Source organism: Streptomyces sp. LUP47B, assembly GCF_001746295.1.
Classification (GTDB): Bacteria; Actinomycetota; Actinomycetes; order Streptomycetales; family Streptomycetaceae; genus Streptomyces.
In genome coordinates this window covers 1-115,085 of record NZ_MJAH01000001.1, presented here as the reverse complement: position 1 = coordinate 115,085, position 115,085 = coordinate 1, and the positions used below count along the sequence as shown (strand labels likewise).

Here is a 115,085-nt window from a genome sequence, read left to right as displayed (position 1 = left end):
ATCGACGGCAAGGACGAAGCCGGTGACGGTGCATCGTTCGCCGTGATCTCCCCTCGCGACGGCCAGACCCTGGTCCGGGTCGCCGACGCGCGGGAGGCAGAGGTCGATCTCGCCGTCGCGGCGGCGCGCCGCGCCTTCGACACAGGGCCGTGGCCGCACCTGGCGCCCGCCGAGCGCGGCCGGGTTCTGCTGCGGATCGCTGAACTGCTGGAAGAGCGGCGCGAGGAACTGGCACTGACCGTGAGCCTGGAGATGGGCAAACCGATCACGGACGCGTACGCCATCGAGCTGCGCGCCGCAATCAACACCTTCCGCTGGTACGGGCAGCTCGCCGACAAACTCACCGACGAGTCTCCCCACACCGCACCGGACTCGCTCGCCCTGGTCACCCGGGAGCCGACAGGTGTCGTCGGCGCCGTCGTGCCGTGGAACTTCCCGCTCACGTTGGCGAGTTGGAAAGTCGCTCCCGCGCTCGCCGCCGGCTGCACGGTCGTCCTGAAGCCGTCGGAGTCCTCTCCGCTGTCCGCCCTCCTGCTCGGCCGCGTCGCCACCGACGCCGGACTGCCGCCGGGCGTCCTCAACGTCGTCACCGGTGACGGGCCGGTGGCCGGGCGGGCGCTCGGCCTCCACCCCGACGTCGACGTACTGGCGTTCACCGGCTCCACCGCGGTCGGCCGCCACTTCCTGCGCTACGCCGCCGACTCCAACCTCAAGCGCGTCTGGCTCGAACTCGGCGGCAAGTCACCGAACATCGTGCTGCCCGACGCCCCTGACCTGGAGAAGGCGGCGGCAACCGCGGCCTGGGGCATCTTCTTCAACCAGGGTGAGATGTGCACTGCGCCCTCCCGGCTGCTGGTCCACTCGTCCATCGCCGAACAGGTCACGGAGGCCGTCGTGGCGAGGGCGCGCGAGCTGCGGGTGGGCGACCCGCTCGATCCGGCCACCGAGATGGGCGCACTGGTCGGCGACAGCCACCTCGGCAGGGTCCTGGAGCATGTCGCCTCCGGCCTGGACGAGGGTGCCAGGCTGCGTGTGGGCGGGGGCCGGGCCCTGGCCGAGACCGGCGGCAGCTACCTGCGGCCCACCGTGTTCGACCGGGTCGACCCCGGCATGCGGCTGGCCCGCGAAGAGATCTTCGGCCCCGTCCTGTCCGTCCTCGCCTTCGACGACGTGGACGAGGCGGTACGGCTGGCCAACGCCACCGAGTACGGCCTCGCCGCGGGGCTGTGGACCTCCGACCTGTCCACCGCCCACAAGGTCTCCCGCGCACTGAAGGCCGGCACGGTCTGGGTCAACTGCTACGAGGAGGGCGACCTGACCGTCCCCTTCGGCGGCATGAAGCAGTCGGGCAACGGCCGCGACAAGTCCGCGCACGCCATGGAGAAGTACACCGAGCTGAAGACCACCTGGATCCAGCTGTGACCCGTACGCACACGCGCCCCCTGATCGCGATTCCGGCCCGGTTCGCCGCCACCACGTCCGCGCTGCGCTACGCCGCCGAGGTGAACGCCCGCGCACTGGTCGAGGCCGTGTGGCGGGCCGGGGGCGAGCCGGTGAGCATCCACCCCGCCGACCCGGCCGGAGCCGACGTGGCCGAGCGGCTCGCCCGCTTCGACGGCGTGTTGCTCCCGGGCGGCGGAGACCTGGCCCCGCACCGCTACGGAGCCGCCGACACCCATGGCAGCGTCTACGACGTCGACGACCTCCAGGACGTGTTCGACCTCGAAGTCGCCCGGCGGGCCCTGGACTCGGTCCTGCCCATGCTCGCGATCTGCCGTGGGCTGCAGGTGGTGAACGTCGCCCTCGGCGGCAGCCTGGAACAGGACATGGGCGGCGCGGACCGCGAACACCGGCACATCGTGCACCCGGTCGCGATCCAGCGAGGCACCCTGCTCGAACGGGCCACCGGCGCCGAGAAGACGGAGGCCTCCTGCTACCACCACCAGCGCGTCGACCGCGTCGGAGCCGGGCTCAAGGTCACCGCGCGGGCCGCCGACGGCACGGTGGAGGGGCTCGAACTGCCTGGACACCCGGGGTGGTTCACGGCAGTGCAGTGGCACCCCGAGGACACCGCGGACCAGGACCCGGCCCAGCAAGGCCTGTTCGACGCGCTGGTCCAGGCCGCCCACAACAGACACTGAAAAAGACATGGCTCTCTTCGGCCACAAACGACAGGCCCCCCGCCTCGCCCCCGAACTCGACGACGTTGTGCTGGGCCGGGTACTGAAAGGCATCACCGCCGCCCGCGGCCCCGGACCGCAGGACCTCGCCATCGCCCAGGTGGAGCGGCTCCTGCGGGCCACCGGTGACGACTGGGACCGCCGCTGCCACCGTGTCGGCGTCCTCGCGCAGGCCGCACCCGCGCTGGCCCGGGGCTGGCGCGAACGCCGGCCCCGCGACCCGGATGCCCTGCTGCTGGCCACCTGGGCTGAACTGGCGACCGATCCGCGTGGAGCCATGGCGCTCTGCCGCGTCGCCGCCGATGCCCGCCCGGCCGATCCGACCCCGTGGGTGGGTGCGCTGGCGGCGCTGCGGCTTCTGAAGCGGCCGAGCTCCGAACTCTCGTTCGTCTGGCACGAGATACACGCGCGTGATCCATGGCACCGGGAGGCGCACCTGCAGATCCTGGGCTACCTCTCCCCGGAGGAGCAGGGCAGCCAGGCCGCGCTGCGGGACTTTCTCGACGACGCCATCGCGGTCATGCCGTGGGACGCGCCGACGGCATGCCTGCCCCTGACCGCGGCTGTGCGCCAGCACCACCGCGAAAGGAGCAGCGGAGGAATCCAGGCGCTGGGCGTGAGCCAGTACTGGTCGCAGCCGCACACCGCACGGCTGCTGGACCAGGGCATGGCCCACTGGCCGCAACCTGGTCACCTGCGTCACGCGGCCGCCGTCGCGGACCTGGGAATGCTCGCCTACGCCCTGATCCGGGCGGGCCGCAGCGGCGGTGCCGGCCCGGTCTTCTCGGCGGTCGGCGGACTGGTGATGCCTTGGCCGTGGAGCTACGAGGGGGACCCGGTGGAGTGTTACACCGACTACTCCGGTCGCGTGTAGGCGTGCGTGAGGCTCTCCAGCCGCACGCAACGGCGTGGGGGCAGGGCCTTGCGGTCCAGCCCCCACCGCCTACGCGAGGTCAGCCGAGCTCCGCCGCCTCGACGATGTTGGTCAGCAGCATGGCACGGGTCATCGGTCCCACTCCGCCGACCGGCGGTGCGAGGGAGCCCGCGACCTGGTCGACGTCGGGGTGGACGTCGCCGAGGATGCCCTCGACGGTCCGGGTGATGCCCACGGACAGGACGGTGGCGCCGGGCTTGATCCAGTCGGGCTTGACCAGATGGGCCACGCCGGCCGCGGCCACCACCACGTCGGCGACGCGAGTGTGGGCCGCGGTGTCCTGGGTGGCCTCGTGGCACAGGGTCACCGTGGCGTGCTCGGTGCTGCGGGTGAGCATCAGGCCGAGCGGGCGGCCCACGGTGATACCGCAGCCGATGACGCAGAACTGTTGTCCGGTGATGGGCACGCGGTTGCGCCGCAGCAGGTCGATGATGCCGCGCGGGGTGCAGGGCAGCGGCCCCGGTATGCCCAGCACGAGTCGGCCCAGGTTGGCGGGGTGGAGTCCGTCGGCGTCCTTGACCGGGTCGATGAGCTCCAGCACGGCGTGGGTGTCGATGTGGGCCGGCAGCGGCAGCTGGACGATGAAGCCGGTGCAGGCCGGATCGGCGTTGAGCTTGAGCACGGCGGCCTCGACCTCGGCGTGAGTCGCCGTGGCGGGCAGCTCCACCCGGATCGACGCGATGCCGACCTGGGCGCAGTCGCGGTGTTTGCCGCCGACATAGGAGCGGCTGGCCGGGTCGTCGCCGACCAGGATGGTGCCCAGCCCGGGGGCGATGCCCCGGCTCTTCAGCGCCTTCACCCGCTCGGCGAGTTCACGTTTGGTCTCGGCTGCCGCGGCCTTCCCGTCGAGCAGCGTCGCGGTGGTCATGTCACACAAGCCTCTCGGTGCGGCTGTCAGGAAAAGACGACGGTGCGGGAGCCGGTGAGGACGACGCGGTCCTCCGCGTGCAGCCGGACCGCGCGGGCCAGCACGATCCGCTCGACGTCCCGGCCGATCGCGACCAGTTCGGGCGCGGTGTGGCGGTGCCCGACGCGGACGACGTCCTGCTCGATGATCGGGCCCTCGTCCAGGTCGGCGGTGACGAGGTGGGCGGTGGCGCCGATGAGTTTGACGCCCCGCTCGTGGGCCTGGTGGTAGGGCTTGGCGCCCTTGAAGCCTGGCAGGAACGAGTGATGGATGTTGATGATCCGGCCGGACAGCTTGCCGCACAGGTCGTCGGAGAGGACCTGCATGTAACGGGCGAGCACCACGAAGTCGACCCGGTGCTCGGCCACCAGCCGCAGCAGCTCGGCCTCCGCTTCGGGCTTGGTGTCGCGGGTGACGGGGACGTGGACGAAGGGGATGCCGTACCGCTTCGCGACCGGCGCCAGGTCGGGGTGGTTGGAGACGATCAGCGGGATGTCGACGGGCAGTTCACCCAAACCCCAGCGATAGAGCAGGTCGACCAGGCAGTGGTCGAACTTCGACACCATCAGCAGCACCCGGCGGCGCTGCTCCTCGGGCCGGACGGTCAGAACCGGGTCGAAACGGGCCAGCCGCAGGGTGAGTTCGTTCCGCAGGCTCTCGGTGTCGGCGTCGGGTGTCTCCAGGCTCACACGGATGGTGAAGATGCCGGTGCCGGGATCGGAGAACTGGGCGCTCTCCAGGATGTTGCCCTTGGCCTCCGCGACGCCCGCGGCGAGAGCGTGGACGATGCCCGGCTGGTCGGGGCAGCGGAGCGTGAGAATGTAGCGTTGCACGTCGGGATCTCCGTCGGGTCAGGCCCGCACGCGGGCGCGCTCGGGGTCGTACACGGGTGTGGGCCGGACCGTGGCGTCGGCCTTCGAGCCGTCGGCGGCGACGGCGGTCAGCGCGGTGCCGGACTTCACGGCGTCGCGGTGGACCCGGGCCAGACCGAGGGTGGCGCCGTCGAGGACGGGGGAGGGCACCGCCATCGTCACGTAGCCGATGTCACGGCCGTCCAGTTCCAGCCGGGCGCCCTCGGCGGTATCCGGCGCGGCATCCACGACGACGCTGACGACACGGCCGGTCACGCTGTCCTTCTTGGCCAGCAGCGCGTCCCTCCCCTGGAAGGGGCCCTTGTCGAAGTCCAGCGCCCAGCCCATCCGGCACTCGAACGGGGTGACCGTGTGGTCGTACTCCAGCTCCCCCATGATCATCCCGGCCTCGGTGCGGCAGGTCAGCAGGGCGATCGCGCCGAAGGCCCTGATCCCCAGGTCCCCACCGGCCTCGAAGACCGCGTCCCACAGCGCCAGCGCCTGCTCCCGCGGGACCTGGATCTCGTAGCCGAGCTCGGCGGTGAAACCGAGCCGGCTCACCTGTGCGGGGATGCCCGCGACGAGGGCGTCGCGCAGGAAGGTGTAGTAGGGGAAGGCGGCGCCTGACACGTCGACGTGCGTGAGGCGCTGGAGGACGTCGCGGCTGCGCGGGCCCTGCAGGGTCAGGACGGCGGACTCGTCGCGGCGTTCGGCGACCGTGGTCCCGGCGGGTGCGTGAGCGGCCAGCGACTGCAGGGTGGCGGGGTTGCCGCCGGTGACGACGACGTGGTCGGGCGCGAGGACGGCCACGGTCACGTCGTCCAGCATCATCCCGTCGGCGTCGACCACGACCCCGTAGGCGATGCGTCCGGCGCCCAGCCCCTTGACGCCGCGCGAGAAGACGGCGTCGACGGTGGCGACGGCATTCTCACCTTCGACGTGCCACTTGTAGAGCATCGAGTACTCGGAGGCCCCGACGGCGGTGCGGATGGCCTCGTACTCCTCGGCCGGATCACCGATGGCCAGCGGTACGGCGTTGCCGTAGACGTCGATCCACTCCTCGACCCGGTCCGCGTAGCGGGGAGCGAACGGCGTGGTGCTCAATCCTTCGGGGATGGCCATGGGGACTCCAGTGGATAGAGGGCGTGCGCTGCAGCGAGAATCTATCCACCTGGATAACTTGTCAATAGGATAGATTGAGTTTCGGGGACGGCAGACAGAAGGAGGGGCGAGTGAACGCCGCGGCAGAGACAGACGGCGAGACCGGCCAGGACACCCGGCCCGGTTACGGCGAAGGGCGGGAGGCGCTCCTGGAAGCGGCCGTCAGGGTGGTGGCCCGGGGCGGCCTGCGGAAGCTGACCTACCGTGCCGTCGCCGCCGAAGCCGGCGTCACGCACGGGCTGGTCGCCCACCACTTCGGTTCGCGCGACGCCCTCCTCGAAGAGGCGCTGCGGTGGTGCGTCACACGCAGCATCGAGACGTCCTCGCTGGTGCCCGCCAGCGGAAGACTGGAGGACTTCGCCGCGACCCTGGCCGACTTCATCGCGGCCGACCCCGACGTCCAGGCGTTCCAGTACGAACTGAAGCTCGAAGCGAGCAGGCGGCCGGAGCTGCGGCACCACGTAGACGTGCTCTACGACGCATACCGCGACGCCGTCCGCGAGGCACTGGCCTGCTTCGACGTGTCGCAGGACGTGGCGGAGATCGTCTTCGCGGCCCTGGACGGCCTGGTATTCCACCAGGTCACGTCCGGCGCACCAGGCCGCACCGAGAAGAGTGTCGACGCCCTGCGCCGACTTCTCGCGGCCTATCGCGCGCAGGCGTCACCGGGGGCGTCCGACGGTACATTGAATGAGCCGAAGCTCTCCTGCACCAACCTCAGGAGCGGCGATGACGAGCATTTTCACAGGGCATGACCAGGGAGTCCGGCCGCACGGCACGCCTTCCTCGGGCATGCCGACGCCCGGCGGCGCGACCGCAGTGCTGGACCGGCACCTGCGGTTCACCGGGTGGAGCAGGGAAGCCGAGGAGCTGTTCGGTCTGGCGTCCGAGGAGGTCCTCGGCCGGTCCGCCGACGCGGTCCTGGCCGATACCGAAACGGGAGCCGGCATCTCCTCAGCCGCTGGTGACGGTGGTACGGCATGGTCGCTCGGCCCCCGGCCGGTCCGCCGGGGTGACGGCCGCCCGGTGCCCGTGTCCTTGTCTCTCACCCCGCTCGCCCTCGGGGTGGGCGCGACCGGGTGGCTGCTGGTGGCAGTGGATTCCGAGCTGGCGCACTGGGAGGCCCTCGGCCGGGCCATGCTTGACGGACTCGACCGGGAATCGCCCGTCCAGCTGGTGATCTACGACACGGACGCCCGGGTGCGCTGGGTCAACGCCGCGATCGAGAAGCAGTTCGGAATCTCGCTCAAGGAGGCAGCCGGAAGGTTCCTGAAGGACATTCTGCCGCAGGGCGAGGTGCTGGAGGAGGCTGACCGGCCGGTCATAAGTGTCGAGGAAATTGTCCAGCGCGTGGCCCGCACCGGCTCACCCGTGGTCGACGTGCGGTACCGGAGCGCCACTTTCCTGGCCCCCCATCATGAACGCGTCTGGTCGTGCTCCTACTTCCGGCTTCAGGACGAGGAAGGCCGGCCGATCGGAGTCTGTGAGGCCGGCCTCGACATCACCGACCGCTATGTGGCACGGCAGCGTCTCGCTCTGCTCAGCCGGGCGAGCGGCAGTATCGGAAGAACCCTGGACATCCGGCATACGGCCGGCGAACTGGCGGAACTCGTGGTCCCCGAATTCGCCGAGGCCGTCATCGTGGACATCTTCGAACCCGTCCTGGGCGGGGAGGAACCACAACACTTCGGCACCCACCCCACCCTCTGCCGGGTAGCTCACCGCACCGATCACACCGCGGCCAAGGACACCGCGTACGACGAACTGGACACCGTCAGCCTGCGGTGCCTGGCCGAGAACGCGCCGGCTACCGACGCGGCCGCCCACGTGCTCGCCCTTCCCCTCAAGGCCCGCGGCACCACCCTGGGCGTGGCGGCCTTCGCGCGCCCCCAACACGCCGACCCCTTCGAGCATGAGGAGATCCAGCTCGCCGAAGAACTTGTCTCCCGCACCGCGGTCTGCCTGGACAACGCCCGCCGCTACACCCGAGAACATGCGACCGCACTCATGCTCCAGCGTGATCTTCTCCCTCGCGCCCTGCCCGAACAACCGGGCGTGGAAGTCGCCCACCGCTATCTGCCCGCGGCCGGACACGCTGGCGTCGGCGGAGACTGGTACGACGTCATCCCCCTCTCCGGGGCACGCGTCGGGCTGGTGGTGGGGGATGTCGCCGGACACGGCATGGGCGCGGCCGCCACCATGGGCCGGGTGCGCACCACCGTCGCGGCGCTGGCGGCGCTCGACCTCGCGCCGGACGAACTGCTCGCCCGTCTCGACGACCTCGTGGCGCGGACCGGTATTCCGACTTCCGGTGCCGCCGAGGCCGAGGCCGAGGCCGAGACCGAGGACCAGGCACTGGGCGTCACCTGCCTGTACGCGATCTACGATCCGGTCTCCCGGCACTGCGTCATGGCCCGGGCGGGCCATCTGCCGCCCGTACTTGTCACCCCCGACGGGCACACCGAGCTTGTGGACCTTCCCGCCGGACCGCCCCTCGGCCTGGGCGGCCTGCCGTTCGAATGCGCCGACATCGAGCTGCAGGAAGGCGCCATGCTCGCTCTGTACACCGACGGACTCGTGGAAAACCGTCAGACAGACATCGACGCAGGGATCCGATCTCTCTGCACCACACTCTCCGGGCCCGGGAACGGCCAACTGGACAGGATCTGCGACAGGGTCATCACCAGGCTCCTGCCCCAAGCCCCCGAGGACGACGCCGCACTGCTGCTGCTCCGCGTCCACGCCCTGGCCGAGAGTCTGGTGGCGACGTGGGACATGGCCTGCGACGCCGCAGAAGTGGCAAGAGCCCGGTCGCTGGCCCTCGACCAGCTGGCCGCGTGGGGAGTCGACGAAGCCGCGTCGTTCGTCGTCGAGCTCGTCGTCAGCGAGCTGGTCACCAACGCGATCCGCTATGGCAACGCTCCGGTGTGTCTGCGGCTGATCCAGGAGCGCGGCCTCATCGTCGAGGTCTCCGATGGCGGCCACACCTCGCCCCACCTTCGGCGGGCGGCGATGGAAGACGAGGGCGGCCGAGGTCTGTTCCTGGTCGCGCAACTGACACAACGCTGGGGAACCCGGTACACGTCAACAGGCAAGACCATCTGGACCGAGGTGCCGCTGTCGCCTGCCAAACTGCCGGGAACCTTCCCGGGCGAGCGATTCGAGCTGTGACGGGGGCTACTGGCCGGTCGGTTCTCCGTCCGCGCACCCCCTATGGGAGCGGTGGTCCGGGACTGTGTGGGCTCACGCCTTGCGGCGGCGGCCGCTACGACGTGGCGCGGGGGCCGCACCGCCCAGGAGAGCCTGGCGGCGTGTCTCACCGTTCTCCTCCACCTGCAGCACCACCTGACGCAGCCCGGCAGCGACGATGCCGCACTGCTCATCGCTGAGCTGCCCCGTGACGAAGGCTTCCTCCTCGTTGAACGCCGGAAAGACGCGCCGCATCAGCTCCTCACCTTGATCAGTCAGGCTGAGCAGCACCAGCCTGCCGTCGGTGGGGTGATCGGCTCTCTGTACAAGCCCACGCCTTTCCAGCGTCCGGGCAACCCCCGTGAGCGTGCCCTTGGAGATCCCAGCCTCCTCGGCCACGTGCCGCGTTTCCGGCTCACCCCAGACCCAGATGACCCAGAGAACCACGAAGGCAGTCCACGTCAGGTCGACGCCGCGCAACACGGAATTCTCCAGGTGCTGCCGCACCGCCGAGGCGGCGCGATAGATGTTGGCGACGACGGCCATCTGGTCATGCCGTAGGGGGATACCGCCAAGCTTGGCCTCTGCCAGTTTCTCGGCTTCGGTGATGGAACGATGGCCGGGCACGGGCACACTCCTTCGGGCCGCCTGTGAAGGCATGGGGCAACGCAATCGTTCGCGTCCAAATTGTATGGTGCCTGCCTCGTTGCCCTCGGCCGTATTCGCTCGGTTCGCGTGGCGCCATCAATCGCGCATCAGCAGGTCCAGAGCGGGCGGTGCGGTCTTGTCCGCGATCGTGGTGCACTCCATACGTCGAAGGAGGCGTCGGGAGTGCTTACCCATGCGCTCGATGGTCTCAGGCCGCGATGGTGGTCGGACGGGCGGTGGCGAGATCCCGAGCCCTGGTACGTACGTCCTGCACCGCGGCGGTCTCGTACGGCCGGGCCGCCTCCAGCAGCATGTTGAGGCGGGAGGCCACGAGGGTGGAGTCGACGCGGGCCGCGTCGTCGAGATGGCCGCTCGCCACTCGGCGGCCGTGGTGGAGTCCGGCGAGGTCGCGGGCGGAGACCGCGCGGGCGCCGGCATGCTCGGCCGCGTCGAAGTAGCTCACCCACTCGGGGACGTCGTCGCCGAGTCCGTCCGCCAGGAGGCCGTCGGCGTCGCCGAGGTACCGGTCGGCCTCCCGCTCGTCGCCGAGGGCCGCGTGCACCCGGCCGGTCTGCGAGGCGACCAGCGCTCTCGTCGCGGGCAGGGTGGCCTTCTTCGCGGCGACGCCGAGGAGACCGAGGGCGCCCTGCGGGTGGCCGAGGTAGATCATCTGGTGCGACATGCGGGTGACGATCTCCACCCCGCGGTCGCGCCGCCCCGCTTCCCCGGCCGCGTACGTGCCGTAACTCCAGAAGCGTTGGGCGATGGCGTACCGGCCGCAGTCGTGGCTGACCACCCCGCGAGCGCCGCCAGGTCGGCGGTCGCCGCGAACACCCGGCCGCGCAGGGACGGCGGGACACCGTCCTGGATGCGGCGGGCGACCTTGGCGAGCGAGATACGGTCTATGACTGCGCCGTACCGTCACCGACGCCCTGCTCGACGAATCCGCCGTCCCGGTCGGCGCCGACGGTCTGGGCTGAACCGGCGGGCGGCGGGTCGTACGGCCCGTAGGGCGGGGCCGACGCGTTGCGCTGCGCAGCAGGCACGGTCTTCCGTTTGTGGTGATCAGTGAACTCGACACTCCATGATCACCGAAAGTCGTGCCGGCAGGCGTATCCTCCGACCGTCACGAACCGCCCACCATCGCCGACTTGGGATATCGAGCCCATACCGGCAGCTTCGGGCCGACCGCGAGAACGACGTCCGCCGCCCGTGGGCAGCGGCCGGAGTGCCGGCGTGAGTCAGCCGGTGAAGACGGCCTCGGGTTGGTCGCGGCGCTCGTGCAGGTCCCAGTACAAGGGTGCGATCTGGTCGGGGGTGGCTGCGGGGATGCCTTCGGGGCCGTCGTCACCGATCCAGGTGCTGATCGCCACGTGCGCGGCGTACACGCCGCACCCGCCAGTTCGTTGTGCAGGTTGAGCACCCAGTTGCGCAGTGCTCCGGCCGCGGCGTTGACGTTGCCGAGCATGGGGACGGGGTTGATGGAGCCGCCGCCGGTGGTGAACAGCAGGGTCCCGGCTCCGGCCTCCCGCATGGCGGGCAATACGGCGCGGGCGGCGGTGACGGCGCCGTAGAAGTTGTACTCGATCTGCGGCTGCAGGTTTTCCACCGTGGACTCGCTTGGGGTGGCCATGGTGAGGCCGGGCACCAGCGCCCTCTGCTGTCGGCCGTCGGGACCGAAGAAGGCCCGCCCCGGCTCCGGATGCGGAGGAGCCGGAGCGGACCATGGGCCCGCTCGGGAGGGGGCATTGTCAGTGTGCGATCACCGGTACCTGGGCTTCGGGTCCCTCGCCGGTGCTCGAATCGGCCTTCGGGCGGCCGACGTTGATGAGAGCCAGCGCTATCACGGCGGCGCCGGCCACGATGCCGACGGCGACCCAGGCGGCGTTGGCGTAGCCGTGCACCATGCCCTGGAGCTGGACCAGTTGCTGCTGGGGCTTCGTTGCGGTCGTGGCGATGTGGTCTGTGATGTACGAGGCCATGGCGGAGGCGGCGATGGTGTTCAGCAAGGCCGTGCCGATTGCGCCGCCCAGCTGCTGCGAGGTGTTGACCATGGCGGAGGCGGCACCGGCGTCGCGCGACTCCACCCCGTGCGTGGCCACGGACATGGCGGGCATGAACGCGGTACCCAGGCCGATGCCGACGATCAGTAGTGTCGGCAGGAGGAGACCGGCGTACGAGGAGCCGACCTCCAGTTGGGTCAGCAGGAACATGCCGGCCGCGGCGACCAGGAAGCCGGGACCCATCAGCAGCCGCGCCGGCACGCGGGGCGTCAGGCGGGTGCCGATCTGGGTCGCGCCGATCATCGTGCCGGCAACCAACGGCAGGAAGGCGAAGCCGGTCTTGATCGGCGAGTAGCCCTTGACGATCTGCAGGTAGTAGGTGAGGAAGAGGAACAGGCCGTAGATCGCGATGTTCGCGAGGCCGAACGAGAGGAAGGCGCCGCCGCGGTTGCGTTCGGTGACCACGCGCAGGGGCAGCAGCGGGGCCTTGACCTTGGCCTCGGTGATGACGAAGGCGAGCAGCAGGACCGCGGAGGCAACGAACAGGCCGAGGGTCGTGGAGTCTCTCCAGCCGTCGGACTCGGCGCGGGTGAAGCCGTAGACCAGCGCGACCAGGCCGAGGGCGGACAGGATCACTCCGGGGATGTCGAGCGGCGAGCGGTTGCGCCCGCCTTCCGGCTCGCTGATGACGAAGTACGCACCGGCTGCGGCGATCGCGGCGAATGGGATGTTCACGAAGAACGTCCAGCGCCAGTCCAGGTATTCGGTCAGGACGCCGCCGAGGATCAGGCCGACGGCGCCGCCGGCACCGGAGATCGCACTGTAGACGCCGAACGCCCTGGCGCGCTCCTTGGCGTCGGTGAACGTCACGGAGAGCAGGGAGAGAGCGGCGGGGGCGAGGAGGGCGCCGAAGACGCCCTGCAGGGCACGGGAGCTGTACATCATCGCCTCGTTGGTGGCGGCGCCGCCCAGTGCGGAGGCCGCGCCGAAGCCCACCAGACCGATGACGAAGGCGCGCTTGCGGCCCCAGAGGTCGGCGATCCGGCCGCCGAACAGGAGGAGACCGCCGAAGGCGAGGGCGTAGGCGGTGATGACCCACTGGCGGTTGCCGTCCGAGATGCCCAGGTCCTGTTGAGCGGAGGGCAGGGCGATGTTCACGATGGTCGCGTCGAGGATGACCATCAGCTGGGCGATCGAGATGAATGCGAGGGCTCGCCAGCGGTTGGGGTCGGGAACGCTGGGTGCCTTGCGGGCTGTTTCGGACATAGGGGTGCCCCTTCGGAACTGGCAACGGAATTTCGGGACGCGGAAAAGCGGACAGGACTACGAAAGGTGAGGCTCGGCGGCTGGCGGTCCGATGGGCTGCAGTCTGTCGGGTAGGCCGCATGTCGGACAGGACCCTCAGAGAGCGCGGTGGCGTCCTCGGATCCGGCGGCGGACTGGGGGAAAGTCCACCGCCGGACCTGGGACCTCGCGCCGATCCCGTCCCCACGGATTCGGCGCGTCGGGACCGCCTCCGCTCAAGGCGGTCCCGGGCCAATCGGTTACTGCCGAGTCCCCCCGCTCAGCGGGGTGCGAGGGCAGCGGCAGGGCGAAACGCTCCACGAGGTCCACCGGCCCCTGTGACCGGGCTATCTCGTCCAGCAGCTGTCCCGTGATGCCGGTGATGGTGGGACGCAGTGCGTCGATCTTCTTGACCATGAACTCGCGGGTGAGCGTGCGCCGCATCGTGGTGTGGACGGGTGCGTCGACGTTGGCGAAGAAGCCGGGCGGCTGGGGCGGCTGATCCGGCTGCACGTCTGGGTAGCCGGGCTGTGAGGGGTCGCTGCTGAAGGCGGGGTGGCCGAGCACCGCACGGGCGTCCTCCCAAGCGGGTCACCAGCCAGGCGCCGCGCCGGCCGTCCCAGATGGTGACGCGGCTGATCGGTGCCTCCTCACACAGGCGGGAGTAAGCGGGAGGCGGATCGAGGGGTGCGGTCCTCGGCCGGGCGAGGACGAATTCGGGCGTGGGGCCAGGGGGCACGAGGGCTCCTCTCATGGACCTAACGGCGTTAGGGTGACTAACGCCGTTAGGTGGTTGTCGAGGTGAGCCTAACGCCGTTAGGTGGTTTTGGCGAGGCCCGTTCCAGACGGGTGGCAAGCCGTGGATGGCCGATGATGAAAGCCCAGTCGCAACCGGCGGGGTACGGAGGAGGAAGCGTGGACTCGGCAGCCCAGAAGCGGCGTGTGCCCTACCGGCAGGGTGAAGGGGAGCGCCTCCGGCAGGACATCCTGGACACGGCGACCCGCATCCTGGAGGAGTCCGGTCGCGAGGACGCCCTGTCTCTGCGTGGCATCGCCCGCGAGCTGGGCATCGCCGCGCCCAGTATCTACCTGCACTTCAACGACAAGACCGACCTGGTGCGGACGGTGCTCGATGCCCGGTACGCCGCGCTGGCGTCGACCATGCGCAAGGCCGGAAGCGCGGCCGCCGAGGCCGGTGCTGACGCATGGGGTGTCCTGCGCGCCATCGTGGGCACCTACCGCGGGTTCGCCGTCGACAATCCCCGCCGCTATCGGCTCATGTTCAGCCTGGAGCAGCAGACTTCGGCGGAGGACCGGCGCGCCACCGGGCATCCGCTCGACCGGGTGCTGATCGCGTGGACCGATGCCGTTGACCAGTACCTCGCCGCAGCCTGTCCCGAGCAACGCGAGGAGGCCGACACGCTGGGGGCCCTGCTGTGGACCGGCCTGCACGGTCAGTTCGCCCTCTGGCACACCCTGCCGCATTCCTTTGTCGATGACGACACCATCCTGCGCGAGCTTGAGGAGGCGTTGATGAGGAGACTGCTGCCGCCGTCCGACTGACCGCCGGACGTTGGATGCGGCCATCCAGCGGCGCACGGTGCGCTGACCTGTTGACGCCGACTTTTCGACGGCCAAGGCCCTGGAGCCCAGGGGCGGCTAAGTGTGTGGCCTCGGGTCAGTGTGTCCTGATCGCTCCGGAGGTCTTCGACCAGCGGGACGAGGACGGCATGGCCGTCCTCCTCGGCGAGCACCCCGCGCCCGAACTCCACGACGGGTACGCGAGTCCGCCGCCGTCTGCCCCGCCGCGGCCATCCGGCTGGAGGAGAAGCGACCGCACGTGTCGTGGTCGTCGGTGCCTCCGCGGGCGGACCGCGACCGCAGAGGCCCTGCGCCGCCAGGCTTCGACGGGGCCGTCACCGCTATCGGTGACGAGCCCCACCTCCGCCGAGCGGGTCCGCGAAGCCGTAACGGCCCCGGCCGATGTGACGGCTCCCGTATCCCCCTTCCGGGGCTCTGGCCAGCGCGGACGCCTTGGTCAAGGTGGTGGCGACCACGACGGGCCGGTGACCGCCCTACTCGTCGTCGGTGGCGTCCTTGTCCCGCAGCGGGCGCATCCCGCCGGGCAGGCCGCTCCCGACCTTCGTGCTCGTGGGCATGGCGCCCACCACCCCGGGTTCAGAGACGCACGGCCTTGGTGCCGCCCCTCCCTCCGTGGGGCGGCACCGGGGCCGCTTGCGTCTATTCCTCGGTGGCGTTCGGATCCCGCAGCGCCCTAAGGGCCCCGTCGCCGTGGCTGCGGACGATCGGGTAGCGCCCGTGGAAGTTCAGCTTCCACTGGACCACCTCCGACGGCGCCCTCAACCTCGTCGACCTCCTCGACGAGGCCTTCGCCGCCCTCAAACCCATTCCTCCAGCACCGCGATAGCTGGACCCCGGTGATCGCGTCGCGCGAGAGGGGCTCGCTCGGCGTGGTCACACCCCACCGCCAAACCGCAGCTGCCCGACCGCCGCGCCGAACCTGACAAGGCATCCGCGTCAATGATCGGCGCGGCAGGATCTGCCAGGGCGCATCCGACAGGTTCCTCCTCAGCGCTTACGGCATGACCACGAAAGCGGCGGTTCACCGCGCCAAAGGCTGGGCAGTGCTGTCAGCGCTCGCTTTCCTCTCCATCGGCCGAGCGGGGGAACGAGGCCTTCCAGGCGGACAACCAACCTGGGGCTGTGTCGGCCGCCGTGTTCTTGAGCGGGTATTTGCCCTTACGTAGCGCGCGGACGCAGTGCGAAGACGTTGCCGCGGTCTGCGAGTCGGTGTGCCCCATGAGGGCTGCGGTACCAACCCAAGAGAGGGAGGAAGCGGCCATGTCAACCCGCCCAACTGAACACAAGCACTTGACTGGGAACGTGAAGGCTGCTGCCGAGCGGCTGCTGCGCGCCCAGGACATGCCGGGCAAGGTGGTGTGCTCGCAGCCGGGGCCGGAGTCAGCCCCGCCCGGTTCCATGGTGCAGCTGCGGCTCGGCGACCGTGCCGGGCTGACCATCCACATGAATGCGGCTGTCCGGCCCGACTGGGACACACAGACGGCGGACCGCATTGTCGTGGAGGCCGGGGTGCTGCTGGACCGGGCCACCCTGCAGCGCCTGCCGTACGTGCACCGCATCCGCTGCGACAGCCAGGGCACGAGCCGCCGCGTTCTCATCGGTACCGAGACGGCCCGCGGCACCCAGTGGTTCACCCCCGAGCAGTGCTCCCTGGGCCCCGTCGGCCTGGTGACCCCCGCGCTGGATGACCTGCCGGACCGGCCCATCGCCCGGCCGTCGACCAGCGCCCACACCGAACCGCACGTTCGGCCGGCCCGGATATCACCGGAGGTCCGCCGTCTCCTGCTGCGCCTGGCCGCCGCACGCCAGGGGCGCGACATCACCAACACCCAAAAGCTGATCAAGGAATGCGATGTCCTGCTGGGGCGCAGGACTGCTGTGCCGGTGGCGTTGAAGGAGGCCAGGGATTCGGCCGAGCAGTGGCTGTTGGAGCGCGGCAAAGAGGCCGTCACGTGGGGCCTCAAGGGCGAACGGGTCGTTTTGACCGGCGATGCCGCGAAACGGGAGCAGCAGAAGCGCGCACGTCAGGCGCAGCGGGCCACCGAACAGCGCAAGGCCTACCTGGCGGAACTCGAACTGGCCCTGAAACATGAGCATTTCGGTGATGTGCGGGGTCTACTGAGAGCGATCTCGCAGCTGCCGGACAGTGACGTTCCGTTGACCCGGGCACAGATCGATCTCCTGAAGGGGGCCAGGCGCCGCGTGAACGGCGGGAAGCTCGGCAAACTGCAGGACCAGGTCGCGCGCACGAAGTGGGTCCAGCGTCACTGCCCGACGTGCAAGGCCGGTCCGGGGCAGGAGTGTTTCGACGAGGTCCCGGACGGTCAGCCGCTGCGGCGCTTTGGCGGTCACGACGAGCGGCTCCAGCTGGTCATCGCCTCCCGGGAAGAGGCCGCCGCCCGCAAACGGGCTCAACGCGTCGCCAAGGCCTCGCGAGGCAGCGGCACCACTACAGAGGACCTGGCCCGGAGTGTGTCACACGTGTCGTGCCCCACCTGCAGGGCTCCGGTGGGGCAACCCTGCACGGTGCCGGGCAGCCACGAGGCTCGCTTTCTGTTCTCTCAGGCGCAGCGACGGCCGTAACCGAAGAGCAGCGCCGTCCGCGATACCGCACGCGGGCGGTCAGGCTGACGGCGCGGCGGTGGACGACGCCTGCTTGCCATCAATTTTTCGCCAGCCCGATGTGCCGCGTTGCCCACCGTCGAAGAGAACGATACTTTGCTGGCCTTGAATCGGAGGGGGAATTTTACGGTGAAGATAACAGGGCGGAATTCTGCACGTATCGGCGTGGGAGTCACGGCCTCTATTGCGTTTGCGTTTTGTGTGCAAGCGCCTCCCGCCTACGCGGCAAGTGACTCGGTCTCATTTACTCGGCAGGCGCAGTCCACCAACTATAACTGCGGCCCTGCCGCAGTTCGTGCCGCACTTTCCGTTACCGATAGCACTCCGCCGAGTCAGGCAACTTTGGGTGGCGAGTTGGGCACAAGAAGCGACATCGGTACGTCGTACGCCAAGATCGCTGGTGTGCTCAACAATAGGCAAAGCAGGAATGACTACTTGACCAGTACAGTGACAAGCGGGGATACGGTCATGGCTAATGCCAAGCTCAGTATCACCAAGCACTCGTCTGTCGCCATTCTGTCGGTGAATAACTCGGGACTCCCCTGGGGTGGTAGTAGTATCGGTCATTACATTGTGATTTACGGGTACAATGATTCCAACGGAAATCTATCGGTGTGGGATCCGACGCCTGGAAGTGGGAATCACACTCTCTCCGCAAGTCAGGCCTATAAGGCGTCCAAGGCTCAAAACAGTAAAATGATTTGGTGACGAGCGGCCAGCCGAACTAAGGTCGACGGAATCTCGATGAACCAGTCAAGTCGGCGGGGCGCTGTCACTCAAGCCCTGGAGCCAGGGAATCACCCCCACTGGCTGATGACTCTGATCGAGGACCACACGCCCGCCGCCTGGTAGCCAACGCCCTGAGCCCCTGGCCCCGCCGGGGGCTCATCTCTGCCCGGTCCGCGTTCGTCGGACCTTCGCCCCACACGTTCCGCACGTCATTCTGAAACGACGATAGGCGGAGGCGGCCCCGTACGCGTCTACCGGGGGCGGCAGAGTTCGCAGCCCTTCGCGGAAGTCAGCTACGTTGTCGGCGGAGCGGGCAGCGAGCAGTCCGTCCAGGCGCCCAGCCGGGTGCGGGCGGTCGCGCGCAGCCGACTCGGTGGGATCTGGCCAAGGACGTCCAGGGAACGCTGCGCAGCATCGGACGGCTGGTCGGAGGCTTCGGCTGGGCGAGCCGTCCCAGGCTTGCGACCCCTGAGGCGCCCTGTGACCCGGCGCCAAAGATTTCCGGCCCGGACAGGCCCAGGCCACGCATGCCCCGACCTTGTACGACAAGCTCAGATCGACAGCGGCACCTCGGCCGATAGCTGACAAAGCGTCGGGGAGAGTCGATCGGTCCTACCTGTTCGCCGTCTGCTCATTCGACGTCGACTCCGTAGGCCCGAGCAAGGCCGTCGAGCCCGTCCGCCCAGCCCTGGCCAAGGGCTCGCAGCTTCCACACTGGGTTGCCGCCGGCACTGTGCCGGTAGAGCTCGGTGATGACCATGGCCCGAATGGACGGGTCGGCGGGAGGCCTGAACGTCCAGGCGGTGCCGCTTGGGCAGTCCAGGTCCAACGCTGCGTGAGTGAGGGACCCGCACGTCAGGCCGGTCTCTACGTCCATGTTGATGGCGACGGCGACCCGATATACCCGGTCGGGCAGGGCGGAAAGATGGACGGTGGCGCGTTCCACCGTGTGTGGTCCCTCCTGTTGTTTGCCGAGGAGTCGTGCGGCTCCGTCGGCGGCGGAGGGGTGGTTGTAGAAGACGAAGTCTTCGTCATCGCAGACCCGGCCGTCGTTCCCGAGCAGGAACAGAGTGAGGTCTGCATCTGCGCCGGCGAAGGCGAAGGAGATACGAAGTCCCTGCCAGGCTTCCTCGGGCAGGACGAGGGTCTGGCCCGGGACGAGTACCGCAGGTGTGACTGTAGGGGCAGTGGGCGCGGGAGGTGACGGCGGCAGAGTCTGTTGCTTCCACTCGGCGAATGCTCTGATCCGGTATGGATCGCCAGCCGCCGTTCGCGCATCGGGAGGCGTGTTGGCACCGAGGGTGATGTCCAGGTCGGCGAGGGAGGGTTCGCCGACGGCGGAGTCGTCTTGCGCGCCGTCCAGCAGGGCTTGCAGGCCGGCAATGCGTGTGGTGTCCAGCGGTTTGAGTGTGCTGGAAAGATTGCCGGAGGCGGTGGTGGTGACGGAACAAGCGATGTCCTGCCCGATGTCCAGGAAACGCAGGGCGTCCTCGGGCCCCCGCCAAGGGGTTGACTCGACCGCGCGTCGTGTCCAGCGCCCGTAGGCGACGAAGCCGAGTCGCTGTGTGTCGGGCAGGCGAGTCATGACGGCCAGGTCGATGGCTTCGATGCCGGGTGCGGTGGCGAAGCCCTCCTTGAGCGTGGCGACGATGTTGGAGCCCATGGCTGTCAGCCACCACAGAGTCCGGTCGCGTTTGGTGAGGTTCTTCAGGGTGGGGCGACCGCTAGGCGTCAGACCGGCGGTCTGGGTGGGCATCGTGTCGAGGTCCTGCTGCCGCATCACGACGGACAGGACTGAGCCCTCCACGCCGACTGCGCAGCCGGCGGCCGGATTGTCGGAGAACGCGGTGTTCACCGCCTCGCAGACAATGGCCTCGTCGTTGGCCAGCAGCGCGTGCCACCACTGCCCGGCCTCGGCGACCATCTGTTCACGGACGGCGTGCAGACGTGCCGTCTCCGCGGCCAGGTATGCGGGAGCGTCCTGCTGGGCGCGCTGTTTGGCAGCAGTCCGCTCGGCGCGTGCGAGTCGGCCCACTCCTTGCAGGTGAAAGGTCTGCGCTTCGGCGAGCGCCCACGGCAGGCCGAGTTCCGGAGCGCTTGGGAGCAGGGGCGGCTGCGCAACTGCGAAAGTCTGCAGATGCACGCTGGTCATCTGCCGCCTGAGCTCCTGCAACTGCACAATGGCGGCATCGCGTTCCGCCTCCTGCTGGGCTCGTTCCGCCTGGCGGCGCGCTCGCTCCAACTGACTGGCCGAAGGGGCCACCGACCGCGTCTGCGTGGTACGGCGTGTGCTGGTCCGCCGACGACTGCCGCTGAGAGAACTCGACGCGTAGAAGGGGCCGAGTCCCGTCGACACCCTTGCACCACCGCTGCCCACGCTGAGCCTCGCCGCACGCGGACCGACAGACGTCCGCACACCGCGTGTGGAGACCCGAACATTGAGCCCAGGCACACCGACACGGAAACCGAACCCCATGGCCCACCCCTTTCCCCGGGGGCACAGTGTGGCACTAACAGACGCTTCGAGAGTGCCTGCGAGGCTCATCCGCCCCTGGAGAGAGCAGCCACGGGCTCAGCGGTCGAACGCTTCGGTCAGGCGCACCCGGTAGCCGTCCTCTTCCATGAGCACGACGGTGACGCCGAACGGGTCGGGGTGGTCCAGCTCGATTGGGGTGAAGGAGTAGTCCACTGCGGCCTGGATCGGCGGCACCAGTTCGCCGCCGGTCTGCGGCGCGGGGGCCGGACTCCAGTCTGTGGCGACCGATGCCCAGCCGTCGGAACTGCGGGACAGCAACTGCTCGTTGTAGGGGAACTGGTGCAGGACGTGCCCGTCGCGAGTGGAGAGCACCATGTTCAGGCACGGCGCCGGGCCGACGATGGGCAGCTCGCAGGCGGTGGCGACGTCGTGGGTCTCCCACGCGAGGACGACCTCGTCCGCGCGGGCGGCCGCGGCGATGTTCGAGAGTTCCGCGATCCCGGTGAGTGCGTCCTGGCCGACCTTGAGGGGGCGGACCCAGATCATCCCGATCAGCTCGCCGCGCACCAGCGGCATGATGAGCGGGCGCGGGACTGCGCCCTCGCCCAGCCCGGCGGTGTGCGCCTTCTTCGCCACGTCGACCAGTGCGTCCCACATCCGCGCTTCCACGGAAGCCCCCTCCATTTGCCGTACCCGATCACCGCACCCTGCCACGGGCGTTGAGGCCGTGTCAGCGGGATGATCAGCCAGCTCGAGGAAGTGCCGCTGCCTCAGACTCAGACGGTGACGCGCCGCGAGGCGCTGGCATGGCTGTGCTGTTCATCCTGGATCGCCGTGCGCAGCGACGCGACTTCGAACGCCGCACTACCAGCGCCGAGGCGATGGTCTACTGGTCGATGACCCTACTCATGACGCGCCACCTTGCCCGGCCAGGCCTTGGGTTAGGCAGATCATTGGGTATCGGGCAGATACGCTCCGGGTCGTTCGGAGGGCACCGGGACTCCTGAACCAACCCCGAGATCTTTCCGCATTACCGCCTGCATCTTTGTGATCACTTCCCACATGTTCAGCAGGAATGCACGCAGGTCGTCACGCGCCTGATCGTCGATTGCCGAAGCCCTGCCCAGTCGGGTCAGCCGTTTGTATGCGTCCGCCAGTGAGATCCGCACTTGTGTGGCTGCGTCCAAGACATCGTCCGGCACCAACATCTGGGCGTGCGCGAAGTCGTTTTGAAACGTCAAACGGGCCTCGTCCGTCCCCGAGCTTGCTCCCACTCCGTCCGGGAACTCATTGAGGTCTTCCATCAGTCGTAGTCGCCATAGACGAGCGCTTGTGTTCAGAGCAATGTATGTAGCTCGCCGACGCTCCAAATCGGCTGCCATCGCTTCGTGACGTCGCGTCTCCTCGTCAGCGAGCCGCCGGAGGTCGAACTCTTGCGATCGGGTCCGAGCGCTCACCCATGTCGTCGCAAGCGGTGAAAGTAGGGTACCTATCATCCCCACTGCCGCCACCAACACCGCAACCGTCCCCGTGCTCATGAGCCCTCCCCGATCGCGGACTGTCCGTCATCAGATTTCCCACGGCGGAAGGGGCCCATCCGCAGCTTCTGGACGCACCGATAGCCGGGCCCTCCATGGGCCGTATCGCCGCACCGGTTCGCGTACGCCACAGCGGTGCCGCCACCTTCGCCCTCGCGCTCGAAGCCGTCCTCACAGGCGACATCGCCGGCGCCGCCAGCTTGGCGTCGAACACCAGCCCAGCCGCATCCCGGCCGTGGCCTGACGGTGCACCTCGCCACCGCGACCTCGCGTCCGGGCGGCTTTCGGACAGGCGGCGGCCGGTGATCTCCGTCTGCGCGTAAAGGGTGTCGCCCACGAACACGGGGTGAGTGAAACGGATCTCCTGGAAGCAGGTTGGCCAGGGTCAGGCCGCTGGTGCTGCGCACGGTCATCCCGCCGACGATGTGGAGGGTGATGCTGCTGCACACCAGGGGCCTGCCCCACTCGGTGAGACTGCTGTAGTGGGCGTCGGTGTGGATCGGGGCGTCGTTGCCGCCGAGCGTGGTCATCACGGTGTTGTCGGCCTCGGTTATGGTGCGCCCGGGCCGGTGTTCGATGACCATGCCCTCGCGCAGCTCGTAGTAGCCCAGGCCGACCACTTCGCGGTAGCGGCCCTCGGTGATCTGCCGGTACCCGACTGGGGTGGGGATGCTGGTGGTCACGCGCTCACCCCGCGCGGCATGCGGCCGTCCACGCGGGCCAACAGCGCCCGGGCGGCTTTGACCATCGGCGGGCCGATCATCTGCCCGTCGACGCGGACAATGCGGCCGCCTGCTTCCTCGGCGGCGGCCACTACGGCGCGGGCGGAGGCGACTTCCGCGTCCGTCGGGGTGAACACGCTGGTGACAGCCCTTACCGAGCGGTGCCGGCAGCTCGTCCACGGTCAGCGAGCCGGGGTTGCCGGGGGAAGCATTCACATGGTCGTTGGTGACCTGCGGCTTCTGGTACTGGTCCAGGTCGACGGCCGGCGCGTCCTTGTTGGGCTCGGGCAAGGTGATGTCGACGGCGTGGCTGCGGATCGTGAACTTCGCCCACGGGGACCAGTCAGTCTCGTACAGGCTGCCGTCGTAGGCGGAAGTACGGAAGACGTAGGTCGAGCCCGGCTTGAGGTAGCCGTAGTTTGCGCGACTGTGACCCCGAAGCCCACACCACACCGCCTGACGTCGGTGAAGACGCCGAGCCCTCGACCGACACCGAATCTGGCCCCGTAGCCGACAACGACCCGGCAATGGAGCCTGATCCAACCCCAGCGCCCGACGGTGATCGGCAGGCCGACAACCCCGCAGCTGACGAGGTCCAGGAGGAAGACCCATCACCCGCCGAAGAACCCGGCCCCGACGTCACGCAGCCCCCCAGCGCCAAGCCCGAAACGGACTCCGCCGCGGAGTAGAGGCCCTCCGGCGAGAGCGGCGGCGAAGCGGATACCGAACCGGCAGCCGAGGCAAGCCCCGGCACAAGACGGCGTCCCCGCAGCCGCACCCCCAAGCGCCGCCCGAAGTCCAGCTCCACCTGACCACGTAGGACCCGATAGGAGCGCGGCCCACGCCGCGCTCCCTCCAGGACGGAACCCCTCCAGACCCAGCCCCACCACACGGCAACGTACATCGCCAAAATTGTCACCGACCCCACCCGGTTCACCACCGCGCTCTCAGCTTCCTGCCGCCCCTCGCCAGCGGGCAAGGTCGTGCCGGGTAGCGAGGGTCCGGGGGTGATCCGGCCCCAGCACCCGAAGCTGGTCGGTCAGCAGTTCGGCGAAGGCGGCCACTGCCCCGGCGGCGTCCCCTGCCTCACCCCGCCATTGGGCAAGGTCTCCCCGAGTGATGAGGGTCCGGGGGTGGTCGGGGCCGAGTATTCGCAGGCGGTCGGTCAGCAGTTCGGCGAAGGCGGCCACTGCCCCGGCGGCGTCCCCTGCCTCACCCCGCCACCGGGCGAGGTTTCCCCGGGCGATGAGAGTGTTCGGGTGTTCTGGGCCCAGTATTCGCAGGCGGTCGGTCAGCACTTCTGCGAAGACGTCCGCAGCCCCCGCCGCATCGCCCGCTTTGCCCTGCCAGTAGGCGAGGCTGGCCCGGGTGGTGAGGGTATCGGGGTCTTCTGGGCCCAGTACCCGCAGGCGGTCGGCGAGTAACTCGGCGAGAGCAGCCGCAGCCCCGGCTGCATCCCCCGCCTCGCCCCGCCACTGGCCAAGGTTTCCCCGGGTGCGGAGGCTATCGCGGTGGTGAGGGCCCAGTACCCGCAGGCGGTCCTCCAGTAATTCAGCGAGAGCAGCGGCAGCCCCGGCAGCGTCTCCAGCCTCGCCCCGCCACTGGGCAAGGTCGCCGCGAGCGGAAAGAGTGTCGGGGTGGTCGGCGCCCAGGCGGCGGTCAGTAGCGGCCGCGAAGTAGTGAAAGTGCTTGACGGCTGCGTTGACCTGGCCGCTTTGGCCGAGGCTTTGGCCGAGGCGATGGAGCACGGCATGGGCGCCCGGTTGGTACAGGGCGTCGTCGGCGTAACCCGTCAGAGCAGTGGTGTTGGCGCGCAAGGCCTGGGCCAGGCCGGTCTCACGTTCGATACGAGGCCATGTCGCAAGGAGTGCGTCGGCGGCGGCACGCGCAAGGAGCGCCCGCCGGTCGGAGGTCAGGGAGTCGCGCACGGAGCGTTGGACCATCTGGTGTACGGGTACGGCCTGGTGCGGGATGTCGGGGGTGTGGTCGATCAGGTTCAGGCGGTGCAAGGCCCGCAATGCCTGGTATGCCTGTTCGGAAGTGACCGGTGCGGCCAGGGTCGGACACTGGCCAAGTACGGGTGTGTCGGCGGCGCGGTGGTCGGTGAGGTAGGCCAGGGCTGGTGCGCTGGTAAGAACGGTTTGCGGGATGCCGTTGGGGTCGAGCACGGCGGCGAGTTGAAGCATCGGACCGGCCACACCGGCCGGACGGAGCTGGTCGGCGCGCTCGATGGACAGCGACCAAGCCGCGGCGACCGTGGCGGGCTGCTCGTCGGGCAGGGCACCGGGTTCCGGCAGCAGGTCGTCCAGTTGTCTGGCCCGGTCGGCGAGAAGGCGCCGGTATGCGGCGCAATCCAGGGCGGTGTCTGTCAGGTAGGCGGCGGCCTGGGACAGGGCCAGCGGCAGATGGCCCAAATGCCCAGCTAGGGCGGCGAGCTGCTCAGCAGGTTCGCGGCGGCCTGCCCCAGTGAAGTAAGCGGTGGCCTCGGCTGTGGTGAACAGGCCGACCTGAACCAGGCGCCCGCGCTGGGTCAGGGCTGTGTCACGACGTCGGGTAGTGACCAGGGTCCGGCCGTGCGTGCTGGCGGGAGGCCATAAGCCGTGCAGGTCCGCAGGGTCCGCGACGTCGTCCAGGACGATCAGCCAGCGGCGCGGCACGGGGGAGGCTTTAGGCTCCAGCCAGGCCAGGAACGCCGTCGCGGCCCGCTGTGGATCTGCCGGGTCGACGCCTAGGAGGTCGGTTCCGGCTTGCGCGTAGGCATCGACGACGGCTTGGCGGGTGGCGGCGGTGATCCACAGCAGCAGGTCCAACTGGCCGTGCTGCCAGGTGTGGCGGGCGTGGTCGGCGGCGAGCTGGGTCTTGCCGACACCGCCCATCCCGCCCAGCATCGCTGTCCCACCTTCGGTCACCGCATCCGCAAGCAGGCGGGCGGCGTGACGGTCCTGGAAGCAGGCGGCTCGCGACGGCAGGACCCCGACCTGGTGCGGGAAGGCCGCCAGTCCCGGCGCGGCGGCATGGGAGTGGTGCGGGGGAATCTCCGAGGACCCGCTGCATGAGGCCGGACCTGGGCTGTCCCGTGCCTGTTTCCACAGCGTCTTCCAGTACGTCCTGTGCCCGGCGCGTTGGGCCGCCCGGGCGCGATCGCTCCCGGCAGTGCCTGTGGCCGGCCCCGGGCACCAGTCCAGCAGTACCAGGACCAGTGCCCACAGGGACTCGAAGTCCTTGGCCGGAGCACCACGGGTGAACCAGTCGCTGACTGTCCCCGACGTCAATGGGGGCAAACCCCTCTTCCGGAGCATGATGTTCGCCCCGGTGATCGCCTGACTGCGCGGACGTCCGCGCAGGGCTCGTCCCTCCAGCGTTCGTAGGTCATCGCGCAAGGCCTGGCGACTCGCACCCAGACCCTCGGGCCCGCTCACGATCGCCCCCCTGCAGGGGCACGGCGTCCGGTGTGTCCGGCACCGGACTCCGTTTGAATGCCGCTGAACTGGTCTTTCGCTGTAGCTGTCCGGCCGGTCCGGTAGGACTTCGCCGTCGTGGATCCCGCCGCTGGACTGGGCACCAGACACCCGGAGCCGGGTGCCTCGAAAAGGAGGGCAGCCCAATGGATGTCATCGCAGTGGCCCTGGTCCCGGCAGCGTGCCTGCTGGTCGTAGCCTGTGCCGCGATGCGAATCGTCGTGGTAGCACTGAAGGGCACTCTGCCCCAGGACCGTGCCCTCGTGTTGCGTGCTGTCGCTGAGGTGATCCGGGCCGTACACGGCCGAGATGAAGACCGATGACCTGCTCACGGACCTCCCCTGCCGACGTACAGGCACTGACGCCCGGACACAAACCAAGGTCGTGAGTCGTCCATGCCCCACCCACTGCCGCCCCATGGAGCACATCATTGCGACTGTACGCAAATCAAGGGGCAGAACGGCCAAAGCGCACCGTTTGCAGCCCGTGACACGTCAGTTGACGCCGGGGCTGCCAGCGGTCGCCAGCACCCTCACCCCCGCCGGCACTACCGCAATCGCTGACTGAAAATCAGCCGCCGCGCCTGGAGCCTGGAAGAGGTCCGCTTCACGGACATCGAACACCTCGAGTTCGACCTTTAGCAACGTGCCCCGAAACAGGCCGCGAGCCCGGACCAACTGGTCCGGGCTCGCTCGCGTATCCGCAGGGCATCGGATGTTCATGCACGCGATGCCGTGTTCAACGACGTCGCTGCGTGCCGGTCACCCCGCACCCGTGGCGTCGCTGGAAGATGGCCGGCCGTCTGATGCGGAAGGCTTTGGTCATGAGTGAAGAATCCGAGCGGCTGGCGAAAGCTCTCATCGAGTTCCGGGAAGCCGAGGGCATCTCCGTGAGGGAGCTCGCATATCGCACCCAGTTGAGCCAGGCAACCATCAGGCTCCACGAGAGTGATCGCGGACGCCTGCCCGTCCCCTTTGCCGCCCGCCGTTTCGGAGCGGCGGACTGGCTGTCCGGATGGGCACAGGATATTTTCACAATGGACACAGAGGGTCTGCGTGTTGTCCTCATTTATGGCTTGCCGGCTGTCATCTATTTGCTTCTCGGCCACGGCATCGCTGCCAGGCTCAACCGGGCCTGACGGAATGTCGGGAACCATCGAAGACCGATACCCACGGCAAACGGGAGGGATGCCTCACCGGGCGCGGCTGGTGAGGGATTCCTGAAAGGCGGCCGCTGCGCGGCACGGACCTCAACCACCGGAAGGAGCAGTGCGGTGACACGTACCGCCGGCGAAGGCGACCCCATGCCGATCTATGCGGACTTGGTGCGTGAACGCGGTGACGTCGTGGCGGAGGCCCAGCAGGCTGCTGAGCACATCCAGCAGCAAGCGGCGGACCTGCTGGGCCGACAGCATGCCGGCCAGTCGGTGACGATTTGGTCGTAGTCGACGGCGTCGACCGGCCGTACATTCGAATGAAGCGTCGCGAGAGTGAAGTCGTCTCCGACCGCCGGACGACACAGGCGCGCATTCACCAGGGCACGGTCTGACCTGATCGGTCCAGGTATGCCAGGCCGGGTATGCCCAGCTTGGACAGCAGGACGCCCACGAGCAGGGGGACGCTTTCCTCGACGGTGAACGGTGCGTCCGGCCCACCCAGGGCGGTGCGAATCCAGCCTGGTGCCAGGAGGACGAAGGTGCGCTGCGTCTCGGACTGCCGGGTCGCGAAGCTGCGCATGAACATGTTCAGGGCCGCTTTGCTTCCGCGGTAGACCTCGCGGCCACCGGTCGTGTTGTTCGTGATGCTGCCCTGCCCGGACGACATCGCGCCGATCAGTCCGGTGGGGGATACGAGGTCTTCGAGCGCTTCGATCACGCGCATGGGACTGAGGGCGTTGGTAATCATCACGTGGGCGAAGTCCGATGTCGGAACCGCCCCGATCGGGGTCTGCTCGTTGTTCGTGGTGCCGGCGTTGACAAAGAGCAGGTCGAGTTGGCGGTGGGTGAGGTGTTCATGCAGGGGCGCCAGGTGGTCGGGTTCGTTGATGTCGAGGTGCTCGACACTCACGCCCCCGCCAGACCGGTCCGCGAGATCATGCAGAGGCGTTCGGGTGGTGGTGTCGCGGACCGTACCGATGACACTCCATCCCCGGTCGAGGAGTTCGGCCGCCATCGCGTGGCCGAGGCCACGCGAGGCCCCGACGATGAGTGCTGTCGGCCTGTCTTGATCTGCGCCAGTTGATGGCATACAGGTCATCTCCGTTCGTAGGCGGCGAGCTCACTTCGTGCACCGGGATGCCGTCTCAGCGGGCTGCTGCGGCTGTCCCGCAGCGCTTGGCAAGTCTGCTCGCCGCGCTGTTATCGGAGCGAATAAAGGGGCTTCCTTCATAGGATTCTCTTCATGGAAGGTATGCGAATGTGTGAATCCGGCGTTGTGCAGCCTGATGATGTGCGAATCATTCGTGCACTCCAGGTCACTCCGCGGGCCTCGTTCGCCTCGATCGCCAACGCGCTCGGCCTCACGGAAAGCGCCGTCAAGCGCCGCTACCGGCGCCTGTGCGCCGACGGCGTCATCCGCGTCGCCGGCATGGTGAATCCCGGCGCGCTGGGGCAGAGCAGGTGGCTGGTGCGACTGCGCTGCCGCCCCGGCAGCGTCTCGGCGATCGCCGACGCACTCGCCAAGCGTGACGATGTCAACTGGGTCGCCTTGAGCGCGGCCGGCTGCGAAATCACCTGCGCGACTCAGTCACGGACCCGTGAGCAGCGCGAAGACCTGCTCGGAAAGCGGCTTCCGCGTACCGCGGCCGTACTCGACGTCAACGCCTTCGCGATGCTTCGTCAGTTCCTGGGAGGCCGCGGCCACTACTGGGCCGCGCTGCACGGCGTCCTGTCGCCGGAGCAGGAAGCCATGCTGGGCAGTGAAGGTCCGCCTTTCGCTGAAGCCCCGGTCGTCGCCCGCGATCCCGTCCGCCTCACCGCAGAGGACGAGAAAATCCTCGGCTCTCTCGCCGCAGACGGTCGCGCCAGTCTCGTCGACCTCGCCGCGGCGGCGGACTCGACTCCAGGTCGGGTATCCCGTCGCCTTCACGCTCTGCTGGAGCGTCGCGTCGTGCACCTCGACGTCGAGATCGCCGCAGCCGCACTGGGCTATCACGCGCGGGCGAACCTTTGGCTGCGCGTACATCCGTCGGCCGTTAAGAACATCGGACGCACACTTGCGCAGGAACCCGAGATTGCCTTTGCTGCGGCCGTGTCCGGCACCTACAACATTCACGCCGTCGCGCACTGCCGCGACCTTGACGAACTGTTCGAGTTCACCACGGACCGCATCGGGTCCCTGACCGGCCTGCAGAGCATGGAAGTCTCACCTGTGCTGCGACACGTCAAGCAGGCAGGCACGCTCCTGTATGGCGATCGCCTCGTCGAGGCACAACGTCGAGCCTGAACAACCGTGACGGGGCGCTTCAGTTGGCGAAGCTCGCCAGTTGAAGCGTTCAGCACTGCTGTCACGGTCGCTACGGCAGGGGCCCGAGGTCGCCGTGGACAATGGTCTCGGGGATCGGGGGGCGGTCCCAGAGAGCGAGGATCTCGTTCGCCATGGCGACGATCGCGCGCGTGTCCCGGTCGCCATAGGCCTTGATAGCGGCGGCCGCCAGGCTGCGCGGGACAGCACCGGCGTCGAGCAGGACTCGCCAGTCCTCCGGCGTGAGTTCGAGGAACTCCAGCCCTGTCAGCCCGGCGATCTCCAGTGGATCGGCAAGCGTTCCGGCGTAGCAGGAGAGGGTACGCAGGCGTGGCAGGCCGATAAGGGGTGCCAGGCTGAACGGTTCACCGTCCCAGACGCCGAGGCTCAGCGCTTCCAGTTCGGGGTGGGCCGCGGCCTCAATGCTCCTGATACTCCGGTGGTTGACCCACGCCACGTGGGGAAGTTCGGCCCGGCGGTGCCCGGAGTACCAGTCCTGTTCTGGATCCTGGACCAGGGCGGTGAGGGATTCGGCGAACAGTTGGGCTCCGATGCTCTGCTCGTGGTCGAGCACGATGATCTGTCCGGTGTGGCCGCACGGGCCCGGCGTCAGGTCGACGGCGACCCGATCCCCGCCGCCGGTGTCGCCGATGACGATCCATCCGGGCGAGCCGACCAGGTCCTGCACGGCGGCGTCCGGCCCGGTGACAGCCGCCTCCATCGCCGCGTGTTCCCAACGGAACGGACGGCACGATCTGTCGGCGATGGAAACGTCGTCGAGGGAGCCCAGCTCGAAGCCAACCGCGTCGAAGACGCGCTGCGCGGCGTCGTTGTCGTCACCCCAGTCCGCCCACCGCGCGCGCGTCACCCGGTAGAGCACCTTGATCTCCCCGGGCAGCGCCACTCCCAGACGGGCCTCCGCCGCGACGATCTCCGCCTCGGTGGCGCCGATCGCCTCGGGTATCCGCTCGCGCAGCGTCCGTTCCAGCAATGCCAGATCCACGGACGGAGCCGGCCGCGCACCGGGCACGGCCTCGGGCAGGCGGCGCCACGGCTCGGGCACCGCCCCCTCGACCAGGAGCAGCGCCCCCGGGTGAGCGTTTCCGAGGCCGGGATCCGCAGCAGGGCTGGGATCAAACAGATGAAGCACAGCCTTCCCGCTCGGCTCGATCTCCACGGTGAACGCGATGTGGGCAACTTCCGCCGCGGTGAGCGCGTTCCGCACCCGCTCGATCGCGTCGAACTCCTCCTGCATGTCCGACACCAGCAGGGCACGCCCGGGCTGCGGGCGACGCTGCTGTAGGGGCACGCTCCACGAGCCCCGACCGATACTCCCGGCCACGTTGCCGCCCGGCGCCGCCAGGCTCTCCCTGTGGGCTGTCCGCAGGAGCCGCAGCAGAGGCTCCCAGGTGGCGAAATCATGCAGCGAGGACAACAGCAGCCTCCGGCCGGCTCGATGATCATGACGGTGGCGATTATGTCGTCGGCCGCCGACAGTCCCGTCAGCCGTCCGGCGTTGTCAACAGCGAGAGACATAGACGGCGATCGGTTGAGTCTGTCCTCCCGTCGGCGCGGCGCTCCTGGCGAGGCAAGAAACGTGCCGGAGCCCCATCGGAGCCAGGCCGTCCACGATGCCGAACGCTCACACCGCCGACCTCTGCGCCGGCCCCACAGAAGTCGAGGGCGCCAACCTCCTTGCGGCAAAGATCGACACTGAACGCTCAGCTCGCCAAGCGTCACGCTCACTCGCCGACTGAAGCGCCCAGTCACCCAATGAGCCGACGCACGATAGGTGTCACCAGCGCCGAACGCCGACAGCGGCGCCGCGTCGGCGAAGCAGGGTATTTGTTACCGGCATCGGCACGCTACTCGTCACCGGCGATGGAATCGGGCAGGGTTGCTGTCACCGACACACCACGCCGGCAGCGGGCCGAGTTGGCCAACGACTCCCGGACGGCTCCCAAAGGGGCTCGCCGCGGCCACGGCGGCGCGGAACTCCTGGGTCATGAGGGCGACCGTGCCGCGCTGATTCGCAGTGAGACTCCACAACCGCGGCGCGCTGCCGTACGTCCTAACTCTTGAGCTCCAACCGGAGTCGGCCACGGGGGAACGGGACGCGGATCATGCAGAAGGACACGGTCGTCCAACGCATCACACGGTTCTTCTGGATCCCCCGTGGTGCAGGACGGCAGCAACCCACGCCCTATTGGCGGCTGATAGGGGTCTGGCTGTTGGTGCTCGCCTTCGGGGCCACGGTCACCGCGGTGGGTTGGGACGATGAATTCGGCGGCTCCTACATCATGGCTGTGATGCTCCTCTGGAATGTCGTCGACGACATCATCGATGGGGTACGGCACCGCTGGCCGGCCGCACTGGCCGCAGTGGCGGCGCTGTCAGGCGCGAGCCAGCTCACCAGCGCCGTCCTGCCCGGCTCCCTCGAAGCGGCTTGGGCGGCGACCATCGCCTCCGCCGCCGGCGTCACACTCGGGTTCGCCGTGGCCGCCGCGATCACGCGACTCCCGGAGCGCCTGGCGGCGGCCCGTTGAGGGTCACGCTCACGGGTTCGATGGGGGATGCCCGCTGGCTCGGTGACATCAAGGCTGCCTTTGTGACAACTATTGCTTCGGCTCACCCAAGCAGGTGCCGGGCCCGCCGGTCGGCGCCAGGTTAGTAGTCGAGGTCGAGGTAGTCGATGTCGTTGAGGGTGACGTCGGAGAGTCCTGCGGCGCGGGTTCCGCCGTCCTGGAAGTAGATCTCTTTGAAGCCTTCAGCGATGATCTGGCGCATCTGCTGGTCGCTGGCGCCGGTGTTGCGGGCGTCGAAGAGGCGTTGTGCGTAGGCCGGGGGGAGGTGCACCGTCAGGCGGCGGAAGCGTCCGTCGTCGGTCGTGCCGATGGGCGCGGTGTACCCGAACCGGGCCTCGTCTCCACCGTGATCCCGGTCGCGGTGGCGGCCTGCTTCTGCCGGCGCTTGCGCACCTGCGGCTGTCATCGCTGCCGTACGGCGGCGTCGATCCGTTCGGCGATGGCCTGGGGCGGGTGCTTGCTTTCGCCCTTGCGGTAGCGCTCCACCGACCGCGGGCTGACGCCGATCTCCTGCGCGACCGCGGGGGCGCTGCCCAACTGCCGGATCAGGTAGCCGATCCGGCCCTTCAGCGTCTTGGGCGGCTCGCGGGTGAAGGCTTCCCGGTCGGCCGTGAGGTGGTATCTGCGGCCGTCCTGCAGGGCGCTATCTTCGCCGGTGTGAAAGCCGTCGTCGACCGCGGTGGCGCCACCGCCACCCGTCGCCTGACCGGCACCTGGCCCGGCTGTCCGACCGTCGGCGTCCGTCCCAACACAGGCCTGACGCATGTCAACAGCCATCGCCCCACCCGCCGTGCGTCGTCATGCCGGGGGACGACGCTCGGGCGGGGCGGTGGCCTGGCTGCGTGCCCGGCGGTAGTTCCAGTAGGCCTGCCACCAGGAGAGACGATCGGCTGAGTCTGGGGAATCATTCCCTGAACGACAGATTGCACAAGCACGATCAGCAGGCCGCTGAGAGCAACGGCCAGGACGATGCCCCAGGGGGCGCCAGCCAGCGTGGCCGCCAGGCTCCCCACGCTGCTGATACCGGCTCCGGCCAGCGCGGTACTGCGGGGAGGACTGCCGAGTGGAGTGCGGGAGTGAGTCGCGGGCGCGACGCTGAACGAGCTCACCCCGGCCGGTGTGCAGGCCGCCCGCAACGCTCTGATCGAACTGGTCAAGGGAGTCCTGACACGGGGTTCGACGACGTCGAGGCACGACTGGCACCCGCGCTGGCCCAGGCGGCGGCCCTGACGTCGGCCGGTGAGCCCGTCCCGGAGGCGGTAGGCAGAAGTGAGCACTGGTTGAACAGGTGTTGCTCTTGCGACGGTGCCACGCCCTGGAAGGATTTTGCAGGCGCCCACGCAGTGCCCCATGCGGCACCTGTCACAGCACAGCGCTGACGCCTGTGCTTCTGAAGTTCCTGTTGTTTCCTGGAGATGAGACGTGTTGAGCACTATCGAAACGAGCGACGCCGTCGGAGCCGCACCCGCGGCCCCGACCGAGGCGGCGCTGATGACCCAAATGCTGGCAGGCTTCCAGATCTCCCAGGCGCTGTATGTTGTGGCCGAGTTGGACATCGCCACCAGGCTCGCGGAGGGGCCTCGGTCCCCCGGGCGGCTGGCGACGGAGACGGGCGCCGACGAGGACGCTCTACGGCGCCTGTTGCGCACACTCGCACCGCTCGGCCTGTTCCGTCACGTCGGGCACGACACGGTCGAGGTGACATCCTTCGGTGAGCTGCTGTCCGCGTCGCACCCGGCCTCGCTGCGGGACGCGGCGCTGTACTGGATGCAGACGCACTATCAGCCGTTCAGCGAGCTGCTGGGCACTGTGAGGACAGGGAAACCCGCCGCGGAGACCCTTTACGGGAAGCCCTTCTTCGAGTGGCTGGCCGAGGACCCGGAGCGCGCCGCCCTGCTGACCGGCGCCATGGCGAACGTGACGGGCGGCCTGCGAGCAGGGATGTTCGACGGCTATGTCCTGCCCGACGGGAAGCTCGTGGCGGACATCGGCGGTGCCGACGGCACCGTCATGGCCGAACTGCTCGGCCGTGACACGGACCGGCGCGGGATCGTCTTCGACTTGCCGCATGTCGTGTCCGACGCACACGAGTTGCTGCGGCGACACGGTCTCGCGGACCGTGTCGAGGTCTTCGGGGGCGACTTCTTCGACGCGGTGCCGGCCGCGGACGTCTATGTGCTGTCCTACATCCTGCATGACTGGGACGACGCGTCGTCCGGCAAGATACTCGGTTCGATCGCGCGGGCCGCGAGCCCCGGAGCCCGGCTCGTAGTGATCGAAGCCGTTCTGCCGGAGGGGGACGCGCCTCATCTCGCGAAGATGATCGACTTGACGATGCTGGCCATGCTGACGGGTCGTGAACGCACTGCGCAGGAGTACGAAGCGCTACTCGGCGACGCGGGTTTCACGGTCGACCGGATCGTGCCGACGCCTTCGCCCTTTTCCGTGATCGAGGCAACTCTGCGTTGAACCCAACTCGCAGGCCGGTGCGGGTGATTGTCGACTTGAGACCGTAACGGTGCATCCACCTCAAGAAGGCCTCGAACCTCTCGACGACGGCAGCGTGCGGGCGGCTGGGCAGGCCACTGATGTGGCCCGCGGTTTTCTGCTGGTGGTCGCGCCGGATGGCGGCAACGCCGTGGACACGGTGCTGATGGTGGTGTCGGAACTGTGCACCACGCGGTGCGGCACGCCGACGGGGTGACCCAGTTCGAGCTGACGGCCGGTGCGGGGACGGTCACCGTGACGGTGCACGATGCCAGCCCCCTCCCGCCTCGGCCGCAGCCGCTGGATGCGACCCGGCCAGGCGGGTTCGGCTGGCAGCTGGTGCAGGACCTCTCCATCGGCGTGCGGGTCCAGGTCCATGCGTCGGGCAAGACGATGACGGCCGTCGTGCCGCGTCCGACGCGAGCCCTCCCGCAGGGCTGATAAACGACCGGCGCTGACGTGGGCCGTGTCCGTGAGATGCCGCTCGCGTTGGTCGTGTGACACGCCCGAACTGTGTCCGCGGTCCCTTGTCCGTTCCGGTGTCGGATGCGGGACCCCGCTCTGGCCGGGTTCGGCCAAGGCAGGAGGAGGCCCTGGGCGGTCATGGCCCGTCAAAAGGTTCAGGGCCTCCGCTCAAGGCACGCGGCCCGCACCGCGCCGCCTGTGGGGTGGAACGCGGCTGAGCGGGCCGGTCAAGGCCGGAAATCCGGCCGGGCAGAAGCGTTTTGCCGCCAACGATAGGTGATCAGCCCACCGCATGGAGGGGTGCGAGCTACTTGTGGGCTGAGACGTTCGTGTGACGGGGAGGGCGGGCCGGTGGTTTTGTCGATCAATGTTGCGGTTCTGCTGGCGGTCATCATCGTCGTGCGGCTGCGGAGGCGTACGGAGGCCCGGAGCCGGAACGACGAGAAGCTGACTGTCGTGATCGTGTTGGTTTTCGGCGTGCTGATCGCCCCTACCGCGTTCGGCCAGACCGTCTTCGATGTCGTTGGCCAACTCGCGCAGGGTGTTACTCAGTCGGGCAGCCCCTGAGCGCTGTGCCCTTCCCGTGCACGCTGAGGTGGGCGAGCCTGGCCGGACATCCCGACCGTGGCCGGCGGTGGAGGACGTGGTGCGAAGTTTCGAGACGGGCGAGACGGTCGTACGGCGCGACGTGCACCGCTCCGGCCGGGTGTGGAGCGAGCAGGCGCTGCGGGTTCTCGCGGACATCGACGAGGCGCTGGTGACCGCCTGTGCGCCCGGGGCGGAGGCCCGCTGGCCCGCCCTGTACGCGAAGGCCCGCGACGACGGAGACCGCTCGGTGCGCACCGAGGCGTTCGAGGCGATGGCGACCGGCCGGTGGGAACTCGCGGACGCGGTGTGGCAGGAGACCGACCTGCTGCTGTGGAAGCCTCCGGCAGCCTGGTTCAGCATCAACGCCTTCTTCGTCCCCGACGGCGCCGGGCGGCGACTGCGGAACTGGTACGTCAACTTCGAGCACCCCACCCGCCGTACTGAGGCCGGGTTCGACACCTTCGATCTCACCGTGGACCTGCTCATCCACCCCGACCTCACCGGCTGGGAGTGGAAGGACGAAGACGAGTACGCGCACGTGCGCCGCCTCGGCATCGTCTCCGACGCCGAGCACTAGGCCGTCGACGACGCCCGCGCCCAGGTGCTGGTGATGCTCGCCGACCGTGCCGGTGTCTTCGCGCACGCGGAGCGGTGGGCGGCCTGGGCGTGGGAGCCGGCCTGGCCTACGCCGCGCCTGCCCCGGCCCACGGTGGCCGCGGAGAGGGTTGCACCGGAGGGCGGCTGAACCCGCTCTACTACCTGGTGATCGTCAGCCCGCTGGGCGCCGTGGCCTACGGCCGGCCTTTGGTCAGCTGGCTGGCGGTGTTCTCGATCCACAGCAGCGTCCATTCGACTCCGGCCGCGCGCGAACGTCTACGACGGGCCGCCGCCACAATCGAACCAGGCACCCCTGCTCAGCCGTTCATCGAGGCCATGACCGAACTGGTCCAGGTGCAGGCCGCCACCACCGGCTTCGTCGGCCTGCACCAATGGGTGGAGATCCTGGAACAGCACTGCCCGCCGGAGCTTCCCCGACCCCGACCACACCACCGAGTAGACGGGCCAGGACACCCCGACCACGAGACCGACCACGGCAGGTCAGCGCGCTGGCGAACCCTGACGCCAGCGGTAAGGGTGCGCCGGGCGCAGGTCAGAGCTCCGCGCCATTCGCTCAGCCGAACAGCCGGCGAAGGAGGCCTTCGCCTGCTTCTTGATCAGAACTCTCTGCGGCCGGAGTCTCTCGGTGGTCGGAAATGCCCCCGATTCGATTCACGCCGTGCTCAGGCAACGAGCTCGGCATTTCATGTCCGACATGCTCTGGCTGGTCATTCCCGGAAGCGGATTGAACGATGCGGCCGCTGATCTCTTCGTCCCCGGCGGTGGCTGGGCCAATGCTGCCGAAGACTGTTGCGGCAGCCATGGCGGTTACGGTCAGGAGCTTGCGAATGCGCATGTGGGGCGTTCTCCGTTCGAGTGCGGAACCCTGGACAGGCCTATATCATCATCAACTATGAAACTTAGGCCCAATGCGCCCATAAGTGGGCGAGGCATGCCATAAGCAAGTGGCCCGTGACGGGGGAGTGCCAGCCGCTGCTCGTGCGTCGATCGTCAGCACACGCACGTCGTTCTCGCTGCGCCCGGTGCGGTTCCGCTCGTTGACCACGGTCGGCAGCGGCAGGCGCCCGCCACGGAGCCGGGAGGGTTCGCCGCGAACGGCGAGCGCCCGGCCTGATGCGCGGGTGCCATGCCGCCTGAGATGCCGTTCGCGCGGCCTGACGCCACCTCACCGACCGGCGCGGTGCGCACTGCATGACGGTGGTGCGCGCACCCGGTGCGGGGTGCGCACCGCGTGCTTGGCCCGAGGCGGCGGCCTTCAGCGTCTCGAGGGCGTTAGCGACGTCCTCAGGGTCATCGTTGAGGATTTCGTCGGTGCAGCTGAGTGGCTCCGCACTTGAGGAAGGCCCGCTTGAGTCCGTCAGGGCAGGGGGTTGATGCGGCGGGGACTGGCCTGTGTTGGCGGTCGTGACGTAGGCCCAATCGGCGAGAAGCCGCGCGTACGCGGCCGTGCGTTCGTTGCTCGCGGGCTGATGCATGAGACGGCGGATGCTCTCGTTGACCTGGTCCAGGGCAGGCGTCACCCGGCCGTGAGGCCGGAAGGCATGGGGCATGACTCCACCGTACGGCGCGGCACTGACATTGATCCTGATACTCAGGTTCCGGTGGCCGTGGCTCGGGCACTGACTGACGTCCTGCTGGGCTGTCTTGCCGCTGTTCTGTCCGGCCGCCGGGACCTGTTCTCATGGCTCCGGCCGGGTGGAACATGACCTGATAGGAGCTTGGTCAGAAGCCCCTTCAATGTCCTGTCTGCGCCACCCGGCCGGTGCCTACCTCCGGCAAGGAAGGCATCATCAGCATGACATCGGCGGCGGCACCAGACACAGCGGACCGGGACGTGCTCGGAGGGGTCGACTTTCATGCCGACACCCTCCACGTCGCGGTCATCAGCGACAACGGCGGACACCTCGCCGACGCCGAGTTCACCACGACCGCGGCCGGGTACGCCGCGGCCCTGGCCTTCCTTGAAGCCCATGGCCACGTGAGGGCGATCGGAGTGGAAGGCACGTCCTCCTACGGTGCCGGCTTCACCCGGGCCGCCCGCTCGGGGGGCCTTCACGTCGTGGAGGTCAACCGGCCCGACCGGGCCGAACGCCGCCGCATCGGCAAGTCCGACCCCATCGACGCCTACGCAGCCGCGCGTGCCGCTCTGTCCGGACGCGCCTGCGGCTCACCCAAGGACGACACCGTCGCCGGCATACGCGCCCTGCACAACGCCGCCCGCTCCGCCGTCAAGGCCCGCACCGCCGCTCTGAACCAGATCGGCCACCTCCTCATCACCGCCCCTGACACCATCCGCACCAAGTACGGGCAGCTCAAAGGAACGGACCGCACCGACACCCTGGCCCGGCTACGGCCGTCCGGGGACGCCGTCCACACCGCGGTCCTTACCGCGCTCAGAAGCCTCGCCCGACGTGTCAAAGAGCTGACCGCCGAGCACGAGGCACTGACCCGGGCCCTGGACGGCGAGGTCACCGTCCACAACCCCGGCTTGCGGGCCGCCTACGGCGTCGGCCCCGACACCGCGGCCCAGCTGCTGGTCACCGCCGGGGGCAACCCCGAACGCATGCGGAGCGAAGCGTCCTTCGCCGCCCTCTGCGGAGCCGCACCGGTCCCCGCCTCCAGCGGCCGGACCAACCGCCACCGCCTCTCACGCGGCGGCGACCGCCAGGCCAACGCGGCCCTCTACCGCATCGCCCTGGTCCGCATGTCCAGCGACTCCCGCACACGCGAATACGTGGCACGCCAGACCACCGCCGGACGGACGAAGAAGGAGATCATCCGGCTCCTGAAACGGGCCATTGCCCGGGAGATGTTCCGCTGCCTGACCACCACCGTCACGGTCCCCGGCATCGCTGACCTACGGCCCCTGCGGCAATCCAAGAACCTCACCCTCACCGCTGCCGCACAACACCTCGGAGTCTGGCCCGCCACCATCTCCACCCTCGAACGCGGAATCCGCAGAGACGACGACCTCGCCCACGCCTACCGCGACTGGCTCCAAGCCGCTTGACGGGCAATAGGAGCATCAGGGGGCCGCGGCCATCGTGTTCTATTCTGTGTTCGAGGCGATAGCATCGCGTATCGCCCATGCAGAACGGACGCGCACCATGGCTACACCTACAGTGCTCCCGCTGAGGGACTACCGAGTTCGGTGTGGGACACCTCGGAGGAGGGCCTGTGTGCAAGTGGTGTTGACTGCACCAACTCGTTGGGGGGCGGACTGTTGGCAGTGGGTGAAGATCATCCGGTTGCTCGTGTGAAGCCGTTCAGCGCAGCAACTGCCTCGAGAGCTGTTCAATGCGTTCGAGTAGCTTCACGTTGAGTGCAGCCCGGAGCTCCTTGATCCGGTCGAACTGCGCTGAGAAGTCAGGTATGCCTTCTGCGGCACGAGGGCCTTCGACGATCCGCTCCCGGAGTGTCCATGACAGATTCTGCAACCCGTCGAAGATGTCTGCGGATAGGCTCTCCACTTCTTGATCAGGCTGCGGCAGCGAAGCGCGCTGATAAGCGACTGAAGCCGTTCTGAGGCTTGCCTTGGTGATCTCGTCGTCGAATCGGTTGAGATCAATGTCCAGTCCGGCTCGGAGACTTTGATGACTACGAAGTAGGACATCGAGCCACGCTCGCCCCGTCGTGCGCAGCCGGGTGAGCGAGCTGATCTCCTCGCGGATCAGGCGCTCGCGAAGCGACTGCTCATCATCCCGAGACTGATGCCGCCGCTGACGCATTGGCACATAGATCGCGGCTGCCGCTCCGATCGCGGCACCGCCCAGCCCGCTGACCAGCGGCACCACGGTTGAGGCGTCTGTCATGCAAACCCCATACCCAGCAAGCACCTCAAGACCACACCGTCAGCTCCGCCCAGGTGGCTCTGACGTCGTTCAGTGGACCCAGCATGTCGGCTTCCAGCGGCTCCAGTTGGTGAAGATCCCGTGCCAACTGGACGCCGTGAAGTGGCCCCGGGGATTGGCTTGGGCTGGGACCACTTGAGGTACTGAGCAGGCTGTCAGTGGGAGTCGATAGTGTCTCGGCCCATGAATGATCAACGACCTGAAGTGATTATCCGCAAGGCAGAGCATGCGGATGTCGACGGTCTTGTGGCCTGCAGTCGTGCCTTGTTCGCGGAGGACGCCGGGACCCGTGACCCGAGCATCAACGTCGACTGGCCGCGCGAGCACGGGCCTCAGCGCTTCGCTGCCGGCGTAGAGGATCCCAGCCGGTTACTTCTTGTTGCTGAACGGGACGGGGAGGTCGTGGGCCACCTCACGGGCGTGGTGGCCGAGGCGTCTGCGATGAAGCCGGTGAGGGTCGCTTCGCTGGTGAGCATGTATGTGCAGCCCGCATATCGCCGAGGGCAGATCGGCGGGCGCCTGATCGGAGAGTTCAGGGCCTGGGCGAAGGAAATGGGAGCACACCTGGCGGAGGTGACGGCGTATTCGAGCAACACCGAGGCGATCCGTTTCTATGAGCGCAACGGTTTCACTTCCAAGGCAGTGACCTTGGAAGTGACGCTGTAGGCGTTGCATCACGTCGTCGGCCGCCGCACGACCGTGCGGCGGCCGTCAGCTCGTATGAGTTTTCTGGGCCCGGGCTTTGGTCTTGGCCAGGCGGTAGGACTCGGTGCCGGTCTCGATGATGGTGGCGTTGAAGGTGAGCCGGTCCACGATCGCCGCGCAGAGCCGTGGATCGGTGAAGGTCCGGCTCCAGCCGGTGAACGCCTCGTTGGAGGCGATCGCGATGCTGCTCTTCTCCTCACGCTCAGTGAGAACCTGGAAGAGCATTTCCGCGCCCCGGCGGTCCAGTTCGAGATAGCCGAGCTCGTCGATTTCGAGAAGGTCGACGCGTCCGTAGCGGGCGATGGTTTTGCCCAGCTGCTTGTCGTCTGCGGCCTCGACCAGCTCGTTCACCAGGGCTGCGGCGGTGGTGTAGCGGACGCGGTAGCCAGCCATGGCGGCTGCCGTGCCCAGCCCGATCAGCAGGTGCGACTTGCCGGTGCCCGAGTCCCCGATCAGACACAATGGGTAACCCTTGGCGATCCACTCGCAGGTGGCGAGATTGTGGATGACCGCCGGATCGACATGGGGATTGACCCGGTAGTCGAACTCCCGAAGCGACTTCTCGCGGGGGAAGTGAGCTGCCCGGATGCGTCGTTCGGCCCGGCGCCGGTCCCGGTCCTCGCACTCGGCCATCAGCAGCTCGGCGAGCAACCCGGCATAGGACAGGCCCTCGCGTTCGGCCCGGGCGATCGTGTCGGCGGCCTGGGCTCGCATGGTGGGCAGCCGCAGCAGGCGGCAGGCGGTGTCGATAGCCGCGTCGGATGCCTGTGCGGTCAGCGCGTGATGGGCGGTGGTCATGATGAGTCCTTCCGGCGAAGCTGCAACAGCTCGTCCCACTGCTCCAGGCGGGGCAGGGGACGCTGGTCGGCGGGCAGAGCACGGGCGAGACGACGCGGAGTCAGGGGCGTGACCTGGGCCGGGTCCGCATCCAACGATTTCGGGGCGGGGGTGCCGACTGTGACGGTCGGTGCCCGCCCGGCGGTCTGGGCCGCCTTGCGTGCCTCCAGCGCGATGACGTCCTCATTGAAGGTGCCCGCCGCGAGAGCCCCGCGGATCCCGGCCACTACGTCGCCGTGCTGCTGATGGCGGTGCAGCAACAGCACCTTCACCAGGGCTTTTGTTCCTTCGATGTCTCCGAGGGCCTTCTTGGCCGCGGCCCAGAACGCTTCGTGGACGGCGGTGAAGGTGCCCTCGGTGCGGGCCTGGTGGAGGGCCTCGGAGCGTTCCAGCGCCCCTGGCTTGGTGAGCAGGGCTTCCAAGTAGTGGTCCAGCACGAGGTGTTCGGCGCCACGGCCAGTCAGCCGCCGATGGCGGGCAATCTCCCGCCGGCTGTCATAGACGGTCAGGTCGTCACAGGTGAGCGTGACGGTGACCTTGCGGTCGATGAAGCGGACCGGGACTGAGTACCGGCACATCTTCACGGTGATCATGCCGTAGCGGTCGACGCGGGGCGTGAGGGTGATGCCGGTGGCGAACGGATCGTCCGGCAAGGGCAGCAGATGGCCGGCCTCGCGGGCGAAGTCCTGCGCGATCGTCCGCAACCTCGCCCCGATCCGCCGCTCGTCCTCCTTCGCCTCGAACTCGGCCAGCCGGTCGTTGAGTTCATCCAGGCTGTCCACCTGCGGCACCGGGGTGAGGTAGTTGCGGCGGAAGTAGCCGACCTGGCCTTCGACGCCGCCTTTCTCGTGGGCGCCGCGCAGTCCCGGCTCGCAGTAGAACGGAGTGAATCCGTAGTACTCGTGGAAGGTGGTCCAGCGCGGGTTCTCCTCCCGCGAGCGGCTGCGGAAGAGCACTTTCTTCACGGCCGGGGTGAGATTGTCGTAGCGGACCTGGCCGGCCGGCACGCCGCCCAGCGTGGTCAGCGCGTGGACGTGTCCCTCGAAGAACGCCTGCTGGCCGCACGAGCGCGAGATGCGGTGCACGGCCTTGCCCGAGTAGGCCAGCCGGAAGGCGAACAGATAGCAGCGGGTGCGCTGGCCGGCGAGGTCCACGTAGACGTCGCCGAAGTCGACCTCGGCATCCGCACCGAGTGCGTTGTGCCGGGTCACGAACGCCTCAACAGGCGCCCCCGCCTGGGCGGCGATCTCCTTGCGCCGGGCCGCGACGAAGTCCCGGACCGTCGGATACGGGACCGCCTCGCCGTACTCCTCCTCGATCCGCGCCACGATCCGCCGCAGTGTGTGACGCTGCTTGCGCGGAGCCTCCAGATCAGCCCGCAGCCAGGCGTCGACCGTCTTCTTGTACGGCTCCATCCGCGGTGACGTCCGCACCGCCCGGCGGCGCGGGGTGGGCACCGGCGAGGACAGCGCCTCACGGACCAGCCGGCGGTGAACGCCGTACTTCCGCGACAGAGCCCGGACCGACAGCTGCTGCTGCCAGCTGTCTCGCCGGATCCGGTCGAACAGTTCTTGCTTGGACAATGACATCCAGAGCACCGTCCCTGCCGTACACCACAGGAACCGTCTCACCGCAAGAGCCGAGGTGGGGCCACTTCGCCCCGTCACCACCCCTCAATGCGCCCACGCGACCCACCAACTGGGGCCGCTCGAAGCCAACATGCTGGGGCCGATGAACAACGTCACAGCCAGCGGGAGATACGTGATGTCGCCCATGTACTTGCGCCCCGGCTCGGCGGCGGTGAAGTCCCGCTGGAACAGGTCCGCAACCGGTGAGGCTGCCGGGTCCGCGACGGTGGTGCGGACGCGTCTGCGCAGGCGGATGCCGGTGATGGAGTACGTCCGCATGATCCGGGCGACCCGCTTTTCGTTGACCCGCCGCCCTTTCTCGCGGAGTTCGGCCGTCACGCGCGGGGAGCCGTAGGCGCCGCCGGACTCGCCGTGGACCTGGCGGATCTCCTGGGCCAGGACCCAGTCCTGGTGCTGGCGGGCGGCCCGGGCCTGGGCGCCGGCGAGCCACTTGTAGTAGCTGGACCGGTTCACGTCCAGGACCTGGCAGAGCCGCTTCACCTCGTAGGTGTCCCGGTGGTCGTCAACGAACTGGAAGCGGCTGATCACCAGTTCGTCTCTCCGGCGAAATACTTGGCCGCCTTGCGGAGGATGTCCCGCTCGGTGGCGAGCTTGCGCTCACTGGCCTCGAGTTCGGCCACCCTCGCCTCCAGCTGCCGCACTCGCTCGTCCGGATCGACGGACGGTGTCGCCTCCCCAGGCGGGGCGGCCGGCTTGGCAGCCGCGGCGGTGACGCCACGGCGGTCACGGCCCCGCAGCACCCACTCACGCAGGGTCGCCCGATTGATGCCCAGGTCAGCAGCGATGCTTTTGTAGGTCGCCCGGGTGTGGACCCGTACAGGGCCACGGCATCGGCCTTGAACTCGTCCGAGTAGTCCTTCATCGCCATCGGCGGTCTTCTCGCTTCCTCCGGATCAAGCAGATCCAGTATCAGCGTGTCCACCACTCAAGGGGAGGCCCCGTCACGGTCGGTGCTGCCGCATCGCCGGCCGCTGGACATCGACGGCGCCGCACCGCCCTGTCCGGGGCTTCCCACCACGCGTTGAGTCACGGATGGAACCGCCACTGGCCTTCAGAAATGACGTCCACCTCGCCGTCCCTGACGCGAACGGCCGTCTCGTCGTCGATGAAGTAGATCGGGAAGTCCGCCCGCGCAGCGATGCGATCAGCCCAGGCGTCGTCCCGCTCGGGGAAATCCGGCGAGTGCAGGTGGGGCTTGAGATACCAGTCGAAGAGGCCGAACGGCGGCTCCACGGTCATCGCGCCGAGCACGTGGAGGTCCGTGGTGTCCCCGATGACGTCGGCGGAGTGTTCGGTGAGATTTCGGCTGAAGATCATTGATCCGGCGCTGACCCCCACATAGACCCGGCGCTCCAGCGCCTCCAGGAAGCCGTCGGCCAGGCCGTTGCTGGTGATGCTGCGCGCGAGGTGGTAGTGGCTGCCGCCCTCGACGTAGATGACGTCGGCGTGGAGCAGCCGGTCGAGCACCATCTGCCGGGGCAGGCCGTTCAGCTCCAGGATGTCGAACTCCCGCCAGCCGAGGCCGTGCAGCCGGTTCATGTCCGCGACGACCCACCCGTGGTCCCCGGGCTCGGCGACTGATGCCGTAGGAACGAACACGATGTTCGCCGATCCGAACGGCTTTCCCAGCATGTCCCGCAGCGCATCTCGCAGCGTCTCGTTGCGCAGGCCACTCGCCGTCAACAGAAAGTTCATCGGGCGAGCCAAGCACGGCTGACGGGCGCGCGCAACGAACCCAGGATCCACCAATACCGTCATGGCATGGTTGCATCAGGAGCAGGCACTCAAACTTCGGTGAGAATGCTCAACCTTCACGGCGAGAGGTCAGGATGGCAGCTGATGCGGCCGTTGTTTATCGCGGCTCGGCTGTCGTGCACGGGCTCTCTGCCGGACACTCGTTGTCCCCTCATTTGAGGATCGCCCAAGCTGAGGGCGACACCGGCAGAGACGACTTCCCCGGCTTGTCCGTTCGTGCTCGTGGAATGAATGGACGTGCCGGGGGTTCAGCCCCGGGAGGCAGGGTGCGCATGGATCCTCCGGGGGCTCATGACCGGCACGGGCCGGCCGCGAGTCCTATCCCGTCAACGGCGCGACGTCGGCGGGGCCGCCGTACGTCGGCCGTCAGCGCCCGTCACTGCCGCCGTTCAGCCCAGGCCTGCGCGGCGGCGTGCAGCTTGTGCGTCCACTCGTCCGGCTCGTCGGCGCTCGCGATCGTCTCCCAGAGCCGGCGCTGAGCCTGCGCGAACGCGTCGATGGAACGAACCGGCGTGCTGCCCCAGGCCGGGTGCTGCCCGGCCAGACTTTCGGCGCTGTTCACGCTGTGGCCCGAGGCGATCAACCAGATCACCCACAGCGCCGGGTCGATCCACGAGGCGCCCCGAGAGGCCCACGCCCAGTCGACGAGACGCGCCCTGCCGTCGACGATCAGGACGTTGTGCGGATTCCAATCGGTGTGCAGCAGGTGGGACCCGGCGAAGAGGCCTGCCTTGTCGGGGTCTTCGACGTGCCCTCTCATGCGCGCGGGCATGCTCTTGAGGTCGACCGATGACGGCGCGCCGAGAGCAGCGAGATGCCACAGCGCTTGAAGGACGAGTTCCAAATCAGGGGAGCCGGGGGAGTAGTCGGCGTGACTGCCCTCGAGATCCTCGAACCCGAGCAGGTTCCACCCCGCCTTCCGGATGTGCCACCGCAGAGCCGGGGCGAGGCCGTCGGCGTGCGGGTTAATATCGGCCTCGCGCTGCTGCGTCCACACGCGGGGATGGTCTTGCCTCAACCCCTTCACGAAGACCGTGCCGTCGGTGAAGTGCAAGCGGGCAGCGATCTCACTGTTGTAGCCGGCCGACAACATCTCGATGTCCAGCACGGGCCCGGCGACGGACTCGATCTCTTTCAGCGCGTCGACAGGGACTTCGGTCAGGCGGTGCGTCGGCACGGAAGCGCTCCAGAAAGCTGGGGTATTGGATGGGAGTTCAGCGAGTGCGGACGGTTGAGCTGGACTCACGCCACATTGCCCATTTCCGGGCCGCGTCGGTGAGAGCAGCCCGGTGAGGAAGTGGCCGCGTGTGCTCCCACTCATGCCATGCGGCGAGGATGGTGCGCGCGAAGATGGTGACGGTATCCCCGTCTGCCGCGCTGTAGGCGGGAACCCGTCGCGCGATCTCCTCGCCCTGGGCGGGAGTGTGGCCGGCCGAGATGAGCCGGGGAATGGTCAGCGCCGTGTCAGCCCATGCCGGGGCGGGGCAGGAAAGAGCCCAGTCCAGCAGCCGCAGTTCGCCGCAGAGGGTGACGAGCATGTTGTGCGGTGACATGTCCGTGTGCGCCAGAACCCGCCCTTGCATCCCGGCGGGCACATCATCGGGTGGAAATCCCGCCCATCGTTCGTGCAGCGGCTTCTTGCGCATCGTCTCGGGCCAAGCCGCCTCGGACAGGACGGTGAGCGTATCCACCAGTGCCGGGAGATCGTCAGACCCTGGGGCCAAGTTCGGGTACCGGCCCTGCACGTACTCGTATCCGTACAGCCGCCATCCGCCAGAGTCGACGTCCCACAACACGCGGGGCGCGCGGGGCGCGTTCCGCGTCACCTGCGCCTCGTGCCGGTACACCCAGGCCTGTGGGTCGTCCTCGGGAACGCCCTTGACGAATGCTTGGCCCGCTCGCGTGTGGATGGTGCAGGCGAGCCGGGACATGACGCCATGCGGCGCGGTCTCGGCCCGTTCGACCGGGCCGGTGTGGCGCTCCACGGCGGCCTTGGCCGCTTCGGGTAGATCGTGCCAGTCGATGCGATGCACCCACGGTCTCCTGCGTTGATCGAGGATGGGAGGCCTCCGGCCTGCCACAGCGTGGCACAGGCCGGAGGGGGCGTGCAGAGCGGTTACGAACAGCTCGGGGGATGGTTCGGGCTGTCCGAGCAGTTGGCGTGGCATTGCGAGCACTCCGCGAGATCCAGCTCGGGCCAGAACTCCATGTCGATCTCGTACCCCGCGAGAGTGATCGCGTCCACGGTCCGGGCCCGGAGCGTCTTGCCGCCCCCGTGCTCCTCACGGTCGAGGAAGCCGGGCTGGTGATCGAGGAACCTGCTGAAGTTCTCCTGGCAGAACTCCCGGTAGGCCTTGGTGTGAAGCAGGAAGGCGTGCCAGAAGTCGTCTACCAGTGGCGAGGGGCTGAGCGGCCTGCCGCTGTAGTCACAGGCTGCCAGGAAGGCGAGCATCTGGCCGATCCCGCGGTCCGCCTTCTCCTCGGTCAGTTGAGGGAACTTGTCGCACATGTTGGAGACTAGGGTCTCCCGGATCTCGGAGCTGATCAGGCCCCGCGCGTCTATCAGCGCGCGCTGCTGGGTCTCAGTCACGATTCGTGCCTCCTTGAGTCGGTAGCGCATGGTGTGATCCCTACGCTGCAGAGGCGTAGGGTCTGGCCCTCGTTCCCCGGCCGCCGTCCGGCCGGGGAACGAGGGGCGTGCCCCTGCCGCCGAGGGGGGAGTTACACCCGGCGGCAGGGAGTCTCAGCGGATACCGCGGAGCCGCTCCAGGTCCGAGACGTGTCTGCGGTACCAGGCAAGTTCGGCGCGCGCCGCGTGGGCGTAGTGGCGCACGATGTCCTTGCCGAGCAGGGACTGGGCGATGGTGCTGTGCTCGAAGTGCTGGAGTGCTTCGGCGAGATCGGTGTAGAGGGGGATGGAGGTGCGGTCCTGGTAGGCGTCGCCGTCGCAGGCCGGCCGCGGCGACAGTTCCTCCTTGAGGCCGTGGGCCATCGCGGCGAGGTAGGCGGTCAGGGCGAGGTAGGCGTTGGCGTCGGCGCCGGCGAGGCGGACTTCAAGGTGGGTGCCGTTGCCGTGGCCGGTGACGCGGATCGCGCAGCCGCGGTGATCGAATCCCCAGGTGTAGCGGGTGGGGGCGAAGGAGTGCGGCTGGTAGCGCTTGTAGGAGTTGGGGGTGGGCGCATACAGCGGCCCCAGGTGCGGCAGCGCGGAGAGCAGTCCCGCTACGGCCCGCAGCATCAGGGGCGGCAGCTCTTGTCCCCGGTGGTGGGCGAATCCGGGCTCGTCGCGCTCGGTCCACAGCGACACGTGCAGGTGCAGTCCGCTGCCGACACCGGTCTCGGGAGCGGCCATGAAGACGGGGATCATGCTGTGCCGTCCGGCGATGTCGCGCACGAGGTGGCGGAAGACGGCGTAGTCGTCGCAGGCTTTCAGCGCCTCACCGTAGGCGAACGTCACCTCCGTCTGGCCTGCCGCGCCTTCCGTTTTGATCGCCTCGTGGACGATGCCGACGTCGCTCATCACATCGGCCAGGTGGCGGAAGACGTCGCTGACCTGCGGCGGGTGCTGGAGGGCGTAGTCGAGGTTTTCGCCCCATGCCGGGCTCCGTCCTGCTGGCCCGTCGGTGTAGAGGACGAACTCGCTCTCGACTCCCACCTTCACCACGTAGCCCAGTTCGGTAAGCCGCTCGATCTGGGTTTCCAGCATGCGGCGGGGCGCCACCGCCACGGGAGTGCCGTCGTCGTGGACGGACGTACCGAACACCAGGGCGGTGCCGGGCCGGTACGGCAGCATCCGCACGTTGTCCAGGTCCGGGGTGACGAGGAAGTCACCGAACCCCTGCTCCCAGCCGGTGAAGTCGAAGCCGTCCAGAGGGGTCATGTCGACGTCGGTCGCCAGGACGTAGGAGCACATCTCCGCCCCGCCGGTCATCCGTTCCAGGAACACCGGGGCGTTGAACGTCTTGCCGAGGAGCCGCCCTTGGAGGTTCGGCACGGCCAGCATGATGTCGGTGACCGAGCGGTCCTTCAGCAGGCGCTGAAGCGTTTCCCGGCTCACCGGGCCGGTGGGCCACGGCGTCTCGGTGTAGTTGGTCTCGGCGCTCATCAGAAGCCCTCACTGATCATGGCTTCGTCGGGCCGGGCGGTGTGGGCGGCGGTGAGCTGGTACTGCTGCTTGCCGCGGGTCAGCCAGGTACCCCAGGCCAGCAGCAGCGCGGCCAGCAGGGTCACCCCGGCGTAGTTGAAGGACTCGGTGGTGATCGGCGAGGACTGCGGCAGGCAGAACACGAGGGTGATGACCGCGACGTAGACGACCGCGACGTACCCGATCGGGCGCCGCCAGCGCCCCAGGCTCCAGGGGCCGGGCCGGTAGTCGCGGCCCTTGGCCAGGGCGAGGAGGACGGGGATGCCGTAGGCCGGGGTCATGCCGACGGCGTTGATCGCGGTGATCGCGCCGTAGGCGGCGGGCGACCACAGAGCTGGCAGGGCGAGCACGAACGGCACGACGATGACGAACCACACCGCCCTTGTGGGCGTCTTTGTGCGGTCGTTGACGATCCGCCAGCTCTGCCAGCCCGGCAGGGCCCGGCTGCGGGAGAAGGCGTAGACCATGCGGCTGGCCGCGGCGACTTCGGCGTTGCCGCAGAACAGCATCGCGACGATGACGACCAGGAGCAGCGCCTTGGCCCCGGATGCGCCGAGGTCGTCGAGGAAGATCTGCGCGGGCGGCACCCCGGTCGCGGAGTTCTGCGTGCCCGTGTAGTCCTGCATGGCGAACAGCAGCCCGGCCAGGAGCACGAACCCGGCCGCCCAGGACACCCAGATGGAGCGGACGATGCCCTTGGGTGCGGAGGTCTGGGCGTCGTTGGTCTCCTCGGCGACATGGGCGGAGGCGTCGTAGCCGCAGAACGTGTAACCCGCCAGGAGAGAGCCGATCAGAGCGACGTAGAAGGGGCTGGAGAAGCCGGTGTCGTTGTGGAAGTGCGTGAAGACGAAGCTCGCCGACTGATGCTGGGCCGGGGTGATGGTGAGGGCGCCGACGATGACGGCGACACCGCCCAGCTGCCACCACACGGATATCGAGTTCAGCACGGTGACCAGGCGCACCCCGGCCGAGTTCAGCAGCCCGTGCAGGAGCAGGATGCACCCGAAGATGGTCATGGTGGTGCCGTCCGTGGGGGTGATGCCCCACTGCATCTGCGCGAAGGCTCCGACAAAGGTGGCGGCCCCGTAGTCGATACCGGCGATCGCGCCGAGCAGACCGAGCAGGTTCAGCCAGCCGGTCACCCAGCCCCAGCTGGCCCCGCCGAGCTTGTCGGCCATGAAGTACGGGCCCCCGCTGGTGGGGTAGGCGGAGACGACATCGGCCAGGGACAGGCCGACCAGCAGCGTCATGAAGCCGATGACGATCCACGTGCCGAGCATGACCACCGGGCCGCCGTGGCCCAGGCCGAACCCGAACAAGCTCATGCCGCCGGCCAGGATGCAGATGACCGAGAAGCTGATCGCGAAATTGCCGAAAGTGCCCATCTTTCGGGAGAGCTCGGGTTTGATCCCGAGGGCGGCCAGGACGTCATCGTCACTGGCTGATGCCGTCATGGCAGCGCTTCTGTGAGACACCAGAGATCCACTTTCATTGTGAAGAAGGGGAGACGGACGGGCCGGGGGCGCGTTGGCGCCCTGGCGGGGAGCGGCTGTTCGCCACGGCGCTGCTATCGCAGGACGGATGCGCGGATGCGCAGGAATGCGTCGGTCCAGTCCTGGGAGCGGCCGAGGCTGGCGTTGACGTCTTTCCAGGGCTGCGGCATGGCGTAGGGGCCCATCGCCTTGAACACCCACGCGGCCCGCTCGTTCTCCCCGCAGGCCACCAGGGCATGAGCCAGATGGCTCAGATCGGAGATCGACAGCCAGGGGTACTCGGCAGCTGGGACATGCGCGAACCATTCGTCGTAGGCCCGGCAGGCGAAGTGCCGCACCTGCGCGGTCTGCCAGAACTGCAGCGCGCCGCCCCGGCCGTCGCCGTGCCGCTCCCGGTAGAGGTCCAGGAGCGAGTACACCGGCAGCATGAGCAGCTCCGGATTCGACAGCCTGCCGGACACGAGCCAGGCCGAGAACTGCATTGCGGCCGCTGCCCCGCCGCCGCGGTACAGGAAGTACTCGCGCATGCGGTGATGGCCCTCCCGGTTGCCGGGGTGGAGCCGGTTGACCTCATCCAGAAGCGGCCACGGCCCCCGGTAATGCATCGCCGGATCGTCCAACTGATCCCACGGAGCCCGGCGACTTTGCGCGTAGGGGTCGAAGTAGTGGGCGGCGTAGGGAAGCTGGGTGAGGTGCAGGCGGCCGATCCACCGCACCGGACACTCCGGCCACAGGTGGTCCAGCCTGCGCCACTCCTGCTGCGCCAGGGCTGCGGCGCGCCCCACCACCTCCTGACGCTCACCCTTGCGGTAGGCCTCCACTGCCGCCCGGGTGAGCGCCCGCGCCCACATCATGCCGGCGTGCGGACTGTCCGGCTCCTCGTCCCGCCATGCCTTGAAGACACCGGCCTCCCCCGCGCCGGCGGCGAGGAGCTGGCTGCGGCTCGTGCGCAGTGCCCAGTGCGCCCCCGTCCGGGACAGAAGGTCACGGGTGGCCGAGTGGCGCCCCAGTTTCAGGTCTTCGAGAGCGTCCCGCAGATCGGAGTCGGCACCGACGGGACTGACGATCAGGGGCATGCCATAGGGGGTTGATGCTCGCTCTCCGCCGCGGGGGAAGGCGGTGCTGGTTGCTAACGAGTCAGGCATGTGTGCCTCGGGGAGGTTGAGGGGCTCGATGGTTTCGGCGACCGCTTGGAAGACAACGCAGTTACCTCCGGAAGCGAGGGGACGGTGAAGGGGGCGGGACACTGCGGCGTGTAAGGCACGGCCTCGGGCAGTGGGCGGGCCTCGGAAGGTGCTGCGGGGGCCGTTCATCGGCGTCGCCCGGCGTGCAGCGGCCCGGTTTGCGGATCGCGTACGTAGCGGCTGCGAGCCCGCTCGAATTCCTCCAGCCACCGTTCCGGTGCGTCAGCGACGTACTTCCACGGCACGGGCGTGACGTAGGGCCCGATCGCCTCAAAGACCGCAGCCGCTCCCTCGCCGAACCCGCCCGAGTGCAGCGCCTGCGCGAGATGGTTCAAATCCAGCGGCGACCACGACCTGGCATCGGCCTGCGGGAACCACCAGGCCAGCGCGCGGAGCGTGTCGTGGGAGACCGGATCCCTCGTCCAGTACAGGGGTGTGAGCTGGCCGTTGGCCCGCTGGATCCCGTAGTGCTCCGCGTGGAGGTACAGCGACAGCAGCACCAGCGGTGACCCTGCCGGCGCCCAGGTCGACACCCAGCGCACGAAGTCGTGCGCGTTCGCCCCGTAGGCCTGCATCGCCTGCAGCATGCGGTGCCACGCTTCCCGGTTGCCCGGATCACGCTCCTGGACTTCACGCAGCAGCCCCCAGGGGCCGTACGGCAGCATGTACTCCCAGGCCTCCGCTCGGTGTTCCGGCCGACGCTGGTACACGTCCGGGGAGTCCACCTGCGCTAACGCCAGTAAGCCCACCCATGGCACAGGGTCGTCGGGCCAGCACCGGGTCGCCTCCCGGCACGCCCTGCGCGCACGATCGGCCAGTGATCCCGCATCCCGCTGTCCGGCACGGTGTGCGTTCAGTGCCCGCTCCACCCACACACGCGCCTGCATCATCACCGCGTTGACGTGTGGCTCCTCCTGCAACCACGCTTCGACGGCGTCTGCGTTGGCCGCTGCCGCCGCCAGGACCTGGCTTCGTGAAGTCCGTAATCCCCACGTGGCGCAGGTCTCCAGCAGGACTTTCATCGACCGCCATCGCCCAGCCCGTGCGTCGTCCAGCACGACGCGCAGCGCACGGTCGAAGCCAGCCGGGTGGAATCGCGGCTGAAAGGCGCCACTCATGGACACACCCCATGCCGGTGTGCGTGTAGCAGCCCCCTCCGCCTCAACCGGTCCCCGTCTCAAGGTGAGCAAAGACAGCGGTCCGGGGCCGGTGTTCAGTGCCTGGATAGGGGTCATCAGGGCCTCAGAGGTATGGGGGAAAGGTGACCGCCGCTACGGGGGCGCGGCGGCCTGGACGAGGGCAAGGCAGCCCGGCAGATGCTCAGGCGTGCGCCGCGGTGCGTCGGGCGAGCGGTGGATCACGCGGGGCTTCGGTCAGGCTTGGCCAAGGTGTGAAAGACCTTCCGGTCCCCACGGGGGGGCGTAGCGATGTCGGCTCCGAGCTGGCGCGGACCACAGGCCACAGGGCTGCTCGCCTTCAGCCGACTCCGATGTCATCGCCTCCTCGAAAGCCGGGGAAGTCGCAGCGAGCCTCGAGCACGTGCACGACCGGCTCACCAGGAGGAAGAAAGCCCTTGCTGGGAAAACACGGGGTATCTGGGCGCCCGGTCACGCCACAGCACCGGCCATGAGAGCGTGTGCCACCGCAGCCGCAGCCTCGATGTTCACGGGAACAGGCAGCCGGCTGAGGTACAGGTGCGAACAGTTGCGTGCGTCGCTGGCCGAGTGTGCACAAGAGGGCTGGTTGACGCGCGTGATGACGCTGCGCGGGTCGGCGTGGGGGTCGCCGGCCGTGTCCCCGCGCAGCCCCTCACCCCCGCCCCGTTCATCCGGCCGGCTCACCCGCAACTCGCCCCAGACCTGCTTGCCCAAGCGATACATGTCCGTTCCCCAGCGCTCGCACAGAGCGTCGATCAGGAGCAGGCCCCGGCCGCTGGTGAGGAGATCGGCTCCCGGCTTGGTCATTTCCGGCAGCATGCGGGCGCTGTCGACTACCCCGATCCGTACGAACCGTGTGCTGGAGCGGGAGACGACGACCTTGATATAGCGGGAGTTGGTGTGCTGAACCGCGTTGGCCACCAGCTCGGTCACGAGGAGAACTCCCGAGTCCGTCAGGTGCTCCATCTCCCATGCAGTGAACGTCGTGCGTACGAGCTGACGGGCGATCTCGGCGCTCTCCTCCAGACCGGGGAGGATCGCGGAAGACTCCGGACTCCGGGTGGGGCAGGGCTGCGCTGACACGATCATCTGAACCTCAGGGGGTGTCGGTGTACGACGGCCTACCGTCAGTCAACGACCCTGGACACCATGAGAGGAGGAAAAGCCGGCCTCGTATGCACCGCGTACTACCGGAAATTTCCGGGCACTCACGCCTACTGACGGGGCCTCAGTGGCTACCGTGGATGTGTGGAAGGGAACGCGAGCCTCACCGCTGCCATGGCCGAGCTAGGCCTTACTCAGGCCGAGTTGGCCGAGAAGGTCAACGGCTTCCTGCGTTCTCGCGGATGCGAGGGAACGGTCAGCGACCGAACTGTCCGCAACTGGGTAACCGGAAAAACCAAGTGGCCCCACCACCGCCAGCGGGAAGCCTTACAGGCAGTATTCGGGTGTACGGCCGAAGAGCTGGGCTTCCGCCCGCCAACGGCAAGCCGCACCACCACCGAACCGGAGCCACCTGTGGAGCGTAGAAGTTTCCTCTCCACCGCTACTGGAACCGCCGCCACCGTCGTAGTGCCCGTCCATTCGCGGCCCTCCACTGTCGGCACGTCCGACGTGATCCGACTCCGCTCCGGCCTGGACGCCCTGATGGCTCTGGACGCATCACGAGGAGGCCACGAGGCGTTGGAGCGGTCGGCACTCGCAGGAGCGAACGACGCCCTTGAGAAAGTCAGGCAGGCCGCGTCCCAGCGCATCCGGCAGCGGTTGTATTCCGTGGCCGCGAACTACACGGCGACGGCAGCGTGGGCCGCCATCGACGGTCGTCAGCTTGACCGCGCCCAAGCCCGCCTAAACCGTGCCCTGTACCTCGCGGGGATGGCCAAGGATCCGATCGCCGAGCTGAGGGTCTGGAACTCCTACGCGATGCTTGCCCACCAGAGGGAAGACTTCACCGACGCCGTGGACGCCGGCTACGCCGCCCAGGCGACGGGCATCGCGAGGCGAGATCCCTTTTACGGCTCTCTCGCTCACGCCCGCACCGCAGTTGGTCAGGCCACTATCGGTGACCGCCAAGCGGCCATCAGGTCCCTCGGGTACGCCGAAGAAGCCCTGAGTAAGGCGAGAAAGGACGAGACGCGCCCAAGCTGGATCAGCTTCTACGGGGAGGCCGAGCTAATGGCGATGACAGCCATCGCCCGTGACCGGATCGGAGACTTCGCCGAGGCCGAGGCTGCCTCACACCAGGCGCTCGGCAGCATCCCTAAACAGTTTCAGCGGAACCGGGCCTTGGCCACGGCCCGGCTTGCCCTGTGCCAGGTCCACCAACGGGACGCCGAACTGGCCACCACCACAGCCTCCGAGGTTTTCGAGATGATGTCGGGGCACCAGATCCCCGGAAGGATGCGATCTCTACTCGGAGACTTCTACCGCGACTTGATCTCTCTTGCGCCGGACGCCTCGGTCGCACAAGAGTGGGGAGACCGCCACCGATCCGAATGGAGCCGACCCTGATGGCCGACCTGGACGTCCGCTTCTTCGTCCGCGAGGACCTGCCAAAGATCCGGCAATCGATCATCGATATCCACAGGGACGCCCAGGGAGGAACACTCGACGAATTCAGGAGCAAGTTCCCCTGGTATGTCGATCACTGGGGTTCTCGAGAGGGCTACTCGTGCGTGATGGCCTACGACCGGGACGAAGCCGTGGGCTTCGCGTACGGGGCTCCTGCGGTGGACGGCCGGGAGTGGTGGCGCGAATACGTCGACCCGGTGCCGGAGAGAACTCTGACCTTCGCGTTCTCCGAGTTGGCTGTTCGTCAGGCGTACCGGAAGCAGGGCTTGGCCGATCGGCTTACCCGCGCCCTGTTGGAGAACCGAGGCGAGGACCTTGCAGTCCTCCTAGTGGACGTCACGCACCCCAGAGTCCAGAGGCTGTATGAGGACTGGGGCTTCAAGAAGGTCGGCGAGCAGAGGTCTGCCCCGGACTCCCCAGTGTTCGCTGTCATGCTGGCGGAGCTGCCGCTGCGTTAGTCTCCAGCGGTCGATCGTAGTTGAGCACTCCGCCGCTGCCACGCCGTACTCCATGTGCAGGCGCGGTCCTACGCAGGCAATCCGCAGCCGGGGCGAGCCCTGGAAATCCGCTAGGTCGGCTACGTCCTTGCTTTCGCTCGCGATCACCAGCCGGGTGGGCAGGATGTGGACCGGTGCCCGGTCAAGCGATGACGTCGCTGGGATCGGGGCCGTTGCATCCGGTTGTGAGGGGATCAGGACGGGTTGAGCTTAAGCTCCTTTCGGTGGAGATGTCGTGGATCACCGTGGTGGCTGTTCTGTGGGGTGCTGGCACGGGCTTGCTGATACCGCGCGTTGCGTACCGGCTCTCCGTGCCGTGGGGAGAGTCTTCGCGGACTGCGTGTCCGGCAGGGCACCCTTTGGAGGGGATCGGGTCGGGGTGGGTGGGGCGGGCTCGTTGCGCTGACGGCGATAGGTTCGGGGCGAACACGCCCGTCATCTCCTCGGTGGTGGCCATGGTTTGTGGTGTGCTGGCGGTGGCTGCTGGGGCCCGTCCCGAGTTGCTGGTGTGGCTGTTGCTCGCGCCGATTGCCGTGGTGCTCGCCATCGTCGATGTCGCCGTGCACCGGCTGCCCGACGTCGTCATCCTGCCGTTCGTGGCATGCGCGCTCGTCGGCCTGGGAGGGGCCGCGCTGATGCCTGGTGCCGGCGGCAGTTGGCGGGCTGCGTTGCTGGGCTCTCTCACGCTCGGCGTTTGTCACTTGGTGTTATTCCTGATCAACCCGGGGAGTTTCGGGTTCGGCGATGTGAAGCTGGCTCCTGCGCTCGGGGCTGTCCTGGGCTGGTACGGCTGGGGGGTCGTGCTGATCGGCACATTCGCCGGGTATCTGTTCGGCGCGTTGTTCGGCGTCGGTCTCATCCTCGTGCCGCGCGCCGGTCGTAACGCTGCGATCCCGTTCGGCCCGTTTCTCCTGGCTGGCGCCTTTGTCGGGATCCTCTTGGGTTCCTGCACCGTGTGAGCGTACGAGCCGGGCGGATCTCGGGCTGGGCGGCGACCGGGAGGGGCTGGGGTGGCGTACGCCGCGCGCGTATGGCTGGGGCCGGGGGAGTAGGGCGTCGATGAGGCGGGCTCAGCGGGATGCTGCGTTGCCACGGGCCAGGTGTGCACTGAGTGGCGGCCGCGGCGGGTTCGGGTTTCTGGGATCGAGGCTGCTGGTGGCGCGGTAGGTGAGGAAGAGGCCCTCCGTCTTGTTCCCGTAGGCCACAAACGGGCTCTCACGTGGCAGTGTGAGAGCAGTTGTGAGTAGGGATGAGGGGAGTGGGACGGTGACTGCGGGGAGGGCCGGGTTAGCCGAGCTGACCCGGGTGCATGGGGTTCTCATCGGTGTCGTCGTGTTCGGTGCCGTGATCATCGCTGGTATCGGTTTTGCGGGGTCTTACGCTGCTGTGCGTGAGCTGGCTCTGATGAAGGGCTTCGGGAACTTCAGTTATGTGTTCCCGATCGGCATCGACGCCGGCATCTGCGTCCTGCTGGCCCTGGACCTCCTGCTGACCTGGATCGGCATTCCCTTCCCGCTGCTCCGGCAGACGGCGTGGCTCCTGANGCCAGGTGTGCACTGAGTGGCGGCCGCGGCGGGGTCGGGTTTCTGGGATCGAGGCTGCTGGTGGCGCGGTAGGTGAGGAAGAGGCCCTCCGTCTTGTTCCCGTAGGCCACAAACGGGCTCTCACGTGGCAGTGTGAGAGCAGTTGTGAGTAGGGATGAGGGGAGTGGGACGGTGACTGCGGGGAGGGCCGGGTTAGCCGAGCTGACCCGGGTGCATGGGGTTCTCATCGGTGTCGTCGTGTTCGGTGCCGTGATCATCGCTGGTATCGGTTTTGCGGGGTCTTACGCTGCTGTGCGTGAGCTGGCTCTGATGAAGGGCTTCGGGAACTTCAGTTATGTGTTCCCGATCGGCATCGACGCCGGCATCTGCGTCCTGCTGGCCCTGGACCTCCTGCTGACCTGGATCGGCATTCCCTTCCCGCTGCTCCGGCAGACGGCGTGGCTCCTGACGGCGGCCACCATCGCCTTCAACGGCGCGGCGGCCTGGCCCGACCCGCTGGGCGTTGGGATGCACGCGGTGATCCCGGTCCTTTTCGTCGTCGTGGTCGAGGCAGCCCGGCACGCGATCGGCCGGATCGCCGACATCACGGCCGACAAGCACATGGAAGGCGTCCGTCTCACCCGCTGGCTTCTCTCGCCGATCCCTACCTTCCTGCTGTGGCGCCGGATGAAGCTGTGGGAGTTGCGCTCCTACGAGCAGGTCATCCGGCTCGAGCAGGAACGCCTCGTCTACCAGGCCAGCCTCCACTCCCGCTTTGGCCGCGCCTGGCGACGCAAGGCCCCGGTGGAGGCACTGATGCCGCTCCGCCTTGCCCGCTACGGTGTTCCCCTTGCCGAGACGGCCCCGGCCGGGCTGGCCGCCGCTGGCATCGACGAGCCGCCGATCCAGTTCACCGTCGAGCGGGCTCCGGTTCCGACGCAGCGGCAGAGCCCGGGACTTGAGGCCGCCGTCGACCAGGAGCAGGACTCCATGAACGTGGGCGGCCGGGAGCCCCAGCCGATGGCGCCGATCGCAGCCCCGCACCCCGAGCAGACGCACGACTCTGGAGATGCGGGGAACGTCCAGCACTTCGCCAACGCCTACCAGGAATGGGTGGCCGCCTTTGGATTCGAGCCCACGAGTGCGCAGTTCGCTCTCTGGCTCCAAGACCGGTACGGCATCGCGACGGCGGCCGGTGGGCCGCTGTCCGATGAGCAACTCGAACCCCTGCTGACGCTCTTCAAGGAGCGTCACGCGCCCTCCGTTGATCCCGAGACAGATCCTCAGGACGGTCTGCAGGGCGCGGGCGACGGCTGGGGCGACTACTTCTACAACGCCTGGCGTACCTACGCGCAGGAGCACGGTGCCTATCCCGATGCCGCCGCCCTCGCCACGTACGTCTACGGACGGGACCAGATCACCGGCGGAAACGGTCAGCCCATCACGGCCGAAGACCTGGAGGACTTCGTCTCCACCTTCCGGCAGCGCGAGTTCGACGAGGCGGAACCGGAGACCGGTGACCAAGAGATCGCCGACTCCGTTGAGCCCCTCCTCAACGCTGACCAGCCCGAGCAGACTCCGGTCGGCACCGGCACCGGCACCGGCACCGGCACCCAACCGGCCAAGGAGAATCGGCCCTCGCGTGTGAGCGCCGCCATCGACACCCCGCGGCCCGGGCCCGAAGACTCAGCGGGGCCGCGAGCGGTCCGCACCACGGTCGATCGCTACTACCAGGCATGGATGGAATACCAGACCGAGCACGGCGAGGAACCGACGGCTGAGCAGCTATCCCCCTACCTAGCGCGGAAGGACATGCACGGCCGGGGCGGCAAACCGGTCAGCCCCGCCACTCTGCGCCGGTACTTCCTGCCGTTCCGCGTCTACAACGTCTGGGCCGAGCACCGGCTGCGCAACGAGCAGCCGGAGGCGGACGCCGTTGCGCAGGACTGCGCAGCCCGAGGCATCACCGCCCAGTACAACAAGCCCGTCACCACCGGCTACATCACCGAGAACACCGTCGACTTTGAGCGCCGTCGGCAGGCCCTCCAACGCCAGCACGCCGACGCACAACAGTAGGGCCAGCCAAGGTGCACCGTTGCACGCCCGCACCCCGCGACGCGGATTAGGCTGCGAAATCGGAAGAAACCCCTGATCAGACACGCATTACGCAGGCATCGTCATCACTGCGCAGACCTGCGCAGTGCGGTCTTGCACGGTCCGATTCCCTAAATGCGTCCTGACGAGAGGACCTATGCACGCATTGCACATCACCACCGACGCGACGGTCACGGACCCCGACCTCCCCCTGACTGGTGCGTACTTGGCGATCCTGGAACACGTCGGATCTGCTGACGCCGTCAGCCAAGGGATCTACCACCGGCGGGCACTCATGCACATCCACGGTGAGGGCCAAACGACCGGTCTTCCGCAGAACGTGGGCCCTGGCGAGTGCGTGGCGGGGCATTCCCCTGTGCCCACTGGCGGGCCCCGTCGTCGTCACGGGCCGCGCAGAGAGCGGCGACGTGACGACTCTCGACGTCGACCTGGTGCAGCACGAGAGGGCCGTTGCGCACACCGTCCGCGACACCCTGGCCGAGTGGCGTGCACGGCCTCCGGCCTCCGACGAGGCTGCCGCCAAGGAACTCCTCGCCTACGCGGCCCGCGATGTCGCCCCCCGCCATCAGTGACGCGCCGAGCATCTGCGCTCACATCGGTGAGAGGGCCTTGGGTGTCGCCGGGCCCGGGGCGTTGAGGAGTTCGTTGATGAGTTGCTCGGTTTCTGTCTCGAGCGAACAGTCGAGCGTGCGGTTGACTTGTTGGATGCGGGTGATGGCGGTGTGCAGTCCCTGACGGTTGCCTGCCGCGGCCTCAATTCTGCACCAGTCGCGATACAGCAGTTCCGCGGTGTCGTCGGCGTTGAGGCCGGTCGCGACGGCACGGCGGGCCGTGCTGAGGTCGTGGTGCGGGCCTGGGGGTGTGCGGTGGGTGGCCACGGTGTGCGCGACGTCGATGATCCGCGTGATCATTTCCTGCTGGTACGGCTCGGCCCAGGGCAGGGGCTTGCCGCCGAAGGGACGGCCCCGCACCAGGGTGAGTGCCCTCTCCAGATCGGTCAGGCCGGCCGGTCCCAGCGGCAGGGCGCGCTCGGCGAGTTGGAGGAAGCGGGTCCAGTCGCAGCGCACGGCGGGGGAGAGGCGGTAGGGACTCTCGCCGGTCTTGCGGCGCGGCACGTAGGGGTCGCCGGTCGGGTCGTTCCCCAGGGAGCGGCGCAGGCCCTGCATCCGGGCGTTGAGGGTGCTGAGGGACCAGGGGCTGACGGGATCCATGTCGCAACACAAGGCGTCGGAGCTTCGCCCGGGGCGGAAGAACAACAGGGCGGCGAGTTGCGCCATTCTGGGGCCGTGGCCGGTGCTGTTCACGCCGGTCACCTCTACCGGGCCCAGGACCCGGATCTCCGGCGCGTGCAGGTCGTGTGCCTCGCGCTCCTCGTTGCTTTCCTCCGCGGAGTCTTCGCGGTCGTCAGCCTCCGCGGCCGTTTCTCCCGTGGTGTGAGCGGTCGCCACGGGCTCGGGGGCCGGGGGTGCTGTTGCGGTGTCTTGGCCTGGCTGGGCGTCGGCCTGAGCCGATGTCGTGGGCAGGAGACGAAGTCCAGCGGGATCGGAGGTGGCGGCGAGCAGAGCAGGGAACACTTCGCTGCCCACGTCCGCTACCACTGCCGACGCAGGGCTCGGGGGAGCGGGCGTGGGCGCGATGGGTTCCTCCGATACGGGAGGCTCCGGCTGCTGCACCGTGTCGGGCTCGTCCGGGACGTCCTGCCAGGGACCTTCGGCCGGGTGGGACGGCTGCCCGGACACCTTCAGGGCGGTGGTGATCTGCATGTAGGCGGCGTGCTCCAGGCGCTGGACCGTGATGTCGAGGCCGGTGTAGTCGAGGTTCTGCGGTTCGCTGAGTGAGGCGTTGAGGATTTCCGCCTCCGGGAAGTGTGCGGCCGCCGAACTGGCCGGAGCGATTAGGGTGACGGGCACCGTGCCGGACTTGTCGATGACATCGGCGAACTGCCAGGCGGTGTCCGCGTCCAGAGAGGACGCGCACAGCAGTAGATACGGCTGATGTTGGGTCTCGGGCATCTGGTGCGCTTCCAGCAGCCGCTCGGACAGATCGCGCAGTGCGTGGGCGGCTTGGCGCATGTGGGCGATCCGCGCGGTGGGCAGCAGCTGCGGCAGGTCCTCGCCGAACCCGATCGTCACGACCTCGACGTCACTGGCCCACGGGCTCATCCCGAGCTCCAGGGCGAGAGAGGTGCACACCTCGGAGATGTGGACCGGGTTGCCGTCCAGCAGCAGCGCAGGCAACTGCGCGAGATTGAGCAGCACAAGCTCATGGGCCTCGGTGGTGCCGACCGTGACCAGCCCTGGATACGGTGCCGGCATCTCGCGGGCGGCCTCCTCGTCCAGGAGGACGGCATCAGGGGGCAGGATCCACCAACCGGCCTGTCCTAAGACGAAGGGCGCCTGTGCCTCCTGGGAGAGGTCCTCTGGCAGTACCTCCACCGTGCGGGTGCCGATCCGTGCGGCCCGCAGCGCCGGCCTGAGCGCAGGGTCCTTCTCCTTGGCCGCCCGGTGGGCCAGGGTCCGCAGCGCCACGTCCAGGCGGGCAGCGCCGGCCGGCTCGGCGGCCGCGGCCAATTGGGCCTCTGCGGTGGATGTCTCCGCGGCGATAGCGATCTTCTCGCCGGGCTTGCGGCGGCGGCGCTGCAGTGTCCTGCGCAGGGCGAGAGCCCCGGTGATGGCGGCGGCCAAGAGCGCGCCGGCGCCGAGAACGGTGCGCAGGTTCAGCGGGCCGCTGGACGGGGCCGGCACCGGGGACTCGGACGCCGTGGCGGGGGGTGAGGAGGTGGCGGAGCTGGACGACTCAGATGGCGAGGTGGCAGGGGGCGAGGCGCTGGTGCTGGGCCCGGGCGTCGGGGAGGCCGATGCGGGCGGGGAGGCCTGATCCTGCTGCCCGTCCTCGGCGGGGCGGCTCGCCTGAGTGTTGGGGGCCGACGCTTGTGGTGCGGGAGCAGCGGTGTGGCTGGGCGCGGGCGCCTGGCCGTCTCCTGTGCTCCCGCCCGGCGTTTGCTCACCGTCGGGCTTCTGCGTGGCCTCGGGAGTGGTCTCTCGGCTCTGCGACTCATCACCGTGGTCGTGGTGTTGGGGCGGCTGGCCGGGCTGGGCGCCGGGCACCGTGACCTGCTGTCCCGCGTAGATGACGTCCGGGTCGGAGATGTCGGGCAGCCCGTTCGGCTGCGGCTTGTCCCGGCTGGCCTCGAACAGGCGAGGCCACTGGTCACCGTCGCCCAGCTCGTCCTCCGCGATCTTCGACAAGTAGTCGCCGGAGTGGACCGTGACGACGTGCTCGCCCTTTTCGCCGGCAGCCGGGACGCCGTCCTGCAGCTGCGTACGGACGCCTCCCGCAGTATCGGGCATCTCCAGCTGCCAGCCGGGCTGCAGAAAGCTGTTCGCGCGAAAGACGTGGCCATCGACCATGGTCCGGCCCTCGTTCAGGTCGGCGATCTCCCGCCACCGTTCGCCGTCTCCCAACTCCTTCTCGGCGATGCCCCACAGGCTTTCCGCGGGCCGCATCTCGCGCACCGTGTACAACGACGGGCTGCTCGAGGTGCTCGCCGCGGACGCGGGGGCGTGATCGGCTTCGGCGGCCGTTGCGGCCTGCGTTGCCTGGCCGGGGGTGAGGGCTGCGGTCGTGGCTGGTGCTGCCTGCGCGTCGGAGGCCAGAGCCGAACTCGTCGGCAGCAGGACCAGAATGCTGCCGATCAGAAGAGCGGCGGCCCGCTGCGAGGAACCCAGAGGGCGCGGGGCGCGCCAGGTGCGACCACGCAGCTGTGCGATCAGTTCGCGGACAGTGCAGAACGCGAACTGTGCCCACCCGATCCAGCCCACCGCGATGAGCAGCAGCAGGAACACCGCCCCGGTGTCCTGCCGGTCCAGCAAGTGCGTGAGGTCGTCGTGGGTGGCGCCCCAGATGGTCGGGGTGGCCCAGGCCAGCAGCAGCGGCAGCCCGGCGACCGCGGCGGCCAGGACGATCAAGCTGAGCACGGCCTTGAGGACCCGAGCCAGGGTGCGGCCGGCCGTCGCGGCGGGGGAGAGGGCGGTGCGCATCAGTTTCCTTCAGGAGCGGTGACACCGTGCAGGAGGGTGGCTGTGCCGTGGCCGGTCACCGACAGCGAGCCGATCCCGACCGCCGACAGGAACTTCGTGTCGTAGGAGCCGGTGACGTTGACGGTGAGGGTCTTGCCGTCGCTGGACACGCTGACCGTGCCGGTGGCGCCGGCGGAGCCCAAGTAGGCCTGGGCGGCGGCCACTGCGTCCTGCGGATCCACGACGATTGCGGTTCCGCTGATGGCCTCGGCGGGATCGATGGCCTGCCCGCCTGCCCGGGCGGCTTCACCGGCGAGGTAGTCGGCGCGTTCCGTGGCACGCATCTTGCTCCCGCCGTCGACGGCGACGCCGATGATCCCGATCAGCGCGATGACGCACACCGCGACGAACACCGTGATGCCTCCCGCGTCGTCCAGCCGTCTCAGCCGCGGGCCTGAAGGATGGAAGATCATCAGTCACCCCGCTGCCGGTACTGGTCCACGACCGAGGTGGCGGTCGACGTGAGCGTCTTCGCTCCGGGAACCCCGGGGAGCAGCAGATCGGAGAGATTGACTGTGCAGGTCACGGTCGCGGTGACCGTCCCTACCTGCCCCACCGGTACGTTCAGGCCGCCCGTGTTGATGTTGACGCTGGTGTTGGCGCACTTGATGCCCTGGTCGGTCAGGGACTCGGCGGCTGCCGCCTGTGCGGCGCCTTGCGCGGCTCCCGCTGTGCGGTGAATGGAGGCCTCTCGTGCCGCGTCCTCAGCGGCTGCGTCGATCTTCGCTCCGGAGGTGACGATGCGGCCCCCGGCAATCGCCATACAGAGGAACATGATCAGCGCGGGGAGGATGATGGCAGCCTCGATCGCGGCGCTGCCCTCATCGCTGCGGAGCCTGCCGGCCCATCGGTCCGTGAATCGCACGTGGTTCACCCTCCCGGGACGGTCCAGCGCTCAACGGGGCCGGATGCCGACTGGTTGACCTGCAAGCCCGACAGGCCGGGAATCATCGACAGGGCTGTGCCGGAGACCTGAACCCGCACCCGCTGCCCGTCGCTGCCGACAAAGACGCTGTAGCCGCGCAGGCTGTCGCCAGCGGTCCGGCCAAGGACCTCGCGGGCCCGGGTCGCACCGTCGGCCGGGTTCGACTCGTAGGAGCGGGCCGCGGTGAGGCCCTCGCGGGCAGCGGTCAGGGCGATCTGCCGTGCGTAGTACCACATGGAGGCCTGGATGACGGCCACGGTGGCAAGCAGCACGAACGGAAAGATGATCGCCATATGGATGGAGGTGTCACCCCGGTCGTCGCGCCATCTTCGCCCCTGCCACCAGCCCTTCAGCTGCTCCGGAGCTCGCATCACAGGCCGTTGAGCTGGCCGTTGTACTTGGCGATCACGACGGCGATGGTCCCGGCGATCAGGACGGCACCGGTGACGGCGGCCACCCAGATGATGACGGTGGTGGTGCTGATGTCGCCGCGGTCCGGTCGGCGAGCGGCCTCCTCAAGGCCTTCCTGCACTCGGGTCGTCAGCCGGAGGACCGCACGATTAACGCGGGCTTGGGCGCCCTGGCGGCCACGGCCCCGCCCGCGGGACGCGGTGCGGGAGCCGGTGTGCGGGGGCGTGGTCGCCTGGAGCACCGCGCGGCGGGTGCGGGCTGCGGTGTGCTTCATGTTCCTTACCTCTCTGGGGCGTTGAATGAGGTGCTGGTCTCAGACGGTCAGCATGCGGATCACCGCGGGGAAAGCCATCAGCAGCATGACCAAGACGGCCAACAAGGCTCCAGGCGCGGTCATCTTCTCGCTGGCCGCGTTCGCCTCGGCGGCCTGATCGGCCAGCAGTTCGGCGTTGAGGGCTGCGCTGCGGGCCCGCAGCGCCTTGTAGACGGCGGCGCCGTCGGTCGCGCTGCCGCGCATGATGTCGGCGACGTCGTCCAGGACGGGCAGGTGGTACTCATGGGCGAGCTGCGTCAGCGCCTCATAGGGCGGGATCTTCTCCAGCCGGGCCCGTCGCAGCGCGCCCTGTAGATACAAAAACGGCCAGCCCTCGCCGGCTTCGGCGGCCTTCTCCAGGGCCTCGGCCGGGCCGGCGTCGGCGGCCCGCTTGAGTGCGACCAGGTCGAGGTAGGCGGACAGCGCGTGCGCGAACTCTTCCCGTGCACGCTTGGCCTGGTCCCGTACCGCGAGATCGGGGGTGATGAACAGCAGCCCCGCGATGAGGAGTCCCACGACGCCGGGCACGTAGAACGGCAGGGACACGCCCGCGATGATCCACGGAATCGTCGCGATCACCGGGCAGAGCAGGCCGAGACCAGCGAGCGCGGTCTTCTTCAGCATGAACTGGCCCGGGCCCTGCCCGAGCAGGGCCCGGTTGGTGGTGGGGATGCGGACGCCGGGCAGACGCTCGAGCCGGGCCAGCAGCCACCGGCCCCACTTCTCCTCGCGGTCCAGTTCCGCCTCGGGCATGGTCAACGTCGCTGGGGCGCTGCGCGCGAGAGCCGGCCCCAAGGCGGGCTGGGCACGCAGGAGTTCCCGTACCAGCAGCGCTAGACCGGCACCGACCGTGCCACCGGTCACCACGACGGGAAGCAGGTTCATGAGGTGACTCCTTGCGGCTCACGGCCGGCGACCGGCACATCCGTCTCCGCCGCAGGCTGGGGCAGACGGACGGTGCTGGACGGGTCGGTGATCAGGAAGCGCGGGATGCGGCGGAAGGACCCCAGCTGCCGCATCAAGGCGAGCACCCCGATGAACCCGGCCGTCAGGAACGCCAGCACCAACTGTCCGAGCAGCGTGGAGTAGGGCTTGGTGTAGGAAGGCACGAAGAACCCGGCCACCACGATGCCCACGGTGATGACGGTCATCCACCGCACGGTGGTGCGGGGCTTGGCCCGGTCCGCCTCGATGGCGCGCTTCTTGGCGACTTCCTCGCGGACCGTGCCCGCCAAATCCTCCAGCGCCTGGGCCAGGCCCGGGCCGCGGTCGTTGACGGACAGGATGAGCGCGGCGACCACCTTGTCCGAGGTGACGTCGTCGAGCTCGTCGGCGAACGCGCGGAGTGCTCCGTCCGGGCGCCAGCCCAGACGCAGCCGGTCGGACAGGTTGACGATCTGCGGGGCGAGCTCCTCCGGCGCCCCCTGCCGACTGGTGATCATTGCCTGTTCCAGGCCCATGCCCAGCCGGAGCAGGCCCGCCAGCCGCTGGGTCCACTCACTGAGCGCCTCCAGCTGGCCGATGCGTTCCTGCGCCATCTGCGCTGGGGTGATCAGCCACGGCACCCCGATGATGGCCGCGCCGAGCAGTGCTCCGCCCACGAAGTTCCCCGAGACCAGCCACACGGCCACGAAGACCGCGGCCGCCAAGACCGCCAGAGTCCGGCGCCGCAGCCGGACGTCCGCGCTCTGCGCCTTTCCTGCGCGCAGGACCTTCCAGCGCTGCCGCAGAGGAGCCCGGCGCGGGGCGGTAGTGCCCACGACACCGGCCACCATGCCGATCAGCCCGCCGATGACGGCCATGCCGCACAGCAGCCCCCACAAAAGGATCACCGGCGCACCTCCACCTTCAAAGGCAGCGGCGCCTGCCAGGCCCCGTAGGGATGCTGCAGCAGGGCGGAGTCGAAGCCGACGCGCCGCAGGTCGTCGATGCAGCCGGGATCCATGCGCGGCACGGCCCGCAGGTCCCCGAATTCGGTGCCGGGGGAGAAGATGGTGTTCGTGGCCGGGCGGCCGTTCTCGCCGATCCCGGTGAGCTCCAGGACGTGGGAGACGAAGCGGTGGCGGCGGCCGCCGATCTGCGTCTCGTCGGTCATGTCGACGTAGACGATGAAGTCCAGGCCGTTGGCGGTCTGCCGGTAGGCGAGCTGCTCGGACAGGTTCTGCTGGGCGAGCGCGTACAGCTCTGCGATCCGGTCGAAGATGATGTCGGGGCGGCGGGCGTGGATCGTGCACAGGTTGCCGCCGGACCCGTTCGTCAACGCCTGCATCATCGCGACGACTTCGGGCCCGCGGACCTCGCCGACCACGATCCGCTCCAGCGACATCCGCAGCGCGGGATGCATCAGATCCAGCAGCGTGACCTCGCCGGCGCCACGCCCGGTGACGTCCTTCTCGCCGTTGGACTCGCGGCCGACCAGGGAGACGACCTGGCGGTGGTAGCCGTTGGCGTGGGCGAACAGCTCATCCTCGGTCTGGATGGTGGCGAACCGGCACTCGGGGTCGAACTCCTTGAGCATCGCCCGCATCAGGGTCGTTTTGCCCGCCTTCTGCTTCCCCGCGATCATGATGTTCTTCTCCGCGCGCACGCACGCGCCGAGGAAGTCCCGCAGAACCTGGTCGATCGTGCCCAGCCGTACGAGCTCGTCGAGATCGGCGTGGGAGACCCGGTGCCGGCGGATGACCGCATACGTCATCGGACCCAGCCCGGTGATGGCCTGCAGACGGGAGCCGTCCTGCAAAGACAGCGCGAGGGTGGGGTTCGCGGTGGAGATGGTGCGCTCGTTGTACCCGGAGCCCCGGGCCAACTCCCGGAGCAGTTCCAGCAGTTCCTCTTCCGACTCGGCGATCGGCCCCACCTTGCGGCGTTCGCCGTCGCCGTAGTCGAGCCACACCTCGTGCGGGCCCTGGATGATGATGTCCTCGACCCGGTCATCGTCCAGATACGGCTGCAGCCTCCCGGCACGGAAGAGCAGGTCGTACACGGCGCGCCGCAGCGCCTCGTCCTCCTGCGGCGTCATGGCCTGGGCATCCGACCACAGCGCCACAGCCTCGGCGATCCAGTTCAGGCAGCGCTGCTCCTCGCTGGCCAGGTCCATATCGGGCTTGGTCTTCAGCAGTTCCTCGCGCTGCTTGGCGACCTGGGAGGCGATGTCCCGGGCCACCTTGTAGTCGACGGTGACCCGAGGAACTGCCATGCCGAGCGCATGCGTACTCGAGGCAGCACCGGCAGATGAGGGTGTGCCATTGCTGTGCGGCACCCGCGTGGGGGGCGGTGGTGCCACGCTCGGGTCGGGGTGCAGCGGCCTACCGTGCACGGGTCACCTCCCCGCCCGCGGCGCGCAGACCGCGGGGGTCGAGGCGGGCCCGGCGCATGGCGGCCCGCTGCATCAGGGGAGTGCTGGCCATGCGGGCGGCCTTCATGAGCGGCGACCTGGTGAAGTGGCGCGGCTGCTCGACGCCGTCGGACAGCACGCGGGCGTCCTTCGGCGCGTACGGCAGCGTGGCCACCACCGGCACCTGCAGAACCCGCTGCACCTCGCCCGCCGGATACGGGCCCTCGTCAATCATCACGACGCCGACGTCGCCGACGCGCTCTTCGAGCGTGCGCACCCGCCCCTCGGCCGCTTGCAGACAGCGCAGCGTGTTGCGGACCACGACGAACACAGCGTCGGCCTGCTCCGCCAGGACGCCGGACGGCCCGTACGCCCCGCGACGGCCGAGATCGATCAGGACGTCGTGCTGGGTCTGGGCGTCGATGCCGCGGAACATCTGCGCCAGGACCTTCCAGACCGAGCCCAGGCTCGCGGCCTGCGCAGGGTCGGTGATGCCGGGCAGCAGCAGCCGGTCGCGCGGGGAATCCTTCCTTCCGTCCTCACTGCTGAGGTCGATCAGCTGGCGCCAGAAGGCGTCACTGAACTCGTTCTTGCGGGCGGCCACGGAAAGGTTGCGCAGCCCGTACCGGTCACCGAGTGAACCCTGCAGCAGACCATGCAGCACGGCCCCACCGTCCGGGTCGCACTCGGCGAGGATCATCCGTCGGCCCGGGGCAACGGGCCAGGACAGCAGCAGGGCCAGAGCGCTCGTGGTCACGCCGGGCGCGCCGCTGCACCCGGCGAGCGCGATCACCGCCATCAGGTGCCGTCCGGAGCAGCGAGGACCAGGCGCAGCGTGCCGGCCGACACCCACGCGGCGGCGGTCGGGCCGTCCTCCGCGGTGGTGGCGACGTCGACGACCACGGTCCCGGTGCCGGGAGCGGCACTGGAGGCCTTCACCACCCGCCCGTCGATGGCCTCCGGCGGGGTGCTGGCGGTTTTGCCGCTGTCTGCCTGCCCCTGTGCCGGGACGTGGACCAGCTGCACTTTCTGACCCGGCACGAGCGCCGTTGCCGGTACCTGCTCGGGCTTGAGCCCGATCGGCACCAGTTGCTCGCCGACCTTCACCAGCGAGTCCTTGGTCACCTGGGAGGGAGCGAGCAGAGAGCCGGGCTTGAGTTCGACCGTGGCCCGCTTGCCCACGACCGAGTCCATGTCAGCGCCGTGCACCGCCTTGACGGACGGATCCAGGGCAAGAGAGGCCTTGCCCAGGTCGTCTTCGGTCACCACCTGGCCGACCTGGACGTCGCGGACGACGGTCACCACCTCGGTGCGGTTGCCGACCTGGAGCATCAGGACGGCAACGCCGGCCCCTCCGGCGGCGATCAGCGCCAGGGACAGGGCGATAACACCTGGTCGGCGACGGCGGGCCGATACCCGCGGGGGTGCCACCGGACCGGCCATCTGACCCTGCGCGGTCACGTGCGGAGCCGTGCGCTCTTCCGTCTTACTCAACGCTTCATCCTTCCGGCGCCTTACCTGACGACCTGGACTTCACCGATCGCTACTTGCATCTGCGACTGCTGGATCTGGGTGAGCTGGCCGGTCTGCCCGCCTCCGCCAGCAGTGACCTCCCAGTCGATCGCCCACGTTGAGGTCGCTGTCACCGGGTACTTGTCGCCCTGGGCGCCAGCCGACGTCTTGGTGTAGACATGGCCGCAGGTCGGGGACTCCGCCATGCCGGCGAATGCCTGGTAGACCGTGCCCGGGCCCCGGCAGGTCACCGTGACACCGTCGCCCATCTGCCAGACGATCTGAGAGACCCTCGCCGTGGCCGTGACGGTCACTCCGCCAGCAGACGCCGACGCGGACTGCGGACCGTACGTTGTCGCGCTCTGGTTGACCCACATCCACAGCGGCACGCCCACGGTGTATCGCCCGGCGGCCCGTGGGCTGGCGATGTCCGGACCGAGCAGTCTCAGCTTCCTGACGGCCTGTTGCGCCAGTACCTCCGGGTCAACACCCGCGCCGCCGTTGGGCGGCTGGGCGAACCACTGGGAGTTCTTGTTCGGGTTGTCGGGGCAGTAGGCGTCATATACCGCGCCATCCGCGGGGTCGTGGCCCTCCCATCGGGGATCGCCCGCAGGTGGCTGGGGATCGGCCTGCTGGAAGTAGCAGTTGCTGCCGTTGACCCAGTAGCCGAAGCCCTTCAGGTAGCAGGGGACGTCCGTGTCGGCGTCCATGTTGCTGTCGTAGCACTTGGGCTTGCCGGTGCTGCCGTCTGAAGCCTGCTGGCCGTCACCTTCCTTGCCCGGCGTGGTGGTGGTGTCCTCCGCCACGACTCGGCAGAAACCCTTCTCGTCACAAACGACCTTGCCGCCATCGGCATACGCGGTGACTTCTCCTGACACCAGGGCGACTAATGCGGCTAACACGGAGCAGACAAGGGCGCGGCGACTTAGCACTTCTTCTCCTTGTCCGCCTTCTCCTCAGTGACCAGCCACCGGGACCCTTGCTCTTGCAGTTGGACGGTGATGGTGTACCGCTTTACCTGCTTGGGCGGAGCGACGTTCTTGCCAGTCTTCTTGTCAATTGGCTCCCAGGTGTTCATGTCGAAACACACCTGCAGGGACGCACGTTGAGGCTTGCTGGCGGTCTCGAGTGTCACGTCGTCCTCGTCCGCTGTCACCTCGGGCTCCCCGTGGACGACGATGCCGTTCTGCATGTTGACGAAGACCGCGTTCTTCACATCTCGCAGAGCCTTGCCAGTGGCGTACTTGGAGATGTTGCTCCCGGCGAGGGACGACTTCGCGTAAGCCTTGACCTGCTCATCGGTCATGCCTTGGTAGGCGGCGATGACGGCTTTGCGGGCCTGCGCCTCGTCAGCGGAAACGGTCTTGGTGGGAGCCGTACTGCTGGGCGCGGGCGATTGGTCGCTCTCGTCCTTATTGCCGGAGGAACAGCCAGCAGCTGTGGCCATCGCCGCAAGGGCCACGAGTGCCGTCGACACCGTGCGACGATTCCGGATGCGAACAATCGTGGTCACTGAGCTGTTGTGGTCGTCTGTCACGTGGTCTCCCCGTACTGCGGTGTGCGGCAGACCGCTGCCCCAGGTGCCGTGTTCGGCACTCCGCAGCCACGGCCCAATCCAAGCTGCGGTGATGCGTTCGGGTAGTCGCAAGATTACGCCTATGCCAGTCAACTTCCCAGCGTGAAAGAGGCGTTCACCCGTACAACTCGGGACGTACACGGCCACAATAGAAAGCGGATTTCGAGTTATTCGATCCATCGCTTCTACCATCACTTCTGCTAACGACCCGGCTGCGGATTGCGCGTTGAAAGGGCAGCGGAGGGGCGTCCATCAGGAGTGATCGCCGGGTGGGTCAGGTATAACGCTCCTCGGGCTTGCTCAGCCGGACGTCGGCCGTGGCGGCTGGGGCCCGTTCGGTGACGAAGGCGCGGACGCGGTCCTGCTGTGCGGCGGCCCGGGCAAGGAGGTCGGTGAGCGGTTGTGCTTGTGCGGTGGCGCGGGCGGCCTGTTGCAGGGCGGCGACCTTGCGGGGGCGGGCGTAGTCGGCGAACACCTTGTCCAGGTGTGGGCCGGTGATGCGGATGGGGCCGATGCGGCGGCCGTTGACGGTGAGTGAGATGTAGTGCTCGTACCGGTCGAGGGTGGCGACCTCGCCGGGGGTGGGCTTGTCGCCCCATTCGGCGGTGATGGGGGCGATCGCGCTTGGGGATCCTGCCGTGGAGGCGAGGGTGGAGGCGTTCTGTGTCAGCGACATCCGTACCGGGGCTGGCAGGCGGCCCAGGAGCTGGGTCATGCCGTGCACGGTGGCCCGGTATTTGCGGAAGTCCTCGAACATCGACGCAATGGTCTCCGGGGCTGCGCCGGTCAGGGTGATCAGTTCGTCGAAGTACAGCTTGAACAGGCGCCGTTGGTCCTCGGGGGTGTCCCGACGTGAGCGGACTGCCCGCAGCAGGTCGCGGGCGAGCAGCGCGGTCAGGAGCCGGTCGGTGGGGCCGTTGCCGCCCGGGCACACCCATACGATCATTCCTTGGTCCATGGCTGCCCGGCTGTTGTAGACGCCGACCGGCTGGCCGAGGAAGGCGCGGGTGACCGGGTGGGCGGCGAGCCGGGCGAGCGGATTGAGGACCACGGCGAACGCGTCCGGGAGGAACGTCGGGAACACCTTCTGCCACCACTGCCGGGTCTCCTCGTCCAGCCGGTCCGCCACGGCGGCCAGTGCCACGGCCCGGAATCCGGTATCGGAGATCAGGGCCCGGATGTGGAAGAGGGTGGCCTGGTCTTCGCTGCGGCCCGATTGGCAGGCGGCCTGGTTGACGGCCACCAGCACGGCCAGGCACGAGGTGAGGATGGTCAGTGCGCGCGGTGCGGTTGCATCGTCCCAGCCCAGGACGGCGGCGAACGCGTCGGTGACGGCTTCCACCACCTCGTGCGGGGCCTGCCCGTGGTGCATGGCGATCGGGTTCCAGGAGCTCAGCATCGGAGACGGCCCCGCGGTGTTGAGGTCGATCAGCGCGATCCTTTCCATCAGGTGGTCGTGGGCGAGGAACGTGGCGGCGCGAGCCCAGGAGTCGCGGTGTGGATCGACGAACATGAGCCCGCCGCCGCTGTGGGCCCAGGCGATCGCCTGCGCGAGGGCGCGTTCGGTTTTCCCGCCGCCGGCCTTGCCCACCCCGCATTCGAAGAGTGTTTCGGCCGTGTGGGTGGCGACCAGACGCGTCCGGCCGTCGCTCTCCCGGTAGATGCCCTGGAGCAGCAGGCCGGGATTGCCGTGCTCGAACGTCGGCAGGTCACCGGCGAGCAGGGGAAGCCGGCAGTAGAGGGTGGGCGGTTTGAGCAGCCCGACCAGTTCATCGAGCCGGACCCAGTTCGCGCGGGGCGGCTGGCACTGCCCCAGCTGCCAGCGGCGCTCGAAGCCGCGCCGGGTGGGCCATTGATCGGCACCCACCCGCCACGGCCCCAGCCGCCAGCCGCGCATCGCCCACCGCGAGGTGCCCCCGAAGATGTCGAAGGCGGCCTGAAGCTGCGCCAGGCGGGCCTCGGCGCGCCCGCCGGTGTTGGATGCGCACATCACCAGCAACTGCACCCGGACGAGGTGGTCGTCGTCGGCGAGTTTGCCGAGCGCCTCGCCCGGATCCACCCGGCGCGGCACGGGGGGCATCACCAGCCGCCGCCCCCCGGATCCGCTCTTGCCGGCGACCAGCGCCTGCAGATTCCACAGCAGCGAATCCTCGATCCCGGCGGCGTCCTGGCGCACCCACCGGCCCACGCGCTGGGTATCCCGGCGCTCCCGGCGGCGCGCGGTGCTCATGAGCTGCAGACGGCGGGCGCGCAGGGCCCACTTGGGGGCGCGCTGGATGTCGAGGCGGACCTCGGCGAGGTCACCGAGCTCGGCGCGCAGGTCGGACACGGCGTCGACCAGAGGCTGGAGCGGGTCGGGATCCAGCGGCACCTCCCGCAAGGGTGCGGTGAGCTTGCCGCGCAGGATGAACTCCGCCCGCACCACGTGCTCGCGCGGCTTGTCCGCAATCGGACGGGCCCGCTCGACCGTGACGTTCGGCCCGAAGGGGGTGATGGACAGCAGCCGCTGCGCACCCGCGGGACCTTCGACTCGGTAGCGCAGCGCACTGGAGCCGTCCGCGCGGAGCCTGATCTGCACCGTCTTCGACCGGCGCGGCGCCCACCACGGCATGCTCGTCGAGGCACGCGCCAACTGCACCCCGCGGCGGAAGATCTCCTCCAGGCCGGGGTCGAAGTGCCGGCTGGGCGTGAGCTCCAGGGCCATCCGCTCGGCACTGGCGCGCCTGGCCAGGCGCCGCACCACCATCTCGCCCGCCCCCCAACACACGCAGACGGCCAGGACCAGGAAGTACCAGTGGCTATACAGCCAGTCGACGGCCCCGGCGAGCCAGGCGATCGCGCCAAGGACCTGACCGGAAGCGTTCTGGATAGCCGGGTGTGTCAGGTGCGGGACTGCGGAGTCCACGTGCCTGCTCCTTTCGTCGTGGTGCGGGTGAAGAACCAGTCGGTGATGCGCAGGTCGGTGAAGGTGCCGCCGCGGTCCGTGCCCGCCCACACCAGATGGACCACCGCCTTTTGCGGGCTGCCGTCGCGGCGGGCGATCGCGGCCTGGATGCGGAAGCGGCCGGTGGCGAAGGCCGGGGCCAGGGCCTGGCCCGAGCCGGCAAAGAGGTGCGGCCACCGCGCACGGCCGACACCGGTGGCGTCCGCGCGCAGCAGCGCGCGCCCGGTGGCGAGCAACTCCCGCTCGTCGGCGGCGGGAAGGTCGGCGGGCCACGCTGACTCCAGTGCCTCCTGGATGGCCCGGTCACCGGCGATGCCCTCGCCGTGCGGCGGCAGAGCAGGCGCGGGGGCCGACCGTGCCGGTGTGATGGATGGTGTGGAGGTCGTCGCGCCAGTGGTCGGCCGGCCGCCCGCAGGCGCAGAGGCTGCCGTGGTCCGAGCCGATGCGGCCGTAGGAGTAGCAGTGGTGGCGGTTGACGGCGCCCTGGCAGCCGGTGGCGCCTGCCCGTGCAGCATACCCAGCAGGACGAGACCCACCAGGGCGAGGGCGAAGGTGCTCACCACGAGCAGCCGCGGCGAACTCGGGGGTCGGCCTGCCGCCCTGCTCCTCTTCCGGCGACGCTCATCCGGCCCGCGCCTTGGGCGTTCCAGGTCCTCGAAGCGTCGCCGCTCCCTGGCCCGGCGCCGCCCGCTCTCTCGGGCAGCACAGGCATCTCGCCCATCCGGCCTGGTCGTTGGGACGCGCTGCCTGCGGTTGCCCGCAGGCACCGACACGGGCCCGGCCCCCTCACGTGAGTGCGGCAGGTCCACTGCACGGTGATACGCGGGCGTGGTCACAGCAGCCGTGCCCCTCCTGCGTAGCCGGACATGGCGCTGACGGCGTCGAGGCGCACGACGGTCCCCGGGCGCGGCGCGTTGATCATTTTTCCGCTGCCCATGTAGATGCCGACGTGGTAGATCGTTGCGTCGTGTCCGGGTGCGGTGGCGTAGAAGACGAGGTCGCCGGGCTTGAGCGCACCCGTGCCGAGCCAGGCGGGGATGCGCCGGCCGATGCCGGCCTGGGAGGCCGCCGTGCGGGGCAGGCTGATTCCGGCCTTCGCGTAGGCGTACACGGTCAGGCCCGAGCAGTCGAAGCCCTTGATGCTCGCGCCGCTCTTTCCGCTGGGGGTGCAGCAGATCCCGTAGGACGTGCCGCTGGCGTTGCCGCCGCCCCACGAGTAGGGGACACCGCGCTGGGAGAGTGCGGCGTCGATGACGGTGCGGACGGTTGCGGACACGTTCTTCAGGTCCGGGTCGGAGGCGGCTGCCGTGTACTGGTCGATCCAGCCCAGCACGTTGTCCGTGTACGCGGCCGACTGGTTGTACTGGAAGATCGCGGCCTTCAGCTGCGTGCGTTTCGTCAGATCGCGGCCGCCTCCGCACAGGTAGATCGCGGCGCCGAGCGCGGCGTCATCGGCGTTGTGGGGGTCGGCGACGTTGTCGCCGCCTGCGCCCTTGCCCACCGAGGACCAGGTGGAGGGCAGGAACTGGAACGGCCCCACCGCGCGCTCGCCCCGGGACGTGCCGTCCCACCTCCCGCCGTCCGTGTCCCTCACGGCGGTGGTGTTGCCGCCCTGGCCGGAGCCGTTGAGGAGGACCCCATAGATCTTCGGGGTGATGTCGCCGCCTGCGGCGATGGTGCGGCCGATGGCGTGGTTGGACTCGACCTTCGCGATCCCGGCGAGGACCGGCCAGCGCATGCCCCGGCACGCGGGCACGTAATGTGCGGCGCTCTGCACGGCCTTCTTGTAGGCGGCCAGCATCCGCGGCGGGATGTCCGCGGCGCTGCCGCCCTCGGCGATCCCGCCGTCCTCCTGCGCACCCGTCCTGAGCGCGACGTACGCGCTGATCGCGCTGCTGACCGGCGCGGCACAGCACACGGCGGCCAGCAGCAACAGCACCACCACGCACCCCCACCGGCCCAGCCGGCCCAGCCGGCGCCGGGACGCGCTCACTCCTGCTCACCACCCTCGTTGGCCCACCGCTGTCGCATCTGCCGCAAGGCCTCGGCCTGGCGCCGGCGTTCTGCATCCGCTGCGTCCCGCATGACCTCCCGCACCCGGTCAGGCCCCTCTCCACGGCCGGGGCCACTGGTTGCTCCGTCTGCGGAAGACAACGTTTTGGGCCCGCCCGATGCCGGGGGCGGCCGCAGGGGCGAACCGCCTTCGAATCGAGCTGGGGGCTCCGGCGCAGCCGGCGCGGTGCGGTCGGTGGAGGTGGAGGACTTGCTCGGCGGCGAAGCCGGGGCCGGGGCGGGACGGGCCGGGAGGCGACGGCTGGTGAAGGGGCCCATCCCGCCGCTGTCACCGTTGTCCCGGTTGGCGCGGGCCACCTGACGGCCCGTCTCGGCCCACGCCCGGCCGTCCTCGCGGACGGTGTTGCCCCATACCCGTACCTGCTGGCGGGCATCGAAGGCGTAGCGCGAGCCTGCGACCTTGGCCCGGCGGGCATGGGCTGGCAGGCCGAGGGTCGCTCCGTACGCCGTGCGCCCCCCGCGGTTGAGGATGCGGTAGCCGCGGAAGCGGACCAGACGGTTGTGAGCGCGGGTGGACAGCAGGGTCCGGTCGCTGTGCTGGTCGTGCAGGACCTGGCCGGAGTCCCGGTCGACGACCTGGCCGTCCTCGTCGCGGTAGCGGTCGGGAGGTCCGCCGGGCCGGCGCGGCCCCGTGCCGCCCGAGCCGGGCCCGCCGCCCACGGGACCGTCCGAGCCGGACCCGCCCGTGTCCGGGTCGCCGTCGGCGGTGGCCTTTTGCCACTTGGCCAGCTGCTCGGTGTCCGGCCGTCTGCCGATCAGCAGCCAGTGCGCGCCCTTGGCGCCGAGCCGCCCGCCCAGTCCGCCCAGGGCCGCGGCCGCGGTGAGCGGGGCGAGCCCCCGCCCGGCTTCAGCGGTGGCATCGGCGAGCATGCGACCGGTGTCCACCGGCATACCCGACCCGTCGACCAGGGAGGTGAGCGCCCCCATGAGCCGCTGGCGGGTGCCGAGCATCCCGAACCGGCCCCCGCCGCCGGTGAAGGCCCGCAGCCCGCCGCCGTAACCGCCCCACCCCATCGGCGAGTTCATGGCGAGGGCAGCGCCCAGCTCGGAGGTGTCGCCGGGCAGGTGGGTGCCGCCGACCTTGGCGTAGCGCATCCGCATCGCCATCCGCCGGCCGAAGGAGGCGATCCCGCTCAGCAGGCGGCGGTGCCCCGCCGCGCCGGCGATCGCCAGCACGTCGATCAGCAGGATCCGTTCCACCATCAGGTCGGGCCCGTTGGTGATGGTGGCGTCCACGGCGATCCCGAAGAACGGCACGAACGCGCAGATCCCGACCATCGACATGATCGCGATGCCCCAGATCGACAGCCACTTCCACACCGACTGGCGGGCGGGTCCAGGCAGCATCCCCGCGACGAAGGTGACGCCCCCGGCCGCCGCCGCCGCGGCGCACACGCCCTGGGTGCCGAGTAGCACGATCGCGCTGGACAGGAGCATGCCGCAGATGAACAGGGCGGCGATCAGCAGCAGGAAGGCGCCGCCGACCCGCCACCAGGTGGGTTCCTCGGCGTAGGCGGCGCACGCCTTGCCGACATCCCCGGCCTTCTTCATGTCCGCCAGGAACGCGGCGAACTCCTGGTCCTCCTCGGACACCACCGGGCTGGCGGCGTCCAGCAGTTCACCGCCCGGGGTCAGCTCGGGCAGCGTGCCGGTGAGATCCCGGCCGTTCTTGTCGTCCAGGCAGATCTCCTTGGCCGGACCTTTGATCAAGGCGCAGGAGCCTTCCCTGTCCTTCTGCGCCTGGTTCTGTTCCTCGCAGTACTTGCGCGCCGGTGGGGCGATCAGGGAACAATCGGCTTCCGCATCGTCGTCGTCGCCGGTGGAGGCCTTGTATCCGCCGGCGACCCATTTCAGATGGACGGCGTAGGCCTTGCGGTCGGACTTCTTGGCGGGGTCGAGGACGCGCCCGTATTCGAGCAGCATGAAAGGCTTGACGATCAGCGCGTTCGTGATCGAGTCCTGAAGGGGGCGGGCCACGTCCGCCGCGGAGACGGGCGCTTCCCCTTCCCGTTCCAGGCATTTGATCTCGGCGTTGCCGGCCATGCCCGCGCACGGGTCGGTGCTGGCGATTTTGCCGCCCCAGTCGTAGGAGTTGACGCTCTCCTGGGCGACCTCGGCGGCGACCTGCTGGGTCTGCCCCAGCGGCCCGTCCTGGGCGAGCAGGTAGTCGGGGCGGACAAAGGTGGAGGCGGCGAACGCCGCGATCAGCAGGGTCAGGAAGATCTCGCCGAGACCGCGGCCGACACGGCCGCGGACGATCATGAACCCGGCAAAGACGAACGCCCAGGCGAGCAGGAGCCCCTTGATGCCGAGGGTGTCGACGACCACGTTGTTGTAGGCGTCGGCGACCTTCTGCGCCGGGGCGGTGAGGATCTTCAGCAGCGGGAACCGGAGAGCGACCTCGATGGACCAGCCGGCCAGTCCGACCAGGAGCCGGATGAGGGTGAACAAGCCGGCCAGCATGAAGGCGAGGAACTGCGTCTTGAAGCTGACGATGGAGCCCCCGTCCGCGCCCAACTCGTAGCCGTTGATCGGCACACCCTCGGAGGAGGAGATGTTCAGCGGCGCCAGAAGATCACCGGTCTCACTGCTGCTGCTCGCCGCGTACACGACCTGGCTGTTGACCAGAACGAACACGACGGAGAGCAGGACGACGACGCCGGCCGAGCGGAGCGTGCCGGGCTCTGGGCGCCACATTCAGCGCCGCCCGTGTCCGGCAGCGCCCCGGCGCCGCCACACAACGAAGGCCGCCAGTCCCGACGCGGCCGGAATCAGCATCCATGCCGCGCCGGTGCCCTCATGGGGTGCCTTGCCGACGGACGACGTGGAGTGCTGGCCGCGCTCGCAGTAGTCCGTGGCCGGGCCCACGATCAGATCACACGGATTTCGGTGCGCTGACTCGGTGTGAGGCTGGTCGGCGGCGAAGGCTTGCCCGGTCTGCGGCCACCACGACTGGGGCACGCCGGCCCCCATGACCAGCGCGAACAAAACGGCCGGGAGGACGATCACGATCAGCGTGCTCGCCGCGCAGACGATGCGCCGGCTGCGGGATGAGCTGAAAGACGACGTGGTCATGCGAAGTACACCCTCTGTCGGCCCGTATCGGCCCCGTCGGCGGCGTGCTTGGTGCTCGCGCTTGAACGGCGGCCCGGCGTGGTGGCGATGGACGTGGAGATCCGCTCGATGCGGGGGATCACGGCCTTGATGCGGCCGGTGTTCTGCCGCGGGCAGGCCAGCAGGAACTCCCCTTCACGGCCGCGCTGCCCGACGGGGGACAGGCCGGTGGTCACCAGCCGCAGCAGCTCGCCGTCGTTCGTGTCGAGCCCGACGAACTCCAGGCCCCGGCGGGCGCGTTCGCGGTCGGCCGTGCGGGCGAGCGCCCGGTAGGCCATCAGCCCGCGATCGGGGCCGAGTTCCTCAGCGTCGTGACTGGCGGCGAGCAGGCCGGCGCCGTGCTTGCGGCCGTCGTGGAGGATTTCGTGGATCAGCGCGGTGCCCTCGGCTGAGGAGGTGAGCCAGTACAGCTCGTCCGCGACCACCGCGGTGAACCGCTCGGGGTCCTCGAACGCGGTCTGCCGAGCGAGCGCCGCGATCAGATAGAGCACGGCCCGCCCGATCAGGGCCTCCAGTGGCTGCTGGTGCAGGACCTCCGGGTTGGCGAAGGCCGCCTTGGGCGGCAGCTTCAGGCCCGCGGTCGTGATCACGATCATGTCGGAGGTGCTGGAGGCGTCCAGCCGCACCGGCGGCAGGGTGGGGTCGAACACCATCGCTGCCAGGGGATTGGTGGCGACGACACGGACGAGGCCTGCCAGGGTGGAGGCCGCGTCCTGCCGCTTGCCCGCCTCGGCCGTGGCCATCTCCTCCAGGACCTGCAGCACGCGGCTCATGGACGGGGCGTTGCTGTCGGCGGCCTTCTCGACGGCGTGGTGCAGGACCTCGCCGCCTGTGCTCATCGGGCCGATGCCGAGCTGCAGGGTCAGGTAGGACAGGGCGTAGTGGCGGCCCTCGGGCCCGGTGAATATGCGCAGCGGGTCGATGGACACCTCTGCCTGGGCGGCGTCGATGATCTGGACGCGGCCCTTCGCGGCGGTGCGGGCGAAGCTGGCCCACTCGCGTACGGGGGTGCGGTCGATGCAGATCGCGCAGCCGCCGCGCGCCCACACCGCCTCCGCGATCAGCTTCTGCAGGACGGACTTTCCAGCCCCCAGATCGCCGACGATGCCCAGGGAGGCGCTGGCGTCGTGCTTCGGCGCGTCCGCCACGTTGATCATGACGGGCCGGGTGGTGCCGCAGTCCAGGTCGATGCCGAGGAACATGCCGCCTGGGTCACCGACCTCACCGATACTGAAGGCGCCGCCCAACGCCCAGTCCTCGGAGACCTGGTGCTGCGTGAACTCGCGCACGACACCTGGCCGGGCGGTGCCCGGCAGGCCGAGCAGGAAGAGTGCCTCCTGCAGGCCGGCCGGGCGCACGGCCCGGTAGTCGGCGCCGCCGAGCAGGGAGGCCAGGGCCCGGGCCCTGGCGTCACAGATCGCGGCGGTCGGCCCCCACACCGTGAGGACGGTCACGGACTGCACCTCGACCTCGACCGACGTGCGCGACAGGCGGGCGTCCAGCTCGCCCAGGTCGCGGGCGGCGTCCGTGAGCGAGGAGGGCATGCCGGTCGGCCGGGCGTCGTACTGGTCGGCCTGGTCGACGAGTTCGTTGCGCTTGCGCCGGACCTGGTCCCGGGCCTTCTCCGCGGGTACGACCGTCAGGTCGACGGTGTAGTCGACGGGGAAAGCGAGCGTTTCCAGCTGCGCGAACAGGTCGGCGGCATCCTGACTGACCGCGGGCGGGCACTCGGCCAGCGCCAACTGCGCCTGGTAGCCGGTGCCGCCGTCGGACTCGATCTGCAGCCACCGCCTGCGCAGCGGCGACGCCGTCTTCACCCGCCACCACGCCTTGCGTCCGGATCGGGTGAGTTGGTCGGCGCTCTTGAGCTCGTCGACGTCGTCCAGGTCCAGGTCGATGCCGCCCTCCTGCAGTCGGACCTGCCCGAGATCGGCGTAGCTGGGAGAGTGCAGCATCCCTTCGCGCACCTGCCCGCCGTACAGCTCACTGCTCTCGGCCTCAGCCAGCAGTGGCTCCGCGAGGCCGCGGTGCAGGGCGTGCTGGAGCATCCACACGATCTCCGCCGGGCGGGCGGGCCGGAACGCGGCGCCACCGGCGAGCGCGGCCTCCACCCGGGATGCCTGCTCCTGGTAGGCGGTCACTTCCCGCCGCGCCACCGGCGCTGGCCGCATGCCCAGCGCCGGGGCGATCTCTGCCCACAGCGCGCCGAACTGAGTGGTCATCTGCAGGCCGGTGCCCTCGGACGACAGGGGGACGGCCAGCCACAGGGTGCGGCGGTGCATCTCCTGCCCGTCCAGCAGATCCAAGGTGGCCTCGACGTTCTCCACCCACGGGTGGGTCTGGCCCGGCGGGGTGTCGGAGGGCTCGATGCCCTCGATCATGCGCAGCGCGACTTCCCCCGGATCAAGGCGGGCGCACAGACCGAACAGCCTCGGCGCCCCCGTCAGGGACCGCACGAGATGCGTGGTCTTGGCGAGCTGCTCTTCCCGTACGGCAGCCGGCACATACGTGCCCTGCACCGTCTCCTCGTGGCGGCCCAGCTCGTCCGGACCCGGGTGCAGCCGGTAGACGGCCCACACACTGCCGTGCACCGACCACACCAGGTGCCCGGCGATGTGACGGATCGGCACCCTCACCGCACCCCCCCCTGTTCGGCGAGCGCGAGCAGCCGCTGCACACCCGACACCGGCCCCACCGGCTGGGCGGCCACGGTCGCCGGATGGCCGCCCGGATCCGACGGCTTCGGCCCCCGGTGCGGCGGACGGACGGCGGCGGGACGACGCGGCTGCGGAGCCGAAGTGCTCGGCCCGGCAGGGGCGTTGCCCTCGATGACGAAACCACCGGCGAAGGGGCGGGCGGCATGGTCGCGGGCCGCACGGCCACCGATCCGCCCCCCGCGCGGCTGCCAGCACAGCAACAGCCAGCCCAGGGCGGCCGGGAAGGGAGCACGCCCCTTGATCTTCGGACGTCGCACCGCCCATATGCCCAGCAGCCAGGCAGCGGGCGGGACGGGCCCCATCCACGACCACAACGGGATCGTCTTGACCAGAACGAAGCCGCCGGCGACGGCGAGGAGGATCTGCGCGGGCGTGAACGGCCCGAGCGGGATGCGCCAGTCGGCGACCTTGCCCAGCACCCACGGGTGGCGGCGGGCAGCGGTGTAGAAGCGGCTCATCCGCACGGAGGCTGATGCTGTGGTGGGGGCGCTCACAGCCAACCCCCCACGCCAGCGGAGTGGTGGTCACCAGCGGCCGGAGATTCGCCCTGCACGATGCCCGGTATGGCGGGCGCGCCCTTGGACGGGTTCTTGACCTCGTCCTCGAACATGTCGGCAAGATCGTTACGCGAGTTGTAGAGGCCCAGCGCGATCACCATCAGGATCAGCGCACCGATGCCGGCCTTCAACGAGAACTTCTGGATCATGATCACGACGACGAGCACGAGCAGGCCGGCTTGAAGGCCTTTCGTCGCCCAGGTCTCGAACATCGTGATCCACGAGTTTCCAAGATCGTCGAGCTCCCCGGCGAGCGGCACACCGGTCATGATCGGGCACCTCCCGCCTGCGCGGTGCCGGACTCCAGTGAGGCGACTTCCCAGCGGCCCGAGCGGACCTTGAGCGTCAGCTCGTACGCCAGCGGCCACCGCCCCGAACTGTCGCGGGCCTCGACCTCGGCCCTTACCCGCACCCGGGTCCCCTCCGCCGGGACGGACTCGGCGGCCGCTTCCTGGTCGGCGGCGAGTATCTGCTGGACCGTGACCCTCTGGTAGGGGGCGGGGGAGACCGGCGACAGACGCACGCCGGGAGCGAGGTAGCGGTCGACCTCACCGGCTCCGGTCAGATACGCGGCCAGGAACTCCCCAGCCGCGGACGACACTTCGCTGTCCGTCGGCACGGTCACCGTGTACGGCGACGGAGCCCCCGCGGCGCGGGCCGGGCCGGCCACCACCCCGGGGGCACCGGACACGGTGAACGAGTCGCCGCCCGAGTCGGCGACCACCGGCACCGCGAAGTAGCGCAACCGTCCGTCGGCGAACTGCGCAGCCACCGTCACCGACCACGCCGTGCCGGTCTGCTGCACACTGCGCACCGCCACGACCGACTCCGGCTCGGGCTGCGCATCCACCGTCCCGGGAAGATCAATGTCCGGGGCCATCGACTGCGCAAGCCGGGACTGCGCAGTGCTCTCGGCGCCTGCGCGGCTGCGCAGCCACGCGCCGAGGAACACCGTGGCGTACCCGGACGGGTTGGCCGCCACAGTCGTCTTCACCGTGGTCGGCTTTGCCGCGGGGGTGGCAGGGACCACGGTCGCGGGCGCGGCCACGGCGACGGCCAGCGCGATGGGGCCGGCCGACACGGCCGCCCACACGCCCCAGCGGCCCAGACGGACCCGGCGCCGCATCTGCTGCAGCCGAACCCCCGCAGCGGTCGCACGAGCAGCGTGCTCTTCCGCTGCCTGCATAGCAGGGGACATTCCAAACTCCCAGGTCAGAGCGAGTTGTTGCTTCTGATCCGAGGCAACCGGTCGCCCCCGACCCGACCACCGACCACGAAGGCCCGACCACGGTCACGAAGGGGACACAAACCTGTGGTCGGGTCTGTGGTCGCCCCGACCACAGACCCGACCACGACATTTCGCACCCACGCGGAGTTCCGCTCCGATACGCCGGAGCAGACCTTTGATCGGGGCGGCTCGCGATGCTGCGCAGCGTGCGTTGTGGAGCCTGCTCATGAGCAGTCAGCGGTCGCCCACACGGGAGACTGCGCAGCGGCCGGCAGTTGCGCAGCGGCAGGCGGTTGCGCAGCCGCCTCCGGGAGACCCCGGGGTGGGACTGCGCATCCACACGCGCATGTCGATTGCGCACGACCTGCGCCCGGTGCGCAAACGCCCGTGTGCGGCTGCAGTGCCGGCGGTGCGCACCGATTGCGCAGCCGGATCCGACCGTCGTTGCCGCCGGGCACAGTCGGGCCGTTCCTGGACTCCGGGGGCGGGCCCGCTTCACTCCGTGCCGGATCTCCGAGGAGGGCGTCGCGGCTCGTGGCAGCCGCCCACCCGGAGCGGTCCAGAGAATGCTCCGCCGATCGCAGCCGGGTCGACCTCTGTGCTAGGGCGATTCTTTACGATCACCGAAGCAGACCAGATGAGCAGGCCTGCGACGTGCAGTGCGGACCGGTGGACGGTGGCTACTGGACGCCGGGCGTCAGTTCGAGGCGCACGTCGTCGCTTTCCCGGAGGATGTAGACGGGGTCGGTCCGCGCCCGCCAACCGATGGGCACGGCGTAATAGCGTCCGTCGCGCGCCGCGATGAGCCGCAGGCCCGTGTAGCGGTAGCGAAGGTGCACGGCGGCACCGAGGTCCTTGAAGTGGAGATCTGTTGATCGGGAGCTGAGGCCGAGCCGCTCGGCACTGAAGACCACCAGGCCGGTGCGCTGGACCACGTTCCGGCCGTCGTGCTCGGCGTGTTGCTCGCCGAGCTGACCGGCGAGCAGGGTGACGGTCCAGAACAGGAACACCCCGGCAGCGAAGATCGGTACAGCTGTGTCCCGCAGGCCACTTGGGCGGTCCGCGCCGTCGCCCGACGCCACACCGAGCAGCAGACCAAAGGCGATGAGAAGGGGGCCAGCCCAGCGGTACGGCAGGAGCAGTTGCCATTGCCACCACAGGATGAGCAGGACCGTGCCTGCCGCCACGACGAGCAGGTGCTGGCGGCCCAGCGCCGATGTGCTCAGCGACACGCCCCGCACCAGCGCGCCGGGCAGAGCCTGACGCGACCGGGGTCCGCTAAGGGCGACGGCGATGAGCAAGACAACGGCACCCACCAGAACGGGGAACGTGAGCAGATTCAGGCTCTGCAGGACGAACTCAGCAAAGCTGAAGCCGAGAAGAAATGGAGAGAGGTGGAAGTGGCCGTAATACGCACTCGTGTAGATCACACCCAGGTAAAACATCAATGCAGCGATGAACGACGCCTGAGCGATCACGACCTTGACGACCTTGGTCCGGGACACCTGGCTTGCGGAGTCCGCTCGTCGGTCCTTCTGTTCGAGGCTGGGCCGCGGTTGCCTCATGTACCGTCCGGTGCCGGATTTTCTGGAGACACACCGTTCTCGGGAGCCGATGGGCAAGTGGGATCGCCGGGGCATGGGGGAGTAGCCGTTGGCGTAATGCCGTTGCCGTCCCTCGTCGACGGTCCGGTGTTCGTCGGGACGGGCGGGGGCGGAGGGACTGGCTCGCCACCATGGCTGGGGGAGCCCTTGGACTGCGTCCCGGTCGGTGACAGTGACGACGCGGCGGAGGACGACGCCATGGGTGACGACGGCGTCGGGCATGAGGGCGTTGGGGACGACAGCGCTGAGGACAACGGCGACGTGCACGACGGCGTTGGGGAGGATCCGTCCTTGGCGGGGCCCTTTTCCGACCCACAAGCGGCGATCATGCTGAGGCAGGCCGTGCATACGGCCATGCGCGCGATCCATCCGAGGCAGCGCCTCATGCATTTTCTCCGTGTCCACCGATGCGGTCAGCGGGGATCTTAAGGACTCCGTCACCGATGACCGGAGAAGCTGACGCAGGCGGCGACCCAGCACCGCCCGATCGGAGCAGCAAAGGGGGTCGACGTAGAGGAGCCGACACTGACGTGACGGAACGGACAGATGGATTGAGGAACTGCGATGCTCTTCCAGTGGTCGGTTCGTCCGGCGCGAAATAGAAAAGCCCCCTCACGCTGGAGCCCTTGACCGGGCGATGAAAGTCGCGGGGGTTCACGTCGCCACGTGCGACTTCATCGCCACAGCGAGTGCCGCGCCAAGCTCGAAAGCAGCATGAAGGCCACCCTGCTCGCCAACCAGACGAAAATCTGAACGCGCTGCGCTGTGCGCGTTGGTCGTGCCAGAGCCCATGGCCAGCCCGACCATGCGCCCGACCATGGCAGCCGAGCGCGCATGTTGCCGGATCGTGATCGATGGTCGGGGGTTGTGGCCGCCGCCGTGGTCGGCCTCACCGGGTGGGCTGCCTGTATGACTTTCACGCACGTCCCCGTAACCGCCGGCTCTGGCTGTCTCGCTCAGCCGGGCGGTGTGGGATGCCCCGGCTACCGCGCACTTGCGGACGTGCGATGACCGGAGGACGGATCCGTCGCGGCTCGATGGCCGGTGACCAGTTCACGCAGATCGCCAACGGGTTGTTCCGCGATAGCCGGGTCACCTTCAAGGCGAAAGGGATTTTCGGTTACATCAGCACCCACCAGGACGGCTGGCAGGTGACCGTCGCCGCCCTCGTCCGCTCCGGCCCCGACGGACGGGACGCGGTGCGCTCCGGGCTGAAGGAACTGGAGACCCACGGCTATCTGATCCGCGAACGCCTGCGCCGTCCGAGCGGCACCCTCGGCGAGATCGTCTACTCCATCACGGACCAACCCGCCTTCGTTGACGCCCTCATGGCGGACAGCGCCGCAGCGCTCCACGCGCCGTCTGCACTGGTGGACGGCGGGGGCGCCTATGGCATGGGCATCCGCCGCGGCGTGATGGCTGGGGACCAGTTCACGCAGGTCGCCAACGCCTTGTTCCGCGACGGCCGCATGTCCTTCAAGGCGAAGGGGCTGTTCGGACTGATCAGCACGCATCGCGAGGGCTGGTACATGACGGTCGCGGACCTGGTCCGGCGGGGTCGCGAGGGCGTGGACGCGGTGACGACCGGATTGCAGGAGCTTGAGCGCTACGGCTTCCTGCAGCGCGAGCGCGACCGTAATTCCGATGGCACCCTCGGCTCGGCCACGTATGTCATCACTGACCTGCCTGCCCTGCAAAACACCAGGTCCGGGCCAGAGTCGGGAAACCCAGGACTGGATAGCCCTACGTTGGCTGACCGCCGAACAAAGAACACCATCAGTAAGAAGACCAACAAGCAGAAGACCAGTTCCCTCCCTCCGTGCGCCGCTGGCAAGCGCACGAGCGGCCGCACGGCCGTGCCTGCGCAGCGGACGGTCACGCCGGCGCCGCAGGATTTGGATCCGGGTACCTGGCTGCTGCTGTCGATCGGGTCGGCCCACCCCGAACTGCTGCTGCAGGAGAAGGCCCTGCACGACCAGGGCCGCGTCGTGGCCGCGATGCTCGACGCCGGCTGGAGCGTGGAGCAACTGCGCCACATCATCACCAGCCGCCCGCTGCCGAGCCAGATCCGCACCTCGGTCGGCGCGATCGTCGCGGCCCGACTGCGCTCCGCTCAGCTCTACCCGCCTCCCGCTGCCCGCTTCGACGACGTCGACCCGGTCGAGGCCTCGTGGACAGCGCAGCTCTCCACACCGTCCGCCGAGCGCACGGTCGGCCAGGCGCTCACTTACCGGGCCCTCGTCGAATGCGCCGGCTGCGGCCGACCCGGCACCGCACCCGGTGAAGACCTCTGCCCGGCCTGCCTCGACTGGCCCCTGTGCCGCACCTGCCCTGGGCCGACTCCCCGTCGCGCTCACCCCGACGGCGATGGCCGATGCGCCACGTGCGCCTCTGCTCTGACTGCGACCGACGTTCATCTGAAAGCGAGCACCTCATGACAGACACTCTTCACTCACTCGGGACGGGACCCCAGCAGCCGCTGCGCCCCTTCGCCCGCGACCCGCAGCGATGGGACGAAGGACGCTCCCGCGTCCTGCGCTCCGGCCATGTCTGCCGCGAGACGGTATGCACCGGCACATGCGAACCGGCGCTCGTGTACGAGCGCACGGGATGGGGCTGGCTGGGCTGGAGCGTTCCCAGCGACGCCACCGTGCCCAAAGTCCCCTCGCAGATCGGTGTCTTCACCCCGGGCGCGACGCTTCCCCAGCGGCTGGCCGTGCGCTGGCTGACCCGGCGCCCCGCCCACCGCATCGCTCTGACCGCCACGAGCCCCGCCTCCCTGCGGTTCTCCGCCGCCGCCATGGGGGCCGTCAGCTTCTTCGCCGCCCTGTTCGCCCTCAGGAGCGGCATCCCGGCCGACCTCGTGCTGCCGGCGATGCTGCTTGCCCCGCTGCTCACCGAGCACCTGCCCGACCGGCTCGACGAACGGGCCCGCGCACACGTCCGCAGCGTCGAAGACCACGCCGCCTGCCAGTACCTGCAGCGCCTCGCCGCTCTGCACACCTACATCGTCCAGGCCGTCGCCGACAGCGATCGCTACGAACTGCGCCGGTCGGTTGAGATCGGCCACAACCTGCTGTGGGGGGCTGCTGACCTGCTCCAGAACCAGGACACTCACACGGCCTCGACGCGCCTCGCGCACCGGGAGCGGCTGATGGCCCAACTCGCCGACCAGGTCGCCCAGATACTCGAGCGCCCCCGCGCCGCGCCGAGCGCCGACGAGGCCAGCCAGCCCCGCCGTGCCGAAAGCTCCCTGGGCCCGCTTCCGCCCGGCTTCGAACCAGCGCTGCGGCCAACATCTTCGCCCACCAACGACATTTCACCGCTGAAGGGATACCCGCCCATGACGCAGACCCAGCCCGGCGACGCAGCCCGCACCGCGGACGTCTATCTGCTCTTCGCGCACGAGCCCTACTACCCGGGCGACGGCACCCAGGAGATCAACACCACGCTGGTCGCTGCCGACACCCTGCTCCACCCCCGGGTGCAACAGCCCGACGGCGCCCGGATCCACCACCGCCTCACTCAGCAGCGCCAGCCGGGCGAGATCGTCCCGCTGTCCACCCTCACCTACGAACTGGGCGGCGGCGCCGACTGGCCGGCGGTCGGCGACTGGGAGAAAGTCATCACTGACCTTGTGCAGCTCGTCCTTGCAGGGGAGTGCGATGCCCTCAGCCTGGGCCTCCCTGCCATCGCCCGCGCCCTCATCACCGTCGGCCCGCAGAGTCATGTGCGCGCCTTCGACGCCGGAGCCGACGAAGTCATCACATACGGGCCCACGGAGCGTGCGGCGGTTTTGGCCGAGATCGACGCGTTCCTGACGTGCCTTGTAGCCGAACAGGATCTCTGGCCGGGCGATGGCCTGCTACGCCCGCCCTTCCAAAACGTATGAGACCACCGTCCCCTGCGGCGACGACCGCGAACGCACTGCGAAGCGCCCACACGAGACGTGAGCTCGCTCCGCAGCCTTTGGAGGATTAGGCACCGTCTATTTTGGTGGTCGCATGACGAACGGGTCTGTCACCGTGGTCCGTATGGAACCTCCTCCCGACATCGTGCTCATCTTCGATCGTGGCGAGGACCTGCTTGTCTTCGAATCCTTCGTCCACGCTACGAACTGGATTGAGGCGATGGACGTCGATGAGGGTGAGTACACAGCGGCGTACTCACCGGACGGTGGCGTGTTGGCGCTGACTGCCCCCGAAGGGCCGGAGGGATCGGTCGTTCTGGCCAGGACCGGCAGCGTGGACCTGGGCGATCTGGAGCGGCGGGTGGCTGGTTACTGGCGCCGCCACCAGGTAGGTCAGCCCACACGTGCCCCGCTCCCGACAGCGCGGTTCTTGATCGAGAGGGACAACAAGCCGCGCAGGGGATGGCTGAGTCGGGTCATCGCCCTGCTGCGACGCGGAACATGACCGATGGATCTTCGAACCGCGCTTGCCGCGGTCGGTCAGATATCGCTGGCGCTCTGGGGCACGGCCGATCCACCGACTACATCCCGGCACTCGAGGCCTGTGACCCGCGCCGCTTCGGCATGGCCGTCGCGGAACTGGACGGCACGGTGCATGGCGTGGGGGACTGGCGCGAGCCGTTCTCCACGCAGTCCCTCACCAAGGTCTTCACCCTCGCCCTCGACCTGGCCCGCGAGGGCGACGAACTGTGGGAGTAAGTGGGCCGCGAGCCCTCCGGCAACCCCTTCAACTCACTGGGCCAGCTGGAGTACGAGAACAGCGGATCCGGTGCCACCTGTACGGGCCCGCCTTTCGCTGTTCTACTTGCGGAATGCGCTGGCGATACGGCAGTTCATGGTGTGTCGCCAACATCGTGTTCGGGTTGGTTCTCGTGGGTCTGGGCGCCTGGCGCATCGGGCCGGCGTACCACCGCGAGCACCAGCAACGGGTCGCGTCGGCGTGTATCGCCGAGCGTGGTGTCGAGCAGTGCCTGCCGGTGCGAACCGCCGCCATCACCAAAACAGTCAGGCTGAAGCAGACGTTCGGCGGGGACATGCTGGACGTGTATCTCGACGGCGCCTCTAGGCCGGCGTTCGAGATCTCGCCGCACTGGAGCGAGCGGGACAGCTCGACAGTGGTCGTCGCCGACTTGCAGGGCGAGGTGTGGGCTTGGCAGGAGAGCGAGCACCATCGGTGGGAAGAACTGTACGAACCATGGCCGTGGTGAACACTCATCTATCTCACACTGATCCTGATCGGCGGCTGGTTCGTACTGAACTTCGGGAGCGAGCTGCTGATCGAGGGGCACAGCCGGTACAGAGAACTGGCCGAGCGGTTGGTCGCCCTGTACAGCGGGGTGAGCTTTGCGGGGATGGCGATCCTCGCCGGGTTCTCCCTCTCCTGGGTCTTCGGGCTGGGCTCGATCGCCGTCGTGGCGCTGGCCATCGGTGTCAACGGCGCGGACCTCTGGCGCCATTGGCGAAGCGCCTGGCGCCGAGCCCGCCGTCTACCGCGCTGAGCGCACCCGGGTCCGTGCAGGACGGCAGCCACTTCTGCCCGGCGCACGGTCGCGGCGGGCAGGCGTCAAGCTCAGCGAGATGAATGAAGCCGACGGACGATCAAGGCGTGGGCGGAGTCATCACAAGGAGGTCCAAGGGCGAGGTTCACCCCCAGCCAGAGGTACCCACACCGGCCCACTGGCCCCCTTCTCCTCGATGTCTTCCAGCGCGGTAGCTCCGAGCGGAACCTCGCGGGCGAGTGCTGCCACAAGCGGGTGCTGCGCAACCATGGCCTGCAGATCGCTGATTCGGTTACGCAGCCGGGCTGGAGAGGCGCCGGTGAGGACAAAGAGCACGCGCGGGAAAAGCGGGTACCAGCGCAGCCACGCCGGGCCGGTCGATACGGGCCTGCGGCGACCGACGGGCTGGGCTTCGTAGTGGAAGCATCTCGAGTACTCGATCAGCTTCACGGCCAGGCGCTCGCTGCTCATCGTGGTGCGGTCGACCTCCACGAAAGCGCGCAGGCTCCGACGCTGTTCGCCGTCGATGCTGCTGTAGTGCATGACTGCGTCGGCAACGAGCCGCTCGCCGTCACCGATGGGGTGGGCCACCTCAGGAGTCCAGTCCCACGGGCCGTGCTCGTGTCCGAGGCGGCGGGCGTCTGCCGCAAACGCCAGGTGGGTTCGTACGACGGTCAGCGTGTGCGCCGTCCTGAGCGAGGCGGCCGTTGCGGAGGTGATCGGATATGGAGGCCGGCTCCGCAGCGCTGGGAAGTCCCGCGTCACGCGAGCGCCTTCGCCCGTGAGGTACCAGGCGCGGGTGCGGTTGGACTGGGGCAGCACCGTGTAGTCGACGAGACCCTGCTGCCGCAGCTTGTTCAATGGGGTCGAGACGGTCTGGCGTGCGACGTTCGGCCGAAGCAGATCGTGAAGTTGGCTGGTGGTGGCCATCCGGTGCTGGGCGAGCGCGGACAGAAGCTGATGGGGCAGCGGCTCGGCGGGCCCGGGAATGTACGACGCAGCGGTCTCGTCAGCGGTCACACTGGCGTCCCTTCTTGGCGGGAGACATGGTCCAACTCCCCGGTCAGATCGGGCTGTTTGATGACCTTGAGGAAACCCGCCGCCCCCGACCAGACCACCGACCACGACGACCAACCACAGTCACGATGGGGACACAAAGGCCGTGCTCGTCCTGTGATCGGCCCGACCACGGCCCGGACGCTGCTGTGAGGGGACGCTTCTACCTCGGAACTGGCGACGTAATGACCGTCCTCATGCACGAGTTCGCCGGCACCGTCGGTCTCCTCTGGAAGGTGAAGAGGGAACTGACCTTCTGCAGTGACGGTCGACTGCAAGCGGTGAGGCCGGTGGCGGCATCACGGCGCGGAGGGAAGCTGTCGGGCTGCGGCCCGGGTGATGGGTCGACGGCGCCCGCCACGAAGCTGCCGGGCAAGGGCTGACGGCCGAAGAGAGCGATGGCCGGCCCGGGACCCGAGGATCCCGGTGGGAGGTTGACAGCCTCCCCCGGCCATCGGCCGACACACCCGGCCCGCCGGGGTCACACGAAGGAAACCCACAGCCGGGTGCCGTACACCGTCAGGATAGCGGCCGACTGGCGCCACCTGCGCTCTTGTGTCAGTCCGCCTGCATGGTGCGGCGGGCCTCATCGATCGTCTTCTTCCACGCGATGGTGCTGCCGTGGCCGGGATGGGACTCGGCCAGAGCCTCGACGCTGACCGCGCCGGGGTCGACGGCCGCGCGCAGGGCATGCATGGCGGCCTCCATGCGGCGCTCGGCGAGCTCGGAACTGCTGGGGATCTGCTGGCGAGCACGTGAGAGAGCGACGACCCGCCGGCGCTTGTAGCGGTTGCTGGTCAAACCCCTGTCGCTGCGGAGGACCTCGTCCGGCCTGGCGAGTTCGGGCAGGACGCCGCGGGCGATGGCCCGGTTGAGCTCCAAGTGGCTGCTGTAGCCGAGCATCGGCGCGGCCTGCTTGGTGTCGAGCAACTCTTCCGGGTCTCCGTCCTCGGTCGGAGCGGCCGTCTGCGTGCGGGTCTTGCTCTGGGTGTTGCCCGGACCGGGGCGCTGTTCGATCCAGTCGGCGACGGTGCCCAGGTACCAGGAGCGGCGAAGACGGCCGCCGTCGGTGGTCTCCGCGACGTCGGGCTCGGGGAAATACCCGGGTCGGTCCTGCAGCCAGCCGAGCAGGGTCACGGTCCGCTTGTGGCCGAGCACCTTGGCCACCTCTGACGTCGACATCAACCGGTCACGGGGGCCGGTGAGCAGGCTGTGGCGGACGGCGGACTGTGACGCCTTTGCGGCGCGGTAGGCCGTCAGGAAGGGGCCGATGGTGCCGCGCTTCCACCGGCGGCGCCGGCCCTCGATCGCGTCCGGCTCCGGGCATCCGGTGGTGGTGCGGTCCCGGTACAGCTCGCTCAGGCGCGAGGGGCTGAGGCCGAACTCGTCGTGGATCTGCTTGGAGTCCAGGAGTTCGTTCTCGTCGGTGCCGGTCATCGTCTTCCTCCAGGAAGGCGTGGTGAGGGACGAAGGGCCGCGCGAGCTGGATGCGCGGAGGGCGGGGAGGTCGCCGGCGCCGGCAGCGGTGGGTGTATGTATCTGGCGGGTGCTGTCGGCCTGCATGATGGTGACCTCCTTTCGGGTGCGATCTCGGTGGGCCGATGCGCACTGCACCGGCGCCGATATTTCGATACTAGATACAGATTGCTGTAGTTGGCAAGCGGTGGATCCGAGATCTTCTCTCTCTGGGAGCGTGGAACACGGGTGTGGGTGCTGCCCGCCCCGCCGGACACCTGCGATCCGAGCTGATCGTACGAGGTCAGGAGAGGTGAACTGGACGGGTGGTGCGGTAGAACGAGCCAACACGTCTCCTCGGGGGGCAAGTAGTGCAGGTCGGTGAGCCTGGGGCCCTGCCGACGGGCAGGGTCCCCTCGAGTAGGGGCGGTGCGACCCTCAGGTCGCCGTCGGTTCGGTGTCGGGACGTTTGGGATACGGCCTTCGAGCAGGAAGGCCGAGCTTGATCTGCTCTCGCTCGCGCCGGCTTCTGCCGAGCCGGAACACGTAGCGGCCGGCGAAGACCGCGTTCGTGGCCGCGTAGACGGTGCCGACGTGGCCGGGCATGACCAGACTTCCGGCGGCTGTCCGGCGCGGACAGGGTCCGCGAAGGAGACGACCCCGCGTACACCCCTGGCGAGCAGACGAGCTAGGAACCACGACTCGGAGTTTCCGGGGCACTCATCGAGCAGGACGAACCGCGAGCACACGAGCGACTCGGTGTAGGGCCGCTTCTGCGCACCGCTGGGAGTCGAGTGCCCAGGTCGTGGCGGCCACGGCCAGTGGGGCGATCCGTTGACCGGCAGGTGTTCTGCCTTGGCTCGTGCGGGCGGGCGGCCCTTCGGTGGCCCCGGCCCCATCGGCGATCCGCAGGGCCGGGATGTCACCTGCAGCCGGCGCAGGAGCCGATGCGGTTCTCCCGGACGGACCAGCCCACTCGCGCGCCGTACAGCACCACCCCTCGGCGGACTGGAGATCGCGTTTAGTGCTCACCGCGACGGCCGGGCCCCGGAAGCGGGGTGGCGTTCCCACTCGCGTTGCCGACGGCAAGCGGTCAACCCGGCTCAGGCATCCCCACTGTTCCTGGGAAAAGGTGGTTCGAGTGATGCATGGAAGGTGTCCGGGTAATCTATGACGGCATGGGGGAGGAAGAGCTCGTATACCGTGCCTGGCTTTGTCGGCGTTACCTCTCACTGCGTGAACTGGCTCTGCGCGACGGGCCGGACACCGTCGCGGAACTCGAAGCCATCGCCGGCTCCGCGTTCGACGCGGCGGTACGGGACCGGCTGACCGCACTCGCACGCAGGCTCGGCGTCGACGCCCGCGTGGTGGCCTCCCGGGTGGTGCCCATCCCGGTGTCCGGAGCGGCGGGACATGCACATGCGGGCCGTATCTACGCTTGCCCCGGGGGCAGTTGCGCGCGGCGCGAGGTGCGGGCTCCCGGCGATCCCGTACCGGTGTGCTCCCTCGGGGAGCGGGGCCCACTCGAACCCCGGCCGGTGTAGTCCGTGGACGCTGTGCTGTCCACGCTGGCGAAGAGGTTCGCCGACACATGGCTGACGATGCTGGTCCTGCCGGGCCTGCTATACACAGCGGCACTGGTGATCGGGCATGCGGCAGGGCACCGGCACGCACTGGACGGCGCGCGCGTCAGGGCGAGCCTGGACAGCCTGGGGCAGTCCGCGCAGAAGTCGGGTTCCGCCGGCACAGTCCTGCTGCTCGCCGGAGTGGTCGCGACCTCGGCTGTGGCGGTCTACGCGGCCCGCTCGCTCGGCGCGGCGGTGCAATGGCTGTGGCTGGGCGGTTGGGGGGGGGTGCCTCTATGTCTTTCGTCAAGCGAGGCGTGGGGCTCGGGGTTCGTAGAAGGCGCCGTCGCGGAGCATTGCGAACAGCACGTTGATCCGCTGACGGGCCAGGCGGAGAAGTGCCTGGGTGTGGGTCTTTCCGCGGGCCCGGCATCGGTCGTAGTAGCTGCGGGAGGCAGGATCGTGCAGTGCAGCGAATGCGGACAGGAACATCGCCCGCTTGAGCTGCCGGTTGCCGCCTCTGGGCGCGTGCTCGCCGTGGATCGAGGTCCCCGACGACTTGGTCGTCGGGGCCAGGCCGGCGTAGGAGGCCAGGTGGGCGGCGGTGGGGAAGCTGGTGCCGTCGCCGACGGTGACCAGCAAAGCGGCGGCGGTCCTGACGCCGACGCCGGGCAGCGACGTCAGGACCTTGGAAAGAGGGTGGGCCTCCAGCAGCTGTCCGATCTGCGTTTCCAGGGCTCGTCGCTGTTCGTGGACGGCCGTGAGCGAGCGGGCCAGGGACGGGATCACGATGTCGAGGGTGCCGGTGCCCGGGACCACGACGGTCTGCTCGTCGAGGGCGTCGAAGACCTCGTCGATCAGCCGCTGGGCCATGCGCGGAGCCTTGGGCCGGATCACCTCAACCAGCCTGCGACGTCCGGCCTTTCGCAAGCTGGCCGGGGAGCCGTAGCGTTCCAGCAGCCAGGTCACCGCGGGGTGGTCCAGGCGGGGGCCAAGGACACGCTCCAGGCTGGGGTGGAACTGGGTGAGCAGGCCGCGTATCCGGTTGGAGGTGCGGGTCGCCTCGGCCGCCAGGTCCTGGTCGAAGCCCACCAGCACGGTCAGCTCGGCGGTGATCTCGTCGGTCAGTTCCAGCGAGCGCAGGGTGTGCGGCATCGTCCGTGCGGCATCCGCGATCACGGCCGCGTCCTTCGCGTCGGTCTTCGCCTCGCCCGGGTAGAGGTCGGCGATTCGCCGCATGGACAAGCCGGGCAGGTAGGCGACCTTGCAGCCGGCGTCCCGGGCGACGGTCAGGGGGAGGGCTCCGATGGAGGCGGGCTGGTCCACGATCACCAGCACGGTGCCGAACTTCGCGGCCAGCTTGTCGAAGACGGCCCGCAGCTTCGGCTCGCTGTTGGGCAGCTGCTTGTCGAAGACCTTCTTGCCGGCCGGGGTGAGGCCGTGCCCGTGATGGGCGCTCTTGCCGACGTCCAGGCCGAGGAAGACGCCCACGTCGTCGATGTCGTCCAATCCATCCTCCCGAACGGAGTTCGTGCGGTGCTGGCCAGGGCGTTGGCGTCGTATGCGCGCATCCACGTTATGCAGACCTGCCGCCCGCAAGCGGCCGGGCATTGCGCCGGGCCAGGCGGTAGTCGGACCTCTCATCAGCGTCTCCAACGGCGCCTCTCGGGCCCGGTGACACCACCCCCCAGGTCATCCGTTCGACAGGGGGCAACAGTCATGCCGGGCCCGGAGGCCAGCGGCCCTCTTGCAGGACCGCGGAAAACATAACGGGGGGCGCGGACAGCTGGCTGGTGCAGCGGCGCCGCACCCGATGGGACACCCTTCAACAGGGTTACGCCACACAGCTGTTGGCCCTTGACGCTGGTACGCACAGCCCAGATGACCAGGGGAGGCGCACCCTTGGTGAACTGGCCGCGGAGCGTAACCGGATCGCGTTGGCCCGCCCCCGCCGCCCGACCTGGATCGGCGACCGCTTCGCCGGAGTCGAGGCGCGGGTCTGGGCCGAGTACCGCGTCGATCTCTCCTTCGGCTGGACCCGCCTGTGGCTCGTGCTGCCCGATGAGACCCGCGCGGAGTGCGCGACAGCTCGGGCTGCGTTTGACGCAGCCGGTGGACTGGCCGGGTGGGGCGTGCTCTACCTGCTGTTGGGCTTCTGGTGGTGGCCCGCGGCCGTGATCGCGCCGACGCTGATCGTGCTGGCCTGGCGCCGTGGCCGACAGACGGCGGCGGCCTTCTCCGAGCTCATCGAGTCCGTGGTTGACGTTCATGGTGGCGACCTGGCAGCGCGGCTGGTCGTGGCGGACGGGCAACAGCCGCTCGATTCCACGGTGGGTGCCCGCATAACAGCCCGTACGAGGAAGGATGCCTGACGTGGCGCGTTCGGCATTGGAGCGGTTGAGGAACAGGGTGGAGTCGTTTGAACCGGGGCGTTCCGCCGCTCAGGAGGTGCTGTCACGTGAAGCGGTGCGGGAAGCGGCGGAGGTTCTCTCACAGAGCATCAAGGAGCGGGCCGACAGCGGGGGAATCGCCGAATTTAGTCTGGGCGCCGAGGAGCTGCGCGTTGTCGGCTGGTTCTGTTGGCACCGGGGGATATTTCTCACCGGTGATGAAGGGCTTAACGAGACGGTGCTCGCCGCTGTCTGCTTCTCGCTCTACCTCACCATCGGCGATCGCCGATCAGGCCCGCTGCCCGTTCCGTTCGACGAAACGCAGAGTGCGGAGGAGGCGCGGTCGTTCGTCGACCGCAACATGGATGCCTGCGTGTCCCGGGCGCGTCGCTCGGACGACCTCCTGGCCCTGGAGGCAGGAATCCTGTGCTTGCGCCTCGCGATGAGCGGGCATGGCGTGCAGGAATCCGAGCAGGCGAGCAGCCGGAGCGGACTTGCCTACCTGCGGCTGCGGCGTCGGCTGTTCGGCTTCGGCGAGGGCGACGGATCAGGAACCGTTGACGCGGACCTGCTTCTGGCTCCTGAGGCCGTGTGGGACGCCGCCGATGTGCTGGCAACGGTCATCGAGGAGCAGCCGGGGGGCGACGACTTCGCAGAGGTCGCCGTCGGCGGCGACGAGGCGCGCCTCGTCGGCTGGTTCTGCTGGCATCGCAGGGCCCTGGTCGAAGAGCCCGCGCGTGAGGACGAGGTGCGCATCGCCCTGGTCTGTTTCGCGCTTCTCAGCCTCAACACCGAAGTCGGCCGCTCACAAGGGCTCCTGCCGCCCGGGGCCGACCCCATCGTCGACCAGATGGTAGGAAGGGAGCTGTCCTTCATTAGCCGCATGACCGATGGGTTGGTCGACAGCGGACTCCGCTCGGACAACCCGCTGATCAACGAGGGCGGTGCGCTGGGCAGACGGCTCGCTCTTGTCCGACAAGGGTCGGAGTCGCAGCAGTACGCGAGTGGACACAACGAGCTCGGCCATCTCCTGCTGGAGCGTGCCCGCAACAGCGACTCGACGGCGCCGCTCCAGCCGGTACTGCGTCGCGCCATCACCGCCTTCCGTGTCGCGCTGGACCATGCGACGACGCAGGAACTCAAGCTGGGTACCCATCTGTTGGGGCTCGGGATCGCTCTCCAGATGTGGCAGGAGACGTCCGGTGAACGCTATCCAGAGAGCAGCGCCTTGTATCACCAGATGCTCGTGGCGCTGCCGTCCGTCGCCCCGCCAGGCCATCTCCATGCCACGTTGGTGCTGCATCTTGCCGCAGTGGCATCCGGTTCACTCGGGGCGCAGGAGAAGCAGGAGTTGCTGCGGCACGCCGAGACCCTTCTGGCAGAGCTTCCGCTCACCGGGGACGCGTGGCGGTGGGAGAGCCTCCATCTCTTCCGCGCCGCACTGCGGAACGAGAAGGCGCCACCGGTGACGGCTCCGGCCTTCAACGGTCCTGCCGACGCTTCGCGACGGGCGACCCAGGTGAGTCCGATGGGGGTGCGGCGCCGCAAGGAGGTATGGGGGGGCCGCCCGGCCGAACACGACTGGCGAGTCGAAGTGTTGCGCAATGCTGTCGAAAACTCGCCTCGGCCCAGCGCCTTGCTCACCGGGGATCTGGGCCTCGCCCACTTGGCACGGTTTGAAGCGGCAGCGGCGAAGAATCGTGCCGACCTCGATGCTGCCGTCGCCCTCCTGCAGCGTGCCGCGGACCAGTGCGCGGACGATGGCACGAAACGGCGGCACCATCTGTCGGCCTTGTTGGTTGCCCTCGCAAGGGTGCAGGAGCACTTTTCGGCGGGCCTCGAGACGATCGACCTGATGATCCGCGTCGGCCGCGAGGCGTGCTGTCTGCCCGGCGACAGGGAGCGGGATGCCGCGGAGGACAACCTGGCCGCCTGCCTGGTCACGCGATTCGACCTCACCGGGGACTCCGACTCGCTGTACGAGGCCGACCGGATCCAGCGTGCGATACAGGCCACCGACGGCTATCTCGACCCTGTGTTCTTCGGCCAGCGGGCGCACTGTCTCGATCGTCTGTGGAGCGTCACCAAAGACCGCGCCCACCTTGAAGAGGCCGTGGCAGCGGAGCGCACTATCACCGAACGCACTGATCCGGACACCGCCGTCGGCGCCACCGCCCGGAACAGCCTGGCGGTGTCCCTCAGAAACCTCAGTACCCCGGACACCGGCCATGCCGCACTGCGCGAGGCCATCGCCCTCGTCGAGGACCTCGTCGAGCGCTCCGGCACGCACAGGGCTCAGCGCGCCGACCATCTGGCCGGCCTGGCCGAACTGCTCCTCAAAGGTCGCGAGGACGGCATCGGCGACGTCGACCGGGCGGTCTGCATCGCCCGGCAGGCCGTCGAGTCGACTGCACGCGCCCACCACTCCTTCGCCCGTCGCTGGACCATTCTGGGCATCGCCCTGAAACGCCGGTACGAGCAAAGCCGCGACCGTGCCGACCTGACCGACGCCTGCGCCGCGCTGGCCACGGCGGCCGACGTCCAGGACGCCACTCCTTCGGACCGCATGGGCGCGGCCGACCGCTGGGGCCGGCTCGCCGCCGACGACGGCGACTATCACACCGCACTCGTGGCGTTCCGGAAGGCCGTGCAGCTCCTGCCGGAGTCCGTGTCGGGCCGAGGCCATCACCGGGACCAGCAGCGCCAGTTGATTGACCAAGCCGGTCTGGTCGCCGACGCGGCCGCCTGCGCCGTCGCGGCCGACCGCCCGGACACCGCCCTGGAACTCCTCGAGCAAGGCCGCGGCATTCTGTTGTCCCGGGCCATGGAGAGCCGCGCCATGAGCGACGAGCAAGGGCGTCTCGAAGCCGAACACCCGGATATAGCACGCCGGTTCATCGCCATCCTCCACCGGCGGGACACCGCGTGGGATCCGTACGTGCGCGCCTCGACGGCCGAGCGGCCCGACCTCCGTCACGAGACCGACAGCGCCTTCCATCAGATCCTTGCCGAGATCCGGCACCTTCCTGGATACGGCGACTTCTTCCGGGCCCCGGCCGCGGACCGGCTGCGGCGCGCCGCAGGCGACAGTCCCGTGATCATCCTCAACGTCAGCCGCTACCGCTCCGACGCCCTCGTCGTCACCACCTCAGGGGTCACCGCGGTGCCGCTCCCCGACGTGTCCCAGGAGCATGTCACTGAGCAGTTCCTGGCCCTGCGCTCGGCGCTCCACACGGGGATGGCCTCGGTGGACGCCGTGGAGCAGGCGTCGGCCGGCGACGACCTCCGCGATGTTCTGCACTGGCTGTGGCGCGCGGTGGCCCGACCGGTGCTGCATGCCCTGGACTTCACGACGCCGGCCGGCGGGGCACCACCTCGGCTGTGGTGGTGTCCGACCGGCCTGCTGTCCTTCCTACCCCTGCATGCCGCGGCCGACCGCGACGGGGCAGGATTCCTGCCAGACCTGGCCGTATGCTCCTATACACCGACGCTGCGTGCCCTGGAACAGGCGCGCAGCCAACAAACACCCCGAGGCCCCTCGCTCGCCGTGGCGGTCCCGGACGCGCCCGGAGCCAAACCGCTCGCGTGGGCCTTACAGGAGGCCCAGGCCGTGGGAGAGATGTCCGACGCCCTGATCGTGCACGGGGCGGCTGCCACGCGTGCCGAGGTGATGCGGTGGCTCGCCATGGGAGTCCGAGTGGCCCACTTCGCCTGCCATGCGAGCGCTGATCCTCTGGACGCGTCGCGCAACGCCCTCCTGCTGCACGACGGGTTGCTGCCCGCCCGAGAGATCTCGCGGCTACGCACACGTGGGTCCGGGATGGCCTACCTGTCGGCATGCAGCACTGCCCAGGGAATGGTCAACCTGCCGGACGAGGCACTGCACCTCGCCGGTGCCTTCCAACTGGCCGGCTTCCGAAACGTGATCAGCACCCTGTGGCCGATCAGCGACGACGTGGCCGTCGAGGCGGCCACAGACTTCTACCGACGGCTCGGCGAGCAGCCCTCGCCGGACCCCGCCGAGGCTGTTACCCACATGGTGCGTGCCCTCCGTGCGCGCTACCCACGGGTGCCGGCACTGTGGGCGAGCCATCTACACATGGGAGCGTAACCAGGTGGGCGCGTGGCACCAGGAACGTCATAGGCCTCGGCGGCAGGCTTCTCAAGGGCCGGGCGACGCCTGCCGTCCTCGGACAGCAGGAACAGGCGGCGCACGTGGTATAGCGCCCACGGCATGTCGAGCTCGCGCTTGAACGCCTCCAGGCACGCCCGGTCCCGCGGCCGCGTCGGGTCGAAGAGCTCCAGGAAGGTCTTGCGGCCGTAGCTTTGAGCGGTACACGCCACGGCTTGTAGGGCTGCGGCCGGGTGGGGATGAGTTCCAGTTCCAGGCGGGCGAGCATCTGCTCCCGGAACCGTGGGCGGCACGGTGCGTGCCGTCTGCCGCTGCTCACGTCGGCGGTCCTGGGCGGCCACGACCCCGGCCCAGTCGTCGCCGAAGCGCTGCAGGAGCCCCTGGCGCAGCGCGCCGCGCTTGCCGGGGGTGGTTGCCGCCCACACACCTGTGCGGGTGAGCGACGGGTTGGCCAGTGCCCATTTCAGACAGCCCTGGACGATGGGACAGCCGGAGCAGGCGAGCTTGGCCCTGGCGATGGTTTTCGTCCGCTGAGTTCGGTCGGCGACCTCTTCGAAGGCGAACAGGGCCGGGTCGTCCTGGCAGGGAGTGGGGCGGTCGGTGTGGGGGAAGGGAATGCGCTCGTCCGCGAGTGCGGAGACGGTATCCGGTGTGCGGGCACGGCTTTTCATGAGATGCCCTCCAACAGGTCCGTGAGGGTGGTTGGTTGTGGGGCGGCGATCAGGTCCGGAGCGCCGGGGGAGTGCGGGGAACGGCGCACGAGGGGTCAGCTCCACTCGTCCCGGGCAATGCGGCTCACAGGTCGGCGTAGGTGTCGCCCTCGTAGCCCAGGGGAAGGCCTCGCTTGCGCCGCTCGACGTTCGCTGCCCTGACACAGAAGTGGCAGGCCGGTTCTCGGACCGCGTGATGCCGTCGGCCGGGCTCGGGGTACCAGCCGGTCTCGGCGTCGATCAGGACCGACACCACGCGCTCCGGGTCGTACATGAACGGTCGCCCGCACCCGATGCAGGGGCTTATCGCGACGGGGGTTCGTGAGCCACGGCGTCAGGCTTCTTCGCAGCCGGGGTGCCAGCGGAATGCGTCGGCCGAGAGCGCCGCAGGGTCGTGCGGGTCCTGGTAGTGGCTGTCGTGGGGCTCGTTGTCGGCTACGGAGTGGGCGTCGATCCATTCGTCGGCGGCCTGTTCGGCGCCGAGCGTGCGCAGCAGGCTGGCGAGTACGTTCACTTCCTCGCAGTTCAGGAGGGGGGCGATGTCGGCGGTGAGGGTGCCGCACCAGGTGTCGGCGAAGTCGTGGCCGAGGCTGCTGGGGATGGTGGTCTGCTGGTGTGGGGCAGTGGGGGTGTCGTTCACGTCGTTTCCCGGGGCGTTCAGGCGGGTGGGGCCGGCGGATCCGGCTGGGGTGCGGGGGCGAAGGCGCGCAGCTGCTTGCCGCGGTTGGTGACGAGCTCGGCGAGCGTGATGGGCTGGTCGGGGAGGTCGAGTGCGGCCATGCCCGCCGCGCGGGCGGTGACGATCTCCGACCAGAGCTCGCGCAGGCTGTCGACCGTGGCGTCCGGGTCGCGGGCACGATCGATGAAGGACCGTTGGGGCCAGTTGGGGACACCGTCGTCGGCCCAGGCGAGGATGGTGCGGCCGAGGTCCTCGCCGGGCTGTTCGACGACCTCTCCGGCCAGTGCGGGGATACGGCTCTTGCCGAAGTACACAGTGGCCACCGGGCCGAGGGTGCCCACCGCGACGAAGTCGTACTCGATGTCGGCTCGTTGCTCGGGCCGGACGCTGATCCGGCGGGCGTACTGGCGGCCGCGAGGGTCGGTTTCGATGACGGTGTCGGCCCGGGCCTTGAGGGTGACGATGACGTGCCCGGGGTAGGCGGCCAGTGCCTCGGTGACGGCGCGGTCCTCCGGCCGGTACTTCGACCATCCGGCGTTGGTGCCGCCGTATCCGGCCCGGGCCTCGCCGTTGACCTTGTCGAGCATGCCGTCCTCGCCGCTCCAGAAGGCGCTGTAGGTGTCGACGATCAGCACGGGGGAGCCGCGCATGGCGGCGCGGGCGAGGGCCGCGAACAGTGACCTGGGGTCGTAGCGGGTGAACTCCTGGGTGTGGAAGGGCACACGGTCGGCGTACTTGGCTGCCATCCCGCGTTCGGTGTCGATGAGCGCGATCGGTTCGCCGTCCTCGGCGGCGACCAGCAGGGAGGTCAGGGTGCGGCCGGACCCGGAAGGGCCTTCGAAGGCCAGGCGGACCGGTCGGGATTCCTTGACTGCGGGCCGGAATTCCGGCATCGGGGTCAGGGAGCTGCCACTGGACACGGGGGATCTCCAGGGACGTCAGCGGATGCGGGCCCAGCCGCCGTGTCGCTGTGGGCGGGACCGCCGCTCGTGTCCCGGCGCGCCGGGGGCTGCGGCAGGTGCTGCTGGGGGCGGTGCGGGTGCGGCGGGTCGGGCCAGCGCGGGCGGGAGGGTGTTGTCGGTGTAGGCGATGCGGTGGCGCAGGCTCAGCCCGACGTCGTCGGCGTCGAGGTCGAACACGGTGCGCTTGATGCCTTCGCCGTCGGTGTAGGTGCGCTGGCGCAGGCGGCCGTGGACGATGACGTGCATGCCGCGCTGCAGGCACTCGCAGACGTGCTCGGCAACGTGCCGCCACACTGTGCAGGTGATGAACAGTGATTCGCCGTCGGTCCACTGACCGCTGTTGCGGTCGTAGACCCGTGGCGTCGATGCGACCCGGAAACGGGCGACGGGCGTGCCCTTTTCGGTGAACCGGATTTCGGGGTCGGCGACCAGGTTTCCGGTGACGGTGACGGTGGTCTCGCCGGTCATGGCGGCCCTCAGTTCCGGGACGCGCGGCGGGCGCCGTCCTGCGTGGACCGGCTGGTGGAGGGGGCGGGGTCGGGTGTGGGCACGGGGGTGCTCCTGTCTCGCGATCGGCCACGGCTGGGCTGGGGGTGTGCCCGGCCGGGGCAGAAGGTGAGGGGTTGGGGGCCGGCCAGGCGCAGGGCGCGTTTGTGACAGGCACTCAGGTACGGGCGCTGTCCCTCGAGTCGCGTTGCGGCCGTCCTGGCGTCTGCGCGCGTCTGCGACGGCGTGGGCGGTGGTTGCGCTCGGGTGTGAGATGCCAGCCGTCGCAGATCCCGCATTTGCGGTAGCCGCGCGTTGACTTGCCGCGGGCACGGGTGGCTCCGAAGGCTGCGCGGGCGGCCGCGCGGGCGGGGTAGCGCCGTCGTCCCGACGGGCAGATGTCGTCGGACACGACGTACTCCATGGGCTGTGGGGGAGGGGAGGGCCGGGCGCAGCACCGCTGCTCACAGTGCTGCGCCCGGCGGGGCTCAGGCGGCCTGGTCGGCGGCCTGGTCCTCGTCGTCGGTCTGGGGCAGGTACTTGGCGACGGCGAGTTCCTCCACGTCGGACAGCCGGTAGCCCTCCGCCTTCAGACACAGCAGGTAGGCGGCCTGGTGACGGGTGAGGGCCTGCCACGCCTTCGGCTCGCGCATGCTGTACTCGAACGCGGCGGCCACCTGCGCGAACACCTGGTGCCATCCCTTGGTCTTGCCCTGGCGGCTGACCAGGTCGTCGAAGGGATCTCCCTCACGGCTGTACTTGGAGGTGTCGGCGTTGGGGTCCGGGACTCCGAGGAACTGGGCGACGCCCTCGGTCTCGCCCTTCTCGCACCACTTCGCGTACAGGTAGGGCGGGCTCATCACCGTGCGCAGGGCGAACTGCCGCACGGGTTCGGGCAGGGACTTGCCATTGCACAGCCGCTTCACGAAGTCCTCGCGGACCGTCCGCGCGGTCTTCCACGCCTTGTTGCCCGCGATGGTCCGCGCCCTCGCCTCCTTCTCCTCGTCGCTCATGGACTGCTTGGCCTGCTTGGCTCCGGGGCGCAGCTTGTGGCCGTACTTGGCGGGATCGGAGCAGTACCAGACGGGCTGGAACTCCTCGTCCAGGCGGGCGGCATGGCCGGAGCAGTGGGCGTGCTTGTCCGGCGTGAGCGGTGCGCCCAGGGGCGTGCGCAGATCGGTCAGCGGCCGGGAGGTGTCCTTCGTCCCCCAGGGAAAGTAGTCGGGCAGGAGCGGGACATCGGCCTTCGCCAGCGCCTCCAGTGCCGTCTGCCGGGCTTCGGCGTCGGCCTTGGTCTGTCGGAGCTGGGCCAGGGCCTGGTCCCAGTGACCGCGCCCGCCGCCTTCCTCGGCCGCGTCCTTGGCGTGAGCCTCCTCCAGCACCTGAACGGCCCTGGGAGCGTCGCTGACTTCGGCCATTTCAGCCATCTGCATCAGGTCGAAACCCTGGACGCTTGCACGGCGGAGCTGGGCGTCGTCGAGGTGGGCGGCCTCGCGCGCCGCGCGCAGCTCGGCCCGCTTGATCTTCAGGGCGCGGGCCATCTTCTCGCGCTGCTCCTCGCTCACATCGATGAGCGCCAGCGTCTCGATGGCCTTGACCCGGTCGCGGTCGTGCATCTGCTCACGGTGATCGTTCTCGATCAGCGACAGCAGGTGCGTCATCGCGTCGTTGCCCACCAGGTCAGCCCGGACGATCGTGGGGATCTTGCGTGCGGGCCTGCCCTCCGCCTCGGCCGTGGCATTGGCGGCCTGCTGGGCCTGTGCGCGCCGCCATCCCTTGAACGCGCCGTACGTTCCGTCTTCCTGCGGCCGGACGTGGATCGGGTCTTGTACGCCGAGTTCGGCCACCGACGCCTTGAGGTCGTCGTCCGGTTCGGTGTCGGTGGTCCGGGCGTTGTAGTCGTCGCGCATGATCAGGGCCGGGTCGAGGCGGACGATCTGGTCGTGGGTTTCTTCGACGGCCGACGGCTCGGGCTGAGGGGTCTTCGAGGTCTTGGCCGAGGCGGCTTTGGCGGGGGCCGTGGTGGTCTTCTTCGCCGGGGAGGCGGTGGACATGGGGGGTACTCCTGTGCTGGTTCGTGGCGGGCCGGGCATGCCCCGGCCCGTCCGGTCGGCCGGTCAGGCCGTGGGGCGGTCGTCGACGGTGACGACCAGGCGGATGACTCGTTTGCTGGCGTCGTGCTCGACCGGTGAGCTGGTGACGGTGGGAGAGAGGAGCAGTGTGAGGACGGCGCGGACGAGTGAGCACGTGGTCTCGGACGGCTGGCGGTGCCCGGTCTGTTCGGCGGCCGTGCGGATCAGTTCGTCGGTGGCGTCTTCGGGCGTGTAGGCAAGCCCATGGCGCAGCACGTGATCGGCAAGTCGGAGTGCCTTCATCGCGCGGCTGGTGGCGCGATAGCGGGCCTTGGGCCATCCGGTGGGAAAGGGAGTGGGGTCTTCGGCACGCGACATGGCGGTGCGTTCCTCTCGGATAGTGACACGGAGCGCGGGTGGGGTGTCGGCGACACCGTATCCCCTTCGATACTAGATAATAACGGCTGCAAGCGCTACTGCCTTCTCGCGGTGGTGCTGTGGGATCGGATTGGAGCGTGGGTGCCGCATCCCGGGCCCGGTGGATCGGGGCGTGCGCGTGGTGCTCAGTGGCCGCTGCCATTTGAAGGGGTCGGGAGCGGGGCGCCCGGCCGGTAGTCCGTGCCCGGCTCCGGCGGGATCGGGTCGCCAGTGGCGAGGTCGGTGCAGTACGCAGCGAACACGTCGGCCGCCGCCATGGGTTGGGGCCATCCGTTGGTGACTCTCCAGCCGCGCAGTACGGAGCTGAGGTCGGTGGTGTGCGTGCGCGCGAAGATCGTCGCCTGCCGGAAGGCGATGGAGGTCTGCGCCAGGAGGTGGCAGAACATCAACCAGCCTTCGTAGTCGGCGTCCGCATGGTCCCGGTCATCGGGAGTGCACTCGACGGTTGCCGAGGCGGAGGCGAAGCTCCCTAGGGAGGTGTGGGCGCTGCATACCAGGTGGTGGCGTCCCGGCCCGAGGGCGTCCAGCAGCGCCTTGAAAGCCTGGGCTGCGGTGTCGAACGGATCAGGCAGGGTGGTGGGGTCGGACGTTGCAGGTACTCCGTCGGGTGAGTGGCCAGGGGTGGGGGCTGGGGCTGCTCGGCCGCCGGCGGTAGGGCGCGGCGTCGAGCCCGGCCCCCTGGGTGAGTCGGCAGGTGGCGGGCCCGGCGCGCAGGAGCTGTCCGGGACTGGGTGCCTGCTGGGGCTGGCGGAGGCCCGGTGCTGTTACAGGTCTTGCAGGGTGAGCAGGAGACCGATGAGTTGCTGTCTCAGTAGCGGGAGGGTGTTGCCTTCTGCGTCGGGCCCTCCGGTGAGCAGGACGGGGCCGTAGTAGTGCTGGTGGGTGAAGCCGAACCGCCGGGCGAGAGCCGTTGCGGCGGGATTCACCGGGTGGTTGTACAGACCGTCGTCGTCGATCCACATGTCCCACTGGCGGGTCAGAGCGACGACGTCGAATCGGTCGCAGCGCAGGGCTGCGCGCAGCACTGCACGGCGCTCGGCGCTGGATTTGTCGTCGTGGCCGAACGGCAGGTCGATTTCGACGAGTTGGGCGTTGCAGGTCAGGAGCAGGGCGGAGGGGGTTTTGGCCATGGGTGCTTCTCATGCTCGCGGCGTAGGTGGTGGTCGGCCCGGCTCGTGGGAGCGCGGGTGCGGTTCGAGGGGCGACCGCACGAGGCTCGACCGCGGGCCGGGCCTGGGCGGCCGGGCCCCAAACGAAGGGAACGGGCCCGGCCGGTCTGTGGCCCGCGCCGTGTCGCGGTGACGGGCGCGGGGCGCGGGGCGCGTCAGGTCGCGGGGGGTCCGTAGGTGCGGAACCCGCCGTGCCTGGCGGCATGCTTGAGGTAGTCGATCCAGCCGGGCCACCAGTCGGCGTCTTCGACGACCTCCGAAAGGAGCGCGGGGTTCGTGGCCCGGCTGGTCTCGTACGCCGCGAGAGCTGCATGGATCTCTGCGGGAGTGACGGTCCAGCCTTCGTCACCGCCGAGCTTGTGGGCCGCGATGCCCTTGGGCTGCGGCGGTGCCCAGGACAGCCGTTCCTCAAGAGCCCTTCGGTAGCGCTGGACCCGCGCCGGGGCCGCGTCCCCTGCTGGGGTGAGGACGGCCTCCTCGGTGGTGGTCCCGTACTCCTCGGGCGCGGGGCGGTCCGGTGGCTGCGTGGCAATCAGCATGCCGAAGTGGTCCATGAGCGCCCGGCACTCACTCGCCGCCCAGATCGTCAGGTAGAAGTGCGTGGTGCGGATCGCTTCCATCGCGTCGTAGGCGCTGGCGACCTTCGCCTGGGCGGCCTGGTACACCGGATGGTCGTGGGGGAGGTCGAGACCGTCGCGGTGCTCCACGGCCGCGTCGAACGACCTGCTGGCCGCTTCGTACGCTGTGTCCTCGCCCTCTGGGGAGCGTACGAGGAACATGTCGTAGCCCATGCCTGAAACTTCCCTTCGTGCGGATTCGGCGCTTGCCGGGATGTCACTCCAGGCAAGTTCGATACTAGATTAACAAGGGGTGTGCGTCGAGTATTCCCCGGATGACGGCGGCGACTTGTTCAGAGCGGGTACCGGTCACCGTCCCTTCCCCTCACGCTCGGCCTCGCGGCGAGCGTCGGCGGCGGTGTATCCGGTCGTGCACCATGAACGGCAGAACTGGCCAGGCGGAGCGCCACATGTCTCGCACGTATCGTCGAAGTCCTCGGGCCTCCATGGCCGCAGCGAGCTGCTCATGCCGGGGTGTTTCCGCTGTGTGCGGTCAACGGGGTGTCGGCAGCGGCTTGCTGACGGCTGGCGGGGCGGCGGGTCCGACCGTGCGGCCGCTGCTGGGCGCGCAGGGACGAGATCTCAGCTCCGATGCGAGCGGCGCGATCACGCTCCTCGCGGGCTGCCCGCTCGGCGTACTCGGCGTATGCGGGCAGGTAGTCGGCGCGGCGCGCGAGCGATCCTCGGTAGTCCATCAGCACCAGGGCCAGGACCGGGTCAGGCAGGGCGGTGAGCAACCGGGCGGCCGTCCACCAGCTGGAGACGGCGGTGCGGGCGTCGCGGCGGTGGGCCTGGGCCTTGCGCTCGAAGGATGCCGCCTCAGCCTCGCCCTTGCGCATCGACCAGTCGAGGAAGCGCAGCAGGCCGGGGGTCTCACGCTCGCGGGAGGCATCCAGCAGGCGGTGAAGGTCGCTCCGGTGCGCGACATCCTCGGCGCAGGCACGCATGACCAGGGCGAGGGTCTCGCCTGTCCTGGGAGAAGGGGCGTTCCCGGCCGTCGACTCCACAGGAGTCATCTTGGTCTGCTGGTACGGGTCATCGACGTCTGTCCACCACATCAGGCCGCCGGTGTAGCCGGTCGCGCTGCCGCGCCTTCGCGGCAGGGACTCGGCCGGCGCGACTGCTTCCATGGCGTTGACGGAGCCGAGACTCACGCGCAGCACGGTGAACTGGTCCCAGTGGCGCGGGTGATGCGTCCCCGTCACGTGCACCCAGCCGCGCAGCGCGCCCGTCAGGGCGTACACGACGGCGTCCTTGCCCTGCGGCTGGGCGGTGGCGCGCACCGTGCCGGACGGTGTGTCGATGGTGAGGATGTCGGCGGTCACGATCAGAACTCCCGGCTATCGGAGGGAACAGGGGGCGGTGGGCGGATCCGCCACCCCGCGCAACGTGCGGGTCGGCGGGGCGGCGGATCGTCGGCCAGTGACGAGCTGGCCGGTTGGCCGCGCCCGCTCGCCGGGGCGGGAACGGCGTCGGGGAGGCCGGCGGTGTCGGTCCTCGCAGGCTGCGACGGCCGATGGGGCCCGGCAGCCGGAAGCGAGTCGGTGCGCTGTGGCGCGGGTCGCATGTCCGGCCGCCGGGGGCTCGGGGAGCCAGCCTCCGACGATCTGGCGGAGGTGGTTCTCGGCATGGGCAACAGGCTGCCGGTCGGGGCGGTGGTCGGCCCGAGGCGTACACCCTTGACCGGTTGCTCGCGTGGTGCTGGTGGGACTCGAACCCACGACCTCAACGGCTTATAAGACCGGTGCTCTACCAACTGAGCTACAGCACCTCGTGCGGTGAGGTGTGCGGGCCGCGCCCCGGCAGGCGGGGCGCGGCCCTGGGAGCGGCCAGGCGCGGGGGGAGACGCTTGGCCGCTGGTCTGGCCAGTCACCGCGCGGACGGGCCCGCGGTAGGGGCTATGCCGGGGTGGATGCCGGAACCGGGAATGCCGTTCGGTAAGTGACGGAAGGCGTGTCCGGACCAAGCGCTTCGTCGAAGGCGTCGCGGACCTGGTCGGCGGTGAGCGGCCTGAGCGCATGACCGTCGACCATCCAGCCGCGTACGGCTTCCTCGCCGGTCCGCGATGTCGTGCCGAGTACGACGCTGCCCTTGGCGAGGATGAATCCGAGGGCCAGGACTTCTGTGACTGCGGCCGTGTCGGCAAAGTCGCCGTTCCACAGAGCGTCAGCGCCTTCCCCGATGACGTCGAACCAGGCGTAGGCGATGACGGGCTCAGCGTTGCTCGGACGGACAGCGGTGGTGATCAGGTGCCTTCCGGGACCTGCCGTTTTCATCAGATCGGTGACGGTTTCCACGGCCTGCGTGGTGACCGGTTCCAGGCGTTCCCGGGCCTGGCTGGATGAAAGGTTCTTGGGGCCCATGGGGCGTTTCCCCTCGTGTTGTTTCGGCGACAGTTGAGGGCGTCACCCCTCAACCGCTAAGTTCGATACTAGATAATAAAGTGCCGTAAAGTCAAGCTCAGCCGGTTCCGGCTGGGGCGTCTGTGAGCGGCACCCGAGTGCCGCTCACAGACTGCCGTTCCGGCGGGAGCGGGAGGCCGCCGCGCTCCCGCCGGGGCTTGCTGTCGGCTACGCCGCTGCGGCGATGCTCATCGCGGAAAGGGCCTGCGTCTCCAGCTCATAGGCCGCATCCCCATCATCGAGGGTCTGCGCGGTAGCGGTGATGGCCTGCATGATCCCGCCCGCCGTGGTCTGGCCACCCTTGATGAAGTGGCTGAACACGGAATCGCGCACACTGTCGGAGAATCGCAGCTGCTTCGCCACCAGTTCCACGGTCTCGGCCGGCCTGGTGATCTCGTGACCTGCTTCCCGCTGGATGTCGGCAAGCTTCCGCTCGACGTAGTCGCGGTTCATGAACGTCGCGACGGCGTCACGGGTCTGAGCGGTGATCAACGCGAGATTCTTCTCCTGGGTGTCCTTCGAGAACTCGACGATCCCCTCGGTCATCTTTGCACCGAGGTGCACCTTGCCGAACGCGTCCTTGGTGATCGTCATACCGTTGCCGCACACCTGCGCGACGATGCGGGGTGTGATCGCGTACTTGCCGCTGCCCACCTCGCTGTTCGTGAGAACGAACCCGGCCGAGACAAGGGGCAGCTGATCGCCCGTCTGCCCAGTGAACGGCGACCGGTACCCGCGCAACAGCTCGGGAGCAAGGGCCGCGACGTGCTCGGACTCCACCCGAACGATCATGCGCCGTTGCGTGAGATCCGCTCCCGTGATCTTCACGGGGTGTCCCGACTCCCGGATCCCGTCCAGTACGGCGGTGAGCATGTCCAGATGGTCAATGATCTTGTAGCCGTCGGAGAGCCACGCCCGCAGTACGCCCGGCTCGCCCTTGAAGGCGCGGAGCAGGAAACGGCGGGTGGGGTCCTTCTGCAGCCAGCCATTGACGTTGAGGTCGTACAGGTCGACTGCTTCGGCGCGCATACGGCGCAGGTAGGCGGTGGGGATCTTCAGCTTGTCGGCAATCCCCTCGTCGGCCACGGCGGTGGGGCGGTAGGCCCCATCGGCGCGTGTCACGCCACTGGGCGTCAGTACCGGCTCCACGCCGGTCACGGTGAGGTTGCCGTCAACTGCGTTGATGGCAGAGGCAGGGGCCACCATGTCGATCTTGGCGTCCTGGTCCCGCTTCAAGGTCTGGAGCAGGTCCTCAAAGGACGCGTTGCGGGTGTCTGTCACCGCGGCGCGCGCGGTGCTCTGGTTGGTCGCGTGAGCCACTAGGGCTCCCCCTTCGTGCTGTTCGGCGTTCCACCGGCGTCACCCGGTGTGTAGTTCGATACTAGATAAAAACTCCGGAGAATGCAAGCCCTACGAGCGGCTCGCGGCTGGGGGCGGTGGGCGGTGAGGGCGGTAAGGGATGGGCTCTGTGCTGGGCAGCCTTCAGACGGTGAGGCATGGGCACGTCCTCGGGGGGAGCGGGGCGGCTCGTGCTCGCCCCCGTGCCTAGGGCCCGGCCGGGCGTGGCCGGCGGGCGCCCTGATGGCCTGGCCGGCCTCGATGCGACGTGGTGCTGGGTGGCCACGCGCGGCCACCCAGCACCCCCTAGGGCGTGGTCACTTCTTGTCGAAGAACCGCGCAACCGCCTTCGCGATGTTGTCGCTCTGGCCTCGGGCGCGGCCCTTGCTGTACGCGTAGCAGGCCACTACGACGATAAGAAGGATGATGACGTTCGGGCTCATGACTTCCTCGCTGACCGGGTGCGGGATTGGGGGCGGGGTCTGGCCTCCCGGACCGGGGCGCAGATGGGATGCGGCCCCGGTCCGGGAGTGTCTGTCAGGAGATCCCGTAAAGCAGATCTCCGGAGGAGTCACCCCACCGCTTCATGCCGTCTACGCGGTGCGGGTGGAAAGGGGCCCAATACGTGGGTGGCACCCGGAGGAATTCGCGAGCCTCGTGCAGCTCAATTTCCATGATCTTGCCGAGAATTCGGCGGTACAGTTCAACATCGTCACAGTCCGCGACAACGATGGGGAATTCGGCGTACGTGGTGATCTTCTCCGGGTAGCCTTCCGGTGCCAAATTCCGCTCCGACCTGTGCGCGGGGAATGTGAACCTGACTTTCACCGTGCCCTCGAAACGGTGAGTGTGGTCGTCGGCGTCGATCGTCCAACCCGGCTTGTAGATCAGCTGATTGATCAGCTGCACTGCTGACGCTGCCTCCATTGCGGGGCTTCCCTTCGTGTTTGGCGTGGCCGCTCCGGCGTCACCCGGAGCAACTTGTTGCTTCGATACTAGATACTCTGACGCATGATCACAACCCCTGTGAGCAGGGAAAACGCAAGCTGATGGAGCGTCACCCCCCTGGCAACCCACGCACCAAACCGCGCGCTTACTGCTGCGCCTTCTCCTGCGCCAACTGATGCTCAGCACTCCCCGCATCCGGGCCGTTCTCCCTGGTGGGCGCGTACGGCGCGCATGGTCGGGCTGCTGACATCCCCTCTGCGGCCGCTGCTCCCTGCCCAGGAAGAAGAGAAGGGGGGTAGGGCGGGGGCGTGGTCGGCGCGGCGGCCTCGGGGATCGGGCGGGGGTTCTTGTCTATTGCGCGTCGGCCTGGGGCCGTCGCGCGGGTTGGGGGTGGGGCTGGCGGGTGCCGGTTCCTCTCGGTCCTGTCGGGACAACGGGGCCCCGGAGGGGACCCGTTGTGGTCTTCTGGTATTCCGTGATTTACTTTTCTTCACGGAACACCATTCAACTCCCGTCGTTTCCAAGGGAATCGGAGATTCCTTTCCAACCCTTGCCCCAGGTAAAACACATGACGAACCCTCAACTTATCCACCAATCCATACCCGAACTCCCCACCCACACAACACAATTCAGCATCGCCCAATTTTGTGCCGGAGGCACAAACCCTCTCCGCTTCTTTTCCCGTTCCGGAGGAACGCAGGTTTATGGAAATGGCCGGAGGCCAATTCAATAAACCGCCGCTGGAAGCGGCCTGCTTTTCGCGCGGGGACGCGCGAAACGAGCGAAGCGAGTATTCGGCTGCCGGAGGCAGAGCGAAGCGG

107 protein-coding genes, 1 tRNA gene and 6 pseudogenes (1 of these 114 running past the window's edge) are annotated in these 115,085 nt (G+C 69.0%); 37 read left to right on the top strand and 77 right to left on the bottom strand.

Annotated elements, in window-relative coordinates; all coding sequences use genetic code 11:
* The 3 genes in view from BFN33_RS00505 to BFN33_RS51210 are tightly spaced (at most 7 nt apart) and all read left to right on the top strand, a layout consistent with a single transcriptional unit that may run on beyond the window.
* Positions 1–1,422, top strand: the 3' portion of a protein-coding gene (locus BFN33_RS00505; RefSeq protein ID WP_069757837.1) for an aldehyde dehydrogenase. Its footprint begins 69 nt before the window's first position; 1,422 of the gene's 1,491 nt are visible here — the last part of the coding sequence; its start codon lies beyond the left edge, outside the window; it ends in the stop codon at positions 1,420–1,422.
* On the top strand, positions 1,419–2,141 hold the full coding sequence (locus BFN33_RS00500) for a gamma-glutamyl-gamma-aminobutyrate hydrolase family protein (RefSeq protein WP_069757836.1): 723 nt from the start codon (positions 1,419–1,421) through the stop codon (positions 2,139–2,141). Before BFN33_RS00505 ends, BFN33_RS00500 begins: the two co-directional genes overlap by 4 nt.
* A 7-nt stretch (positions 2,142–2,148) precedes the next feature.
* A complete protein-coding gene (locus BFN33_RS51210; protein WP_069757835.1) occupies positions 2,149–3,054 on the top strand; it encodes a hypothetical protein in 906 nt (301 codons plus the stop codon).
* A gap of 79 nt (positions 3,055–3,133) precedes the next feature.
* On the opposite strand, the gene BFN33_RS00490 is transcribed toward BFN33_RS51210, so the two are convergent.
* The 3 genes from BFN33_RS00490 to BFN33_RS00480 are packed head-to-tail and all read right to left on the bottom strand — an operon-like array spanning position 3,134 to position 5,994.
* Complete coding sequence (locus tag BFN33_RS00490; protein ID WP_069757834.1) at positions 3,134–3,982, bottom strand: bifunctional methylenetetrahydrofolate dehydrogenase/methenyltetrahydrofolate cyclohydrolase; 849 nt, start codon at positions 3,980–3,982, stop codon at positions 3,134–3,136.
* A 26-nt stretch (positions 3,983–4,008) separates the two neighbouring features.
* The gene (purU, locus tag BFN33_RS00485; RefSeq protein WP_069757833.1) at positions 4,009–4,854 is read right to left on the bottom strand and encodes a formyltetrahydrofolate deformylase; all 846 of its coding nucleotides are present in this window, start codon (positions 4,852–4,854) and stop codon (positions 4,009–4,011) included.
* A gap of 18 nt (positions 4,855–4,872) precedes the next feature.
* On the bottom strand, positions 4,873–5,994 hold the full coding sequence (locus tag BFN33_RS00480; RefSeq protein WP_069757832.1) for an aminomethyltransferase family protein: 1,122 nt from the start codon (positions 5,992–5,994) through the stop codon (positions 4,873–4,875).
* Positions 5,995–6,104: 110 nt separating this feature from the next.
* Between BFN33_RS00480 and BFN33_RS00475 the strand changes: the two genes are divergently transcribed.
* Both BFN33_RS00475 and BFN33_RS00470 read left to right on the top strand, forming a co-directional pair.
* Positions 6,105–6,788, top strand: coding sequence for a TetR/AcrR family transcriptional regulator (locus BFN33_RS00475; protein WP_069757831.1), 684 nt, complete (start codon positions 6,105–6,107; stop codon positions 6,786–6,788).
* The gene (locus tag BFN33_RS00470; protein ID WP_176742267.1) at positions 6,763–9,204 is read left to right on the top strand and encodes a SpoIIE family protein phosphatase; all 2,442 of its coding nucleotides are present in this window, start codon (positions 6,763–6,765) and stop codon (positions 9,202–9,204) included. The genes BFN33_RS00475 and BFN33_RS00470 overlap by 26 nt, the downstream gene beginning before the upstream one ends.
* Before the next feature lie 72 nt (positions 9,205–9,276).
* Here the strand turns inward: BFN33_RS00470 and BFN33_RS00465 are convergent, their stop codons facing one another.
* The 6 genes from BFN33_RS00465 to BFN33_RS00450 form a co-directional block, all read right to left on the bottom strand.
* Complete coding sequence (locus BFN33_RS00465) at positions 9,277–9,849, bottom strand: MarR family winged helix-turn-helix transcriptional regulator (protein WP_069757829.1); 573 nt, start codon at positions 9,847–9,849, stop codon at positions 9,277–9,279.
* Positions 9,850–10,078: 229 nt separating this feature from the next.
* Positions 10,079–10,666 (bottom strand): hypothetical protein, encoded by a 588-nt coding sequence (locus tag BFN33_RS00460; protein ID WP_069757828.1) that lies wholly within the window; start codon positions 10,664–10,666, stop codon positions 10,079–10,081.
* A 106-nt stretch (positions 10,667–10,772) separates the two neighbouring features.
* On the bottom strand, positions 10,773–10,916 hold the full coding sequence (locus BFN33_RS52950) for a hypothetical protein (protein ID WP_165269958.1): 144 nt from the start codon (positions 10,914–10,916) through the stop codon (positions 10,773–10,775).
* 80 nt (positions 10,917–10,996) lie between these two features.
* Complete coding sequence (locus BFN33_RS49105) at positions 10,997–11,503, bottom strand: SDR family NAD(P)-dependent oxidoreductase (RefSeq protein WP_256122565.1); 507 nt, start codon at positions 11,501–11,503, stop codon at positions 10,997–10,999.
* Positions 11,504–11,621: 118 nt separating this feature from the next.
* The gene (locus BFN33_RS00455) at positions 11,622–13,139 is read right to left on the bottom strand and encodes an MFS transporter (RefSeq protein ID WP_069757827.1); all 1,518 of its coding nucleotides are present in this window, start codon (positions 13,137–13,139) and stop codon (positions 11,622–11,624) included.
* Between the two features lie 135 nt (positions 13,140–13,274).
* Positions 13,275–13,724 carry a hypothetical protein gene (locus tag BFN33_RS00450; RefSeq protein WP_069757826.1) on the bottom strand — a complete coding sequence of 150 codons (450 nt, stop codon included), beginning with the start codon at positions 13,722–13,724 and terminating at the stop codon, positions 13,275–13,277.
* Positions 13,725–14,072: 348 nt separating this feature from the next.
* Between BFN33_RS00450 and BFN33_RS00445 the strand changes: the two genes are divergently transcribed.
* Complete coding sequence (locus BFN33_RS00445; RefSeq protein WP_256122564.1) at positions 14,073–14,720, top strand: TetR/AcrR family transcriptional regulator; 648 nt, start codon at positions 14,073–14,075, stop codon at positions 14,718–14,720.
* A 50-nt stretch (positions 14,721–14,770) separates the two neighbouring features.
* Positions 14,771–14,988: pseudogene (locus tag BFN33_RS49100) on the top strand (ferredoxin); the annotation flags it as partial.
* 410 nt (positions 14,989–15,398) lie between these two features.
* Here the strand turns inward: BFN33_RS49100 and BFN33_RS53860 are convergent.
* Positions 15,399–15,521 (bottom strand): hypothetical protein, encoded by a 123-nt coding sequence (locus BFN33_RS53860; RefSeq protein WP_256122669.1) that lies wholly within the window; start codon positions 15,519–15,521, stop codon positions 15,399–15,401.
* Between the two features lie 498 nt (positions 15,522–16,019).
* Here BFN33_RS53860 and BFN33_RS00440 point away from each other — a divergent pair, with 498 nt between their 5' ends.
* Complete coding sequence (locus BFN33_RS00440) at positions 16,020–17,342, top strand: hypothetical protein (protein WP_141757906.1); 1,323 nt, start codon at positions 16,020–16,022, stop codon at positions 17,340–17,342.
* 168 nt (positions 17,343–17,510) lie between these two features.
* Positions 17,511–18,089 carry a C39 family peptidase gene (locus BFN33_RS55310; protein WP_370743249.1) on the top strand — a complete coding sequence of 193 codons (579 nt, stop codon included), beginning with the start codon at positions 17,511–17,513 and terminating at the stop codon, positions 18,087–18,089.
* Positions 18,090–18,741: 652 nt separating this feature from the next.
* Here the strand turns inward: BFN33_RS55310 and BFN33_RS00435 are convergent.
* The 6 genes from BFN33_RS00435 to BFN33_RS00410 form a co-directional block, all read right to left on the bottom strand.
* The gene (locus BFN33_RS00435) at positions 18,742–20,262 is read right to left on the bottom strand and encodes a TerD family protein (RefSeq protein WP_256122563.1); all 1,521 of its coding nucleotides are present in this window, start codon (positions 20,260–20,262) and stop codon (positions 18,742–18,744) included.
* Between the two features lie 420 nt (positions 20,263–20,682).
* Complete coding sequence (locus BFN33_RS00430) at positions 20,683–21,243, bottom strand: hypothetical protein (RefSeq protein WP_176742308.1); 561 nt, start codon at positions 21,241–21,243, stop codon at positions 20,683–20,685.
* A gap of 293 nt (positions 21,244–21,536) precedes the next feature.
* Positions 21,537–21,890, bottom strand: coding sequence for a hypothetical protein (locus tag BFN33_RS51665; RefSeq protein WP_141757904.1), 354 nt, complete (start codon positions 21,888–21,890; stop codon positions 21,537–21,539).
* A gap of 230 nt (positions 21,891–22,120) precedes the next feature.
* On the bottom strand, positions 22,121–22,807 hold the full coding sequence (locus BFN33_RS53855) for a MaoC/PaaZ C-terminal domain-containing protein (protein WP_256122562.1): 687 nt from the start codon (positions 22,805–22,807) through the stop codon (positions 22,121–22,123).
* Positions 22,804–22,983 (bottom strand): hypothetical protein, encoded by a 180-nt coding sequence (locus tag BFN33_RS00415; protein ID WP_069757821.1) that lies wholly within the window; start codon positions 22,981–22,983, stop codon positions 22,804–22,806. The genes BFN33_RS53855 and BFN33_RS00415 overlap by 4 nt, the downstream gene beginning before the upstream one ends.
* An 810-nt stretch (positions 22,984–23,793) precedes the next feature.
* Positions 23,794–25,770, bottom strand: coding sequence for a tetratricopeptide repeat protein (locus BFN33_RS00410; RefSeq protein WP_370743248.1), 1,977 nt, complete (start codon positions 25,768–25,770; stop codon positions 23,794–23,796).
* A 1,357-nt stretch (positions 25,771–27,127) separates the two neighbouring features.
* Here BFN33_RS00410 and BFN33_RS00405 point away from each other — a divergent pair.
* Together BFN33_RS00405 and BFN33_RS52945 are read left to right on the top strand one after the other, a co-directional pair.
* Positions 27,128–27,442, top strand: coding sequence for a hypothetical protein (locus BFN33_RS00405; RefSeq protein ID WP_256122560.1), 315 nt, complete (start codon positions 27,128–27,130; stop codon positions 27,440–27,442).
* A 135-nt stretch (positions 27,443–27,577) separates the two neighbouring features.
* Entirely contained in the window at positions 27,578–27,748 is a 171-nt protein-coding gene (locus BFN33_RS52945) for a hypothetical protein (RefSeq protein WP_176742265.1), read from the top strand.
* A gap of 85 nt (positions 27,749–27,833) precedes the next feature.
* Here BFN33_RS52945 and BFN33_RS00400 read toward each other — a convergent pair whose 3' ends face one another.
* The gene (locus tag BFN33_RS00400; protein ID WP_069757819.1) at positions 27,834–28,550 is read right to left on the bottom strand and encodes an SDR family NAD(P)-dependent oxidoreductase; all 717 of its coding nucleotides are present in this window, start codon (positions 28,548–28,550) and stop codon (positions 27,834–27,836) included.
* A gap of 153 nt (positions 28,551–28,703) precedes the next feature.
* On the opposite strand from BFN33_RS00400, the gene BFN33_RS55220 reads away from it, so the two are divergent.
* Entirely contained in the window at positions 28,704–29,747 is a 1,044-nt protein-coding gene (locus tag BFN33_RS55220) for an Lrp/AsnC family transcriptional regulator (protein ID WP_069757818.1), read from the top strand.
* Between the two features lie 70 nt (positions 29,748–29,817).
* Here the strand turns inward: BFN33_RS55220 and BFN33_RS00390 are convergent, their stop codons facing one another.
* Positions 29,818–31,200 (bottom strand): SMI1/KNR4 family protein, encoded by a 1,383-nt coding sequence (locus BFN33_RS00390; RefSeq protein ID WP_069757817.1) that lies wholly within the window; start codon positions 31,198–31,200, stop codon positions 29,818–29,820.
* Positions 31,201–31,888: 688 nt separating this feature from the next.
* On the opposite strand from BFN33_RS00390, the gene BFN33_RS00385 reads away from it, so the two are divergent.
* A complete protein-coding gene (locus BFN33_RS00385) occupies positions 31,889–32,311 on the top strand; it encodes a hypothetical protein (RefSeq protein WP_069757816.1) in 423 nt (140 codons plus the stop codon).
* A 121-nt stretch (positions 32,312–32,432) separates the two neighbouring features.
* Here BFN33_RS00385 and BFN33_RS00380 read toward each other — a convergent pair.
* A pseudogene (locus BFN33_RS00380) lies at positions 32,433–32,989 on the bottom strand (XRE family transcriptional regulator).
* Between BFN33_RS00380 and BFN33_RS51205 the strand changes: the two are divergent.
* The 7 genes and pseudogenes from BFN33_RS51205 to BFN33_RS53830 all read left to right on the top strand — a co-directional run.
* Positions 32,960–33,073, top strand: a pseudogene (locus BFN33_RS51205) (DUF4235 domain-containing protein); the annotation flags it as partial. The pseudogenes BFN33_RS00380 and BFN33_RS51205 sit on opposite strands and share 30 nt — an antisense overlap.
* Before the next feature lie 702 nt (positions 33,074–33,775).
* Positions 33,776–34,819 (top strand): methyltransferase, encoded by a 1,044-nt coding sequence (locus BFN33_RS00375; RefSeq protein ID WP_079140442.1) that lies wholly within the window; start codon positions 33,776–33,778, stop codon positions 34,817–34,819.
* Positions 34,820–34,868: 49 nt separating this feature from the next.
* Complete coding sequence (locus BFN33_RS53620) at positions 34,869–35,054, top strand: hypothetical protein (RefSeq protein WP_218108940.1); 186 nt, start codon at positions 34,869–34,871, stop codon at positions 35,052–35,054.
* Complete coding sequence (locus tag BFN33_RS00370) at positions 35,051–35,278, top strand: ATP-binding protein (protein ID WP_218108939.1); 228 nt, start codon at positions 35,051–35,053, stop codon at positions 35,276–35,278. Before BFN33_RS53620 ends, BFN33_RS00370 begins: the two co-directional genes overlap by 4 nt.
* Positions 35,279–35,653: 375 nt before the next feature.
* Positions 35,654–35,869 carry a hypothetical protein gene (locus BFN33_RS00365; RefSeq protein ID WP_069757814.1) on the top strand — a complete coding sequence of 72 codons (216 nt, stop codon included), beginning with the start codon at positions 35,654–35,656 and terminating at the stop codon, positions 35,867–35,869.
* A gap of 79 nt (positions 35,870–35,948) precedes the next feature.
* Positions 35,949–36,467, top strand: a complete 519-nt coding sequence (locus BFN33_RS53835; RefSeq protein WP_256122558.1) for a DUF402 domain-containing protein — start codon at positions 35,949–35,951, stop codon at positions 36,465–36,467.
* Between the two features lie 33 nt (positions 36,468–36,500).
* Positions 36,501–36,635 (top strand): hypothetical protein, encoded by a 135-nt coding sequence (locus tag BFN33_RS53830; RefSeq protein WP_256122557.1) that lies wholly within the window; start codon positions 36,501–36,503, stop codon positions 36,633–36,635.
* 426 nt (positions 36,636–37,061) lie between these two features.
* Here BFN33_RS53830 and BFN33_RS52530 read toward each other — a convergent pair whose 3' ends face one another.
* Positions 37,062–37,343: a hypothetical protein gene (locus tag BFN33_RS52530; RefSeq protein ID WP_141757900.1), complete on the bottom strand. Its 282-nt coding sequence runs from the start codon at positions 37,341–37,343 to the stop codon at positions 37,062–37,064.
* Between the two features lie 960 nt (positions 37,344–38,303).
* Here BFN33_RS52530 and BFN33_RS00350 point away from each other — a divergent pair.
* Positions 38,304–39,518: an IS110 family transposase gene (locus BFN33_RS00350; protein WP_069757812.1), complete on the top strand. Its 1,215-nt coding sequence runs from the start codon at positions 38,304–38,306 to the stop codon at positions 39,516–39,518.
* A 256-nt stretch (positions 39,519–39,774) separates the two neighbouring features.
* Here BFN33_RS00350 and BFN33_RS00345 read toward each other — a convergent pair whose 3' ends face one another.
* Positions 39,775–40,320 carry a hypothetical protein gene (locus BFN33_RS00345; RefSeq protein WP_141757898.1) on the bottom strand — a complete coding sequence of 182 codons (546 nt, stop codon included), beginning with the start codon at positions 40,318–40,320 and terminating at the stop codon, positions 39,775–39,777.
* A gap of 222 nt (positions 40,321–40,542) precedes the next feature.
* Between BFN33_RS00345 and BFN33_RS00340 the strand changes: the two genes are divergently transcribed.
* Positions 40,543–41,025 (top strand): GNAT family N-acetyltransferase, encoded by a 483-nt coding sequence (locus BFN33_RS00340; RefSeq protein WP_069757810.1) that lies wholly within the window; start codon positions 40,543–40,545, stop codon positions 41,023–41,025.
* Between the two features lie 45 nt (positions 41,026–41,070).
* Here BFN33_RS00340 and istB read toward each other — a convergent pair whose 3' ends face one another.
* From istB to BFN33_RS51660, 13 genes are all read right to left on the bottom strand, one after another.
* Positions 41,071–41,862 (bottom strand): IS21-like element helper ATPase IstB, encoded by a 792-nt coding sequence (istB, locus tag BFN33_RS00335; protein WP_069757809.1) that lies wholly within the window; start codon positions 41,860–41,862, stop codon positions 41,071–41,073.
* Entirely contained in the window at positions 41,859–43,490 is a 1,632-nt protein-coding gene (gene istA, locus BFN33_RS00330) for an IS21 family transposase (protein WP_069757808.1), read from the bottom strand. Before istA ends, istB begins: the two co-directional genes overlap by 4 nt.
* Before the next feature lie 84 nt (positions 43,491–43,574).
* A complete protein-coding gene (locus BFN33_RS00325) occupies positions 43,575–44,078 on the bottom strand; it encodes an IS3 family transposase (RefSeq protein ID WP_176742264.1) in 504 nt (167 codons plus the stop codon).
* Positions 44,075–44,290, bottom strand: a complete 216-nt coding sequence (locus BFN33_RS00320) for a transposase (protein ID WP_088245228.1) — start codon at positions 44,288–44,290, stop codon at positions 44,075–44,077. The genes BFN33_RS00325 and BFN33_RS00320 overlap by 4 nt, the downstream gene beginning before the upstream one ends.
* Before the next feature lie 286 nt (positions 44,291–44,576).
* Positions 44,577–45,245 (bottom strand): Type 1 glutamine amidotransferase-like domain-containing protein, encoded by a 669-nt coding sequence (locus BFN33_RS00315; RefSeq protein WP_069757807.1) that lies wholly within the window; start codon positions 45,243–45,245, stop codon positions 44,577–44,579.
* A 436-nt stretch (positions 45,246–45,681) separates the two neighbouring features.
* Positions 45,682–46,482, bottom strand: coding sequence for a hypothetical protein (locus BFN33_RS00310; protein WP_069757806.1), 801 nt, complete (start codon positions 46,480–46,482; stop codon positions 45,682–45,684).
* Positions 46,483–46,519: 37 nt separating this feature from the next.
* Positions 46,520–47,338: a hypothetical protein gene (locus BFN33_RS00305; protein ID WP_069757805.1), complete on the bottom strand. Its 819-nt coding sequence runs from the start codon at positions 47,336–47,338 to the stop codon at positions 46,520–46,522.
* Between the two features lie 83 nt (positions 47,339–47,421).
* A complete protein-coding gene (locus BFN33_RS00300) occupies positions 47,422–47,895 on the bottom strand; it encodes a hypothetical protein (protein ID WP_256122556.1) in 474 nt (157 codons plus the stop codon).
* Positions 47,896–48,048: 153 nt separating this feature from the next.
* Entirely contained in the window at positions 48,049–49,410 is a 1,362-nt protein-coding gene (locus BFN33_RS00295) for a glutamine synthetase family protein (RefSeq protein WP_069757803.1), read from the bottom strand.
* Positions 49,410–50,903 (bottom strand): amino acid permease, encoded by a 1,494-nt coding sequence (locus BFN33_RS00290; RefSeq protein ID WP_069757802.1) that lies wholly within the window; start codon positions 50,901–50,903, stop codon positions 49,410–49,412. Before BFN33_RS00290 ends, BFN33_RS00295 begins: the two co-directional genes overlap by 1 nt.
* Before the next feature lie 113 nt (positions 50,904–51,016).
* Positions 51,017–52,018 (bottom strand): hypothetical protein, encoded by a 1,002-nt coding sequence (locus BFN33_RS00285; protein WP_069757801.1) that lies wholly within the window; start codon positions 52,016–52,018, stop codon positions 51,017–51,019.
* A gap of 233 nt (positions 52,019–52,251) precedes the next feature.
* On the bottom strand, positions 52,252–53,244 hold the full coding sequence (locus BFN33_RS00280) for a hypothetical protein (RefSeq protein WP_069758864.1): 993 nt from the start codon (positions 53,242–53,244) through the stop codon (positions 52,252–52,254).
* 489 nt (positions 53,245–53,733) lie between these two features.
* On the bottom strand, positions 53,734–54,216 hold the full coding sequence (locus BFN33_RS51660) for an ATP-binding protein (RefSeq protein ID WP_141757897.1): 483 nt from the start codon (positions 54,214–54,216) through the stop codon (positions 53,734–53,736).
* A gap of 315 nt (positions 54,217–54,531) precedes the next feature.
* Here BFN33_RS51660 and BFN33_RS00270 point away from each other — a divergent pair, with 315 nt between their 5' ends.
* The 6 genes and pseudogenes from BFN33_RS00270 (at position 54,532) to BFN33_RS52940 (ending at position 60,561) form a co-directional block, all read left to right on the top strand.
* Positions 54,532–55,794, top strand: a complete 1,263-nt coding sequence (locus tag BFN33_RS00270) for a helix-turn-helix transcriptional regulator (RefSeq protein ID WP_256122555.1) — start codon at positions 54,532–54,534, stop codon at positions 55,792–55,794.
* The gene (locus tag BFN33_RS00265; RefSeq protein WP_069758863.1) at positions 55,794–56,312 is read left to right on the top strand and encodes a GNAT family N-acetyltransferase; all 519 of its coding nucleotides are present in this window, start codon (positions 55,794–55,796) and stop codon (positions 56,310–56,312) included. The genes BFN33_RS00270 and BFN33_RS00265 overlap by 1 nt, the downstream gene beginning before the upstream one ends.
* 494 nt (positions 56,313–56,806) lie before the next feature.
* Positions 56,807–57,310, top strand: coding sequence for a prepilin peptidase (locus tag BFN33_RS00260; RefSeq protein ID WP_370743247.1), 504 nt, complete (start codon positions 56,807–56,809; stop codon positions 57,308–57,310).
* Between the two features lie 307 nt (positions 57,311–57,617).
* A pseudogene (locus tag BFN33_RS00255) lies at positions 57,618–57,894 on the top strand (DUF2637 domain-containing protein); the annotation flags it as partial.
* A 211-nt stretch (positions 57,895–58,105) separates the two neighbouring features.
* Positions 58,106–58,768 (top strand): annotated as a pseudogene (locus BFN33_RS00250) (DUF2637 domain-containing protein); the annotation flags it as partial.
* A 1,628-nt stretch (positions 58,769–60,396) separates the two neighbouring features.
* The gene (locus BFN33_RS52940; protein ID WP_176742263.1) at positions 60,397–60,561 is read left to right on the top strand and encodes a hypothetical protein; all 165 of its coding nucleotides are present in this window, start codon (positions 60,397–60,399) and stop codon (positions 60,559–60,561) included.
* An 18-nt stretch (positions 60,562–60,579) separates the two neighbouring features.
* Here BFN33_RS52940 and BFN33_RS00245 read toward each other — a convergent pair whose 3' ends face one another.
* The 22 genes from BFN33_RS00245 to BFN33_RS00140 all read right to left on the bottom strand — a co-directional run bounded on the left by BFN33_RS00245 (position 60,580) and on the right by BFN33_RS00140 (position 86,277).
* Positions 60,580–64,029 (bottom strand): LysM peptidoglycan-binding domain-containing protein, encoded by a 3,450-nt coding sequence (locus BFN33_RS00245; RefSeq protein ID WP_069757796.1) that lies wholly within the window; start codon positions 64,027–64,029, stop codon positions 60,580–60,582.
* Positions 64,029–64,481, bottom strand: a complete 453-nt coding sequence (locus tag BFN33_RS00240) for a TadE/TadG family type IV pilus assembly protein (RefSeq protein WP_079140432.1) — start codon at positions 64,479–64,481, stop codon at positions 64,029–64,031. Before BFN33_RS00240 ends, BFN33_RS00245 begins: the two co-directional genes overlap by 1 nt.
* Positions 64,481–64,942 carry a TadE/TadG family type IV pilus assembly protein gene (locus BFN33_RS00235; protein ID WP_176742262.1) on the bottom strand — a complete coding sequence of 154 codons (462 nt, stop codon included), beginning with the start codon at positions 64,940–64,942 and terminating at the stop codon, positions 64,481–64,483. The genes BFN33_RS00240 and BFN33_RS00235 overlap by 1 nt, the downstream gene beginning before the upstream one ends.
* On the bottom strand, positions 64,939–65,364 hold the full coding sequence (locus BFN33_RS00230; protein WP_176742261.1) for a TadE family protein: 426 nt from the start codon (positions 65,362–65,364) through the stop codon (positions 64,939–64,941). Before BFN33_RS00230 ends, BFN33_RS00235 begins: the two co-directional genes overlap by 4 nt.
* Positions 65,364–65,678 carry a hypothetical protein gene (locus BFN33_RS00225; RefSeq protein WP_069757795.1) on the bottom strand — a complete coding sequence of 105 codons (315 nt, stop codon included), beginning with the start codon at positions 65,676–65,678 and terminating at the stop codon, positions 65,364–65,366. The genes BFN33_RS00230 and BFN33_RS00225 overlap by 1 nt, the downstream gene beginning before the upstream one ends.
* Before the next feature lie 39 nt (positions 65,679–65,717).
* Positions 65,718–66,602: a type II secretion system F family protein gene (locus tag BFN33_RS00220; protein ID WP_069757794.1), complete on the bottom strand. Its 885-nt coding sequence runs from the start codon at positions 66,600–66,602 to the stop codon at positions 65,718–65,720.
* Complete coding sequence (locus tag BFN33_RS00215; RefSeq protein WP_079140430.1) at positions 66,599–67,549, bottom strand: type II secretion system F family protein; 951 nt, start codon at positions 67,547–67,549, stop codon at positions 66,599–66,601. The genes BFN33_RS00220 and BFN33_RS00215 overlap by 4 nt, the downstream gene beginning before the upstream one ends.
* Positions 67,546–68,913 carry a CpaF family protein gene (locus BFN33_RS00210; protein ID WP_069757793.1) on the bottom strand — a complete coding sequence of 456 codons (1,368 nt, stop codon included), beginning with the start codon at positions 68,911–68,913 and terminating at the stop codon, positions 67,546–67,548. Before BFN33_RS00210 ends, BFN33_RS00215 begins: the two co-directional genes overlap by 4 nt.
* Before the next feature lie 109 nt (positions 68,914–69,022).
* A complete protein-coding gene (locus tag BFN33_RS00205; protein WP_069757792.1) occupies positions 69,023–69,850 on the bottom strand; it encodes a hypothetical protein in 828 nt (275 codons plus the stop codon).
* Positions 69,850–70,494: an SAF domain-containing protein gene (locus BFN33_RS00200; protein WP_069758858.1), complete on the bottom strand. Its 645-nt coding sequence runs from the start codon at positions 70,492–70,494 to the stop codon at positions 69,850–69,852. Before BFN33_RS00200 ends, BFN33_RS00205 begins: the two co-directional genes overlap by 1 nt.
* Positions 70,495–70,565: 71 nt before the next feature.
* Positions 70,566–71,441, bottom strand: a complete 876-nt coding sequence (locus BFN33_RS53825) for an ATP/GTP-binding protein (RefSeq protein ID WP_256122554.1) — start codon at positions 71,439–71,441, stop codon at positions 70,566–70,568.
* A 47-nt stretch (positions 71,442–71,488) separates the two neighbouring features.
* Positions 71,489–72,100, bottom strand: a complete 612-nt coding sequence (locus BFN33_RS52525; protein WP_141757895.1) for a hypothetical protein — start codon at positions 72,098–72,100, stop codon at positions 71,489–71,491.
* A 313-nt stretch (positions 72,101–72,413) separates the two neighbouring features.
* Positions 72,414–75,044: an ATP/GTP-binding protein gene (locus tag BFN33_RS00185; RefSeq protein WP_069757790.1), complete on the bottom strand. Its 2,631-nt coding sequence runs from the start codon at positions 75,042–75,044 to the stop codon at positions 72,414–72,416.
* Complete coding sequence (locus tag BFN33_RS53820) at positions 75,020–75,643, bottom strand: hypothetical protein (protein ID WP_256122553.1); 624 nt, start codon at positions 75,641–75,643, stop codon at positions 75,020–75,022. Before BFN33_RS53820 ends, BFN33_RS00185 begins: the two co-directional genes overlap by 25 nt.
* 272 nt (positions 75,644–75,915) lie before the next feature.
* Positions 75,916–77,076, bottom strand: a complete 1,161-nt coding sequence (locus BFN33_RS00175) for a C40 family peptidase (protein WP_256122552.1) — start codon at positions 77,074–77,076, stop codon at positions 75,916–75,918.
* Positions 77,073–79,853 carry a hypothetical protein gene (locus BFN33_RS00170; protein WP_069757789.1) on the bottom strand — a complete coding sequence of 927 codons (2,781 nt, stop codon included), beginning with the start codon at positions 79,851–79,853 and terminating at the stop codon, positions 77,073–77,075. The genes BFN33_RS00175 and BFN33_RS00170 overlap by 4 nt, the downstream gene beginning before the upstream one ends.
* Positions 79,854–80,231 (bottom strand): hypothetical protein, encoded by a 378-nt coding sequence (locus BFN33_RS00165; protein WP_069757788.1) that lies wholly within the window; start codon positions 80,229–80,231, stop codon positions 79,854–79,856.
* On the bottom strand, positions 80,228–82,906 hold the full coding sequence (locus tag BFN33_RS00160; protein ID WP_069757787.1) for an ATP-binding protein: 2,679 nt from the start codon (positions 82,904–82,906) through the stop codon (positions 80,228–80,230). The genes BFN33_RS00165 and BFN33_RS00160 overlap by 4 nt, the downstream gene beginning before the upstream one ends.
* On the bottom strand, positions 82,903–83,445 hold the full coding sequence (locus BFN33_RS00155) for a hypothetical protein (RefSeq protein WP_069757786.1): 543 nt from the start codon (positions 83,443–83,445) through the stop codon (positions 82,903–82,905). Before BFN33_RS00155 ends, BFN33_RS00160 begins: the two co-directional genes overlap by 4 nt.
* Positions 83,446–83,477: 32 nt before the next feature.
* Complete coding sequence (locus BFN33_RS00150; protein WP_069757785.1) at positions 83,478–83,813, bottom strand: hypothetical protein; 336 nt, start codon at positions 83,811–83,813, stop codon at positions 83,478–83,480.
* Positions 83,810–84,730, bottom strand: coding sequence for a conjugal transfer protein (locus BFN33_RS00145; RefSeq protein WP_256122551.1), 921 nt, complete (start codon positions 84,728–84,730; stop codon positions 83,810–83,812). The genes BFN33_RS00150 and BFN33_RS00145 overlap by 4 nt, the downstream gene beginning before the upstream one ends.
* Positions 84,731–85,452: 722 nt before the next feature.
* Positions 85,453–86,277 (bottom strand): hypothetical protein, encoded by an 825-nt coding sequence (locus BFN33_RS00140; protein WP_079140426.1) that lies wholly within the window; start codon positions 86,275–86,277, stop codon positions 85,453–85,455.
* A 1,106-nt stretch (positions 86,278–87,383) separates the two neighbouring features.
* Here BFN33_RS00140 and BFN33_RS00130 point away from each other — a divergent pair.
* From BFN33_RS00130 to BFN33_RS52930, 6 genes and pseudogenes are all read left to right on the top strand, one after another.
* Positions 87,384–88,814 carry a hypothetical protein gene (locus tag BFN33_RS00130; protein ID WP_069757782.1) on the top strand — a complete coding sequence of 477 codons (1,431 nt, stop codon included), beginning with the start codon at positions 87,384–87,386 and terminating at the stop codon, positions 88,812–88,814.
* The gene (locus BFN33_RS53815) at positions 88,811–90,268 is read left to right on the top strand and encodes a hypothetical protein (RefSeq protein ID WP_256122550.1); all 1,458 of its coding nucleotides are present in this window, start codon (positions 88,811–88,813) and stop codon (positions 90,266–90,268) included. The genes BFN33_RS00130 and BFN33_RS53815 overlap by 4 nt, the downstream gene beginning before the upstream one ends.
* Positions 90,269–90,410: 142 nt before the next feature.
* Positions 90,411–90,791 carry a hypothetical protein gene (locus BFN33_RS00120; protein WP_141757893.1) on the top strand — a complete coding sequence of 127 codons (381 nt, stop codon included), beginning with the start codon at positions 90,411–90,413 and terminating at the stop codon, positions 90,789–90,791.
* Positions 90,788–91,105 (top strand): annotated as a pseudogene (locus BFN33_RS49075) (glutaminase); the annotation flags it as partial. The gene BFN33_RS00120 and the pseudogene BFN33_RS49075, both read left to right, overlap by 4 nt.
* Positions 91,106–91,158: 53 nt before the next feature.
* The gene (locus BFN33_RS52935; RefSeq protein WP_176742258.1) at positions 91,159–91,554 is read left to right on the top strand and encodes a hypothetical protein; all 396 of its coding nucleotides are present in this window, start codon (positions 91,159–91,161) and stop codon (positions 91,552–91,554) included.
* Between the two features lie 129 nt (positions 91,555–91,683).
* A complete protein-coding gene (locus tag BFN33_RS52930; protein ID WP_176742260.1) occupies positions 91,684–91,845 on the top strand; it encodes a hypothetical protein in 162 nt (53 codons plus the stop codon).
* 120 nt (positions 91,846–91,965) lie between these two features.
* Here BFN33_RS52930 and BFN33_RS00105 read toward each other — a convergent pair whose 3' ends face one another.
* The 3 genes from BFN33_RS00105 to BFN33_RS53810 all read right to left on the bottom strand — a co-directional run bounded on the left by BFN33_RS00105 (position 91,966) and on the right by BFN33_RS53810 (position 94,962).
* Complete coding sequence (locus tag BFN33_RS00105) at positions 91,966–92,865, bottom strand: replication-relaxation family protein (RefSeq protein ID WP_069757778.1); 900 nt, start codon at positions 92,863–92,865, stop codon at positions 91,966–91,968.
* 594 nt (positions 92,866–93,459) lie between these two features.
* A complete protein-coding gene (locus BFN33_RS00095) occupies positions 93,460–94,338 on the bottom strand; it encodes a hypothetical protein (RefSeq protein ID WP_141757889.1) in 879 nt (292 codons plus the stop codon).
* Positions 94,339–94,794: 456 nt separating this feature from the next.
* Positions 94,795–94,962 (bottom strand): hypothetical protein, encoded by a 168-nt coding sequence (locus BFN33_RS53810; RefSeq protein ID WP_256122549.1) that lies wholly within the window; start codon positions 94,960–94,962, stop codon positions 94,795–94,797.
* Positions 94,963–95,534: 572 nt separating this feature from the next.
* Between BFN33_RS53810 and BFN33_RS00090 the strand changes: the two genes are divergently transcribed.
* Complete coding sequence (locus BFN33_RS00090; protein WP_069757775.1) at positions 95,535–95,900, top strand: hypothetical protein; 366 nt, start codon at positions 95,535–95,537, stop codon at positions 95,898–95,900.
* A 327-nt stretch (positions 95,901–96,227) separates the two neighbouring features.
* Here the strand turns inward: BFN33_RS00090 and BFN33_RS00085 are convergent, their stop codons facing one another.
* The gene (locus tag BFN33_RS00085) at positions 96,228–97,430 is read right to left on the bottom strand and encodes an IS110 family transposase (protein WP_069757774.1); all 1,203 of its coding nucleotides are present in this window, start codon (positions 97,428–97,430) and stop codon (positions 96,228–96,230) included.
* Between the two features lie 428 nt (positions 97,431–97,858).
* Between BFN33_RS00085 and BFN33_RS00080 the strand changes: the two genes are divergently transcribed.
* Positions 97,859–98,293 carry a hypothetical protein gene (locus BFN33_RS00080; protein WP_141757887.1) on the top strand — a complete coding sequence of 145 codons (435 nt, stop codon included), beginning with the start codon at positions 97,859–97,861 and terminating at the stop codon, positions 98,291–98,293.
* 76 nt (positions 98,294–98,369) lie between these two features.
* Entirely contained in the window at positions 98,370–102,422 is a 4,053-nt protein-coding gene (locus tag BFN33_RS00075; protein ID WP_141757885.1) for a CHAT domain-containing protein, read from the top strand.
* Here the strand turns inward: BFN33_RS00075 and BFN33_RS49065 are convergent.
* The 17 genes from BFN33_RS49065 to BFN33_RS53610 form a co-directional block, all read right to left on the bottom strand.
* The gene (locus BFN33_RS49065) at positions 102,371–103,114 is read right to left on the bottom strand and encodes a WhiB family transcriptional regulator (protein ID WP_256122548.1); all 744 of its coding nucleotides are present in this window, start codon (positions 103,112–103,114) and stop codon (positions 102,371–102,373) included. The two genes, BFN33_RS00075 and BFN33_RS49065, sit on opposite strands and share 52 nt — an antisense overlap.
* 124 nt (positions 103,115–103,238) lie before the next feature.
* A complete protein-coding gene (locus tag BFN33_RS00070) occupies positions 103,239–103,427 on the bottom strand; it encodes a hypothetical protein (protein WP_069757771.1) in 189 nt (62 codons plus the stop codon).
* A 60-nt stretch (positions 103,428–103,487) separates the two neighbouring features.
* Positions 103,488–103,793: a hypothetical protein gene (locus BFN33_RS00065; protein WP_069757770.1), complete on the bottom strand. Its 306-nt coding sequence runs from the start codon at positions 103,791–103,793 to the stop codon at positions 103,488–103,490.
* Positions 103,794–103,810: 17 nt separating this feature from the next.
* Positions 103,811–104,752: an AAA family ATPase gene (locus tag BFN33_RS00060; RefSeq protein ID WP_079140420.1), complete on the bottom strand. Its 942-nt coding sequence runs from the start codon at positions 104,750–104,752 to the stop codon at positions 103,811–103,813.
* Between the two features lie 18 nt (positions 104,753–104,770).
* Positions 104,771–105,262: a single-stranded DNA-binding protein gene (gene ssb, locus BFN33_RS00055; protein WP_069757769.1), complete on the bottom strand. Its 492-nt coding sequence runs from the start codon at positions 105,260–105,262 to the stop codon at positions 104,771–104,773.
* A gap of 506 nt (positions 105,263–105,768) precedes the next feature.
* The gene (locus BFN33_RS00050; RefSeq protein ID WP_069757768.1) at positions 105,769–107,334 is read right to left on the bottom strand and encodes a ParB N-terminal domain-containing protein; all 1,566 of its coding nucleotides are present in this window, start codon (positions 107,332–107,334) and stop codon (positions 105,769–105,771) included.
* A 63-nt stretch (positions 107,335–107,397) separates the two neighbouring features.
* The gene (locus tag BFN33_RS00045) at positions 107,398–107,730 is read right to left on the bottom strand and encodes a hypothetical protein (RefSeq protein WP_069757767.1); all 333 of its coding nucleotides are present in this window, start codon (positions 107,728–107,730) and stop codon (positions 107,398–107,400) included.
* Between the two features lie 185 nt (positions 107,731–107,915).
* Positions 107,916–108,176: a hypothetical protein gene (locus BFN33_RS00040; protein ID WP_069757766.1), complete on the bottom strand. Its 261-nt coding sequence runs from the start codon at positions 108,174–108,176 to the stop codon at positions 107,916–107,918.
* A gap of 378 nt (positions 108,177–108,554) precedes the next feature.
* Complete coding sequence (locus BFN33_RS00035) at positions 108,555–108,920, bottom strand: DUF3846 domain-containing protein (RefSeq protein ID WP_069757765.1); 366 nt, start codon at positions 108,918–108,920, stop codon at positions 108,555–108,557.
* Between the two features lie 194 nt (positions 108,921–109,114).
* The gene (locus BFN33_RS00030) at positions 109,115–109,750 is read right to left on the bottom strand and encodes a hypothetical protein (RefSeq protein ID WP_069757764.1); all 636 of its coding nucleotides are present in this window, start codon (positions 109,748–109,750) and stop codon (positions 109,115–109,117) included.
* A 290-nt stretch (positions 109,751–110,040) separates the two neighbouring features.
* Complete coding sequence (locus BFN33_RS00025; RefSeq protein ID WP_069757763.1) at positions 110,041–110,901, bottom strand: hypothetical protein; 861 nt, start codon at positions 110,899–110,901, stop codon at positions 110,041–110,043.
* A gap of 371 nt (positions 110,902–111,272) precedes the next feature.
* Positions 111,273–111,347, bottom strand: a tRNA-Ile gene (locus tag BFN33_RS00020).
* A gap of 127 nt (positions 111,348–111,474) precedes the next feature.
* Positions 111,475–111,939, bottom strand: coding sequence for a hypothetical protein (locus BFN33_RS00015; protein ID WP_069757762.1), 465 nt, complete (start codon positions 111,937–111,939; stop codon positions 111,475–111,477).
* 207 nt (positions 111,940–112,146) lie between these two features.
* A complete protein-coding gene (locus tag BFN33_RS00010) occupies positions 112,147–113,136 on the bottom strand; it encodes a DUF932 domain-containing protein (RefSeq protein ID WP_256122547.1) in 990 nt (329 codons plus the stop codon).
* A 497-nt stretch (positions 113,137–113,633) separates the two neighbouring features.
* The gene (locus BFN33_RS53805) at positions 113,634–113,759 is read right to left on the bottom strand and encodes a hypothetical protein (RefSeq protein WP_256122546.1); all 126 of its coding nucleotides are present in this window, start codon (positions 113,757–113,759) and stop codon (positions 113,634–113,636) included.
* 94 nt (positions 113,760–113,853) lie between these two features.
* Positions 113,854–114,225, bottom strand: a complete 372-nt coding sequence (locus tag BFN33_RS00005; protein ID WP_069757761.1) for a hypothetical protein — start codon at positions 114,223–114,225, stop codon at positions 113,854–113,856.
* A gap of 529 nt (positions 114,226–114,754) precedes the next feature.
* On the bottom strand, positions 114,755–115,085 hold a 331-nt coding region (locus BFN33_RS53610), incomplete at its 5' end, for a hypothetical protein (protein WP_218108937.1).

Bases quoted from the DNA above. Each gene is read 5' to 3' on its own strand.
- BFN33_RS51210 (WP_069757835.1), top strand. From the start codon at position 2,149: ATGGCTCTCTTCGGCCACAAACGACAGGCCCCCCGCCTCGCCCCCGAA.
- BFN33_RS00490 (WP_069757834.1), bottom strand. From the start codon at position 3,982: ATGACCACCGCGACGCTGCTCGACGGGAAGGCCGCGGCAGCCGAGACC.
- BFN33_RS00480 (WP_069757832.1), bottom strand. From the start codon at position 5,994: ATGGCCATCCCCGAAGGATTGAGCACCACGCCGTTCGCTCCCCGCTAC.
- BFN33_RS00470 (WP_176742267.1), top strand. From the start codon at position 6,763: ATGACGAGCATTTTCACAGGGCATGACCAGGGAGTCCGGCCGCACGGC.
- BFN33_RS49105 (WP_256122565.1), bottom strand. From the start codon at position 11,503: ATGGCCACCCCAAGCGAGTCCACGGTGGAAAACCTGCAGCCGCAGATC.
- BFN33_RS00455 (WP_069757827.1), bottom strand. From the start codon at position 13,139: ATGTCCGAAACAGCCCGCAAGGCACCCAGCGTTCCCGACCCCAACCGC.
- BFN33_RS00440 (WP_141757906.1), top strand. From the start codon at position 16,020: ATGTCAACCCGCCCAACTGAACACAAGCACTTGACTGGGAACGTGAAG.
- BFN33_RS00435 (WP_256122563.1), bottom strand. From the start codon at position 20,262: ATGACCAGCGTGCATCTGCAGACTTTCGCAGTTGCGCAGCCGCCCCTG.
- BFN33_RS00430 (WP_176742308.1), bottom strand. From the start codon at position 21,243: ATGTGGGACGCACTGGTCGACGTGGCGAAGAAGGCGCACACCGCCGGG.
- BFN33_RS51665 (WP_141757904.1), bottom strand. From the start codon at position 21,890: ATGGAAGACCTCAATGAGTTCCCGGACGGAGTGGGAGCAAGCTCGGGG.
- BFN33_RS00405 (WP_256122560.1), top strand. From the start codon at position 27,128: ATGAGTGAAGAATCCGAGCGGCTGGCGAAAGCTCTCATCGAGTTCCGG.
- BFN33_RS00400 (WP_069757819.1), bottom strand. From the start codon at position 28,550: ATGCCATCAACTGGCGCAGATCAAGACAGGCCGACAGCACTCATCGTC.
- BFN33_RS55220 (WP_069757818.1), top strand. From the start codon at position 28,704: ATGGAAGGTATGCGAATGTGTGAATCCGGCGTTGTGCAGCCTGATGAT.
- BFN33_RS00385 (WP_069757816.1), top strand. From the start codon at position 31,889: ATGCAGAAGGACACGGTCGTCCAACGCATCACACGGTTCTTCTGGATC.
- BFN33_RS53830 (WP_256122557.1), top strand. From the start codon at position 36,501: ATGCTCGCCGACCGTGCCGGTGTCTTCGCGCACGCGGAGCGGTGGGCG.
- BFN33_RS52530 (WP_141757900.1), bottom strand. From the start codon at position 37,343: ATGCGCATTCGCAAGCTCCTGACCGTAACCGCCATGGCTGCCGCAACA.
- BFN33_RS00350 (WP_069757812.1), top strand. From the start codon at position 38,304: ATGACATCGGCGGCGGCACCAGACACAGCGGACCGGGACGTGCTCGGA.
- BFN33_RS00345 (WP_141757898.1), bottom strand. From the start codon at position 40,320: ATGACAGACGCCTCAACCGTGGTGCCGCTGGTCAGCGGGCTGGGCGGT.
- BFN33_RS00340 (WP_069757810.1), top strand. From the start codon at position 40,543: ATGAATGATCAACGACCTGAAGTGATTATCCGCAAGGCAGAGCATGCG.
- istB (WP_069757809.1), bottom strand. From the start codon at position 41,862: ATGACCACCGCCCATCACGCGCTGACCGCACAGGCATCCGACGCGGCT.
- istA (WP_069757808.1), bottom strand. From the start codon at position 43,490: ATGTCATTGTCCAAGCAAGAACTGTTCGACCGGATCCGGCGAGACAGC.
- BFN33_RS00315 (WP_069757807.1), bottom strand. From the start codon at position 45,245: ATGAACTTTCTGTTGACGGCGAGTGGCCTGCGCAACGAGACGCTGCGA.
- BFN33_RS00295 (WP_069757803.1), bottom strand. From the start codon at position 49,410: ATGAGCGCCGAGACCAACTACACCGAGACGCCGTGGCCCACCGGCCCG.
- BFN33_RS00290 (WP_069757802.1), bottom strand. From the start codon at position 50,903: ATGACGGCATCAGCCAGTGACGATGACGTCCTGGCCGCCCTCGGGATC.
- BFN33_RS00285 (WP_069757801.1), bottom strand. From the start codon at position 52,018: ATGCCCCTGATCGTCAGTCCCGTCGGTGCCGACTCCGATCTGCGGGAC.
- BFN33_RS00280 (WP_069758864.1), bottom strand. From the start codon at position 53,244: ATGAGTGGCGCCTTTCAGCCGCGATTCCACCCGGCTGGCTTCGACCGT.
- BFN33_RS00265 (WP_069758863.1), top strand. From the start codon at position 55,794: ATGGCCGACCTGGACGTCCGCTTCTTCGTCCGCGAGGACCTGCCAAAG.
- BFN33_RS00260 (WP_370743247.1), top strand. From the start codon at position 56,807: ATGGTTTGTGGTGTGCTGGCGGTGGCTGCTGGGGCCCGTCCCGAGTTG.
- BFN33_RS00245 (WP_069757796.1), bottom strand. From the start codon at position 64,029: ATGCGCACCGCCCTCTCCCCCGCCGCGACGGCCGGCCGCACCCTGGCT.
- BFN33_RS00240 (WP_079140432.1), bottom strand. From the start codon at position 64,481: ATGATCTTCCATCCTTCAGGCCCGCGGCTGAGACGGCTGGACGACGCG.
- BFN33_RS00230 (WP_176742261.1), bottom strand. From the start codon at position 65,364: ATGCGAGCTCCGGAGCAGCTGAAGGGCTGGTGGCAGGGGCGAAGATGG.
- BFN33_RS00225 (WP_069757795.1), bottom strand. From the start codon at position 65,678: ATGAAGCACACCGCAGCCCGCACCCGCCGCGCGGTGCTCCAGGCGACC.
- BFN33_RS00220 (WP_069757794.1), bottom strand. From the start codon at position 66,602: ATGAACCTGCTTCCCGTCGTGGTGACCGGTGGCACGGTCGGTGCCGGT.
- BFN33_RS00210 (WP_069757793.1), bottom strand. From the start codon at position 68,913: ATGGCAGTTCCTCGGGTCACCGTCGACTACAAGGTGGCCCGGGACATC.
- BFN33_RS00205 (WP_069757792.1), bottom strand. From the start codon at position 69,850: ATGGCGGTGATCGCGCTCGCCGGGTGCAGCGGCGCGCCCGGCGTGACC.
- BFN33_RS00200 (WP_069758858.1), bottom strand. From the start codon at position 70,494: ATGGCCGGTCCGGTGGCACCCCCGCGGGTATCGGCCCGCCGTCGCCGA.
- BFN33_RS00170 (WP_069757789.1), bottom strand. From the start codon at position 79,853: ATGTGGCGCCCAGAGCCCGGCACGCTCCGCTCGGCCGGCGTCGTCGTC.
- BFN33_RS00165 (WP_069757788.1), bottom strand. From the start codon at position 80,231: ATGACCACGTCGTCTTTCAGCTCATCCCGCAGCCGGCGCATCGTCTGC.
- BFN33_RS00155 (WP_069757786.1), bottom strand. From the start codon at position 83,445: ATGAGCCGCTTCTACACCGCTGCCCGCCGCCACCCGTGGGTGCTGGGC.
- BFN33_RS00150 (WP_069757785.1), bottom strand. From the start codon at position 83,813: ATGACCGGTGTGCCGCTCGCCGGGGAGCTCGACGATCTTGGAAACTCG.
- BFN33_RS00145 (WP_256122551.1), bottom strand. From the start codon at position 84,730: ATGCAGGCAGCGGAAGAGCACGCTGCTCGTGCGACCGCTGCGGGGGTT.
- BFN33_RS00130 (WP_069757782.1), top strand. From the start codon at position 87,384: ATGACCGGAGGACGGATCCGTCGCGGCTCGATGGCCGGTGACCAGTTC.
- BFN33_RS53815 (WP_256122550.1), top strand. From the start codon at position 88,811: ATGACAGACACTCTTCACTCACTCGGGACGGGACCCCAGCAGCCGCTG.
- BFN33_RS00120 (WP_141757893.1), top strand. From the start codon at position 90,411: ATGGAACCTCCTCCCGACATCGTGCTCATCTTCGATCGTGGCGAGGAC.
- BFN33_RS52935 (WP_176742258.1), top strand. From the start codon at position 91,159: ATGCGCTGGCGATACGGCAGTTCATGGTGTGTCGCCAACATCGTGTTC.
- BFN33_RS00095 (WP_141757889.1), bottom strand. From the start codon at position 94,338: ATGACCGGCACCGACGAGAACGAACTCCTGGACTCCAAGCAGATCCAC.
- BFN33_RS53810 (WP_256122549.1), bottom strand. From the start codon at position 94,962: ATGCCCGGCCACGTCGGCACCGTCTACGCGGCCACGAACGCGGTCTTC.
- BFN33_RS00090 (WP_069757775.1), top strand. From the start codon at position 95,535: ATGGGGGAGGAAGAGCTCGTATACCGTGCCTGGCTTTGTCGGCGTTAC.
- BFN33_RS49065 (WP_256122548.1), bottom strand. From the start codon at position 103,114: ATGAAAAGCCGTGCCCGCACACCGGATACCGTCTCCGCACTCGCGGAC.
- BFN33_RS00070 (WP_069757771.1), bottom strand. From the start codon at position 103,427: ATGTACGACCCGGAGCGCGTGGTGTCGGTCCTGATCGACGCCGAGACC.
- ssb (WP_069757769.1), bottom strand. From the start codon at position 105,262: ATGACCGGCGAGACCACCGTCACCGTCACCGGAAACCTGGTCGCCGAC.
- BFN33_RS00050 (WP_069757768.1), bottom strand. From the start codon at position 107,334: ATGTCCACCGCCTCCCCGGCGAAGAAGACCACCACGGCCCCCGCCAAA.
- BFN33_RS00045 (WP_069757767.1), bottom strand. From the start codon at position 107,730: ATGTCGCGTGCCGAAGACCCCACTCCCTTTCCCACCGGATGGCCCAAG.
- BFN33_RS00040 (WP_069757766.1), bottom strand. From the start codon at position 108,176: ATGTTCTGCCACCTCCTGGCGCAGACCTCCATCGCCTTCCGGCAGGCG.
- BFN33_RS00035 (WP_069757765.1), bottom strand. From the start codon at position 108,920: ATGGCCAAAACCCCCTCCGCCCTGCTCCTGACCTGCAACGCCCAACTC.
- BFN33_RS00030 (WP_069757764.1), bottom strand. From the start codon at position 109,750: ATGGGCTACGACATGTTCCTCGTACGCTCCCCAGAGGGCGAGGACACA.
- BFN33_RS00015 (WP_069757762.1), bottom strand. From the start codon at position 111,939: ATGGGCCCCAAGAACCTTTCATCCAGCCAGGCCCGGGAACGCCTGGAA.
- BFN33_RS53805 (WP_256122546.1), bottom strand. From the start codon at position 113,759: ATGAGCCCGAACGTCATCATCCTTCTTATCGTCGTAGTGGCCTGCTAC.